Source organism: Pseudoclavibacter sp. Marseille-Q434 (genome assembly GCF_050315415.1).
Classification (GTDB): domain Bacteria; phylum Actinomycetota; class Actinomycetes; order Actinomycetales; family Microbacteriaceae; genus Pseudoclavibacter.
This window is the reverse complement of sequence record NZ_JBNPQH010000003.1, coordinates 340,839-454,999: the sequence shown is the minus strand read 5'-3', so window position 1 is coordinate 454,999 and position 114,161 is coordinate 340,839. Positions and strand designations below refer to the sequence as shown.

The following is a 114,161-nucleotide window of genomic DNA, read 5'->3' as shown; positions in this document are numbered from 1 at the left end:
TTCCGTCGTCTCGCGGCGGAGGTCGACGAGGAGCGGTATGCCTGACCGGGTGCCTTTCGACAGGCGACTCGTGCGTGGCGCTGTGGCGCTGGTCGATTCCGAGGACGGGCTCATCCCTCTTCGGCTGACCGAGGAGAGCATGCAGGTTCTCCCGGACGACTGGGTGCGCCGGTGCGCGAAGCAGACATCTGGGGTCCGCCTTGCTCTCCGAACGGACGCCACCCGGCTGGAGTTGGACGTGCGTGTGCTCAGGACGCTGTCGGTCGATGGGGCGGGAGCGCGCGTCGGCCCGCTGCCGCAACCCGGCGCCTTCGACCTGGTCGTCGACGGTGTCTTCGCAGGGCGAGCCGTGGCGCCCGAAGGTGCCCACCACAGGCTGGACTTCTCGACGAAGCGCGGGTCGGCAGACACGGCACCACTCAGTACCGTCGTGTTCGACGGGCTTCCGGGAGTCGACGCCGAGATCGAGGTCTGGCTGCCGTTCGAGGAGATCACGACCCTGGTCGCCCTGCGTGCGGACGGAGAGGTGGAACCCTCGCGGCGTCAGCAGACTCGTTGGGTGCATCACGGGAGCTCGATCAGCCAGGGCGTTGGCGCGCGTTCCGGCGCGAGCACGTGGCCGGCCATCGCGGCGCGGGAAGCCGGGCTCGACCTCCTCAATCTCGGTCTCGCTGGGAACGCCGTCGTCGACCCGTTCGTAGCGCGGACCCTCAGGGACGCTCCTGCGGACCTCATCAGCGTCAAACTCGGCATCAATGTCGTCAACCACGACGTCATGCGACGGCGCGCGTTCGAGCCGGCCGTCGAGGGCTTCCTCGCGACGATCAGAGACGGACACCCGAGCACGCCGCTGGTCGTGGTCTCGCCGGTGCTCTGCCCGTTGCTCGAGGATCTGCCGGGGCCGACCTACGCCGCAGTGACCTCCGACGAGTCTCGCTGGTACCTCACGAAGGGGACCGAGGCTGAGGTGGCCGAGGGCAAGCTCTCCCTCTCGGTGGTCCGCGAGGTGCTCGCCGAGGTCGTCGAGCGCCGTCGGCGACTCGGCGATGCCCAGATCTGGTACGTGGACGGTCGAACGTTGTACGGCGAGCAGGACTGGGCCGCGCATCAGCTGCCGGACAACCTCCACCCCGCTGCGGAGTCGCACGTGTCGATGGGACGGGCCTTCGCGGTGGAGCTCATGCGGCTCGGTCTGGCTGCGCACGTGCGGGATCGTGTTCCCGCCTCCATCAGCTGCGGCGGGTCGCCCAGCGTGCGAGACGGGAGATGAGCTCGACATGAGCGTGCGACTCGTACGAGCGCTCGTCGTGGCCGAGGAGGTCGACGGCGACGCGAGACCTGCCGGCCTCCCGCACCCAGGACGTCGGGGAGAGGTGGCCTTCGTGGGTGTGCTGGGCCACGACGTGACTGCGGCCGACCTGCTGGAGGCGCAGGTAGCGTTCGTCGAAGACGGTGAAGTCGTCGACCTCGTCGCCGTCGGGCAGCGAAAGGCCGCGTATCTCCGCGACGCCTGCCGGCGGGTGCCAGGAGAGCTTCGGCATCCAGATCGCACCGGTGGCTTCAGCCCACTCCGGGTAGTCGCGCAGCGAGGCGGTCGCCGAGTGCATGGCGAGGACGCCCAGACCGTCCCGGAGCGCCTCGGCAAGCCCCGTGACCGACGAATCCGGTGCGCTCTGCGTGGAATCACCGCGCCACGGGTCGCCAGCGTTGACGACAAGCAGATCGACGTCGACGAGGTCGCGCATGGCAGCGTCGACGTCGTCGCGGATCCGCACCGTGAAGCCGCACCGCTCGAGCAGCGCGCCGAGCAGGGGCGAGGTGCGCTCGTAGGGGTGCCACGGGTCGGCGTAGCGTCCCGTCCCGCTGGCGATCAGTGCTCGCATATCCGCCTCCCTGAAGCGTCGACGTGGTCATCTTCCAGCCTAGCGGCATCCAGTAAGCGCTTTCCAACCGTGATCGGCATCGGATGGAGCACACGCGCGACGACGAGGACGGGGCCGAGCCGACCATGTATGTGAGATACCAAGACGACGGGGTTGTCTTCCTCGACGGCGACCGCACACTTGCCCGCTACCATTCCGCGCCGTCCGAGCAGCAGTCCGACTCGCCGCGCCCATACCTCGACGTGTTCGACGTGCAGGGCCGCGCCCTGACGCCGAGTGGACCGCCTGCCGACCACCCCTGGCATCGGGGTCTCTCGCTCGCGCTCGCGTACGTCGGCCCTCACAATTTCTGGGGTGGCCCGACCTTCGAGCTCCGGGCCGGCTACCGGCAGCTCGCGAACAACGGCACGCAGCGCCACCGCGAGTTCGCCGACCTCCCCAGCGGCGGCGGGGACTCCCCGGGTGCTGTTCACGCTGCGCGTGCCGATGGTCCTGGTGCCGGTGCTGCCGCCCTGGACGGCGTCGCTGGCTTCGATGAGCGGCTCGACTGGCTCGCCCAGGACGGGCGCCTCCTCCTGGCGGAGCGGCGCCGTATCACCACGACGCGACTCGACGGCGAGGCGTGGGCGCTGAGCTGGCGCAGCGAGCTGGTCAACGTCGCGGGGGAGACCCTCGCCTTCGGATCGCCGCAGACCAAGGGGCGAGACAGTGCCGGGTACGGGGGCATCTTCTGGCGCGGGCCGGTCGAATTCGTCCACGCTCGGACCGAGCTCGTGGCCGTCGGTGCCACCCCGTCCGCGGACACCACCTCACGGGATGGCGGCGCCCTGAACCCCGCCCTTGCGTTCATCGAACCGAACGCGAACATCGGGGTAGCTGTCCTGAACCACGAACCGGTGGACTCCGACTGGTTCACCAGAACTGACGAGTACGCCGGGGCCGGGCCTGCGCCCTTCGCCGACTCAGAGACCGACGTCGAGCCCGGTGGCAGGCTCGAGCTCGCAGCGACGTTCGTCTTCGGGCCCGCTGACATAGAAGACCACCTGCGGTGCCTCGACTCGAGTCGACTCCGCGAGCTTCATCACCCGCATCCAGCCCGCACAACCCCCTCCGAGGAGGAGACACCATGAACGCATCGCTGCGCTGCGCCATCGTCGGCACCGGAGACGTCGCCCATCTGCACGCGCGAGCCGTAGAGCGCCATCAGCAGGCGACGCTCGTCGCGGTCACGAACCACACACGCAGCAAGGCGGACGCCTTCGCCGAGAAGTGGGGTGTCCCCGCGGTCTACGACACGCTCGAGCTGCTGCTCGAGGCTGAGCGGCCTGATGTCGTGCTCATCTGCACTCCACCGGCGGTGCACTGCGAACAGACGGTCGCCGCTTTCGCGTCTGGCGCCCACGTCGTCGTCGAGAAGCCACCGGCGCCCTCGCTCGAGGAGCTCGACATCATGAGAGTCGCTGCTGCGAACGCCGGACGAGAGCTCGCCGTCGTCTTCCAGCAGCGCACCGGTACGGCGGCGGCCGCGGCACGCGAGCTCCTGCGCTCAGGTGCGCTCGGGCGTCCGCTCATCGCGGTCTGTCAGACACTCTGGTTCCGGCCCGAGGCCTACTTCGACGTGCCCTGGCGAGGCCGGTGGGCGACCGAGGGTGGCGGGACCACGCTTGGGCACGGCATCCACCAGCTCGATCTCCTCGCCTATCTGCTCGGCGACTGGTCGAGTGTGCATGCCCGGCTGTGGCGCCTCGCACGCGACACGGAGACCGAGGATGCGTCGACCGCGACCATCGTCTTCGCAGGCGGCACCGTCGCGCAGGTCGTGACCAGCGCGGTCTCGCCGAGGCAGCTGAGCTCGATCCGCATCGACACGGAGAAGGCGACGCTGACACTCGACCACGTCTACGGGCACGGTCACGAGAACTGGAAGGTCACGCCGGCGCCTGGTTTCGAGGGCGAGGCATCGAGCTGGCAGTGGCCGGAGGTCGAGGAGCGCAGCGATCATGAGCCGCTCCTGCGGGATGTGTTCGACGCGCTCCTCGCCGGCGCGCCACTCCCCGACACAGCGCAGGAGCCCGCGCGTTCGTTCGAGATCGTGGCCGCCATGTACGCGTCGGCGGCCGACGACGGGAGGGTCGTGACTCCCGCGAGCCTCGCCGTGCATCCGACCCACCGCAGAGGATTCGAAAGCCCGGTGATCGAGCTGCGCCCCACCGCCGACTGAGACGCGAGCAGCGGGTGCGCACGTGCATCCGCGGCTCGTACCGATACCGCCACCCCGGACGCCGAACGCAGCTGATCGGGATGGCGAGGAAACCGCTCGCTGCGCCTGCTGCTTGTCAGGCGCGCCCTTTTCGGGTTATGTTGGAGCAATCGGGAAAGCGGTTACCGTAACGTCCTCCTCGTCGACGAGACCCTCATCGACGGGCCGCCGCTCTCACCGAGTTCCCTCTTACAACGATGTAAGGAGCTCCGCATGACGAGCGCAACCACCAACACCCCGGTCATCGGCTCGCCGAGCGATGCCACCCGACCCGTCCCCGCGAAGCGACGCTCCATCGCCAAGGGGCTCTCCGGCTACACCTACCCGGCCATCTTCCTGATCGTCGCCTTCGCGGCCTGGTGGGCCGTGACCGAGACCGGAACGGTCGCCTCCTACATCCTGCCCTCGCCGGCCGACACGCTCGCGGCGTTCACCGACAACCCGCAGTACCTCTGGGACAACACGTGGGTGACCACGGTCGAGACCGTCATCGGCTTCGCACTCTCAGTGGTCCTCGGCATCGCCGTAGCCGTCATCATGGTCTACTCGCGCACCCTAGAGCGCACCTTCTACCCGCTCATCCTCTTCGCGCAGGTCATCCCCAAGATCGCCATCGCCCCGCTCTTCATCGTGTGGATGGGGTTCGGACCGGAGCCCAAGATCCTCGTCGCCGTGCTCATGGCGTTCTTCCCGATCGTGATCGCCGGCATCAGCGGGCTCCGCACGATCGACCCGGAGATCCTGGAACTCACGAGCACCATGGGCGCCTCGCGGTGGAAGACCTTCGTGAAGGTGCGCTTCCCGGCCGCCCTCCCGGAACTGCTCTCCGGGATGAAGGTCGCCGCGACCCTCGCCGTCACCGGTGCCGTGGTCGGCGAGTTCGTCGGCGCCAACGCTGGCCTCGGCTACGTCATCCTGCAGGCAAACGGCAACGTCGACACGGCCATGCTCTTCGCAGCCCTCATCATCATGTCGCTGCTCGGCATCCTGCTCTTCGCCGTCATCCTCATCGCCGAGCGCTTCCTGGTGCCCTGGCACGCCTCGCGTCGCAACCTCGAGAGCTGACCCGCGCCCCGCGCTGCAGCGTCCATCCACCCAAGACCCCGTACCGAACTACGAAAGGCCCCTCATGTCAAAGAAGACAATCCGAACCGGGCTCGTCGCCGCCGTCGCCGCCAGCGCCTTGCTGCTGACCGCCTGCTCGGGCAACGCATCCACCGAGCCAGCAGCCGGGGGAGGTGACGCAGGAGGCGAACGTGGCCTCACCGACGTGACCCTCATGCTCAACTGGTACCCGTACGGCGAGCACGCGCCGTTCTACTACGGGGTCGAGCAGGGCATCTTCGAAGAGCACGGCATCAACCTCACGATCCAGGCAGGTCAAGGGTCGACGAAGACGGCACAGGCCGTCGGCCAGGGGCAGGTCGACTTCGGCTGGGCCGACACCCCCGCCGTGCTCGCGAACATCGACAAGGGCGTGAGCATCCGCAGCGTCGGCGTCTTCCTCCAGACCACCCCGTCCGCAGTGCAGGTGTTCACCGACTCCGGCATCACGACGCCCGCCGACCTCAAGGGGAAGACGATCGCGACCTCGGCCGGTGACGCGCCGACGACGACCTTCCCGCTCTTCCTCGAAGCCGCCGGCCTCGAAGAAGGCGACGTCACGCAGCAGAACCTCGACGCCGCCGGGAAGATGGCGGCCATGATCAACGAGCAGGTCGACGGCCTCATCGGCTTCGCGCACGACCAGGGCCCGACCATCGCCGCCCAGAGCGGCAAGGACGTCACCTACCTCAAGTACTCCGATGTCGGCCTGAACTTCTTCAGCAACGGCCTCATCGCCAACACCGACCTCATCGAGAGCGACCCCGATCTCGTCGAGAACATGGTCGCGGCCACGTCCGAGGCGTACGCGGCCGCCACTGAGGCCCCAGAAGACGCGGTCGCCGCGATGGATGGCAAGGACCCGCAGATGCCCGCCGCCGAGGTGCTCATCGAGCAGTGGAACAACACCATCCCGCTGCTCACCTCGCCAGAGAGCGACGGCAACGCCCCCGGCGTCAACACGACCGCCGACTGGGAGGCGACCATCGACGTCCTCTCCACCGCGGGACTCATCGACGAGGCCAAGCCCGTCGAGGAGTACTTCGACGCGAGCTTCGAGCCAAGCGGAGCGGCAGAATGAGCATGACGATCAACGAGCGCACCGCCCCCGCCTCGACCGGCGGCAGCCAGGACTACCTCCTCGGCATCGACGACGTCGGCATCCGCTTCGAGACGAAGCGCCGCAGCGTGCAGGCGCTCCGCGACGTCGATCTGCACGTCCGCAAGGGCGAGTTCGTCTCCATCGTCGGTCCATCCGGATGCGGCAAGTCGACGCTCCTCCGAGCCGTCGCCGGGCTCACGATCCCGACCGAGGGCACCATCGAGCTTCGCGGCTCCCGCGTCACCTCGCCGAGACAGGATGTCGGGTTCGTGTTCCAGCGCCCGGCGCTGCTGCCGTGGCGGGATGTGCGTGGCAACATCATGCTCCAGGCCGAGATGCGAAACCTCGACAAGGCCGCGGCGTCCAAGCGCTGCGACGAGCTCCTGGAGCTCACGAGCCTCTCCGACTTCGCCAAAGCGCTCCCGCACGAGCTGTCCGGCGGCATGCAGCAGCGTGTCTCGCTTTGCCGCGCTCTGCTGCATGACCCCGATGTGCTCCTCATGGATGAGCCCTTCGGAGCGTTGGATGCGCTCACGAGGGAGCACCTCAATGTCGAGCTCCAGCGCCTCTGGGCGCAGACCGACCTGACCGTGCTCCTCGTCACGCACTCCGTGCCGGAGGCGGTCTACCTCGCGAGCAGGGTCGTCCTCATGGGGCCGCGTCCCGGCACGATCATCCAGGAGTTCGACGTCGATCTTCCTCGCGAGCGCGAGTACGAGCCGACCCTCGAGGACCCGCGGTTCCACAAGGTCGCCGGCCGCATCCGCGAGCTGCTCGGCAGCCCCATGGGTGGTGACTGACAGCCCCCGAACCGGCGACAGCCACGCGCCAGGCCCGCTCACCCCACGGTGGGCGGGCCTCTTCGCGCGCGAGAGTCTCTCGCCAGACTCGATTGCGGCGGCACGAGCGGTCAGGACGCAGAAAAGCAGATCGGAACGGACACAGCAGAGCGCCTGCCCCGGTTGGGGCAGGCGCTCTGCGGTCTCGCGGTGTGGCGGTTCAGCCGTGGACGGGCACAGCGAGGTGGGTGCCGACGTGCGCGTCGAACGCTGCCACCGTGTCTGAGACGGCCTCGTCGTAGCCCTTCGCCCACAGCTCGGCGTTGAAGACCTCGACCTCCACGTCGCCGCTGTAGCCGGCAGCGTTCACCCACGCCGTGAGCTGCGCGAAGTCGATCACGCCCGCACCCGGGAGGTGCCGGCTCAGCAGCACGTCAGCGGGCAGAGGCGTCGCCCAGTCGCACACCTGGTAGGACGCGATGCGCCCGGCGCGACCGGCGCGCGCGATCTGCTCCTCGGCCTCCGGATCCCACCAGACGTGGAAGGAATCGATGACCACGCCGACAGCGGGACTGCCGACGCGGTCGGCGAGGTCGAGCGCCTGCTTGAGCGTCGAGAGCACGGCGCGGTCGGACGCGTACATCGGGTGCAGCGGCTCGAGCACGAGCGTCACACCGGCGGCGTGCGCCTCGGGGGCCAGCTCGGCGATGGCTTCCTCGAGGCGGCCTCGGGCGCCGGCGAGGTCGCGGCTGCCCTCGGGGATGCCGCCCGCGACGATGATGAGCGACGCCGCTGACCCTTCGGCGCCGGCGGCCGCGAGGGTCGCCGTCTCGTCGATGGCCCGGCGGTTGTCGTCGAGCGCTGCTCGTCGCTCGGGGCCCTCCGTCATCGTCGCGAACCCCCCGCGGCAGTGGCTCGAGAAGCGCAGCCCCGAGTCGGCGAGCATTCGCGCCGACTCGGCGAGGCCGGCCTCGGCGACCGGCTCACGCCAGAGCCCGATGCTCTGCACGCCCTGGCGGACGGTCGCGTCGATGGCGTCGCGGAGCGAGGCGTGCTTGATGGTGGCCTGGTTGATCGACAAGCGTGGATGCGGGCTCACGCGTCGACTCCGTTCAGGCGCAGCATCGAGTGCCAGCGGTCGGCGGCGAGCTCGGGGCGTTCGAGCGCCCCGGACGCGTTCGCGAGTTCCACGATGCGGGAGAGATGCGGGAGGCTGCGGGCCGCGTGCAGGCCGCCCACCATCTGGAACGCATCCTGATGCCCGTTGAGCCAGCTCAGGAACGCGACGCCCGTCTTGTAGTAGAACGTGGGTGCCGCGAACACCTGACGCGAGAGCTCCTGGGTGGGCTCGAGGATGCGCCGGAACTCCGCGGGGTCACCCGCGTCCAGTGCCTGCACGGCGGCGGAGGCGTTCGGCGCGAGCACGCTGAAGGCCCCGAGCAGCGCGTCCGAGTGGATGCCCTTCTCGTCGTCCTCGATGAGCTCGACGTAGTTGAAGTCGTCGCCGGTGAACATCGTGACGCCCTCAGGCAGCCGGGCGCGCACGGCCCGTTCGGCGTCAGCGTCCAGCAGGCTCATCTTGATGCCGCTGACCTTGTCGGCGTGCTCCTCGATGAGGGCGATGACGGTGTCGGACGCCCGCTGCCAGGCGTCGGCCCCGAAGTAGCCGCGCAGGGACGGGTCGAAGGCGGTGCCGAGCCAGTGCAGCACCGCCTTCGACGAGACTGCTCCGAGCACGCGGGTGTAGACGCGGAGGTAGTCGGCGGGGGATTGCGCCGCGCGTGCGAGGTGCCGGCTCGCCATGATGACGGGAAGCGCGCCCTGTGCCTCCGCGAACTCCAGCTGCTCCAGGTACGCGCGCTCGATCTCGTCGAGCGTCAGCACCTCCTCGGTGCGGGAATCCGTGTTGACACCGACGGCGATGCTGCCACCGGCCTCGTTCGCTGCCGCCGCGCTGCGGGCGATGAGCTCGCGCGTCGCGGCGGCGTCGAGACCCATGTTGCGCTGCGCCGTGTCCATGGCGTCCGCGACGCCGAGCCCCCACGACCACAGCTGCCTGCGGTAGTCGAGCGTCGCATCCCAGTCGATGTCGGCCGGCGCGCCCGGCACGTTGTCCGCCGTCACTCGCGGGATGACGTGTGCCGCCGCATAGAGCTCGCGCGAGCGGAGCGGACCCACAGGTCGCTGGAACTCCGGTGCCTCGAGCAACCCGACGCGTGACGCGGCGCCTTCGGGGGACAGTAGTGCGAGGCGGGTGCCGGTCGCTTGGCGCATACCGTCGATCAGCTGCGTCGTGGTCACTTTGCGCCATCCTGGTCAGCCAGCGACACCCGGCGGCCCGAGGCGCTCGACTCGAGAGCGGCCTCGGCGAGCAGCATGCCCTTGGCGCCTGAGCGGAAGTCGTAGTCGTGCGTGCCGTCGTCGAGCACGTAGCGGAGGAACTCGATCCACTGCAGCTTGAACCCGTTGTCGACGGCGTCGTTCTGCGGCACCTCGATCCAATCGGCTGAGTAGTCGTGCTCATCGCGCAGATCGGGGTTCCAGGTGGGCTTCGGCGTCACATTCCGCGGCTGCACCTTCGCGCCGAACAGGCCGACGACGGCGCTGCCGTGCGTGCCGTCGACGTGGATCTCGACGAGCTCGTCACGGTTGACGCGCACCGTCCAGCTCGAGTTGAACTGCACGATCGGGCCGTCGGCGAGGTCGAAGATCGCGTAGGCGGCGTCATCGGCGGTGGCCGTGTAGCGCTTTCCTGACTCGTCGACGCGCTCCGGGATGTGCGTGCGCGTCTCTGCGTAGACGGACGAGATCTCACCGAAGAGGTTCTCGATGACGTAGTTCCAATGCGGGAACATGTCGACGACGATCCCGCCGCCGTCTTCGGAGCGGTAGTTCCAGCTCGGGCGCTGCGCCGGCTGCCAGTCGCCCTCGAAGACCCAGTAGCCGAATTCGCCGCGCACCGAGAGGATCTCGCCGAAGAAGCCGCTCTCGATGAGGCGGCGCAGCTTCAGGAGGCCCGGCAGGTAGAGCTTGTCGTGCACGACGCCGTTCTTGACGCCAGCGGCTTCGGCCTCCTCGGCGAGCGCCAGCGCATCCGCGTAGCTCTCGGCGGTGGGCTTCTCGGTGTAGATGGCCTTGCCGGCCGCGATGGCCTTGCGGATCGCGGGCACCCGCAGGCGGGTGATGAGGGCGTCGAAGTAGACGGGGAAGTCGTCGTCGGCGAGCGCCACGTCGAGGTCGGTCGTGTACTTCTCGATGCCGTGCTTCGCTGCCAGCTCGCGAAGTCGTTCCTCGTTGCGGGCAACCAGGTAGAGCTCGATCGGGCGGCGTGTCCCGTCCGAGAGCGGGATGCCGCCTTCGTCGCGAAGCGCCAGCAGCGAGCGGACGAGGTGCTGGCGGTAGCCCATGCGCCCCGTCGCGCCATTGACGATGATCCCGAGCTTGTCCGTGGTCATATTCATCCTCTCGTCTGAGCCTCGGCGTTGAGGCTCAGATCAGCGTATTGGAAAGCGCTTACCGAGACAAGCAGAACGAACAAGATCGAACGTCGGAGCCTGCTGCCGTCAGCTGCGCCGCGGCGTGCTCTCCCGGATGACGACGGCCGTGTTGACGGGGAGCACGACCGGCCCGTCCTCACCGCGTTCAGCGAGAGCGAGCCGAACCGCGCGATAGCCCATGTCGCTCAACGGCGCGACGACGGTGGTCAGCGGGGGCGTGACGTCGCGGACGAGCGCGATGTCGTCGAAGCCCGCGACCGACACATCCCGACCCGGTTCCCGGCCGAGGTCCCGGAGCGCGGTGAGGACGCCGGTGGCCATGAGATCGCTGGTCGCGAAGATCGTGTCGGTGTCCGGAAACCGGGAGAGGAGCGTGCGAAGGGCCTCGTAGCCGCCATCGCGCGTGAAGGCCGCCGAGATGACGGCGTCGTCGTCGACGCTGAGGTCCGCCTCGTCGAGGCCCGCACGGAACCCATCCACGCGGTCGCGGTTCGTGAGCAGGTCGAGCGGGCCCGTGATGATCCCGAACTCGCGTCCGCCCTGCCCCACGAGCTGGCGGGCGAGTTCCTGCGCGCCTGCCCGGTTGCGAAGCTCGACGACGTCGAACGGCGACGGAGCCTGAGCGACCAGCACGACTCGTCCACCGGAAGCCGCGTAGGCGAGCAGCTGTTCTTCGAGCGCCGACTGCTGGGGGTCGTCGATGCGACGCGAGCCGGTCAGGATGATGGCGCGGGGGCGCTGCCCGCGCAGGGTTCGCACGATCTCGAGTTCATTCGTGACGCTGCGCTCGGCCGCGGCGATCGTCACGATGAGGTTCGCCTCCTCGGCTCCGCGCATGACGCCGGCGGCGATGGCGCTGAAGTAGGGGTCGGCGATGTCGCTGACGACGACGGCGATGGTCGAGGAAGCACCGCGTGCGACGGCCTGCGCGCTGAGGTTCGGCGAGTAGCCGAGTCGATCCGCGGTCTCCTGGACGCGCTTGCGGATCTCCTCGTTCACGCGCCTGCCAGCGCTGCCGTTGATGGCGCGCGAGGCCGTGGCGATGGAGACGCCCGCAGCCTGCGCGACCTCCCCGAGCGTGACGTGATTTCCGTGCCGACTCACGGGTCTCCTCCCCGGCGTGCAGCGTTGCGCGCCACTCTGACGAGAAGGAGCCTAGTGGGAAACGCTTTCCTCGCGCTGGGCTCCTCGGTAGATTGGCGGCATGCAGCGTCGAATCGTCATCGCACCGGACTCGTTCAAGGGCACCGCTTCGGCGGCGGAGGTCGCCGCGGCGATCAGGCGGGGTTGGCAGCGCGCGAGGCCGGATGACGAGTGCGTCGAGGTGCCGATGGCTGACGGGGGTGAGGGCACGACGGCTGCGATCGCAGGTTCGGTGCCTGGGGCGCGCGTTGTCGTCGTGTCGGTCGAGGGGCCGCTCGGCGACCCGGTGGATGCTGCGCTCGTGGAGCTGCCCGACGGCACGTGGGTGGTCGAGCTCGCCGAGACGAGCGGGATCGCCCTCCTCGAGCGCGTCGACCGGGACTCCTGCTTCCGCGCGTCGACCGTCGGGCTCGGGCAGGCCATCCGGTACGCGACCGAGCACGGCGCGAGGCGCGTGCTGGTCGGGCTGGGCAGCAGCGCGTCGACGGACGGCGGGGCCGGCTTGCTCACGGGGCTCGGGGTTCGACTGCTCGACGGCGGCGGGGCGAGCATCCCGCCAGGAAACGGCGGGCTGCACGCGCTCGAGACGCTGGACGTGTCCGGCCTCGCGCCGCTCCCCGTCGACGGCGTGGTCGCCCTGACGGACGTCGTGAATCCGCTGTTCGGCGAGCTCGGGGCCGCGTCCGTCTTCGGACCGCAGAAGGGCGCATCCGTCGATGACGTGCCGACGCTCGAGGCGGGGCTCGCTCGATTCGCCGAGGTGCTCGGCGGTGCGCCGGAGACGAGCGGGGACGTCGCCGCGCTCACCGCCCAGCCGGGGTCCGGAGCCGCAGGTGGCACGGGATTCGGGGTGCTCGCAATCGGCGGGGAGATATCGGCAGGCGCCATCGCCGTCGCTGACGCGATCGGCCTGCCGGCCCTCGTACGCGGGGCGGACCTCGTCATCACAGGGGAGGGCAGCTTCGACGCGCAGTCCGAGGCGGGCAAGGTGCCGTCGCTCGTCCGCGCGCTCGCGGAAGAGGAGGGCGCGCGCTTCGGGGTGATCGCAGGGCGGGTCGGGCTCGACGCGGACCAGCGCGAGACCCTGGCGCTCGCCGGGGTCAGCATCCTGTCGCTGTCGGAGCTCGCCGGCTCGGGGCAACGCGCCATGGAGGAGACCCTGCACTGGGTCGAGGTCGCAGGGGAGCGGATGGCGCAGGCGCTCGAGTTCTAGGTCGGCGGGCTGGCGGGACTCAGGCGCCGAGGCCTCGAGCGGTGAGCGCGCGCTCGACATCCGCGAAGATCTGCGGGTCGCGTGCCACGAGGCGTGCCTCATCGACGCGGGTTCCCGATTCCGCGATGGTGTCGACGGCCGCGGCGATCGCGTCGTCGAGCGGCCACGCGTAGATGCCAGCGCTGATGAGCGGGAACGCGATCGTCGTCGCGCCCAGCTCGTCGGCGACCTCGAGCGAGCGCCGATAGCACGAGGTGAGCAGCGACCGGTCGCGCTGGCCCGAACCGTGGTCAGGCCCAACCGTGTGGATGACCCACCGGGCCGGCAGGTCGCCGGCCGTCGTGTATCCGGCGTCCCCCGTGGCGAGGCCGTCGGGGAAGCGGGCGATGCAGTCGCGCAGCACGGCGGGCCCGCCCGCGCGGTGGATGGCTCCGTCGACGCCGCCACCTCCGCGCATGCCGTTGTTGGCGGCGTTCACCACCGCGTCGACCTCCTGCTGGGTGATGTCGCCGAGAACCGGCACGATGCGCGTCATGCGAGCAGTCTCCCGCAGCCGCGTCAACAGAACCGGTGAATGCGGCGCAGAGATCAACGACGGGCGCGTCGGATACCCGCAGCGAAGTCCTCCAGGGCTTCGAGGATCCCCGAGTGCTGCCACACCTTCCCTCGGCGCCTGCCGGTCTGCTCCGTGAGGACGCCGCGTTCCGTCAGCAGAGACAGCGCGCGATTCGCGGTCACGACATCGACGGCGAGGGCACGCTGCACGAAGGCCGAATCGACGATCGGCTGACCGATGAGCAACGGCAGCAGCCGCAGCCCGGTCGCCTGGGGGCGCACGCCCGCGAGGAGCTCGCGTGATTCGTCGAGTGCCGACCGCAGCGCATCCACGAGGTCCCCACCTGCTGCTGCCGCGAACCTCGCGGCCCCCGCGAAGGTACGCACGATCGGCTCGGCGTCCCCGGCCCTGAATGCACCGAGGGCATCGAAGTAGCGATCAAGGTCGGTCAGCAGCCCTGCGGAAAGCGGCACGGTGGTGTGCGAGGCGATGCCGCTGGCGCGCAGCATGATCTGCACGAGGGCGCGGCCCGTTCGACCGTTCCCATCGATGAACGGATGGATCGTCTCGAACTGCGCGTGCGCGACAGCGATCTGCAGCATGGTCGGCAGGTCCACGCGATCCGCGAACGTTAGCAGATCGGCGAGCGCCGAGGTGATGAGGTCGGGTTGGGGGGCGACGAAGTCGGCATCGCGTGGACCCGCATTTTCCTTCCCGATCCAGACGAGTTCCCCGCGGAGCTGGCCGGCATGCTCTTCCATGCCTGGCTGGTGCGCGAGCAGCTCACGGTGCATGGACAGGATGGCCGAGACGGACAGACGCTCCGTCAGCGCGACTGCGGCTTCCTGCCGATGTCATCATCCTCCGAGCTTAGTAACACTTCTCGCGGGAAGTGTTACTAAGCCAGTGTTGGAGGGAAACGCTCGCATGCCGGCACCCGCGCCCGCTACTGTGACGAGCAGAGCTGAGCGCGCTCTCCCCGATGCGCTCCGCCCCGCAGCGAACGGAGCCTCCCGTGGTCACTGAAGCACTGTGGATGCAGGACATCGACCCGTTCGGGAACCCGTGGCTGTCGGCGCTCGTCGCCGTGATCCCCATCGCCATCTTCCTCATCTGCCTCACGGCGCTCAAGATGAAGGGCATCCTCGCGGCCAGCATCGCCGTCGTCGCCGAGATCATCGTCGCCCTGATCGCGTTCGAGATGCCGGGCACCGCCGTCGCAGGGTCCGGACTCCTCGGCATCCTCACCGCCATCTGGCCCATCGCCTACATCATCGTCATGGCCGTGTGGCTCTACCGCCTCGCCGTCGCCAGCGGACGCTTCGACGTGATCCGCGCATCCATCTCCGGCATCTCACCCGACCAGCGCATCCAGGTGCTGCTCATCAGCTTCGCCTTCGGCGCGTTCCTCGAAGGCGCGGCAGGCTTCGGCGTGCCCATCGCGATCTGTGCCGCCCTGCTCGTGCAGCTCGGCTTCAAGCCCGTGAAAGCCGCCATGCTGTCGCTCGTCGCGAACGTCGCCGCCGGCGCCTACGGAGCCATCGGCATCCCGGTCATCGTGGGCGCGCAGGTCGCTGGCGTCGAAGTGCTCGAGATGTCCCGCACGATGATGCTGCTCCTGCAGCCCCTCACGTTCCTCGTCCCGTTCCTGCTCGTCATCATCCTCGACGGATGGCGCGGACTCCGCGAGACCTGGCCGGCGACCCTCCTGGTCAGCGTCGTCTTCAGCGGGGTGCAGGCCAGCGTCCTCTGGTTCCTCGGCCCCGAGCTGGCCGACCTCGGCTCCGGCCTCGCCGCCATGCTCGCCCTCTTCGCCTTCGGCCGGGTGTGGCAGCCGAAGCGCATCTTCCGCGAGAGCGGGGAAGCGGCACCCGCCGTCGAGCGACACAGCGTCCGTGAGATCGCCGTCGCCTGGAGCCCCTTCTACATCCTCACCGCCCTCATCCTGGTGTGGAGCATCCCCGCCTTCAAGCAGCTCTTCGCCGCCGACGGTCCCCTCGCAGCCGCGGTCATCAAGTTCCCCATCCCGGGACTCACCGGCCAGATCGCTCTCCCGAGCGGCGACCCCGTCGCCAGCACCTGGGACTTCGCGCCCATCAGCGCCACCGGCACCGCCATCCTGCTCGCCGTCATCGTGTCGTTCCTCACGACGCCGAGCCTCAGGGCAGCCGACCTCTGGCACGAGCTCGTCGCAACCTTCCGCGAGCTCTGGCAGGCGCTCGTCCTGATCGCGCTCATCCTCGTGCTCGCCAACATCGCCAACTACTCCGGCGGGTCGGCCAGCATCGGCAGCGCCCTCGCCGCCGTCGGGCCCGTCTTCCCGCTCCTCGCACCCATAATCGGGTGGCTCGGCGTGTTCCTCACGGGGTCCGTCGTCAACAACAACACCCTCTTCGGGCCCCTGCAGGTCGCGACCGCGGGCCGCATCGGCGTCTCGCCCGAGCTGCTCGTCGCCGCGAACACGGCGGGCGGCACAACCGCGAAGGTCATCTCACCGCAGTCCATCGCGATCGCGGCCGGTGCCGTCGGGCTCTCAGGGCGGGAGGGCGAGATACTGCGCACGTCCATCGGCTACAGCCTCGGGATGCTCGCCTTCATCTGCGTGTGGAGCTTCACGCTGTCGGTGCTGCTGCCGGTGTAGCCCGCGCAGCCGCTGGTCCCGGCTCGCTTCAGGGGCGCAGCGTTGTGGCGTGGTGCGGTTCCGAGCGTGGCGACCAGCGCTCTGCCACAACTCCGCGGGAGGACGCGGGCCTCACTTCGAGACGAAGAACTCCAGCGCGATCTGGTCGGGGTCCTTGAAGCTCAGCGCGTAGCCGTACGGAGCCTCGACGATGCCGCCGTGCTCGATGCCGCGCTCGGTCAGGTGCTGCGCCCAGGCCTCGAGCTCATCCTGGTTCTCTACCTCGAACCCGAGGTGATCGAGCCCCGGAGAGAAGGGGGAGAACCCGGCGTCGTCGCCGCGATCGTGCTGTGTCAGGCCGAGATTCGTGCCGCCGGGCAGCGCGAACAGCTTGCGGTGCAGGGTCGCATCGTCGATCTCGGTCGCTGGCTCGAAGCCGAACACCTGCTCGTAGAAGGCGACGCTCGCTTGGAGGTCGCGCACGGTGACCGCGACGTGGTGGAGGTTCGTGAAGGTGGGCATCATCGCTCATTCCTGCGCGCCTCGGGGGATGCGCGCTCCGCTCACCGTCTCACGCCGCCCCCGTGAGATCCCGGGGCGCGGCGTGAAAAAGCTGTGGCGAACCTGCACCCCAGGAGCGGGAGGTGCGGTTCGCCACAGCGTCGGACCGGGCGGGCAGCGCAGTCTGCGCCGCCCGGTCTCCCCAGATGTCAGCGCAGCGCTGACACCCCACGGAAGCGCAGCGTGACCAGCTGGAACGGGCGCACGGACAGCGCCAGCGCGCCCTCAGCATCCACGATCGCCGTCTGGTCGACGTCACGCTCGAGCAGGTCGGTCTCAGCGACCGACTCGAACGCGAACCCGGGCGTCACGACTGCCCGAGCCTTCGCACCGCGAGCCTCATAGAAGCGGACGACCACGTCGCCGCTCCTGTCCTCCGCCAGCTTCACGGCCTCGACGACAACCGCGGGGTTGTCGACCGTGAGCAGCGGCTCGATCGGCGCCGAACCCGTCACCGGGCGCGGGCCGACGTTCAGCCGGTAGCCCTCAGCGGCCGCATCCAGCACATCCGCGCCCACGCGCACCGAGGTGCGCAGCACATGCCGTCCCTGATCGGCGTGCGGGTCCGGGAACGTGGGCGCCCGCAGCAGCGATTCCCGCACGAGGGTTGTCGTGCCACCACCATCCCGGGTCGTGCGCGTCACGTCGTGCCCGTACGTCGAATCGTTCGCGACCGCGACGCCGTAGCCGGTCTCGCCGACGTGCACCCAACGGTGCGCGCTCGTCTCGAACCGCGCCACATCCCACGACGTGTTGCGGTGGATCGGCCGGTTCACGTGCCCGAACTGGATCTCCGACGACGACCGCTCCGCGTGCACGTCCAGCGGGAACGCCAGCTTCAGCAGCTTCTGCCGCTCGTGCCAGTCGACGTCCGTCGTCAGGTCGAGCGTCGGGCGCCCCGCGCTCAGCGACAGCTCCTGCACGAACGTGCTCGCTCCGTCCGAACGCGACACCTTGACGACGACCCGGTCGGTGCTCTCCGAGACGACCTCGATCGAGTCGACCGATCGGATCGGCCGGCCGTGGCGCTGGTAGTGCACGTCGATGTCCCACGCATCCCACTGTGCGGGCGTATCGCGGTAGACCCAGAGCTCGGCAGCGCGCTCGCCGGCCGGGACCAGCTCGCGGTCGGCGGCGACGTCGAAGAGCGACGAGACGAGCCCGTCGGCGTCGATCGTGACCCGCACGAGCGAGTTGTCGAGCACCAGGTCGTCGCCGGACCGCGTGAGCGTCACGGGAGAGGTGTCGGCAGTCGAGCCCGCACCGGATGCGCCACCACCGAGCGCGGGCACGCCGTCCACGGCGTACGGTCCGGCGTTCGCGAGCAGCGCCGTCTCGCCGGCACCGGTCAGCGAGCCGAGCGCCGAGGAGATGAGCGTCTCGAGTTCACCCGCGACCCGCTCGTAGTGCTCCTCCGCGACCTGGTGCACCCAGGCGATGGAGGAGCCGGGGAGGATGTCGTGGAACTGCTGCAGCAGCACCGTCTGCCAGGCAGACTCGAGCTCGGCGTAGGGGTAGGCCGTGCCCGTGCGGATGGTGGCGGCGGTCGCCCACAGCTCCGCCTCGCGCAGCAGGTGCTCGCTGCGGCGGTTGCCTCGCTTCGTGCGCGCCTGCGACGTGTACGTGCCTCGGTGGAACTCGAGGTAGATCTCGCCGGACCACACCGGCGGCTGCGCGAGCTCGGCCTCGGCCTGCTCGAAGAACGCCTGCGGGCTGGTCATCTCGACCGTCGGGGAGCCCTCGAGGTTGCGCGTGCGCTCGGCCGCCGCGACCATCTCGCGCGTCGGGCCGCCGCCGCCGTTGCCGTAGCCGAACGGCACGAGCGACGAGTTCGCTTCGCCCTTCTCCTTGTAGTCGCGCTGCGCCTTGTGCAGCTCCTCCTGCGAGAGGACGGAGTTGTAGGTGGCGACGGGCGGGAAGTGCGTGAACACCTGCGAGCCGTCGATACCCTCCCAGTTGAACGTGTGGTGCGGCATGACGTTCGTCTCGTTCCACGACGGCTTCTGCGTCAGGAAGTACTTCGACCCTGCTGCCTTGACGATCTGGGGGAGCGCCGCCGAGTAGCCGAAGGAGTCGGGCAGCCACACCTCTGGCGGTTCGATCCCGAACTCGCGGATGAAGAAGCCCTTGCCCGCGACGAACTGGCGGGCCATGGCCTCACCGCCGGGCAGGTTCGTGTCCGACTCCACCCACATGCCGCCCACGGGCACGAAGCGACCCTCGAGGACCCGCACCTTGATGCGCTCGAAGAGATCCGGGTAGTGCTCCTTCATCCACGCGAACTGCTGCGCGGACGAGCAGGCGAACAGGAAGTCGTCGTTCTCGTCCATGAGCGACAGCACGTTCGAGAAGGTGCGGGCGCACTTGCGGATCGTCTCCCGGACGGGCCACAGCCAGGCCGAGTCGATGTGCGCGTGCCCGACGGCAACCAGGTGGTGGGCGCTCGCGTAGGCGGGGGAGGCGAGCAGCGGGGCGAGCACCTCGCGCCCGGCCGTCGCCGTGCCGGAGATGTCGTCCGGGTCGAGCGTGTCGATGAGGCGCTCGAGTCCGCGCAGGATCTCCGCGCGCCGAGGCTGCTCCTCGCCGAGCTCGCGCCAGAGGCCGTCCAGCGTCCACACGTCCTGCGCGAGCTCCCACACGGAGACGTCGCGCAGGCCGATGTCGAGGACCCGCGTCCGGTAGATGGGGGCATCACCCGAGGTGGCGAGGTCGCCCATGGGGGTCGGCGCGTAGACCGACTCGCCCTGCACATCCGGGTTCGAAGCGGCCTCTATATAGAGGTCGATGCTGTCGCCTGGCCCGATCTTCAGCGGCACCGCGGTGTTGCGCGGCTCGATGGCCTTGAGGATGTGCCCCTCCGGGGTCCAGACGAGGCCCTCGGCCTGGAAGCCGGGGTGCCCGCTCACGAAGCCGAGGTCGACGAGCACCTCGACGCGCGCATCCGTCATCTCCCAGTCGGCGGGAACCGTGCCGGTGACGTGGAACCACGTGGTTCCCCACGGCCGGCTCCACTCGGAGCCGACCCGGAAGGGCGCGAACTGCTGGGTGATCGCCTCGGCGAACGGAACGGGCTCGCCCGGCACATCCCACGAGGTGACCGTGAGCTGTTCGCGCTCGCGGTAGATGGCGGGGGTGAGGCGTTCGGACACGAACCGCCGGATGCGGAGGTCGACGAACTGTGTGGGGTCAGGCATGGGGCGCCTTTCTGCGTTGAAGGAGACGTTGGAAGTCGGGTCAGCCCTTGACGGCACCGGCGAGCGCGAACGAGCCACCGCCGAGGCGGGACACGAGCACGTACAGCGCCAGGACCGGCACGGAGTAGAGGAGGGAGAACGCGGCGAGCTGCCCGTAGGCGACTGCGCCGTACTGGCCGAAGAAGGAGAAGATGCTCACCGCGGCGGGCAGCTTGTCGGGGCTCAGCAGCAGGATGAACGGGATGAAGAAGTTCCCCCACGTCTGGATGAAGACGAAGATGAACACGACCGCGATGCCTGGCCGCATGAGCGGCACGACGATGAGTCGCAGCGTCGCCATGGCGGAGGCGCCGTCCGTCCAGGCCGCCTCCTCGAGGGAGACGGGTACCGAGTCCATGAAGTTCTTCATCATCCAGATCGCCATGGGCAGCGAGGTGGCGGCGAGGAACAGGATGGTGCCGAACATGTTGTCGATGAGGTTGAACGCCACGAACAGTGCGTAGACGGGCACCATCATCGCGGTGATCGGCAGGCAGGTCCCGAACAGCACCCCGTAGAGGAACGGCTTGTTGATGCGCGACTTGTACCGGGAGAGCGGATACGCGGCAAGGATCGCCGCGAGCACCGTCACGATCGCGCATCCGCCGGAGAGCACGAGGCTGTTCCAGAGCGGGACGAGCGAGATCTCGGGGGTGAGGACGGCCGTGAAGTTGGCGAGCGACGGCGCTTCCGGCCACTTCACCGACAGGGTGGCGACCTCGTCGAAGGACGCGAGCACGAGCCAGACGAGGGGGAGGAGGAAGATGACGCCGATGACGCTGAGCACGATGTTGGCGAACCAGCGCATCGCGCGCCCCCGTGGGGCGGCCGCGCTCGTCTCGACGTGGTGGCTGCCGGTTGCGATGGATCTGGTGGTGGGCGCGGGGTCAGCCGCGGCCACGGATGTGTGGGTTGTCATGGTCAGTCCACCTCCGGTTTGAGCGCCCGAATGTAGGCGACCGAGAAGAGCGCGCCGACGAGCAGGAGCATGGTGGCGATGGCGGTGCCGAAGCCGAGCTGGCCGAAGCGGAACGCCTCCTGGTAGGCGAGGAGCGGCAGCGTCGTGCTGTCTGTTCCTGGCCCGCCGTTGGTCATCACGAAGATGAGCGCGAAGACGGAGAGCGTCTGCAGGGTCGTGAGCATGAGGTTCGTGGAGATGCTGCGGCGGATCATGGGCAGCGTGATGAGGGTGAACCGCTGCCATCCCTTGGCGCCGTCGACCTCGGCCGCCTCGGTGATCTCGGGCGGCACGTCGTTGAGGGCGGCCCGGTAGACCAGCATCGAGAACGCGGTGCCGCGCCACGTGTTGGCGAGGATCACGCTCAGCAGCGGCAGCGTGTACAGCCAGTTGGGGCCGGTGATGCCGATGGCCGCGAGCATCGTGTTGAGTGTGCCCGCGTCGCTGAAGAACGCGTACGCGGCGAAGGCCGCCACGATCTCCGGCAGCACCCACGCGGTCACGACGATCGTGCTGACCGTGCTGCGGACGACCTTGTTCGACGACTGCATGAGCACGGCGAGCCCCAGCCCGAGCACGTTCTGGCCGAGGATCGCGGAGGCGACGAGGAAGATGAGCGTGATGAGCACCGACTTCGGGAAGTCCGGGCTCGCGAAGAGGTCGGTGTAGTTCTGGAAGCCCACGAACTCCGCGCTCGAGGCGCCGACACCGCTCAGTGACGAGTTGGTGAAGGAGCCGTAGAACGACGAGATGACGGGGCCCAGGAGGAAGACGGCGAGGAGGCCGACGGCGGGCAGGAGCGGCACGCCGCGCGTGAGGCGTGTCACCGCCTTCCGTCGCTTCGGCGGCCTCCCGGCCTCGGGGGCGCGGGGCGCCCCCGAGGCCGGTGTGAGGGTGGCGGTCATCAGCTCGACGCCGACGTCGTGTTCTCTTCGCCGACGATGCCGATGACGGCCTTGTCGTAGGCGGCGGCAGCCTCTTCAGGCGTCTGCTGGCCGGTCATGACGGCCTCCATGGCCACGGTGATGGCTGCGGAGACCTGCGAGTAGTCGGAGTTGGCTGGGCGGAAGTTCGTGTCGGGCACGAGGTCCGCGAAGAACCCGAACGTCGGGTTCGCCTCCGTGTACTCGGGCGCCTCGGCGACGTCGGTGCGCACCGGCACCTGGCTGGCCGCGACGTCGTAGCTCAGCGCGTTCTCCTGGTTGAGGGCGAGGCTGATGAAGTCCCACGCCGCATCCGGGTTCTTCGTTCCCGCACCCATGGCGAGCGTCCATCCGCCCGACATGCTCGTGACGCCAGGGTCCTGCCCGTCCTGCGTCGGCATCGGGGTGACCTGCATGACGTCGGACCATTCCGGCCAGGGCTTGGAGCCCGACTCGAGCCAGGTGCCGCTCACCCACGAGCCGTCGAGGCTCATCGCGAGCTGGCCGCTGGGGATCCAGTCGGTGTTGATGTTCGTGCCGACGTTCTTGTCGAGCGCTTCCTGCGGGGTCGGCCCGAGGCCGCCCTGGTAGATGTCGCCGACGAACGTGAGGGAGTCGATGAAGCCCTGCGAGCCGGTCACCCACTTCTGCTCGTCGGTGTTGAACAGCTCGTCCTCGGTGCCAGTGAGCAGCATCTGGAAGCCCTGCATCGAGGCGCCCTCTGACATGGCCTTGCCCGAGTAGATGTTGAAGGGGCGGATGCTGGGGTCGTGGGCCTTCACGGCCTCGGCCGCGGCGATGATGTCGTCCCAGGTCTTCGGCTCCCACGGCACCTGCACGCCCGCGGCCTTCAGGATGTCCTGGTTGTACCAGAGGGCGCGGGTGTCGGTGCCCATGGGGATGCCGTAGACCTTGCCGTCGTCGCCGAGCCCAGCCTGGCGGGCGTTCTCGGGGAACTGCTCCCAGTCGGCCCAGTCGGCGACGTAGTCGTCGAGGGGCGCGAGGTAGCCGGCCTCGACGTCGGTCTTGACCATGAACGTGTCCTCGTACATGACGTCGGGTGCCGTCGCGGGGGAGCGGTTCATGAGGGCGAGCTTCGCGAAGTAGTCGGCTTCCTGCGCCTCGATCGGGATGAGCTCGACGGTCATCCCCTCGTTGGCCGCCTCGTACTCGGCCTTGACCTTCTGCATGTGGTCGTCCATCTGCGTGAACTGCCCGAACTTCTGGTAGGCGACCTTCAGGGTGTTCGAGTCGCCCCCGCCCGAGTCGCCTCCAGCGCAGGCAGACAGTGCAAGCACAGCGGCGGCGGCGACTGCCACGGCCCCGAGTGTGCGATTTTTCATGGTGCTCCTTTGCTCCACGACCGTTCTCCGTGTGGTCCGACATCGGTGTCGAGCCTTCGGCCTGCCATAAGTAAACCGATTGGATTAACTCGTGTCAAGACATTCCCGCAAGCCCCCGAAGCGCGTCCGGGAACGTGGGGCGCAGCCCGATCAGGGAGAGGTCAGCGGCAGATCAGCGCGACTTCAGCGCGAGATCAGCAGCGCGGAGGTATGCGGCGCGAGGCTCTGGTCGAGCACGAGGCAGCCGGCCCCGATGGCGGCGACATCCTCGCCGATCCCGGAGTTCTCGATGTGGATCGGGTGCTTCGGGATGAGCGCGGGGTCGGTGTTCACGAGGTGGCGGATGGCGCCGAGGAGGGCCGGCTCGATGCGGCGCCAGAACGGGCCGCCGAACACGATCGTGTCGACGTCGAGGAGGTTCACGATGGAGACGATGGCTCGCGAGATCTGCGTGGCTACCCCCGTGACGATCTCGCGCGAGACGGGGTCGTGCCGCATGGCGAGCGCCGTGAACTCCGTGAAGAGTCGATCGACGTCGTCGAAGTCGGCGCGGTCGACGGGGGAGTCCGACGCGATGAGGCCGGCGGCGAGTGCCCGCTGCACGATGCGGTGCGGGACGACCAGGTCGCCGACGCAGCCGCGCCTCCCGCACGAGCAGACGGGGCCATCCGCCTGCACCATGATGTGCCCCATGTCGCCCGCGTTGTCGCTCGCGCCGCGCAGCACCTCGTGGTTGATGACGAGCCCGATGCCGATGCCCGTGCCGTAGTAGAAGAACGCGAAGTTGTCCCGCCGCGGGCCCGAGTCGACCCACAGCTCCGCGATCGCGGCCGCCGTGACGTCCTTCTCGAGGACAACCGGGAAGCCGGTCGCCTGGCTGAGCGCATCCCGCAGCGGCACGACGTCCCAGCCGTCGAGCATCGGCGGGTCGAGGACGTTGCCGCGGGAGGCGTCGAGGGGGCCCGGGGCCGCGATGCCGACGCCGAGCACCTGCTCGCGGGGGATCGACTGGCGTTCGAGGATCGCCGAGATCTCGTGCGCCATGTCAGCGATGACGCCCGCGGGGTCCGGTGCCGTCGGCGTGCGTGCGCGGTGATCTGCGACGACCGAGCCCGCGAGATCGAGGAGGGCGTACGTGATGACGGTCGGGTCGAGGTGCACGCCCACGGTGTACCGGCTCGACGCGTTGAGGCGGAGCAGCGTGCGCGGCTTCCCTGGCCCCGTGATGAGGCGTTCGCCCTCGCGCACGAGGCCACCGTCGATGAGGCGGCGCGTGATGTTCGATGCCGTCTGCGCGGAGAGGCCGCTGGCCTGCGCGACCTCGACCCGGCTCAGGCCGTCCGGGGCGCGGCGGATGAGGTCGAGGATGACGGCCTGGTTGAACTCGCCGACCGCTCCCAGATTGTGTCCACGGCGCACGCGCCACCTCCCATCGGCCCTGATCTTGGGAACTGACGTTCTCACATATTCCGGAATATCGTTGACGCCTGGCGATTCAACAGGAGAATCTCGCGCCCCGAGGGTGAGTACGCTTGGACGGCGCCACGCCCCCGTACGTGGCATGAGCATCCGGCAACGGATGCACCCCGGCAGTCACAGGTTTCAGCACGAAGGAGCAACGATGACGGCAGCAAGAGTCACCCCCCAGCAGGCCTGGGATGACCTCGTCCAGGGCAACGAGCGCTTCATCAAGGGCGACCTCCTCCACCCCCAGCAGAGCGCGGCCCGCCGCACCGAGATCTCGGGGAGCCAGGCGCCGAACGCCGCGTTCCTCGGCTGCTCCGACTCGCGAGTCGCCGCGGAGATCCTCTTCGACTGCGGCCTCGGCGACCTCTTCGTCGCCCGCAACATGGGGCAGATCGCCAATGAGAACACGACGGCGACCATGGAGTTCGCCGTCGCGGAGCTCGGCGTCGCGGTCATCGTGGTGCTCGCCCACGGCTCCTGCGGCGCGGTCAAGGCCGCCATCAACCAGACGACGGCGCACCCGCGCGACGTGACGCCCGCCATCAAGGACGAGCTCGCTCGCATCCAGCCCTCGGTGCAGGAGGAGTGGTTCACGAGCGACCAGTCGACGCCGTACGTCGACGAGGCGCAGATCGACCCGGATGCTGTGGGGCGCCGCCACCTGTACTCGACGATCAACGCTCTTGTGCGCAGCTCGCGCGTCATCAGTGACGCCGTCGCGAGCGGCGCACTGAGCATCGTCGGCTGCCAGTACGAGCTCTCGGACGGCCGCGTCGCGCCCGTGACGGCGATCGGCCAGCTGACCATCACCCGCTAGGGCACGTCGCCATGGACGTCGCCTCCCGAGTCGCCTCCAGCGGTCGCGCCGGGGCGACCGAATGATGGCGCGGCGCACGTTCGAGGCGTACGGCCGCCGGGCGCGGGAGTACGCGGACCTGCTCGGCAGCATCTCGGCGACGGCGGCGCAAGATCGCGCGCTCATCGAGACCTGGGCGAGGGCGATCGACGGCCCGGTGCTCGATGTCGGCTGCGGGCCCGGGCACTGGACGGCCTGGCTGCACGAGCTCGGCGTCGACGTCGAGGGCATCGACCCCGTTCAGGAGTTCGTCGACATCGCGGCGCACCGGCACCCCGACTGCGTGTATCGCCAGGGAACGGCGGAGGCGCTCGGGGTCCCGTCCGCGAGCCTCGGCGGCGCGCTCGTCTGGTACTCGCTCATCCACACCGGGCCGTCCGGGCTGCCCGTCGCCCTCGCCGAGCTGGCGAGCTGCATCCGCCCGGGCGGCGGGCTGCTGCTCGGCTTCTTCGAGGGGTCGGCGGTGGAGCCGTTCGGGCACACGGTCGCGACGGCCTTCACCTGGCCCATCGCCGACCTCGCGCGGCTGCTCGACGACGCCGGGTTCATCGTCGAGCAGGCGCACGCGCGAACGGATGCGGGAGCCCGGCCGCACGGCGCGATCGTCGCGACGCGCGCAGCCGGTGCCTGACGGCGACCCAGGTCAGGCCGGGATGCTCGAGGGCTCGCGCAGCGAGTGGATGAACGCGAGCTTCTCGATGACCGTGTCCGGCAGGACGAACGGGTAGAGGTCGCGCTGCCCGAGCGAGCGGTTGACGACGTTCATGGCCGTCGCGAACGGCATCCAGCTGTCGAGGACCACGTCGCGGGCCGACGCGCCGGGTTCCGGCGCGGGCAGCAGCTCGAAGGCCACGGCCGTCTCGAGGGTGTCCTGGATGTGCAGGTAGTGGGCCCAGGTCTCGGCGAAGTCCTCGTACGGGTGCATGGTCGCGTAGCTGCTCAGGTAGTCGCGCTGCCACCCCTCGGGAGGGCCTTGGTCGTAGTGCCGGTCGATCTCGGCCTGGTAGTCGGCGCGCTCGTCGCCGAACAGCTCCCGTGCCTCGTCGATGCGGTCGGTCTGCTCGACCAGCTGCCACTCGTAGTAGTGCCCGCTCTCGTGGCGGAAGTGCCCGAGCATCGTGCGGTACGGCTCGGCGAGGCGCTGCCGCACCTGCTCGCGGTAGCTGTCGTCGCCCTCCGCGAGGTCGATCGTGATGACGCCGTTGGCGTGGCCGATCGTGACGCTCTCGGACACGCTCGAGAGCAGGTCGAAGACGGGCGTCTGGCCGACGGTCGCGGGCTCCCCGCTCGCCTTCGGGCGGGTCGCGAAGCCGAGGCGCGTGAGGTCGCGCACGAGGTGGCGCTTCGATTCCTCGGCGATGGGGAAGAGGCGCAGCCCCTTCGCGTCGGCGTCGCTCGGCCGGGTGCGGGTGAGCTGGCAGCTCTCGCACAGCCCGCCAGGCTGCGCCGTCAGCCACGTGCATCCGGCGAGCTCGGCGTTGCTGCATCGCCGCAGGCCCGCGTCCGCCGCCGCGTCGCCGGCCTCGACGAGCACGTCGTCGAGGCCGAGCACGTAGCCCAGCTTCGACGAGCAGCGCTCGCAGGACACGGAGTCGAAGAAGACCTCGTTCTCGCACACATCGCAGTGGAACCGTCGCACGGGAAGCCTCTCTTGGGCCGCGGCTCGGGGTGCCGCGACGACCGACGGATCACTGTACGCGGCGCCGGGTGGGAGGTCCCGGCGCTTGACAAGCCGCGCCTCGCGCCCCGTCCGGCGGCGAGTGCGATCAGACGGGCAGGCCCTTCTGGCGCAGGAGCGCGTTGAACCGTTCGGGGTCGGAGGTGCCCTCCTCGTTGTGCTTGCGGATGCGGGCTTCCCGGTCGAGGTGCCTGCGTGCGTCCTGCAGGAGCGACTCCGCTCGCGGTGCTGGAACGGCGAGGACGCCATCGAGGTCCCCGAGCACCAGGTCGCCTGGGTTCACGACGAGGCCCGCGATGGACACGGGCACGTTGATCTGGCCCGGGCCGTCCTTCGTGGGTCCGCGGTGCGTGTGTCCGCGCGCGTAGGCGGGCATGCCGCCTTCCCGCCATTCGGCGACGTCGCGCAGGGCCCCGTCGATGACGAAGCCGCCGAGTCGCTTGGTGATGGCGCTCGTGCGGATGAGCCCTCCGATGACCGCCTGGCTGAGGTCGCCGCCGCCTTCGATCACGATGACGTCGCCCGGGTGGGCATCCATCATGGCCTTGTGCACCATGAGGTTGTCGCCAGGCCGGATCTTCACGGTCACGGCCTGCCCCGAGAGCGGCGCGTCGCCGTGGTAGGCGTGGAGGCCGAGCGCGCCGACGGAGCGCCCGAGGCAGTCGCCGGCGACGGCGACGGGGATCTCACGGAACGCGTCGATCAGGGATGCGGGGAGGTCGGGTGCACGCTCGCCGATGAAGTAGCCGGTCGGCCAGGTGGGTGCCGCGGTGGGGTCCTGCTCGGTCATGCGTTGCTCCGTTCGATCGAGAGAGTGGTGGGGTTCACGCAGGACCGTGCGTCCGGGGGCGTGCCCTCGAGGAAGCCGAGGATGTTCCGGGCGGCGGTCAGTGCCATGGCCTCCAGGGCCGCTGGGGTGGAGCCCCCGACGTGGGGCGTGACGACGACGTTCGGGCAGTCCAGCAGCGGGTTGCCGGGCTCCATGGGCTCCGACCAGGTGGTGTCGAGGCCCGCACCGAAGAGCTGGCCGCTGCGAAGCGCCTCGACGAGGGCGGGTTCGTCGATGACCTCGCCGCGGGCCGTGTTCAGCACGATGGCATCCGCCGGCAGCAGGGCGAGCTGCTCGGCCCCGATGAGGCCGCGTGTCCGTTCGCTGAGCGGCACGTGGATGCTCAGCACCTCGGCCTGCGCGAGCAGCTCTTCGAGGCTGCCGACCATGGTCAGCTCCGGGATGGGGGAGTCCAGTCCGAATCCGGGGTCGAAGGCCAGCACGCGCATCCCCGTCGCCGCCGCAGTGCGCGCGACCCGCCGACCGATCTGGCCGGCACCGACGAGGGCGAGCGTGGCGCCAGCGAGCTGCCGCCCGTCCTGGGCCCTGCTCCAGCGTCCCTGCCGGATCTCCGCGTCCATCCAGGACACCCGACGTGCTGCGTTGAACATGAGCGCGATCGTGAGCTCGGCGACCGACTGGGCGTTGGCGCCCGGCGTGGTGAACACCGGGATGCCGTGGGCGGTCGCCGCGTCGACGTCGATGTTGCCGACGCCGACGCCGTGCTTCGAGATGACCCGGAGCGTCGGGCAGGCCTCGATGGCTGCGGCCGACAGCTCGACGGTGCGGGAGATGACCGCGTCGACGGCCTCGCTGGCCATGATCTCCTCGACCTCGGCGCGACCCCCGCCGTCAGGCAGGTAGATGATCCTGCTTCCGGCCTCCTCCAGGGTTCGAACCCCGGCGTGACCGAGTCGTGGGGCCGTCACGAACACCGTTGCGCTCATCGCACCGTCTCCTTCGTCGGTTCAGGGTCCTGCTTGGATTGCGGGCGCGGGCGGTCTCGAACCGCACCGCGAGGTCATTCGAGTGCGGGCGGCAGCCCGGTTCGCGGCAGGTCGCGGACGCAGGCGCGGAGCGCGTCGACGAACTCGGGGATGCGGGCGTCGACGAATCTGGCCGTCGGTCCGCCGAGCACGACGACGACGGGCTGCAGGTGGGGTCGGTCCGGGTTCTCGGGCACGAGCATCGCCAGGCCGCTGTTGCCGGACTCCCGCTCGCCGTGGCTGAGGCCCCAGCCCTGCTCGCGGATCTCATCCACACGTCGGCGCAGCGCGGCGGTGTCGATGTCGATGCTCTCGTCGGCGTCGAGCTGGGCGAGCACCGCGTCGAGGGCTTCGGGCCGCTCTCCGCTGAGGAGGGTCGTGGATGCGGCGCCGAGCCAGATGGGCAGCTCGTCGCCGACCTGGACGACGTGGCGGATGGTGTGCCGCCCGGGTGCCTGCGCGATGGCGACGCGCTTGAGGTCGCGGCGGACGTAGAGGCTCACGGTCTCACCGGTCTGCTCGGCAAGCTCCCGGAGTCGATCGAGCGTGGCTGCCGGAGCGGACCAGGCCGCCTTCGCGAAGGCTCCCCAGCGGATCATGCGGGGGCCGACGCTCACGCGGCCATCGGGCAGGAGCTGCAGCATCCGCTCGCCCACGAGGGTGTCGACGAGGCGGAGCACGGTCGTGCGAGGGAGCTCGCAGCGGCGGACGATGTCGGAGACGGCCAGCGACTGGCCTTCGTTCTCGAAGCAGTCGAGGACATCGAGGGCGCGGCTCACGGCGCGGATGCCACCTGGCTCTGACCGCTGGGCGGGGGCGTCGTCGGCGCTTGTCATGGGGTCTCCGGCTTCGGATCGTTTGCTTGCCCGGTCACACTAGCGTACCATCTGGTGGACAGAAGTGTCCGCTGTGTGGACAAGTCAATCACAAGGGAGTGATCGTGACAGCAAGACGGAAGCTCATGGGCGGACTCGGCATCGCCGCGACCGCCGTGCTCGTCGGGATCGCGGCGTTCGACGCCAGCGACTCGACGACCGGGACCGACCCGAGCACGAAGCTCACGTTCATGGCGCCAGCGGCGCCAGGCGGTGGATGGGACGGAGTGGCACGGGAGGCACAGCAGGCGCTGCGTGCAGACGGGATCGTCAACAACGTCCAGGTCGTCAACGTGCCCGGCGCCGGAGGCACCATCGGACTGTCGCAGTTCGTGGGCCTGGGCGCTGACCCGACCAACCTCATGATGACGGGGACGGTCATGATGGGCGCGATCAACGTCAACGACTCCGCCGTCGACCTCTCCGACACGACACCGATCGTGCGGCTCGCCGAGGACTACGAGGTCTTCATCGTGCCGGCGGACTCGCCGTACCAGACCCTGGATGACTTCATCGCCGACTGGAAGACGGACCCGCACGCGCTCGCCGTCGGCGGTGGCGGTGTCGGCGGCACCGACCATCTCCTCGCCGGCCTCGTCGCGGAGGATGTCGGCATCGACCCGGCCGAGCTCAACTACGTCTCGTACGCGGGCGGTGGCGAGGTGCTCACCGCGCTGCTCTCGAACACCGTCGCCGTCGGGGTCAGCGGCTACAACGAGTTCAGCGACCAGATCGAGGCGGGCAACCTCCGCGCGCTCGCCGTGTCAGCGGAAGAGCCCGTCGACGGCATCGACATCCCCTCCCTCATGGACCAGGGCGTCGACGTCCACCTCCCCAACTGGCGAGGCATCGTCGCCCCTCCCGGCATCACGGACGCAGAACGCGACCAGCTCGTCGCGATCTTCGAGGACATGGTCGCCACTCCCGAATGGCAGGACACGCTCGAACGCAACAACTGGGAGCCAGCAGTGCTCACCGGCGACGAATTCGCCGCCTTCATCGAAGAAGACCAGGCGAGAGTCGACCAGATCATCGAGGAGCTCGGACTATGACCGGCGTCATCCCCACCTCAGCGTGGACGCAGCACGACACCACCGCGAGCCCTGGCTGGTGGCGCCGCCGCACCGGACTCATCGTGCCGGGGATCCTCACCCTCGTGGGGATCGGCCTCGTCATCGGCACCGTCACGATGGCCGTGCCGAGCAACGTCTCCCAGCCGGGCCCGCAGGTGTTCCCGGCGATCATCTCGGTCGCGATCTTCATCGTGGCGGCCTTCCTCGCCGTCGACGTCATCCGCAACCCGGAACCGACGCGAGTGGCAGAGCCGGACCTGGCTGAGCTCCGAGGCGAGAAGAGGGTCGTCGACCAAGAGGTCGACGAGCTCTCCGACTTCGACCGCGACGAGCTCGCGGTCGTGCAGGACAAGGAGCTCGCGGCCGAGCACATCAGGCCGCGCACCAACATCCGCTCCCTGCTTGGCGCCCTCGGCACGACGATCGTCTTCATCGCCGCGCTCACCCCGCTCGGCTGGCTGCTCTCCGGCGCCTTCCTCTTCTGGGGTATCTCCAGGGCCCTCGGCAGCCGCCGACCCGTGTTCGACATCTTCCTCGCGCTCGCGATGTCGTCCATCGTGCAGATCGCGTTCTCGATCGGGCTCGGCCTCAACCTTCCTCCCGGCATCTTCGTAGGAGTCCTCTGATGGATACGCTCGCAAACCTCGGGGAAGGGTTCCTCACGGTCCTGACCCCCATCAACATGCTCTGGGTGCTCATCGGCGCCGTGCTCGGCACGGCCGTCGGGGTCCTCCCCGGCCTCGGCTCAGCGATGGCCGTCGCCCTGCTCCTCCCCGTCACGTTCTCGCTCGACCCCATCGGCGCCTTCATCATGTTCGCTGGCGTGCTCTTCGGTGGGCTCTTCGGCGATTCGATCGCCGGCATCCTCATGAACACGCCGGGCAACAGCACGGCGATCGCCGGATCGATCGAAGGCCATGCCATGGCCAAGAGCGGACGAGCGGCTCAGGCCCTCGCCACCTCGGCCATCGGCGCCTTCATCGGCGGCATCCTCGCATCGATCCTCGTCGTCTTCTTCGCGCCCCGTCTCGCTGAACTCGCGACCCTGTTCGGCCCCGCCGAGTACCTGGCGCTCGCCATCTTCGCGTTCATCGCGATCTCTGCGGTCGTGACGCAGTCCATCATCCGCGGTCTCGCCGCGCTCGTCCTCGGCCTGGCCATCTCCGTCGTCGGCATCGACTCGATCTCGGGCACATCGCGCTTCACGGCCGGCATCCCCGAGCTCTTCGACGGCATCGACATCGTCGTCATCACGGTCGGTCTGCTCGCGCTCGGCGAGGTCTTCGCTGTCGCAGGGCGCCGCGGCTACTCCGACGACACAGGCCTCATCCAGTCGAAGGGGCGCCTCTGGCTCTCGCTCAGCGAGCTCCGCCAGGCGATGCCGGCCTGGCTGCGGGGGACCGCGATCGGCGTTCCCTTCGGCATCATCCCCGTCGGCGGCGCCGAGGTGCCGACGTTCCTCTCCTACGGCGCCGAGCGTCGACTCGACAAGCGCCGCAAGAAGCCGATGTTCGGCTTCGGCGCCATCCAGGGTGTCGCCGGCCCGGAAGCTGCGGGAAACGCCACCGCGGGAACCGCCATGGGCGCTCTGCTCGCGCTCGGCCTGCCCACCTCCGCCACCGCTGCGATCCTCCTCGCCGCGTTCCGGCAGTACGGTCTGCAGCCAGGGCCGCTCCTGTTCGAGCGCTCCAGCGAACTCGTCTGGGCGCTGCTCGCGAGCTTCTTCATCGGCATGGTCGTGCTCCTCATCCTCAACCTCCCGTTCGCGCCGCTCTGGGCGAAGCTGCTGAAGATCCCACGCCACTACCTCTACGCGAGCATCACGCTCTTCGCGATGCTCGGCGTCTACGCCACGAGCGGCAAGATCCTCGACCTCGTGCTCGTCGTCGTCATCGGGCTCATCGGATTCACGATGCGGCGCTACGGGCTGCCCGTCGCCCCGATGCTCATCGCGATCATCCTCGGGCCGCTCGCCGAGACCGAGTTCCGCCGGGCGATGGCCGTCAGCGAGGGCGACCCGGGCGTGCTCATCGACAGCCCCATCACCATCACCCTCTACTCCGTCCTCGCACTCACCGTGGCGTTCGTCATCGTGCGGGTCATCCGCACGAAGCTCGCTGCGAGAAAGGAAGTCACGGTATGACCGAGACCCCATCAGGCCCACTCGCGGGAGTCCGCGTGCTCGACATGACCAACGTGCTGGCGGGGCCGTACGCCTGCTACCAGCTCGCCCTCATGGGGGCGGAGGTCATCAAGGTCGAAGTGCCGGACGGCGGAGACCTCGCCCGCAGGCTCGGCGCCGACTCCGAGCTCAACGGCAGCCTGATGGGGGTCTCCTTCCTGGCGCAGAACGCCCAGAAGCGCTCGATCACGCTCGACCTGAAGTCGGACGGCGGCCGAGAGGTCATGCGGCGCCTGGTCGCCGAGGCCGACGTGCTCTGCGAGAACTTCCGGCCAGGCGTGCTCGAGCGGCTCGGCTTCGGCTGGGAGGCGCTGCGCGCCATCAACAGCAAGCTCGTGTACTGCGCCATCTCAGGCTTCGGCCAGACGGGGCCGCTGCGCTCGAAGCCGGCCTACGACCAGATCATCCAAGGTGGGTCCGGGATGATGAGCGTCACCGGCACCCCGGAGACCTCCCCCCTCCGGGCCGGCTACCCGATCGCCGACACGCTCGGCGGGCTCGCGGCCGCGTTCGCGATCTCCTCCGCGCTCCACGGACGCGAGCGCACTGGTGCGGGCTCGTGCATCGACGTGTCGATGCTCGAGACCGCCGTCACCGCGATGGGCTGGGTCGTGTCGAATCACCTCATCGCCGACCAGGTGCCGCGCGCCCTCGGCAACGACAACGGCACGGCGGCGCCGTCCGGGACCTTCCAGACGGCGACCGGGGCGCTCAACATCGCGGCCAACAAGCAGGAGCAGTTCGTCGCGCTCACCGAGGCGATCGGCCGCCCGGAGCTGGCCGACGACTCGCGCTTCCACGACCGGGAGGACCGCAAGCGCTTCCGGGCGGAGCTCACGCGTGAGATCGAGCAGGCGCTGAGCGCGCACGACACGGCGCACTGGGAGGAACTGCTCTCGGCGCGGGGCGTGCCGGCGGCCGCCGTCCTCACGGTTCCGGAGATGCTCGCCAGCCCGCAGATCGTCGACCGGGAGCTCGTGCACGATCTGCCCTTCCCCGGGCGCGACGGCGAGACCCTGCGGGTGCTCGGCAACGGCATCCGCCTCGATGACCGACCGAGCGCCCCCACCGTTCCGCCGCCGGGGCTCGGCCAGCACACCGACGAGATCCTGCACGAGCTCGGCTACGACGAGGCGGAGATCCGAGCACTTCACGAGGAGCGAGCCGTATGAGCAGCACGACCGACCGCCAGCCCACCGTCGACGACGCGACCGCGTGGTGGAGCACCAGCGTCACCCGCATCGCCCCGGGGGAGATCGAGCTCCGCGGCTACCCGATCGAGGACGTCATCGGCAACGTCGGATTCGTGAGCACGATCTGGCTCCTCACAACGGGGGCGCTCCCGACGAGGGCCGTGTCCGAACTCCTCGAGGCGACGCTCGTCGCGAGCGTCGACCACGGTCCCCAGGCGCCGTCGATCGCCAGCGCGCGCATGGCGGCCACCTGCGGCGTCGGCCTCAACTCGGCCGTCGCCAACGGGGTGAACGTGCTCGGCGACACGCACGGCGGAGCCGGCCAGCAGTGCGTCCAGCTGCTCAACGACCTCGTCACCCGGCACGAGTCCGAGGGCGTCGCGTTGGAGCAGCTCGCCCGCGAGGCGATCGCCGACCACAAGAGCCGGGGAATGTTCGTCCCGGGCTTCGGGCACCGGTTCCACCCCCGCGACCCGCGCCGCGACCCGCTGCTGCGGCTCGTCGAAGAGGCCGTCGCCAGGGAGGACATCTCGGGCCGCTACCTCGCCGCCGGTCTGGCGCTCGAGCGCGCGCTCGAGCGGGGGGAGCGGCGCATCCCGATGAACATCGACGGCATCTCCGCGATCGTGTACGCCGAGCTCGGCGTGCAGCCGGAGCTCGCGAGGGGCCTCTTCGTGCTCTCGCGCTCCGTGGGGATCCTCGCCCACGCGTGGGAGGAGAAGCAGGCGGGGCAGCGCATCAAGGGCCCGCTGCCGCCGCCCCTGCTCGCCGACTACACGGGTGAGGCGACGCGCGACGTGCCCGGCGCGCGCCGGGCGGCTACTCCCTGACCGCCCCCTCGAGCATCCCCTGGATGAAGTGGCGCTGCAGGAAGATGTAGAGCACGACGACGGGCAGCGCCACCATGATGGCGCCGGCCGCGAGCAGCGCGGTGCCCTGCGTGTACTGGCCCTGGAAGAACGCGAGGCCGAGGGGCGCCGTGCGCACGCTGCCGTTCGGCGACATCACGAGGGGGATGAGGAACTCGTTCCAGGTCCACATGAACGTCAGCAGCACGAGCGTGAGGATGGCGGGCCGGCCGATCGGCACGAGCACCTGCCAGAGGATGCGCATGGAGCCGGCCCCGTCGAGCTTGGCCGCGTCGATGAGGGCCTGGCTGGAGGAGCGGAAGTAGGTGCGCATCCAGAACGTGCCGAAGGCGATCGACATGGCGATCTGCGGGAACGCGACCCCCCACACCGTGTTCGTCAGCCCGACGGTGCGCAGGTCGAAGTAGAGGGGCACGATGAACGCCTCCGTCGGCACCATGATGCCGAGGAGGAACAGGTAGAAGATCGGCGTCGCGCCCCGGAACTTCATGGTGCCGAGCGCGTAGCCGGCAAGGATGGAGGCGAGCACGGCGACGACGACCACGATCGCCGCGACGACCACCGACGTGAGCATGTACTGCCCGAAGCGGGCGACCTCCCAGGCCGTGGGGAAGTTCTCCCAGTGGAAGATGCGCCCCTCCTGGGCGACGGTCGCGTTCTCCGGCCCGAACGCGAGGGTCACGATGACGCTGATCGGTCCGAGGATGACGAGCCCGAAGACGCCGAGGATCAGGTAGTTGGCGACCTTCTCGAAGACGGAGACGTTCATGCGCGGTCCCCGATCCGGTTCACGACGAAGTTGATGGCGAAGACGATGAGGGTCAGCACAGCGCCGACTGCCGTGGCGGCCCCGACCTCGCCGAGCTCGAACGCCCGCCGGTACACCTCGAAGCTCGGCACGGTCGTCGACGTGCCGGGCCCACCGCTCGTGGTGACGTAGATGAGGTCGAAGGTCTTGAGCGCGGCGACGATCGTGAGGGTCAGGGCGACCGTGATCTCGCCACGCACCGACGGCAGGGTGATCGAGAAGAACTCGCGCACGGGTCCCGCGCCGTCGAGCCGCGCGGCCTCGTAGAGCTCCTTCGGCACGCGGCTCATGCCGGCCATGAGCAGCACGGTCACGAGGCCGAGCGACACCCACGAGCCGATGAGTCCCACGGCGGGCAGCGTGAAGGTGTAGTCGCCGAGCCACGCCCGCGTCCAGCTCTCCAGCCCGACGAGGCGCAGCAGCCCGTTGAGGGGACCGTCCGGCGCGTAGATCTGCCGCCACGTGACGGCGACGACGACCATCGCGATGACCTGCGGCAGGAAGATGAGCGTCCGGAAGAAGCCGAGGCCCCGCACCCTCGCCCGCGTGAGGATCGCCGCGAGCATGAGTCCGACGGCGAGGGGCAGCACCGCGTAGAAGAAGATGAGCACGAACGCGTGCCCGAACGCCTCCCGCAGCCGCTCGTCCTGCACGATCTGCACGTAGTTGTCGAAGCCGACGAAGGTGGATGCGCCGAGCCCGTCCCACTCGAAGAACGAGAACTGCACGGCCCGACCGAGCGGGAACAGCAGGAACGTGCCGTAGAGGAGGAACGCGGGCGCGAGGTACGCGAAGGGCACCCAGGCGGGGGTGCCACGGCTGGCACCCCTCGCTGGGCGGCGCTCTCGCGCCGTCGGGTCCTTGAGCGTCATCCGCGGAGACGCTCTGGCCGTGCCCGCACGGCCAGGCCCAGACCGATGCTCCTCATCAGCGACGACACCGGGGTCACTCGTTCGCTGCAGTGAAGGCCGCGTAGTCGGTCTCGAGGGCCTCGGTGAACTGCTCAGGCGTGAGCTGCCCGTCGATGAGCCCCTGCAGGGACTGGCCGATGGTGTCGCCGAAGGTCGGCGTCGCGTAGTCGAGGTAGGGGAGGACGCTGCCCGACTCGGTGACCTCGCCGAAGGCGCCGTAGATGTCGGCGAAGACACCGGACTCGGGCGCCAGCTCGGCGGACTTGTTGACGGGCAGGTTGCCGGTGTCGGCGAGGATCTGCATCGCGTCGTCGCTCGTCAGGAAGTCGATGTACGCGGCCGCGACGTCGGTGTTGTCGGCCGCCGAGGTCATCGCGAACGGGAGGCCGGTGCCGCCGGTCGTCGCCAGCGCACCGTCATCCGTCTTCGGCACGAAGAAGCCCAGGTCGTCACCCATGCTCGCCTCGAGGTCGGCCGCGAGCCACGAGCCGCCGATGAGGAAGACGCCGTTGCCGTCTGCAAGCGCCTGCCAGGCGGCGTCGTAGTCGGTGCCGTTCACGCCGCTGTTGAAGTAGCCGTCATCCACCCAGCCCTTGAGGGCGGATGCCGCCTCCACGTTCTCCGGCGTGGTCCAGCTCGCGCCGGGGTTGCCGAGCCCGAGGTTCGTGATGGTCTCCGCATCCACGTAGCCGCCCTGCAGCGGGCCGAACACGTGCCCGGCCGGCCACTGCTCGATGTTGCCGAGCTGCATGGGCGTCTCGCCCGCCGCCTTCGCCGTCGCGAGCGCGGAATCGAACTCCGACCAGGTGCCGGGCACCTCGATGCCGAGCTTGTCGAGCTTCGCCTTCGAGTAGAAGATGCCGACGACCTCACCGACCTGGGGGAGGCCGTACAGGTTGCCTTCGCCAAACACCTTCGCGTCGTCGCTGTACGTCGAGTACTGCAGGATCGACTCCTGGTAGCGGTCGAACCAGCCGTACGCCTCCGCGTAGTCGTCGAGCGGGCGCAGCTGCCCGGCCTCGACGAACGCCCCCATCGTGTTGCGGCCGTTGTTGGCCTGCACGACGTCGGGCGCGTTGTCGTCGGTGAGCGCCAGGCGCAGCGTCGTCGCCAGGTCGTCGAAGGCCTGCGAGTTCCGCTCGATCGTCACGTTCGGGTACAGCTCCTCGAACGCCGCGTTCAGCTGCTCGATCTGCTCGTTCTGCCCGCCGCGCACCTCCTGGTCCCAGACGGTGAGCGTCACGTCCCCGACCTGCGAGATGTCGGTGCTGATGTCGCCTGCTGGCTCGGCGGGGCCGTCTGTCTGGCCGGTGCCTGGCGCGCAGCCCGCCAGTGCGAGGACGAGCGCCAAGCCGCCTGCGGCCGCCGCGGTTCTCCGGTGCTTCTCGTACATGTTGGGCCTTCCTATCGCAGCGGGGGAGCAGAGGGTAAAGATATCGCTTGGGCGTCAGCCGACGGGATTCTCGTCGCGCGGGGCGGGACCCTGCCCGCCCGAGAGGCTGTGCCTTCCGGGAGGGAAATGGTCGACGAGGCGGAAGGTCGCCTCCGCACGGCGCACCGCGCCGGCGCGCTCGGGGGGAAGCACATCCTGCAGGAAGCCGTAGCGGCGGATGAGGTCGGCGTCGCCGGAAGCTCGCGTCGCCTCCCACCAGTCGGCGATGTCACCCCAGCCGGGCGCGGCGAGCGAGCCCCCGAACTGCTGCACGGCGAGCGCCGAGCACAGCGCGGAGAACGTGAGGCGCTGCTCGAGCGGCCAGTCGCGCAGGGTCCCGAGCACGAAGGATGCGCCGAACACGTCTCCGGCCCCGGTCGCGTCGTACGCGCGAACCGGCACGGCCGGCACTCGGACCTCCTCGCCGGTCGCGGAGTCGATGCCGATCGCGCCGTCCTTGCCGCAGGTCACGACGACGAGCGGCACGTGCGCGGCGAGCGCGCGGGCTGCGGCGAGCGGCGACTCGGTGCGCGTGTACTCGACCGCCTCGCGCTCGTTGGGCAGGAAGGCGTAGCAGGAGGCGAGCGGTTCGAGGACGGCCGGGTCCCACGCGCCCGTGTCGTCCCAGCCCACGTCGGCGAAGATGCGGGTGCCCTGGCCGGCGGCGCGCAGCCACCACGGCTCCTGCTCGAGGCTCGACATGACGCCCAGCTCGGTGAGCGCGGTGCGGCTCGAGATGCCGTCGCCCAGCAGCGCGTCGCTCGAGATCGGGCTTGGGTGCCCGTGGGTGATCATGCTGCGGTCGCCGTGCTGCGCCACCGAGACGGTGACGGCGGTGTGCCAGTTCTCGAAGCGGCGCGAGCGGCTCAGGTCGATGCCCTCGTGCTCCTCGAGGAGCTCCCAGCACCAGCGCCCGTAGACGTCGTCGCCGAAGACCGACGCGAGAGAGGTCGTGAGCCCGAGGCGGCTGGCGGCGACCGCCAGGTTCGCGATGCCGCCCGGCGTCGACCCCATGCCGTCTGCCCACACCTCGGTGCCGGCGCTCGGCACGCCGTGCAGGTCGGTGAACACGATGTCGAAGAAGACGGAGCCGGCGAGCACGACGTCGAAGCGTGCATCCGCCGTCGCTCCTGCTTGCGGCGCCTGGAACTGGGCGGGCGCCTGGATCGGGGGCGACATGGGGTCGCGTGCGGAGTCCATCGCGGCTCCTCTCGGGTGCAACAGCGGTGTTGCTCACACATCCTGCGCGGTGATCGTTCGTGCGTCAAGTCGTGCTCACTCGCGCTTGAATGCTGCGCGTCCGTGACTGCTACGATGCCTCGCATGCTCACCACGACCCGCCAGGCTCGCATCCTGCAGTCGCTGCGCGCCGACGGGCAGGTCACTGTCGAGCAGCTGGCCGTGCAGTTCGGGGTCTCGCCGTCGACGGTGCGCCGCGACCTCAACGCGCTCAGCGCGGAGGGCCTGCTCCGCCGGGTCAGAGGCGGCGGCAGCGTCGAGCCCGACCGGGTTCCGTTCTCCGAGGTCGCGACGCACCAGAGCTCCGAGAAGGGCGCCATCGCGGCCCGGGCCGCCGAGCTGGTGCGCGACGGCGACGTCGTCCTCATCGACATCGGCACGACCACGGCCCACCTCGCGAGAGAGCTGCGCGGCCGACGCATCACCGTCATCACCTCGAGCCTCGCCGTCGTCGATGCGCTGCGTGACGACGACACGGTCGAGCTCATCGTGCTCGGCGGGGTCGTCCGGAAGAACTACAGCTCCATGGTGGGCGTGCTCACCGAGCAGGCGCTCGCGCAGATCCGGGCCACCGTCTGCTTCCTCGGCACCAGCGGCATCCGTCCAGACGGCACGGTCTCCGACACGACCGGGACCGAGGTTCCCGTCAAGCTCGCGATGATCGCGTCGTCGCAGCGGACCGTCGTGCTCGCGGATGCGACCAAGTTCCCCGGGGTCGGGCTGCTGCGGGTCTGCGGGGCCAGCGATATCACGGGTGTCGTGACGGAGAGACAAGCGGACCCGGCGACGCTCGCCGTCCTCCGCGAGGCGGAAGTAGAGGTGATGTTCTCGTGAAGCTGACGATCATCGGAGGCGGAGGGTTCCGCGTTCCCCAGGTGTTCGAGGCGGTCGCCTCCGACGAGGCCCCCGTCCGCATCGACGAGCTGAGCCTCTACGACATCTCACCTGAGCGGCTCGCCATCATCCGTGTGATCGTCGAGCGCATCGCGAGCGAGCGTCGATTCGCACCAAGGATCACCGTCACGACCGACCTCGAAGAGGCGCTCCAGGGCGCCGACTTCGTCTTCAGCGCCGTCCGCGTGGGCGGCACGGCGGGGCGGGTGGCGGATGAGCGCATCGCCCTCGAGCTCGGCGTGCTCGGCCAGGAGACGGTCGGCCCGGGCGGGCTCGCCTACGCGCTGCGCACGATCCCGTTCATGATCTCGCTGGCGGAGACGATCCGTCGGGTCGCGCCGGAGGCGTGGGTCATCAACTTCACCAACCCGGCAGGCATCGTCACGGAAGCCATGCGCGGCGTGCTCGGGGATCGCGTCGTCGGCATCTGCGACACCCCGATCGGTCTGCTGCGGCGAGCCGCGGCCGTCGCGGGGGCACCAGCGGCGGCGCGTCCGGGCGCCAGCGCCTCCTCGGAGCTCGCCTTCGACTACGTCGGGCTCAACCACCTCGGCTGGCTGCGCTCGCTCGAGGTCGACGGGGTCGAGCGCCTGCCGGAGCTGCTCGCCTCGGACGCCTCGCTGCAGCGCATCGAGGAGGCTCGCCTCCTGGGCTTCGACTGGGTGCGGGCCCTCGGCGCGCTGCCCAACGAGTACCTCTACTACTACTCCTTCACGCGCGAAGCGAACGAGAGCATCCGCGCCGCCGCCTCGACGAGGGGCGAGTATCTCGACGCGCAGCAGGGGGCGTTCTTCGCGAACCCCGGCACGGACCCCTTCGAGTCCTGGATGCGCACACGTCACGAGCGCGAGGCGAGCTACATGGCCGAGAGCCGCGAAGAGGGCGAGGAGCGCGAGGTCGAGGATGTCGCTGGAGGCGGCTACGAGAGCGTCGCCCTCGACCTGATGGCCGCCCTCTCGTCGGGAACGCCGGCGACCATGATCCTCAATGTGCGCAACGGCGGACTCGTGCCTGCCCTGCCCGAGGATGCGGTGGTCGAGGTCGGCTGCGTCGTCGATGCCGACGGCGTGCATCCGTGGCCGATCGCCCCTGTCGAGGGCGAGATGCTCGGGCTCATGACTCAGGTCAAGGCGGCCGAGCGGCTCGTCATCGAAGCAGCCACCAGCGGCTCCCGCGAGCTCGCCTGGCGTGGCTTCGCCGCGCACCCGCTCGTCGATTCGGTTGCCGTGGCCCGAAAGCTCGTCGACGGCTACAGCCAGCACTTCACGAGCATCGGACGCCTCCTCCACTGACCCCACCCTTCACTTCGCGCGAGGAATGTCAGTTCACTTTCTGGGACGCACGCTGACCGTGCCGCTGGCGGGAATGGTCGCGGCGAGTCGTCCGATCTGTCGAGTTCGGCAGCCGGGTTCCGTCATCGTTCCGCGTCAGCGTGACACGAGACCCCGCTTCAGCGCCAGGCGTGCTGCCGGAGAACCCGCACTGCTCAGCCGAATCATGGGTTTACGACGACCTCCCGGTCGGCGAGTGCTGGCGACTCGCGACGCCGAGCGTCGGAGCCGGATCTCCTGACGGGTAGTTCCCCTATTCCCCGGGTCTCATGGGTCCCTTGGGTGAGGCAGATCGCCGGGCGGACCAGGAGAAATGCATCGTCGTTCACTTCACTGCTAGCTTGGACGGGTCCAAGACGAGGTGGGGGAGCCCCGACTCCGCTCGTCCGCCTCATCAGTCAGGAGAGCCTATTGATTCGGAAGCTCAACCGTGTCCTCACCGTGCCGGTCATTCTCACGGCCGTCGTCACCCTCGTCGCCTGGGAGGTGCTCGGCCTCCAGATCGCCGCCGCGTTCCTCTTCCTCGTTGTGCTCGAGACGACGATGGGGGTCAAGTCCGCAGTGCCCATGGCGGGCGTCGCAACTCGCATCGACGAGCGGTCCCGTCGAATCTTCCTCACCTTCGGGCTCGTCGTGGGCGAGCTCCTCGGGCGCCTGCTGCTGCCTGAATTCGCCGTGGCGGTCGAGCATGCCCGGGAAGGGGACACGCACCTCTGGAATGCGTTCATCGAGGTCGTCACCGATCCGAGCGCGTTCGCGTCCGATCTCCTGCACATTCGACCGGCGATCGCCGCCTACGGAGCGGTGTTCGTTTGGCTCGTCTTCGCGGAGTACCTCTTCAACACCGATCGAACCAGTCGAGGGTCGTGGCTCGGGCCCGCAGAAGCGCGCCTGGCTCGAGTCCGACGCCCGTGGCTCGCATCCATCTCGACCGCCGTGATCGGCGCGACCGTCGGGGCGTTCCTCGTGCCGCCACATGCGGCCCTCATCATCTTCGCGTGCGGTGCCGCCGGTGGGGCCACGTACGCGCTCTCGAAAGGCATCGCCGCCTGGGCTCGCCGCGGCACAGGCGGGCGTCGAGTGTCCGTGCACGCCGGAACCGTGATCTTCGAGCGCGCGCTCGTGATCTTCCTGATGTGCGAGATCCTCGACGGCGTTTCCGTGCTGCAGTCCGTCAAGGCTGTGCCCAGTCCGGTCCTGCAGATTCTCATCGCATCGGCGGCAGTGACGGTCGGCGCGGTCCTGCTCGCGCTGGTCACCGGACGCGTGGTCGCGAGCGACGGCCTCGCACGCCACCGGCATCTGAAGGCGGGGGCCGCCTATTGTCTGGGAGCGCTCAGCATCCTGCTCTGGGCGAGTCTCATCGCACCGATCCCGGGCATCGTCGCGAGCTGGGTCGCCACCGTCATCATCCTCGCCGCGCTCATCACGTCGCTGCCGATCTGGGAGCGCCTCGTCGACGGTCTTCGAGCCCGTCTCGCGGCCGCTCAGGCGCGTCTTCGCGCCTGACCCTGCCCCGCAGAACCTCCAGTGCAGGCGCATGCCTGTCAACCTCGAAAGGAAACAGAACGAATGACCTCATCACGCGTCACACCCCAGGAGGCCTGGGATGCCCTCGTCGACGGCAACGAGCGCTTCATCAAGGGCGACCTGCTGCACCCGCAGCAGAGCACCGAGCGCCGCACCGAGCTCTCGGGGAGCCAGGCGCCGAACGCCGCATTCCTAGGCTGCTCCGACTCGCGCGTCGCCGCCGAGATCCTCTTCGACTGCGGACTGGGCGACCTGTTCGTGGCCCGCAACATGGGCCAGATCGCCAATGAGAACACGACGGCGACCATGGAGTTCGCCGTCGCCGAACTGGGCGTCGCCGTCATCGTCGTCCTCGCCCACGGCTCCTGCGGCGCCGTCAAGGCCGCCATCAACCAGACCACGGCGCACCCGCACGACGTGACGCCCGCGATCAGGGACGAGCTGGCGCGCATCCAGCCCTCCGTCCAGGAGGAGTGGTTCACGAGCGACCAGTCGACGCCGTACGTCGACGAGGCGCAGATCGACCCGGACGCCGTCGGGCGCCGCCACCTCTATTCGACGATCAACGCGCTCGTGCGCAGCTCGCGCGTTCTCAGCGACGCCGTCGCGAGCGGCGCCCTCAGCATCGTCGGCTGCCAGTACAAGCTCGCCGACGGGCGCGTCACACCGGTCACGGCGCTCGGGCACCTCGCCATCAATCGCTGATCGCTGATCGCTGATCGCGCTCGGCCCGCGTCGCGCTGACGAACCCTTGCGGTTCGTCAGCGCGACGCGCGGTTCATCCCGCGCAGCAGCAGCCTGCGAGGCGCGAACTTCGACGCGAGCGTGAGCGTCGTGTTGACGGGACCGGGGACGACCGACGGCCCCGGGTCGCGCTTCCTGAGGGCCCGCAGGGTGATCGCCACGACGCGGCGGGCCGTCATGCGCGGCAGCCCGGAGCCGATGTCCTCGCCCGCGACGTCGAAGAACTCCGTCGAGGTCGGGCCAGGCGCGAGTGCGAGCACCCGCAGGCCGGTGCCCGCGGATTCGGCCCACAGGGCCTCGGTGAAGCTCCGCACGAAGGCCTTCGTCGCCCCGTAGACCGCGAAGCCAGGCGTCGGCTGGTACCCGGCGACGCTCGCGACGTTGACGAGGAAGCCGTCGCCCTGCCGGAGCTGCCCGATGAACGTCTGCGTCAGGTCGACGAGCGCCGCCACGTTGAGGGCGATCTCCGCGCGCACGCGTTCCGCGTCCTCGTCATGGAAGGCACCGCTCGTCGCGAATCCGGCGTTGTTGATGAGACTCGTCACGTGCACGTCTCGGCGTTCGAGCTCCGCGTTGAGCATGGATGCGGCGCCCGCCGCGCCGAGGTCGGCGGCGATCGTCGAGACGGTCACCCCGTACCGGCTTCGCAGCTCGTCGGCGAGGTTCTCGAGCTTCGCCTCTCGGCGGGCGACGAGCACGAGGTCGCTGCCGCGCGACGCGAGCTGGCGCGCGAACTCGGCACCGAGGCCAGAGCTCGCGCCCGTGACGAGCACGGTCTGCGATCCGAAACGGAGGGGAGGCTTCCGAGAAGTCATGCGGCCAATGTACGGGGGTGCTTCCGGTGAAGCCTCCGGGCGGCGTCCGGATGCGTCGCGAACCTCCGAGAATTGTTAGGCGGCCTACTGAAGTGGACTAAATTCGAGGCGGACGCTTGCCTCAGTTCTAGGCTTGAGCCACCCTCGGCGCCCACGCCTCGGCTCTCCTGAACTGTGCTCATGGGCACGGTCCGCCGCGTAGCTCTGCGGCACCTCTGTCATTGAGCGAAGGCTCACCCAGCGCTAAGGACCCTCACCCATGACTCGCACGTACGTCGTCACAGGCTCGGCAACCGGCATCGGCAAGGCGGCGGCGCTGAAGCTCAGAGAAGACGGGCACCGCGTCATCGGGGTCGATCTCGCCGGAGCCGACATCAACGTCGACCTCACGAGTGCGGAAGGTCGGGCCGAGCTCATCGCGCAGGCCACCGAGCTCAGCGGGGGCATCGTCGACGGTGCGCTCGCGATCGCAGACCGCATGCGGCCTGCCTCTGAGACGGTCTCGGTGAACCACTTCGGGGCCGTCGCCACGCTCGAGGGCCTGCGGCCGCTGCTCGCGCTGTCGGATGCTCCGCGCGCGGCGGTCGTCGCCACGCTCGTCGCGCTCGAGGAGGTCGACGCCCAGCTGCTCGACCTCATCGAGACGGGTGACGAGGAAGCGGCCCTCGCCTACGCGGACGAGCTCGCATCCGCGGTGACGCCCCTCGGCTGGTCCGTGCTCTTCACCACGTCGAAGCAGTCCGTCGCACGCTGGGCGAGGCGCGCGGCGACCCTGCCGGAGTGGGGCGGCGAGGGCATCGCCCTGAACGTCGTGGCTCCGGGGCGCGCGTTCATGTCCATGACCGCGGGCGCGCTCGAGACGTCGGAGAGCCGCGCAGCGCTCGGTCGTGAAGAAGCAGTCCCTGACGGGCAGCTGACGGGCGACCCGAGCCACGTCGCGAACCTCCTCGCGTGGCTCACCAGCGAGGACAACGGCTACGTGACCGGCCAGGTCATCTACGCCGACGGGGGAGCCGAGAGCACGCGCCGCCCCGCGCTCATCTGACTCACGCGCCCGCGCCATCCGCCGCTCCTCCGTCAACGACGATCGCCTGCTCCGGACCTCCGCCCGCGTTCGTCCAGGTGCATCCATACGAAGAATGCAGGCTCGTCTCGCGACGAGCCTGCATTCCCCGTATGGGTGCGAACCGTTGAGATCAGTGGATGCCGGCGACCTCGCGGTCCTCGCGCTTGGCGTCCCGCTCGTCGTCCTTGGCGCGCATGGCCTTCTCATCGTCGAGCCAGTTCACGCCCTTGTTGTTGAGGAAGAACACGTACACCACGAGGGACGCGGCGATGGCGATGGTGACGTAGATGATGAAGAGCGGCACCTGCTGGGCTTCGCCCGCCGCCGTGTAGAGCAGCGGCGCGGTGCCGCCGAACAGCGAGTTCGCCATGGCGTAGCCGAAGCCGACGCCGAGAGCGCGGATGTGCGTCGGGAACAGCTCGGCCTTCACGACGGCGTTGATGGACGTGTAGCCGGTGAGGATCACGAAGCCGCCGACGAGGATGCCGAACGCGGCGAGCTCGTTGGTCTGCTGCGGCAGGTACGTGAGCAGGAACCAGGTGTACAGCACACCGCCTGCGCCGAAGAACACGAGGAGCGTCTTGCGGCCGACGATGTCGGAGAGCCAGCCGCCGATGGGCTGCAGAAGCATGAGCACGGTGAGCGCGATGAGGTTCAGGATCGTACCGGAGACGACGTCGTCGCCCGCGAACGCCTTCTTCACGATGCCGGGGCCCGTGACCGAGTAGGTGTAGAACGCGACCGTGCCGCCCATCGTGATGAGGAAGCAGAGGAGGAGCGGGCGCCACTGGTGCAGGATGAGCTCCTTCATCGAGCCGGAGGAGCGCGACGTGCCGTCCTTGACGGACTCGATGGCCGACTCGCTGAGCGACTCGTCCATCGTGCGGCGCAGGTAGAAGACGACGATGGCTGCGACGCCGCCGATGCCGAACGCGATGCGCCAGCCCCACTCGGAGATCGCCTCGGTCGGCATGGACAGGACCATGACGAGCAGCGTGGCCTGCGCGAGCACGTGCCCACCGACGAGCGTCACGTAGTGGAACGACGACAGGAAGCCGCGGCGTCCGCGGATGGCGGCCTCCGACATGTACGTCGCGCTCGTGCCGTACTCGCCGCCCGTCGCGAAGCCCTGCACGAGGCGGCACATGATCAGGATGATCGCCGCACCCGCACCGATGACCTCGGCCGACGGGGTGAGCGCGATGATGAACGAGCAGCCGGCCATGATCGACACGGAGACGGTGAGGGCCAGGCGGCGCCCATGCCTGTCCGCGAAGCGCCCGAAGAACCAGGCGCCGATGGGACGCATCAGGAACGTGACGGCGAAGATCGCCCAGATGTAGATCTGCGAGTTCTTGTCCTCGGAATCGAAGAACTGGAACTCGAAGTAGGAGGCGAAGACCGAGTAGACGTAGACGTCGTACCACTCGACGAGGTTGCCGGCCGAGCCCTTCAGGGTGTTGGAAACCGAGCGGCGAAGGCTGCCCGGCTGCTGTGTCGTCGTCATTGACTTCTCCATCGTCGTTGATCTGCTGCTGACCGCGGGGTGGAGCCCCGGCCCCACCTCGGTGTGGGTGTACTGCACCACTCTCGACAGCGCGCAAGGGGTGGCGGGCGGATCCTTACATTCCCTTTACGTGCGTGCCGTTCGCTCGCCCGTGTCGGCGGCCACCGTCGGTGCGCGCCTACCATTGGGGCATGCGTGTGCTCGTCGCCGAGGATGACGCGTCCGTCTCCGCCGCCCTCGCGGCCGTGCTCGGGCGCGCCGATCACGCCTGCCAGCAGGTCGCCCGGGGCAGCGACGTGCTCCTCACGCACCGCGACGTCGACCTCGTGCTGCTCGACCTCGGCCTCGAGGACATGGACGGGCTCGAGGTGCTCAGGCGTCTGCGTCAGGTCAGCCAGGTGCCCGTCATCGTGGTCACGGCTCGCGGCGACGAGCGTTCCACGGTGCGCGCCCTCGGGCTCGGCGCCGACGACTACCTCGTGAAGCCCGTGCGCATGCACGAGCTGCTCGCCCGCATCGACGCCGTCGCCAGACGTCGAGCCCCGACGGCCGAGCCAGAGGTGGTGCACGTCGGCGAGGCCCGCATCGAGCTCCTCTCCCGCCGCGTCGCGGTCGGCGACGACGAGGTGTCGCTGACGCCGACCGAGTTCGAGCTGCTCGCTGTGCTCGCGAAGCGCGTCGGCCGCGCCGTCAGCAGGCAGGAACTGCTCGACCAGGTGTGGGGCGATGCCTACGCGGCGACCTCGCGGTCCTTCGACGTGCACCTCGCGCAGCTGCGCCAGAAGCTCCCGGCTGTCGCGATCACGACGATCCGCGGCTTCGGCTACCGGCTCGAGACGAAGCCGGCGCGATGAGGCTGCAGGTGCTGCTGCCCCTCATGCTCTTCGGCCTGCTCACGGTGATCGCCATCATCATCCCCGCAAGCGAGGGCATCGCCGTGAACCGAACCCAGCAGCTCACCCTGCAGCGGGCGACATCCATGGACCAGATCGTGCAGCGCGCCGAGACGGCGGTCGCGAGCGACGACGCCGCCGGCCTCATCCGCTACCTGGACCGTTTCGCCGACGTCTACGGCGAATCTGCGATGGTCGTCGACAGCGAGGGCGCGCTCGTCGCCTCGACCGGCGACGTCGACCTGGATGCGCGTGCCGCGTCGCTGGTGCTCGCCGCGTCGCGCACGGTGCCCCAGCGCTCCATCCCGACCATCTACCCGTGGAGCGATGACACGCACCTCGTCGCGGAGCCGTTCGCGAACGGCTCGAGCGCGGCATCGGGCGCAGTGCTGCTCGAGGTGAACCAGGCGGAGGCGAAAGCCGAGATCACGGGGTGGTGGGCGCTTGTCGCGCTCGCCGGCGTCCTGCTCCTGCTGCTGCTCTTCGCGGCGTCGCAGTTCTGGACGAGTTGGGTGCTGCGGCCCGTCCGCGCGCTCGACGCCGCCGCCAACGCGCTCGCGGAGCAGCGAGAGCCGGACCTGGCTGCGGCGACCGGACCGCTCGAGCTGCGGCGCCTGTCCTCGTCGTTCGCCCGCATGTCGAGGGGTGTCGAGGACGCACTCGAACAGCAGCGCGGGTTCGTCGCGGAGGCCTCCCACCAGCTGCGCAATCCGCTCGCGGCGATCCGCCTTCGCATCGACGCCCTGCCCCGAGACGACGCCGATGAGGCCGAGCTGGAGGCGGTCGGTGGCGACCTGGACCGTCTGGAGCACGTCGTCGACCGGATGCTCGTGCTCGCAAACGCTGAGCATCGCGCGACGGCGGAGGCCAGCGGGCGGAGGACGGGGTTCGCCGACGGGGCCGCCCGCGAGCACGTCACGTCCGCGGCCATGCTCGCGGCGCCCCACGAGGAGCGGTTCCGCGACGAAGGGATGCGGCTGCGCGTCGTCGACGAGCGCGAGGTGCGCGTGGTCTGTCGCAAGAGCGACCTCGAGGAGATCGTCGAGACGCTCCTCGACAACGCGAGAAAGTACGCGGGGGGCGGGGCGACGGTCACGATGGGGTTCGTCCTGGAGGGTCCCGAGCACGGGGGCGAGGCGGTGCAGACGTCGGGGTCGGTGCAGGCGAAGCTGCACGTGCACGGGCAGGGTCTGGCCGGCGGGCCGGGGTCGCGCCCGCCTGCGGAGCGTGGAGGCTTCAGCGGCGCCACGGGCGACGGGGCTTCCGACGCGCAGGACGGTCTCGAGGGTTTCGACGGACACGAGGGTTTCGACGGATTCGAGGGTTTCGACGAGTTCGAGGGCGCAGCCGGGCACGCGCTTCTCGAGATCAGCGACGACGGGCCCGGGGTTCGCGACGACGAGCTCGCGCAGCTCGGCACGAGGTTCTGGCGCTCGCCCGACCATCGGGCGAAGCCGGGCACGGGGCTCGGCCTCGCGATCGTCGGGGAGCTCGCAAGGGCCAACCGGGCCTCGGTCAGCTACGACCGGGCGCCCGAGGGCGGGCTCCGGGCACGAGTGCGTCTGGTGCGCACGTGGTGAGCGTCACGAGGCGTGGCTTCCTGCTGGGCGCAGGCGCGGCGGCGGCCGCGACCCTCTCGCTCGCCGGGTGCTCGCTCGGGCAGGCGCCCACGCGCATCCGCATGGCGTGCGGTGAGCAGGGCGGCACCTACGTGCAGTTCGGCGAGCTGCTCCGCGACGCACTCGGCAGGACCGGCACGACGGGGCTCGAGGTCGTGACGACGGGCGGCAGCGTCGCCAACCTTGCCCTGCTGCAGGCGCGAGACGCCGAGCTGGCCATCGTGCTCGCCGACGCGGCCGCGACCGACGCGCAGAACAAGGTCGCGATCGGACGCGTCTACCAGAACTACCTGCAGTGCTTCGTGCGCAAGGATGGGCCGGTCGGTGGCGTGGAAGACCTCGCGGGGCGGCGGGTCTCGGTCGGGGCGCCGCAGTCCGGGGCGGCGCTGACCGCCAGGCGTGTGCTCGACTCCCTCGGCCTCCTCGACGGGGACCAGGCCGCCGTGGTGTCCGAGCTGTACCTCGACGAGGCCATCGCCGCGATCGAGGCTGACACCGTCGACGCGATCTTCTGGTCAGGCGGGTTGCCGCTGCCGGCGGTGCAGGACCTCGACGCGGCGGTCGATCTGCTCGACCTCACGAGCGCGCTCGAGTCCCTCGAAGCGGAGCATCCCGGTGTCTACACGCTCACGGCGGTGCCGGCGAGCACCTACGGGAGCGATGAGGCGGTGCCGGCCATCGGCGTCTCCAACTACCTGCTCGCGCGCCCCGACCTGCCTGACGACGTCGCCCGCGCCCTGGTCGACGTGCTGATCGGGGACGCCGCGAAGCTCGTGCCGGATGGCTCGCTCGGCGTGCAGTACCTCACGGCGTCGAACCTCATCGACACGACCCCCATCGAGCTGCATCCCGCGGCTCAGCGCCGGTACCGGCAGCTGTACGGATAGTCGGCGGGGCCACGCTGAGGCCGCTTCGCTGGGCGGGGCGGCGGGGGGGGCGCGGTCGGGTGGTGCTGGTGCTCGTGCTCGTGCTCAGCCCAGGAAGGCGTGCGCGACCGTGAAGATCGTGACGCCGGCGAGCGCCCCGACGATCGTGCCGTTGAGGCGGATGTACTGCAGGTCGCGGCCCACCATGAGCTCGATCTTCTCGCTCGTCTCCTCGGCATCCCAGCTCGCGACGGTGTCCGAGATGATCGACGAGATCTCGTGCCGATACCGGTCGACGAGGAACACGGCCGCGTCGATGACCCACGTGTTCACGCGCTGCTGCAGCTGCGCATCCGTCGTCAACCGCTGGCCGATGTCGACGAGCGCCGCCGTGACGCGCGTGCGCAGGGTGCTCTCGGGGTCGGCGAGTGAGCGCAGGAGTCCGCTCTTCGCGGCGTTCCACGCCTCGGCGGCCAGCTCGCGCATGCGCGGGCTGTCGAAGATGTTCCCCTTGGCGCCCTCGAAGCGGGCGATGAGCTCGGGGTCGTGCTGCAGCTGGTCCGAGAGGCGCGCGAGGTAGCCGTCGATGGCGGCGCGGGCCGGATGCGCGTCGTCGGCCCGCACGGCCGCCACGAGCTTCACGGCCTCGTTGTAGGCGGTGGTGTCGACGAGCCTCGTCGCAACCGACGGCACCCATGAGGGGAGACGCTTCGAGACGAGGCCGTCGAACGCGGACTGGTTCGCGGCCAGCCACGCGGCGGCGCTGTCGGCGGCGAGGTCGACGGCACCCCGGTGCGCGCCCGTCGCGACGACACGCGACATCCACTCGCCGAGGGGCGGCGCCCACTGCGGCTCCACGAGGTGCTCGCGGGCGAGATCCTCGATGAGACCCTGCACATCGTCGTCGCTGAGCGCCTCGAGCACGCCGGTCGCCATGATCGACGCCTCCGAGGCGATGCGCTCGGCATGCTCCGGCTGCTCGATCCACTCGCCGAGGCGAGACGCGATCGACGTGGCCTGCAGCTTCGCGCGCACCACGTCGCCGCGCAGGAACTCGGTCTCGACGAACTCGCCGAGGGTCCTGCCGATCTCGTCCTTCCGCTTCGGGATGATCGCCGTGTGCGGGATCGGGATGCCGAGCGGATGCCGGAACAGGGCCGTCACCGCGAACCAGTCGGCGAGGGCGCCGACCATGCCGCCCTCGGCCGCCGCGCGCACATAGGCGAACGCGGGCACGTCGCGCTGGAGCGCGAACGCGACCACGAACACGACCGCCATGAACAGCAGGGCACCCAGGGCGACCGCCTTCATGACCCGAAGGCTGCGACGGCGCTCCTGATCGGCAGGACTGAGGAGCTCGGTCGGGGTGCGCGACATGCGGTCATCCTCGCACGCGGCGGCGCGCCACGACTGCGCGACGACCCAGGTCTCGCGTGGGTCTCCGGGGATTCATCGGCTGCACCAGATCGGCAGACTGGACGCATGACCCCGCACCACCAGCGCACCTTCAGATCAGCCGCAGACGGGTCGGCGGCGACGTCGTTCATGTGGTGGACCGTGTTCCTCCTCATCGGGGTGCTCAGCGGGGTCGTCTCGACGCTCGCCTCCACGCAGCTCGCCGTCGGCACGGATCACCAGGAGACGCTCGGCGTCGTGCTGTGGGCGTCCATCGCCGTCAGCGGCGTGTGCGGGGTCGGGGCGTTCGTCGCGTTCATCCGCACGGTCTACGTGCTCCTCGACCGCAGCGACCGGCGGTGGGGCGGCGAGTAGGGGAGGCGCGGCACTGGGTGGTGTTTCTGGGATGGCCTGGCGGTGTCTGCGGTGGCCTGGCGGGGTTCGCGGTGACCAGGCGGTGTCTGCGAATGACCTGGCGGGGTTCGCGGTGACCGGAGTCCTCTGTGCAGGGTGACCGGGCGGTGCGGGCTGGGAGCGGTGAGCGTGCGGCGGCCGTGCGGTGCTCAGTTGAGCCGGTGACGTCGGTGACGTCGGTGATCGAGCGATCACCGCGTGGCCGTCGGACCGCGCGGGTCCATCAGCAGGACAGGGTGACGTCCGTCGTGCAGCCGATGCGGTGGCTGAGGCGCAGTTCGTAGGGTGGATGACATGGATATCTCGTCGATGATCATGGGCGCAGCCATCGCATCCGTCATGTGGATCGGGTTCGTGCCCTGGGCCCGGCTCAAGCGCCTCCGCGAACTCGAGGCGCAGGCGGCGGGGGATGCCGGCGAAGGGCCGAGGTCGTCGTCCTAGCTAGCCGACAGCCGACAGTCGACAGCCGGCGGTCGCGGGGCGGCGGCGGACGCAGCCGAGCACGGTGCCGTCACGGCCCGCCAGGCTGAGGGGGCCCGAGCGTGCTTCTATCACGGCTCCCTGGCTGGGGGAGTCCGAACGTTCTGACGCGGAGGACGCTCAGCTCTCGAGTTCGCGCGCACTCACCAGGGTCGGCCCCGCAGATCGACCGGGCCAGGCGGCCAGGCGTAGACGTCGCCCCGGAGCGGGTAGATGAGCACGGGTGCGCCGTGCTCGAGGATCGTCTCGGGAGTGCCGCTCGTCGAAGGCGTGCCACTCATCGCGGGAGTGCCGTCCGGCGTGGACATGCCGCTCGTCTCGGGAGTCGCGCTCGTCTCGGGAATGCCGCGTGGCGCAGCAGTTCCGCTCGGCGTTGGCGTGCCGTCCGGCGTGGGCGTGCGTCTCGTCGCGGGCGCGCGCGAGACGCTCTGCTCTGTCACGCGGATGCGGTGCCAGCCGGTGCGCTCGTAGAACGGGACGACCTCCTCTCGGCAACCGAGGTAGCCGTACTCAAGGTCCAGGTTGGCTCGCATGGCTGCTTGAGCGGCCGACATGGCCAGGTCGCCCAGCCCTCGGCCGCGAAATCGGGCGTCGACGAGGACTCCTCCCGTGCCCGCGACGACGGTGCTGGAATCGCCGACCGTGATCTCTCGGGGCTGAAATCCGACGTGCGCCACGACAGTCCCGGCCGCGTCGTGGACGATGGCGTGCATGGAAGCCGGCGCGTAGCCGTATGGGTGGTCGGGATCCCACGGCCCGTGCTCGTCGAGGTACTCGCGATCGAAGAGCGTCCGCAGGGCCGCGAGGTCGGCACGCGTGAGCGCCTCGTGGGCGACAACTCGTGGCGTGAAGGTCATCCCGTCAGCGTAAGTCGCGCGCGATTGCTGGGGCGCAGGAGCACCGAGATCGCCTGTCTTCCGAAGGAATCACTCTTGCCATCAGGGGATATCCGTGAGCGCGAATGATGTCGAAACTAGTTTCGATGTTCTTCCACAATCCCTGGTCAACCACTAGTTTCTGGTGCGGTCCAGTGCTAGGCTGGTGGTGATCTTGGGGGAGGTTATCGTGGCATCGCAGTTCGAGCAGGAGGCGCATCGCGAGTCGTCGACGGAGACGGCTGTGGTCGATGCGCTCCTGGAGGCGCGGTGTCAGTTGGCGGGGCTTCCGGATGCGGAGATCGTGGTCGCGTTGCGGGAGTTGGCGGCTCGTCGGCGTGTGTTGGATGCGGCGTTGGTGGAGGTCGCGGGCGAGTTGCTGCGGCGGGAGGATGAGTCGCCGCGGGCGGGGTCGGTGGCGCGGAAGTCGGGGTTTCGGAACCTGACGGCGATGGTGGAGCAGGTGCTCGCGGTGCGGCCGTTCGAGGCGAGCACGCTGGTGCGGGTGGCGGCGGCGACGCGGGAGCGGATGAGCGTGACGGGCGAGCCGATCCCGGCGAGGTATCCGGCCGTATCTCAGGCGGTCGGGTCGGCGGTCATGTCGATCGCGCAGGCGTCGGCGATCACGAAGGGCCTGGATCGCACCGGGAACCGCGTGGATGTCGACGAGCTCGAGCGGGCCGAGATGGAGCTGGTCGCGTCGGCGTGCGGGGTGAACCCGGAAGACGAGCAGCCGGCCGTGCCGAAGGTGCTGGAGGTGCAGGCCGCGACGTGGGTGTCCTACCTGGATCCCGACGGCGACGAGCCGCGGGCCGACAAGATCGCGGAAGAGCGCGGCCTGTGGATCTCCCGGCGCAGCGACGGCGCGGTCACCGGGAAGTTCGTGGCAACACCCGAGCAGGGCGAGCAGCTCTTATCGGTGTTCGACGCGCTGCTCTCGCCGCGGCGCAGGGTGGAGTTCCCGGCCGCGTCCGAGTGCGGCGAACCCCTCGCCCCAGCGCTCGGCGCCAACGAGCTCCCGCTGGACGACGACAACGCGCACACCGACAGCGACAACGACAACGTCAACGTCAACGTCAACGTCGAGGTTCCGCTGGTGGACCCGCGCTCGATCGAGCAGCAGCGCATCGACGCGCTCACGATGCTCGTCCGCGCCTACGCCGAATCCCCAGACGCGCCCCGAACCGGCGGCGAAGCGCCCACCGTCATCATCGTGACCACCAAAGCCGGCATCGCCGGAACCGCGACCCGTCCCGAGGACGTCCCGCACCTCGAGCGCACCGGGGAACCAGTCCCGCCGAGCGTCGCCGCGCAGCTGCTGTGCGACGGGTTCATCCGCGTCGCGACCCGCAGCAGCACCGGGGAGATCCTCGACCTCGGCCGCAAACAACGACTCTTCACCACCGCCCAACGACGAGCCATCGCGATCCGCGACCGGCAATGCCGGGCGCCCGGCTGCAGCGCACCCGTGCGCTGGTGCGAAGTGCACCACGCACAGCCCTGGAGCGAAGGCGGACCCACCGACGCGAAACACGGCATCCTGCTCTGCTCCTTCCACCACCACGAAGTGCACCGAGGACGACTCGTCCTCACCAACGGCAACAACGGGAGCAACGGACGCAACGGCAACAACAGCAGCAACAGTGGCAGCGGACGCTGGCGCGTCGTCCCCGCCCTCGGGCATCACGCCCCACGCAGAACCGCCCGCCGCGGCAGCTACACCACCAGCAGCGTCCCAACCGCACGCCCAGCAATCAACCGGAGACCCTGATCAACCGAAGACCCTGACGAACCGAAGACCCTGACCAGCCGATGACCTTGACCAACCGATGACTCTGATCAACCGATGACTCTGATCAACCGAGGACCTCAACCAGTCGAGGACCCTGACCAGCCGATGACCGCGTTCAACCGAAGACCTTGATCAACCGAGGACCCTGACCAGCCGATGACCGTGATCAAGCGAAGGCCGTGATCAACCGAGGACCCTGAAGCCTCCCGTGTGGCAGGCTCAGTCCTCCGCGGGCCTGGCGCGGAACATCGAAAGGTCGGCGCCGAAACGCGAAAGTGCCGCCGAGATCACGAAGACCAGGGCGGCACCGGTTGCTGTCCAACTCCGCTCAGAGGGAGCGGCGTGCAGCAGCGCGACTAGAGCTGCGGCTGACGAGTGTTGTAGCCGAAACGCGTAGGGCGCTGCGCATAACCGTCCTTGCGGACAGCGCGGACAGTCTCAGCGGCGAAGGCGACAACCGCCACAACCCCGATACCAATAACAAGAAGTTCCATGGGTCCACCTCCGTGATCTGCCGGCGGATGCCGGATATTGCAATCCAATCGCATCCGCCCGGGCGTGTCGCGGTCCACTCGGGGGTCAGTGGACTGGTCGCGCCGCATCAATCTGCGCCTCGAGCCACGCCTCGAGCCACTCCTCGAGGAAGACCGCAACCCCATCGTCAACGTTGCTCGGAATCACCGACTCGACCACCGCGAGCGCCTCGGCCCGCGCGTTCGCCACCGCGATCGGATGGCCGACCACCTCGAACGCCGGCAGATCGTTGTAGTTGTCGCCGAAGTAATACAGGTCCTCGGAACCAACCCCCAGCTGCTGCGCAACAGCAAGCAGGCCAGTGCCCTTCGAACAGTCCGCGTTCGCGATCTCCAAGTAGGTGTCCTTCGACCGGTAGCTCACAACACCGGAACGCGCACCAAGCGCCACCTCAAGCGCATCCACCAGCGCCGGAGCACCCATGCACATGATCTTGTGCGGAGGAGTCGCATCCACCTCCCCAGACGCGACGAACTCCAACGCCGAAGTCGCCTCCGGGTGCACCCACGTGTGCGTGCGCTCCCGCTCGGTCCACTCGTCCTCGTTCCAGGCGTACCAGTGCTCACCGGCGAAGAAACTCGCATGCAACCCGGACGCCTCGCAGTGATCGGCGACGAACCGCGCATCCGCGGGCGCGATCGGCACATCATGCTGCACCTCACCGCTCCCCGAGAGCACCAGCCCGCCGTTGTACGCCACCAAAGGCGACCCGATACCGCCGTACAGGCGCTCGAGCACCCTCATCGACTCGGGGGGCCTCGACGAACAGAGCACGAAGTGGTGGCCGGCGGCCCGAACCGCCGAGATCGCCTCGATCGTCCTGGACGAAAGAGTCCGCTGCGCGCTCAGCAAGGTGCCGTCGATGTCGCTGATGAAGAGAACCATGGACTACACCATCTCAGGAAGACGCGTATCCGCCATCGACCGGACGTCACGAACCGACAGCTGCGCCCACGCATCAGCAAGCATCCGAGTGCCCGCCTCCAGGTCAGCGATCGGCGCCGTGAACGGCACCCGCAGGAACCGCTCAAGGCTCCCATCGATCGAGAACTTCGGCCCAGCGACCAGCGCCAACCCGCGCGCCTCCGACAGCGACGTCATGGCGGAGCTCGCCGACTGAGCGAGATGCACCCACATCGACAAGCCACCATCAGGCAGCGGCACATGCCACTCCGGCAGATGCAAGCTCAGCGCCTCATGCAGTGCGTCCCGGTGGCGACGCATCTGCTCGCGGCGCCGCGGCAGCAGCTCGGGCAGGGCCCGCACGATCCGCTCCGCAAGAAGCTGCTCGATCTGCGGCGTCCCAAGATCACCCGCAGGGCGCGCCTGCACGAACCGGCGAATCAGCGCCGCATCGGCCCGGATCCAGCCGATGCGCAGGCCAGCCCAAGCGGCCTTGCTCAGCGACCCGACCGTCACGACCCCCGAACCGGAGAACGGAGACGCCCCCCGCGCGTGGCGCGCAAAGGGGCCGTCGTCCCACGGCCGGTCGATGGACAGGTCAGCGGTCGTCTCGTCCACGATCAGAATCGTGCCAGCCGCACGCGCCGCCTCCGTCACGCGCACGCGATCCTCGGGCCGCATCGACGCCCCCGTCGGATTATGGAAGTCCGGGATCAGGTACGCGAGCGCCGGACGCATGCGCTCGATCGTCTCGACCAGATGATCGATCTCCCACCCGCCCGTCGTGACCGGCGTCGCGATGAGCCGCGCGCCCGCCCGCCGCATCGCCTCGTAGGCGTGCGGATACGTGGGCGACTCCACGAGCACCACATCCGACCGCGTGAGCAGCGTGTGCGCCGTCAACGAGATCGCGTGCTGCGCACCCATCGTCACGATGATCTGGTCTGCCGTCGTCGGAAGACCCCGCGCCGTGTACCGGTCCGCGATCGCCGACCGCAGCGACAGCGTTCCCAGGAGGTCGAAACCCGGGGCAGCGAGCGCGAGCGGCATCGAGCTCGACGCGTCCGCGATGATCTCCGCGAGCCCCTCGACCGGTGGCGGCACCGCCCGCGCGAAGTCCACGCCGAAGTTCTCACCCTCCCCAGTCGGACGGTAGTCCTGCCGACCGAGCCGGGGGAGCGTCACGCGACTCCCGGACCCCTGGCGACTCAGCACGTGCCCGCTGTCACGCAGCGACTGATACGCGGCCACGATCGTCGTGCGGCTCCGGCCAGACTGCACGGCGAGCTCCCGCTCAGACGGCAGGCGAGTGCCGACGGGAATGCGCCCGTCGACGATCAGCAGGCGGATGCGCTCGGCCAGGGCCTCGTATGCCGCCGAATCGTCGCGCAGCTCACCCGCCAACGACAGCAGGGTGCGGGCAGAGATGCGAGAACCAGACGTTGACTCCATGGATCCAGTATGCGCGAAGTGGACCGCGACGGCCAGGCCAATACAGCGATTGGATGTGCCCAACAGCACGACTCGCGCACCATCACGGAGGTGGCCCATGGAACTCAGCCCGCTCATCGTCATCGCTCTCATCGTCGCCCTCATCGCTGCAGCCGGGGTGGCAGCCACCCTCGTCGTCATGATGCGGGACGGCTACCGGGCGCGCCCACTGCAGTCCAATTACGACTCGCGCCAGCCGCTCTAGTCAGCCCGCGCTCACGACCCGGCCGGCGCCCGGCCACGACCCACGCGCTCGAACCAGTTCACGACCGACGCCAACGACTCGGCCCTCGTGCCCCCGCCCGTGATGCGACGTCGCGACCAATACACTGGCCGCAAGCTGGGGGAGGCGGCATGGCAGGCGCAGAGCACGGACGGCGGCGAGTTGCGACCCTCGGCCGAGGGGTCGCAACCGCTCGAGCCCTGGTGGCTGCCGCCGTCATGGCGACCGGCCTCGTGGTCTCCACCGAGGTCTCGTCGTTCCTCTTCGGGGTCGACGCGACCGCCGCGAGCGGGTTCGGATCCCGAGTGCTCGTGGCGTGCTGCGTCACGCTCATCGTCGTCGGCGTCATCCTGCTCCTTCGGCGTCGGTGGGATCGCCGATCGCTCGCCGGCATCGGGCTCACGGGCCTCCGGGCCGACGCCTCCGGGTTCGCCCTCGGCCTCGGCACCCTCGTCGCCGCCGGCCTCGCCATGCTCCTGGCGCTCGAGGTCACCGGCGTCGTGAGCCTCATCGCCCTCGACCCCGTGCGACTCCTCGGGTTCCTCGCCACCAACACCGTCGTCGCGCTCCTCCTCGAAGCCGTCCCGGAGGAACTCGCGATCCGCGGCTACGCGCTCACGAACCTCCGCGATGCCTTCCCGCCCGCCCCGGCAGCCCTCCTCAACATCGCGACGTTCCTCGTCGTCCCGATTCTGGCCATCACGTTCCAAGGTGCCCTCGCGGCTGCTCGCGGGACGGGCGACGAGGTCCTGCTGGCGCCGGCGGGCGAGGACCCCATCGTCTACTACACGATGCTCGCCGCCTTCGGATACCTCCTGATCTGCGCGCGCGACGCCACCGCATCCGCCACCGTCTGGACGAGCGTCGGCGCCCACCTCGGGTGGCTCACCATGAACCGCCTCGTGCTCGGCGGCGAGAGCGTCCAGTACGAGATGGACGACCTCGGGATGCTGCTCTTCTTCGCCGGCTACGCGACCATCTCGGTCATCGCCTTCAGCTGGCTGCGACGACGCCACAGCGCTGCCAGGTGAGACGGCCGCCAGCAACGACGGCGCCACGCATGATGGCCGCCAGGTAGGGCAGCTGCCGGGTACGACGTCCGCGAGTCGCGCTGCTGGAAGCCCACAGGGCCGCGGTGAAGCAAGAGCCGCGGTGAGGCAGGGGCCGAGGTGCATCAGGGGTGGAGGTGAAGCAGGCCGTCGAGATGGCTCAGGGGCGCGAGCGCGAGCGCCGGCCGTGCGGGTGATCGTCTAGAAGAGGTTCACGAGCACGACGAAGGTTGCCGTCCCGAGCCCGACGCTGAGCAGCGTCCGGCGCCCGAACCCCAGGTGCACGCCGATCGTCACGGCAAGCGCAATCGCCGCCCACAAGGATGTGCGCGGCTCGACGGCGAAATCGCTGAAGGTGACCACCGCGAGGATCGCGAGGATCCCCGCGGGCATCCACACGGCAAGCCGCTGCACCGTCTTCGAATCGCGCAACGGCTTGAGCGCCGCGAACGGCACCGCGCGCAGCGCGAACGTGATACCACCGCAGACGGCGAGCGCCCCGACGAACCACCACACGTCAGACATCGCTCACCTGCGCCTCCCCGCGGTCGCGCCTCGCGGCCAACAGCGCGCGCACCGCGAGCGCCACGGCGAAGAGGATGAGCGCCGCGAAGAGCGGAGCGTCCGGCACGAAGAGCAGCCCCAGCGAGACGCTCAAACCGGCGATGAGCAGCGACGGCACATCCTCGCGGGAGCGGATCGCGTCAAGAGCCAGCACCGTGAAGAGCGCACACAGCGAGAACTCGAGGCCCTTGATCTCGCCGGGGAGGATGCTTGCCAGCGCCACGCCGGCCAGGCCCCCGCCGACCCAGTAGGCCTGGAGGGCGAGCTGCAGGGTGAGGAGGCGAGTCGCGGAGCGCTGCGCGGGAGGGATGGGTGTCACGATCGCGTAGGCCTCATCGGTCATCGCCCAGATCGAGTAGAGGCGGGCGAGGCGCCCGCGCACGAGGTGCAGCGGGAACGAGAACGCGTAGAACACGTGCCGGAAGTTGACGAAGAAGGTCGTGAGCGCCATCGTCGCGATCGGTGTTCCCGCCGCGATGAGGCCCACGAGCAGGAGCTCGATCGACCCCGCGTAGACGAACACCGACAGCGACGGCGCGACCCACCAGGGCAGCCCAGCCTGCATGACCAGCACCCCGAAGGCCACCCCGAGCGGCACCACGCCGAGGCCCGCCGCGAGCGAGTCGCGGAGTCCAGCTCGGATGCGCGCGCCGCGGGTCGATGGGGCCGCCAGGGTTGGGGCCAGTGTCGCGGTCAGGCTCGGATCCGGGCCCGCGGCGGTGTTCGCGCGCTCATTCCCTCCTGCTCCCGCGTTCGCGGCCCTGCCCGTGCCTGCGCGCATGCCCAGCGCACGCGCATCCCGAGGCCTCGTCGCGGCGGGCCTAGGAGGCGCGGCGTCGCGGGCTTCGGCGTCTGGGGTGGTCATGCGGAGATCTTGGCACGTCGGGCGCGCATGCCGAGAGCGAATTGGAGCCTTGCGGCGTCAGATTCGGCAATAATCAAGTGTGGACACCATCGATCGCGCAATCCTGCGCGAACTGCAAGAGAACGCCCGACTCACGAACGCCGAACTCGCGCAGCGCGTCGGGCTGACGCCGGCGCCCTGCCTGCGCCGCGTGCGGCGCCTGGAGGAGGACGGCGTACTGCTCGGCTATCACGCCGAGGTCAACCCGGACAAGGTGGGGCGGGCCTTCAAGGTGCTCATCGACGTCGACCTCACGAGTCAGGCGCACTCCACGGTGGAGGCGTTCGAGTCGCAGGCCGTCGAGCTCACCGAGGTGACCGAGGTGCGCCGCATGTTCGGCTCGCCTGACTACGCGTTCCGCGTCGAGGTGGCCGACCTCGAGAGCTTCGAGAAGCTGCTGCGCGAGAAGATCTGGCGGCTCCCCGGCGTCCACCGCGTCACCTCTCACTTCACGATGAAGGTGCTCAAGGGGTGAGCGCGGCGTCCCCGTCGCCCGCGCCACGACGCGAGCGGGCCTGGATCGCCGCGGCCCCCGCTGTCCTCATGATGGCCTGGGGCGGCAACCAGTTCACGCCGCTCCTGCTCCTCTACCGCAAGGTCGAGGGCTACTCGGCGCTGCAGGTCGACCTCTTCTTCGGCGCCTACATCCTGGGCCTCATTCCCGGCTTCCTCATCGCAGGCTCCCTCTCCGACCGCTTCGGCCGCAGGCCGGTCATGATCGCCTCGGTGACGCTGAGTGTCGTCGCCGCGGTTGTGCTCGCCCTCGGCAGCGCGAGCCCGACCGCGATGATGGTCGGGCGCCTCCTGTCCGGCGTCTCGGTGGCCTTCGCGATGGTCGTCGGCACGACCTGGATCCGCGAGCTCTCGAGCGGAACCGTGGCACCCGCCATCGCGGCGAGGCGCGCCTCGCTCACCATCACCGGCGGATTCCTCCTCGGCGCCGTCGTCGCCGGCCTCCTCGCGCAGTGGGCGCCCTGGCCCACCGTGACCCCGTACGTCGTGCAGCTCGCGCTCACGGCCGTCGCCGCCATCGCGCTCGCACGGGGAACCGAGACCGCCGGCCCGCAGTCCCTTCGATCGGGTGAGGAACGGCCGCCTCGACCGATCGTCGACGTGGCCATCGCGCCCGAGCACCGTCGTCGCTTCCTCACGGTCATCCTGCCGATGGCACCGTGGGTCTTCGCGGCTCCCGCGCTGGCGTTCGCCGTCTCGCCGGCCATCGTCGTCGAGCGGCTCGGGGGACTCGAGATAGCGTTCGCAGCCCTCCTCACGCTCGTCACGCTCACGGTCGGGTTCCTCATCCAGCCCAGCGTGCCGCGCATCGCCGCGCGCGTCGGCGGCGCCTCCGGCTCGGTCGGCCTCGGGCTCCTCGCCGTTGGGGCCCTCATCGTCGCCGCCAACGTCGCCGTCCAGTCTCCGCTGCTCGCGTGCGCGGCCGGCGTCCTCCTCGGTGGGGCGTACGGCATCTGCATGCTCACCGGCCTCGTGGAGGTGCAGGCGATGGCGGGGAGCCGCAACCTGGCGGGCCTCACCGGCCTGTACTACGCGCTCACCTACATCGGCTTCGCTCTCCCCGCCATCCTCTCCGCGCTGGCACCGACGTTCGGCATGACCTCCCTGCTCGTGACCGTCGCCGTCGTGGCGAGCGGATGCGCCGCCCTGGTCGCGTTCAGCGCGCGACGCACCCGGTGACGCGCGCCGCACTGAGCGCGCACGCACCTGCTGATCAGGGAACGTCAACGTTCGATCCCTAGCGTCGTCGGTACATTGCGCCGCGAACCGCCGCGTCGATGCCAGACCACGATCACCACGAACCACCGATCAGACGGAGGCGAACGATGACCGCACTCACCGACCCCAGAAACCGCTTCAGCGACTCCGGCTTCCCCGGCCAGGAGCAGCAGCAGCCCGGCCTCACCACCGAGACCACACCCGCCCCCGACCACGGGGAGAGCAGCTACACGGGCCACGGGCGGCTCAAAGGCCGCCGCGCCCTCATCACCGGTGGCGACTCCGGCATCGGCCGCGCCGTTGCCCTCGCCTACGCGCGAGAGGGTGCGAAAGTCGCCATCTCGTACCTGCCGGAAGAGGAGGCGGACGCGCAGGAGACCGCGCGCCTGATCAACGAGGCCGGCGAGACCGGGCTCCTGCTCCCTGGTGACCTCCGGAACGAGCAGTACTGCTCCGAGATCGTGCACGCGACGGTCGCCGCCTTCGGAGGCATCGACCTGCTTGTCCTCAACGCCGCCTACCAGCGCGACCGGACGAGCATCGGCGAGACGCCGACGGAGGAGATCCGTCGCGTCATCGAGACGAACCTCGAGGCGCCCATCTACACGCTTCGTGCCGCGGAAGAGCACCTGCCGCCGGGAGCATCCGTCATCTTCTCGTCGTCCGTGCAGGGCTACGAGCCGAGCGACGGCCTGTTCGACTACGCCATGACGAAGGCAGCCCTCGTGTCGCTCACCGAGTCGATGGCGAAGGAGTTCGGTCCGAAGGGCGTCCGCGTCAACGCCGTCGCCCCTGGCCCAATCTGGACGCCCCTCATCCCGGCCACGGGCTGGGACGAGGAGAAGCTCGCGAGCTTCGGCCAGGACACGCCCCTGGGGCGGGCCGGTCAGCCGGCTGAGCTGGCGGGCGCCTACGTCTACCTGGCCTCCGACGACGCCACCTACACGACCGGAGCGATCATCGCCGTCACGGGCGGCAAGAACCTCTGACGTCGACGGACGCCGAACAGGCGACCCGACCCGGATCGAAGCGAGAGGAGCGGATCATGCCCAAGAACTCGAACGCCGACGACCAGCCGAGCCTGAAGGACCAGGAGCTCTACGAGAAGCTGCGCGACGAGGGCAACTCGAAGGAGAAGGCCGCACGCATCTCGAACGCCGCCGCCAAGAAGGGGCGGAGTGAGGTCGGGAAGAAGGGCGGCGAATCCGGATCGTACGAGGACTGGACCGTCGCGGACCTCAAGCAGCGCGCGAAGGAGCTCGACCTCGCGGGCTATTCGGACAAGCGCAAGGACGAGCTCATCGAGATGCTCCGCGAGCACTGAGCGGACTTGCCTGCCCCGCTGGGGATGAGCTCACGAGAGCCCGTCCCGAGCGGGGCGGCGGCCGTCAGTCGAGTTCGAGCGTCTCGAAGGGCTGCAGGTCCACGAGCAGTGCACCTGCGCGCTCCGCCGACTCGCGGAGCCGAGTCGTCGCCAGCGACTTCCCGACCTTGGCGAGCAGCATCTCGTGCACGGGCAGCACCCGCTTGGGGCGCACCCGCTCGATGTAGTCCATCGACTCCGCGATGCGCATCCACGGTGCGTTCGCGCACACGGCCAGCACGTCGATGTCGATGCCCTCCGGCGCACTGTAGGCGTCGCCCCCGTAGTAGAGCGCGCCGTGCTCGACGAGCACGCCGACGTTCTCGATGCGGGGGATCGAACTGTGGATGATGGCATGCTCGCCGCCGAAGAACGCGAGATCGAAGCCTCCGACCAGCACCGATTCGCCAGCGGAGACGTCGATGACCTCTCCGATGTCCGGGAGATCGGCGGCGAGGATCTTCTCGGCGGCCGAGGGCGTCGTGAAGATCGGGGTCTTCGGGTTCCTGGCCAGGATGCGCGTCAGCTGCTCCGGAGTCCAGTGGTCGTCGTGCTCGTGCGTGATGACGATGGCGACCGTCCCCGCCGCCTCGGTGATCGGGGTCGTGAACTTGCCCGGATCTATGAAGAGCCGCGACCCGCTCTTCTCGATCGAAAGCGCGGCGTGCTCGAGCTTGGTGAGGCGCATGTTCCCCCTTGATGAGATGCGGCCTCCGTGGGACGCGCGACAATGCGACAACGCTAGCAACCCGCGTCTGGTCGGCCGCACAGGACCCGCGGAACGACGCGCGACGCGCCGTACCCGAAACCCGACTTGCATTGTCTTCGCGCCGTGTGCCAGAATATCCGAGTTGCCAAAACGGTCCCATCGTTTAGCGGCCTAGGACACCGCCCTCTCACGGCGGCAGCGCGGGTTCGAATCCCGCTGGGATCACCAACGAAAGCCCGGTTCGAGACATCTCGAACCGGGCTTTCTGCATGCGTGGCGAAGGTTCCAGCACCCGGGCCCGGTTGACGGACACCCTGCTCGGGGATACGTTGGAATGGTTCCTGTTCCCGACAGATTGGCAGGCCGGTGAGGATTCTCGACGCCCCCGCAACGCACACTGTGCGCTGACGACCGTCGAACCCACCTTCTGAGGCTTCCGGTGTCAGTGCGCGCACTGAACCACCAGGGAGCATCGTGTCTACGTCGACACCTCACACCATCACCCCACTCGCCTTCGAGCGCCTCAGCCTGAGCTGGCCCGACGGAACGCGGGCACTCGACTCGCTCACGGGCGCCTTCCCACCGGGGAGGACCGGCCTCGTAGGCCGCAACGGCAGCGGCAAATCGACCCTGCTTCGCCTCCTCGCAGGCACGCTCACGCCGAGCCGCGGGACGATCCGGGCGGATGCGGACGTCGCCTACCTGCCGCAGCAGCTGACCCTCCATACTGGCCTCCCCGTCACCGCCCTCTTGGGCGTCGAGAAGAAGATCGCGGCCCTGCGCGCCATCGAGGGCGGCTCCATCGACACGGCCGTGTACGACGTGCTCGGGGATGACTGGGACATCGAGCTGCGCGCCGAGGCAGAGCTGCGAAGCCTCGGTCTCGACGAGGCGATGCTGACCCGCACCGTCGGCAGCCTGTCCGGCGGCGAGGCCATGCTCGTGGCCGTCGCCGGTCTGCGCCTCGGCGGTGCGCCGATCGTGCTGCTCGACGAGCCCAGCAACAACCTCGATCGGAGGGCGCGCGACAGGCTCACCGAGCTCGTCGCATCGTGGCGTGGAACGCTCGTCATCGCCAGCCACGACGAGGAGCTGCTCGAGCACGTCGACCAGATCGCCGAGCTCCGGCGAGGGGAGCTCAGCCTGACCGGCGGCGGGTACAGCGCGTACCTCGAGCAGCTCGAACGCGAGCGAATGGCGGCCGCCCAGGCCCTCCGCTCAGCCGAGGGCACGCTCAGATCCGAGCAGCGCGACCGTCGAGAAGCGGAGGCGAAGATCGCAAGCAGCCTCCGAGCGGGGAAGAAGGCGCAGGCCAACAAGCGGGCGCCGAAGATCCTCATGAACGGGCAGAAGGCGCGCGCCCAGGTGTCCGCGGGCAAGCTCCGAGGGGAGCACGACGCGCGCCTCGCCGACGCTCGTGCCGCCGTGGACCGGGCGGAGGAGCGCGTGAGGGACGACGCGAGCATCCGCATCCAGCTGCCCGACCCCGACGTCGCGTCGTCGCGTCGGCTCGCGACCCTCGAGCTGCCGGATACCGCGGGCGAGCTGCGGCCGATCGTGATCATGGGGCCGGAGCGCATCGCCCTCACCGGTCCGAACGGCTCGGGCAAGACGACGATCCTCGAGGCGATCGCCACCTCGGCCGACGCGGGCGGCGCCGAGGGGGCTGCGCGCATCGGCACGCGCGGGGGAGCGTGGGTCACCGCGTCCACCAACCGTGTCGGATACCTGCGCCAGCGCCTCGACGGTCTGGACGACGGGGCGAGTGTGCTGGACAACGTGCAGCGGGCGGCGCCGGAGACCTCCGTGCAGGAGCTCAGAGCGCAGCTCGCTCGGTTCCTGCTGCGCGGGGCCGTCGTCGAACGGCCCGTGTCCTCGCTCTCCGGAGGCGAGCGCTTCCGGGTCTCGCTCGTTCGGCTCCTCCTCGCGACCCCCGCCTCCCAGCTCCTGCTGCTGGACGAGCCGACCAACAACCTCGACCGGGAATCGACCGCGCAGCTCGTCAGCGCGCTCGGCGACTACCGGGGAGCGCTCCTCGTCGTGAGCCACGACGAGCGGTTCCTCGGGAGGCTGGGGGTGACCAGACGACTCGGTCTCGACCCGGCAGGGAGCGTCATCGCAGAGGCGTGAGGCCGGGACGGGGTCGCGGCGGGTCTCGCAGCAGGGCCGCCGCAATGCCACAATGGATGCACGCGCGATCTACGCGTACAAGGTGTGCCTTCGGGGCAGGCCACCCGGGCAGAGTTCCAGAGGTGCTATTTGTGAATACTGAACTGGCTTCGTCGTACGCGCGCGCGGAGGAAGCCGTCGCGTTGCGCGTGAGTGCCGCCAGCGACGTCGGAAGTGTGCGCCAGGTCAACGAGGACTCCGTGCTCGCACGAATGCCCGTCTTCTTCGTCGCCGATGGCATGGGCGGTCACGCCTACGGCGACCGCGCGAGCCAGACCGTGGTCGCGACCTTCGACGAGGAGTTCCAGGTCGAGGAGCCCGCGACGCCGGATCGCGTGCTGCGCACCATTGACCGCGCGAACCGTGCGGTGCAGGACCTCGTGACCGAGGCCGACGGCCCCGGCGCCGTCGCGGGCACGACGCTCTCCGGCATCGCGCTCGTCGACCTCGCCGACCTCGGCGCAGAGCTGCTGCACTGGATGATCTTCAACGTCGGGGACTCGCGCGTGTACGGCTGGAACGGCCGCGCGCTCGTGCAGGTCACCGTCGACCACTCGGCCGTGCAGGAGATGGTCGCCATGGGGCTCATCTCGGCCGCCGACGCGCTCATCCACCCCGACCGCAACGTCATCACCCGCGCCGTCGGCTCCGAGAGCGACGTGGAGGCCGACATCTGGCTCATGCCGGTGCACGGCCACCAGGTGTTCCTCGTCTGCTCGGATGGGCTCACGAAGGAGCTCAGCGACGAGCAGATCTCGCAGGTCATGCTCGAGTACCACTCCGACCCGGAGCCCGAGCTGACGCTCGCCGAGACGCTCGTGCAGACGGCGGTCGAGGTCGGCGGACGCGACAACGTGAGCGTCGTCGTCATCGACTCCGAATACGCGAACGCCGACCAGGCGTCCGCGGTGCCCACCGTGACGACGGGGCCGATCGCGGCTCCGCCGGCCGACGACAGCTTCGAAGACACGACGCCGAGGTAACGATGACCGAGGCACCCCACGAGGCCACGGCACACGCTCCCGTGATCTTTCGTCAGCGCCGTCACGCGCTGCTGATCCCGCGTCCGCTCGCATCGTCGCAGCGCGCGGACCCGGCGCTCGACGCTGGCGACGCCCCTGACGCCCCGGGAGCCGTCGACGCGGCCCGCCTGGCGTTCACGGACGGCGCCCTCTCGTGCGACCGCGTCCTCGCGGCCCTGCTCGGCGGCGGCCCGCTCAGCGAGGTCGCCCCGTTCGTGTACCTGATCCGCGACGGGAACGGCCTGCGGGTCCTCGCGCGAGGGCCGCTGCGCGTCGTCGAGCTACCGAACTCGCCACGGGTCGGGATGCGCCCCGCCGTCATCAATGCGCGGGAGGCGCTCACCTGGGTCGAAGCCCTGCTCCCGGCCGCGCGCGGCGTCGAGGTCACCGTCGAAGACGACAGGCTCGGACGCGACGAGGTGCCGATCCAGCTGCTGTTCGCGGACCGCGACCACGAGGTCGCCGAGACATCAGTCCCGAACCTCGAGGCCGTGGAGACGACCGCCGACCCCGACCTCGACGGCACCGTGGGCCCGGGGGAGGCCGTGCAGGAGCATTCGCAGTCGCTCGAGGCGCAGCTCGAAGGGGCCCCACGCTCGCACACAGCGAAGGCGGAATCCGGCGAGGCGTTCCCAGAGGCGACGATTCTCGAGCTGCCCGTCGACCTCGAGCTTCCCTCAGATGACGAAGGACGTTCCCGCGACGAATCGGCCGCGCTCGACAAGCCTGCCTCCGAAAGCGAATCCGAGCCTGCAGTCGAAGGTGACGCGGCCGCCGACGGTGATGCAGCAGCCGAAGGCGCATCGGAGCCCGAGACGAGCGAGGACGCGGACCCCTCGAATCGCGACGCCCAGACGTTCCCCGTGCCGATCCTCGACGCGGAAGCGCAGGCCGACCTGATCGGCGAGCATGACGGCCGCACGATCCTGAGCGACGAAGCGAGCCGCATCCGCCAAGCCGCATCTGCGCGCCGCGCCGCGCGCCGAGAATCCCAGGACCACCCCGACCCGGCGGCGACCCAGCTCGGGTCGCTCCCGCCCCACCAAGTCGCCTCGGCAGACCGAAGCGGTCACCGCGAGCTCACCGACCGCCCCGAGCAGGGGGAGCACGACGGTCTCACGGTCGCCGGAGGATCGATCCAGGACCTCAGGCGCGACCGTGCCAGCCAGGTCGGGCTCGGCGACCTCGGTGAGACGGTGCTCGCGCAGGCGCTGTCGTTCGAGACGCACCCCGAAGGCGGCGGCGCGGCGTTCGCTGCGCCGTTCGCTGCGCCGGCCGCACCGCCGGCAGGGCCAGTCGCGGCCCCGGCCCCAGAGCCCGCAGCGCCGCGCGCGACAGCACCATCCGCCCCGCCGGCTGCGCCCACGCCTGCGACCGCGCATCCCACTGCGCCGAACGCGCCCGCCTACGTCGTCGAGCTGTCCACGGGCGGCACGGTCGGGCTCGCAGGTCCGCTTGTGCTCGGCAGGGCGCCGAGCATGGGGGCAGAGCAGACCGGGGGTGTCGAGCCCCAGCACGTCAGGCTCACCGGAGCGACCGACATCTCCCGCAACCACGTGCTGATGAGCGTCGAAGGTGGCGTCATCGTCGTCACCGACCTGCATTCGCGCAACGGCACCGACGTCGTCATGCCCGGCCGCGGCCCACAGCGGCTGCGAGCCGGCGAGCCGACAGCGGTCATGCCGAACACCGTCATCGACCTCGGCAGCGGCATCTTCCTGACCGTGCGCAACCTGTCCATGACGGCGAGCCACTGACGGTGGCCGGGCAGCGACGAACGCCAGCGGAGCCGCCCGAGATTCCTGGCTACCTCTACCGAAAGCACTTAGGTTCTGGCGGCTTCTCCGACGTCTTCCTCTACGAGCAGCAGTTCCCGCGAAGGCTCGTCGCGGTCAAGGTGCTGCTGGGCGGTGACGACCTCGGCGAGACGAGCAGGCAGGCGTTCATCGGCGAGGCCAACCTCATGGCGCAGATGTCGTCGCACCCCTACATCGTCACGATCTTCCAGGCCGACGTCGCGGGCGACGGCCGCCCCTACTTCGTGATGGAGTTCGCGTCGGGCCTCAGCCTCTCCGAACGCTACAAGCGAGAGCGGATCCCCGTCGAGGAAGTGCTGCGCACGGGGGTCCGCATCTCGAGCGCCGTCGCGACCGCACACGCCGTCGGCATCCTGCACCGCGACGTGAAGCCAGCGAACATCCTCACGAACGACTTCGGCTGGCCCGCGCTCACCGACTTCGGCATCTCCTCCGCGGTCGACGATGAACTCGCGGACGCCGGCGATCTCGTCGAGTCCGCCCCGGCAGGGGGAGGCGGGCTGTCGGTGCCCTGGTCCCCGCCGGAGATGTTCGAGGACGAACCGAAGCCCGACGTGCGCAGCGAGGTCTTCTCGCTCGGCGCGACCGTCTACTCGCTGGTCGCAGGGCACACCCCGTTCGAACGCCCGGGGCAGAAGAACTCGACGCTCGACCTCATCTCCCGCATCGAGCGCGGATCCATCTCACCCATCGACCGCGGGGACGTCCCCAGGTCGCTCGTGAGCGTGCTCCACAAGGCGATGGCCCGCAACCCCGCCCACCGCTACCAGAGCGCGGTCGAGTTCGCGTACGCGCTGCAGCGGGTCGAGCTCGAGCTGAACTACGCGCCGACCGCGATCGACGTGCCCAACATGACGATCTCCGCTCCCATCGCGACCGGGGGTGGGGATGCGGATGCGACGAGCCTGCGGCCCGTCTCGCTGGTCAACGCGCAGGTCCACGAAGGGGCCCGCGCGAGCAAGGCCGAGCTGACGTCCGCCCGCGCGGTCGTCCGAGTCGCCGCGCAGCAGTCGCCAGGTGGGTTCGCCGCGCGGTACGAGACGGCCAGCGGCCCACGGACCGGCAGGAGGCCCCGGGGCGCCGAGCACCCGGCCGCGCAGCCGAGCGATGACTCCGGCCCGACGACAGCCCGCCGCATCACGACACCGGGCCACGCATCCGTCGGTCCAGCGCCGATCGCGCCCTCATTCGGGGGCGCACCCGGAAGCCAGCAGATCGGTGACGCGCGCGTCGAGGCGACGATGGCCGACGACCTGGCCGGTGTCAGCGAGGCCAACGCGGCGGCCGCCAGGCGCAGGCCCTCGCGGAACGCGCTCGTCGGTCTCATCGCGGGCGGCCTCGTCGTCGTCATCGGCGTTGCCGCCGCCGCCGCGTGGATGCTCACCCCCGGGGACGAGGAGATCGGCCGCGCCACCGCCACCCCAGTGTCGATCGACGCTGGTGGCTTCCCTCCCGTGCTCGTCGCCCCCGTCGCCGTCCGCAGCCCAGACGGAGCCGTCACCTTCTCGTGGTCGAACCCCGACCCGCAGCCCGGCGACGTCTACTACTGGACCGTCGGAGAGAACGGCAAGGACGGTGCGACGACAAGTGAGACATGGGTCGTGATCCCGGGAGTACCGGAGGGCGCCCAGGCCTGCATCGAGGTGGAAGTGCGGCGCGGCGGGAAGGTCAGTCCGGAACCGCTCGATGTCTGCTACCCGCAATGAGCGCGCCGATCCGCCATGATGGACCCATGAGTGAAAGCAAGTACACCTCTGCGGTCGACGCGAGCGAGATCCCGGAAGAGGCCGTCGAGATCTCCGACAGCGACGAGCGAGTCGTCAGCGAGGTGCCGCCACTCGGACCGCTGCGCGTCGAGTTCGTGGGGGAATGGTACGAACTGGACCCGGCGGCGCCGTTCACGATCGGCCGCGACGCGGACCTCGTCATCGACGAGAACCCGTACCTGCACCGACAGTTCCTCGTGCTCCAGGCCGAGTTCGGCATGTGGTGGCTCTCCAACGTGGGCTCCGTGCTCTCGGCCACGGTCACCGACGACTCGGGCCAGGTGCAGTCCTGGCTGTCGCCCGGCGCGAAGCTGCCGGTCGTCTTCCAGCACATGCAGGTCATGTTCACGGCCGGCTCCACGACGTACGACTTCGCCATCCACTCGGCGTCGGACTTCTACAACACGTCCCACGTCAACATGTCCCCATCCGGCAACACGACGCAGGCCGTCATCCACCTCACCGAGACGCAGCGCGAGCTGATCCTCGCGCTGGCGGAGGACGTCCTGCGCAACTCCGTTCCGGGGCGCGGCGTCATCCCGAGCTCGGCGGATGCGGCCGCTCGCCTCGGCTGGACGCTCCCGACCTTCAACCGGAAGCTCGACAACGTGTGCGACAAGCTCGACAAGTTCGGCGTCTCTGGACTGCGGGGCGGGCGCAGCAAGCTCGCGTCCAACCGCCGCGCCCGCCTCGTCGAGTACGCCATCTCGACGCGTCTCGTGACTCCGGAGGACCTCGACATCCTCGACCGCCGCTGACACCGCCTGGCAGCCGCCAGAGTCGTCCGGGAGAGTCCCGCCGAGCGCCCGGCAGCCTCGCCGAGTTCCGAGGAGCATCGCCGACTCCCGAGGAGGAGGGGAGCCCGCGCGGTCGCGCCCGCGTCCGCTCCTCGTGCACAATGATGTCCGGTGCGCCTTGCGTGAGGCGCTGAGGATCTCTGCTGGGGGTGGGGAAGCATGCGCCGAACAGCGCCGAGGCCGAGGGGCCGCCGCCAGCTGGCGATGACGCTCGTCCTCGCCCTCCTCGTGGGAACCCCCCTGCTGTTCGCGCTCCTCCACGAGGGGTTCGCGGCCGCCGAGATCGAGGTGGAGAGCAGCGACGTCTGGGTCTCGAACAGCCAGGACCTCCGGGCGGGGCGCCTGAACGCGCAGATCCAGGAGCTCGACGCGAGCGTGAGCCTCGTCACCGCAGACGTGGGCATCCTGCAGGACGGTGACACCGTGTTCCTGCATGACCAGACGAGCGGCTCCCTCGGACGGGTCGACCCGGCGCTCACCGACCTGCGGGAGAGCATCCTGACGCCTGCCGGCAGTCGCAGCTCGTATGGGGGCGGTGTGATCGCGCTCCTCGACCCGGCAACCGGCAGGCTGTGGCTCATCGATGCCGCCCAGCCGCTCGCCTTCGACGCGGCGACCGCGGAGCCGGTCGCGGAGCTCGGTGCCCACGCGCAGGTCGTCGTCACGCCGCTCGGCACGGTGCTCGCGGTCTCGCCCGAGAAGCAGCAGATCCTGCGCATGGAGGGCCTCGGCGCCGAGCAGAGCTGGGAACCCCTCGCGGGTTCCCCCGGCGAGTATGAGCTGACCGCTGTCGGGGAGCAGCCGGTGGTCTTCGACCGCGAGGCTGGCTCGCTGCTGGTCGACGGCGAGGCCAGGCCGGTTCCTGAGACGGCGCTCCGCGTGCAGCTGCCAGGCGCGGCGGCCCCCGAGATCGTGTTCGCGACCGTCGACGGAGCCCTTCGGGTGCCCCTGGACGGCGGCGACCCGGTCAGCGTGCCCGCCGGCATCGACGGTTCCCTGGCCACGCCGGAGGGCACCGCGCGTCCCGCGGTGGTCGGCGGATGCACGCACGCGGCGTGGGCGCAGACCGCCACGACGATGGTCGCGTGCGGTGGCGGCGAGCCGCGCATCCAGTCGATGTCGACGCCGCCGCTCGGCGAGATCCTCTTCCGGGTCAACCGCAACGTCGTCGCCCTCAACGACGTCGCGACGGGCCAGGTGTGGCTGCCGCAGGAGAACATGCGGCTCGTCGAGAACTGGAACGAGCTCGTGCCGCCCGAGGACGCCGACGGCGTCGAGGGGGAGAACGAGGCGACCGAGGAGTCGTTCGAGGCGACACTCGCCGAGCGGGGCGAGGTGAACACGCCACCAGACCTGGTGGACGACGTCTTCGGCGTGCGCGCCGGATCCACGGGGTATCTGACGGTGCTCGACAACGACTCGGATGTCGACGGCGACATCCTCACGATCACCGGACTCGCGGGGGACGTGCCGGAGTCCTTCGGCGAGCTGCGCCTCATCGACGATGGGCGCGCCCTCCAGTTCCGTGCCGCAGACGGGGCCTCCGGCGAGCAGACGCTCACCTACACGGCGACCGACGGCAGGCAGGGCGGCGTCGCCGAGGCGCGGCTCACGATCCGGATCCAGCCCGCGGATGCCGAGAACCAGGCGCCCACGACGAACAGGACCAGCACGGTCGCCGTCGAGGCCGGCCAGAAGATCTCCTACAACGTCATCCCCGACTGGATCGACCCGGACGGCGACCCCATCTTCTTGCAGGGGGCGACGGCACCGGTCGGCGACGCCGTCGGCTTCACACCAGACGGCCGCATCACCTTCACGGCGGCCAGTGCGGAGCTGGGGGAGCGCGTCGTGCCCTATCTCGTCTCGGACGGCTCCTCGCAGGCCGCCGGCGAGCTGCGCATCCGCGTCGAGGCGCCAGGCACACTCGGCCCGATCGGGACGCCCGACTACGCGAGGGGCGTGCTCGGCGAGACCGTGACCGCGCAGCCGCTCGTCAACGACCTCTCGCCGAACGGGCAGGCCCTCGGCCTCGTCGAGATCGCGGAGCTCGGCACGGCGACCGGAGGGGCCAGCTTCAACCCCGACCTCGGCACGGTGACCTTCACCTCCGAGACCGCGATGACCGCCTACGTGCAGTACACCGTCACGGCCGGGGCCGCCACCTCGGTCGGGATCATCCGCTTCGACGTCGAGGACCCCGCGGCGGAGCCCACGCAGGTGACCGCCGTCCGCGACCTCGCCTACCTGCGCCCTGGCCAGTCGAACGCCGTCGACGTGCTGGGCAACGACGTGTCCACGGGCACGGGTGTGCTCTCCGTGCAGAGCGTCGAGACGACGGATGAGGCGCGGATCGCGGGACTCGCCGTCGAACTCATCGACAACACGATCGTCCGCCTCTCCTCGCAGGCGGCGATCCAGCAGGCCATCGAGCTGCCGTACACGATCACCGACGGGGCGGCGACGTCCGTCGGCTACATCGTCGTCGTCCCGGTCGAGCCAGCCGTCACACACGAGCCCCCCGTCGCCGTCGACGACACCAGGCGGGTGCGGGCCGGCGACTACACGAGCGTCTCCGTGCTCGAGAACGACTCGCACCCGGACGAGGCGCAGATGTCGCTCGCGCCGGAGCTCAACAACGTGCAGGTCGGCGACGGCTACACGTTCGTCTCCGGCGACGACGTCCGCCTCCAGGCGCCGAGCGAGCCGGGCACCTACTCGCTCGGGTACACCGTCGTCGACGAGCACGGCGAGCAGGCCGGCGCGAACCTCACCTTCCAGGTGACGGCCCCAGACGAGTCGAGCAACCGGCCGCCGGAGCCAGGCATCGACACCGCCAGGGTCTTCGAGGGCGCCAGCGTGCGCATCGAGGTGCCCCTGAACGGCATCGACCCGGACGGCGACTCCGTCGAGCTCACGCAGCTCGTCGACGTCCCCAAGCTCGGCTCGGTGCGGGAAGTCACACAGACCTCCTTCATCTACGAGGCCTTCGCGGGCGCCTCCGGAACGGACGTGCTGCGCTACGAGGTCGTCGACGGCTACGGCCAGCGAGCCGAGGGCACCATCAAGGTGGGCGTCGTCGCCCGCCCCACCGCCACGGCGCCACCAGTCGCCGTCGATGACACCGTGCGCGCCAAGCCCGGCTCGCGCATCGCGGTCCCCGCGCTGCAGAACGACTCCGACCCGAACGGCTACCCGCTCGAGCTCGTTCCGGAGCTCGTCGGGGTCGACGCGAGCCTCGACGCCGAGGTCGACGGCGACTCCGTCATCGTCACGGTCCCGAGCGACGGCGAGTTCGTCTCCGTGCCCTACACGATCACCAACGGCCAGGGAGGTCAGGACGCCGCGTTCATCCACATCACGATCAGCGCGGACGCCCCGACCCTCCCGCCGACCGCGACCGACCACGTCGTCCGCCTCGACGACTTCGGCGGCGCGGAGACGCTGAGCGTCAACGTGCGCGACGGCGAGCTCGCTCACCCGCCCGCCTGGGTTCGTCGCGCCGTCGACCTCGTGGGGGCCGGGGCCGGGGCGGCGCAGGTCGAAGAGGACGGACGCGTGACGGTGACGATCAGCGACGTCAGGCAGATCATCGTCTACCGGCTGACAGCAGCGGACACAGGGCTCACGGCGGCCGGATTCCTCATGGTCCCCGCCCTCATCACCGAGGAGTCGAAGCGGCAGTCGCCGTTCCTCATCCCCGACCTCCCCGCGCAGAAGGTCAAGGTCGGCGAGTCGATCTCGTGGAACGTCAACGACCTCGTCCGGGCGCCCTCCGGCAACCGCGTCGTGATCATCAACCCGGAGGAGGCGTGGGCCGAGCAGGCAGACGGCAGCCCCATCGTGCAGAGCGACACCGAGCTCAGGTTCACGCCGAAGCCAGGGTTCCGCGGGCCCGCATCCATCACCTTCCAGGTGTCGGATGCGGACGGCGACAACGACCCGAACGCCGGCATCGCGACCATCCGGGTGCCGATCGCCGTCGGCGACCCCGACTTCTTTGACGTGGCCCCGACATTCGTCGCCCCGCAGCTCACCATCGAGCAGGGCACGGAGCAGAGCTTCGACCTGAGCACCGCCACCGGGCACCCCAACAAGGACGTCGTGCCCCAGGTGCAGTTCTCGAAGCTCACGGGCGGAGCAGGAGACCTCACGGCGTCCCTCGACGGCAGCACCGTCAAGGTCGGGGCCGGCGTCACCACGAAGGTCGGCACGGTCGCGAAGTACACGGTCACGTACACGTTCCGCGAGTTCGTGCAGACGGGCACCGTCACCGTCACGGTCGTCTCGACCTCGAAGCCGCTGCCGCGCGCCGTGCCGGACGAGCAGCTCGCCCGACGCAACGAGCCCGTCACCATGAACGTCACCGCCAACGACTTCAACCCGTTCCCCGAGTCGCCCCTCAAGCTCCTCGCCGCGAGCGACGTGTCTGGCGGTGCCGAGAAGGCTGCCGTGTCAATCGTGGACGGGCAGCTGCGGATCGTCCCGGCCACGAACTTCATCGGCACGATCACGGTCAGCTACCGCATCGGCGACCAGACCGGCGACCCCCTCCGCGAGACGACCGGCCTGGCCACCGTCGAGGTGCAGGACGTGCCAGGCATCCCCACGTCGGTGACGCTCGAGAAGGGCAGCGCGCTCGGCACGCTCGTCGTGGGCTGGTCGAGCGCCATCTCCAACGGCTCCGAGATCACCGGATACGAGGTGACGCTCACCGGGGGAAACAGCCCCATCGTGCGCAACGTCGATGGGTCGGTGTTCAGCGTCACGTTCACGGGCGAGGACGGGCTCAAGGTCGGCGTCCAGTACTCGGCCACGGTGCGCGCGACGAACGCGCTCGGAATCGGAAACCCCTCGGAGCCCTCTGGAACCGACAAGCCGATCAACCTGCCGACGGCGCCCCAGTCGGTGAGCGTCCCTGACCGCCTGACCGCTCCGGGCGAGACGACCGGCACGCTCACCGCCGAGTGGTCCGCGCCCAGCAGCGACGGGGGCGGGCTCACCGGCTACGACGTGAGCGTGCAGATCGGCACGGCCACCCCAGCGGTCACCAGCGTCCCCCCGACCCAACTCAGTCTCGACATCACCGGCATCACCGTGCCGAAGTACGGATCGACCCCTGTCCGCGTCGTCGTCACCGCGAAGAACACTGCCGGAACGGCCACCTCCGCGAACCCCGCCATCGGCAACCTGCGCTACACGCCGCTCTACAAGGTCGCGGTCACGGGCGGCAAGGCCGTGCCCGGACAACCGGATGAGGTGAAGAGCTTCATCATCAAGGGCGAGGACTTCTCGGATGTCGACTCCTACACGGTCAAGTGCTACAGCAACGGCAAGCAGGGCGCCGACAAGTCGGTCGGAGAGCAGTCGAACGTGAGCGGCACCGCACTCAAGGCGGAGGGCGGCGTCGTCGTCCCGGACTGCAAGGGCAGCCTCGGCGGGTACTGGGTGGAGATCTTCCAGGACGGCGTCTTCGTCGTCAAGAGCGACGTGCTCGAGAAGTGGTAGCCCGAATGTCGGTGGCCGAGCAGACAATGACCAGAACCGGCGCGCAGCGGCGTCGTCAGCAGGAGGAGCCCGTATGACCGTGACCGAAGAGCAGGCCGCCTGGTTCCAGGACGCCTTCGAGCGACTGACCGCCAACATCGAGCAGGCGGTCGTCGGCAAGCGGCACGTCGTCGAGCTCACCCTCACGACCCTCTTCAGCCAGGGGCACCTCCTCCTCGAGGACGTGCCAGGCACCGGCAAGACGGTGCTCGCGAAGGCCCTCGCCAAGACGATCGATGGCACCAACAGCCGCGTGCAGTTCACGCCAGACCTGCTGCCCTCCGACGTCACCGGCGTCACGATCTTCGATCAGGTGAAGCGCGACTTCGAGTTCCACCCCGGCCCCATCTTCGCCTCCATCGTGCTCGCCGACGAGATCAACCGCGCCTCGCCGAAGACGCAGTCCGCGCTGCTCGAGGTCATGGAGGAGGGGCGGGTCACCGTCGACGGAACGCCGCATCCCGTGCCGTCGCCGTTCCTCGTCATCGCGACCCAGAACCCCGTCGAGCAGGCCGGCACCTACAAGCTGCCGGAAGCGCAGCTCGACCGCTTCCTCATGAAGACCTCCCTCGGCTATCCCGACCACGAGAGCACCGTGCGCCTGCTCATGGATGCGGGAAACCGGCAGCGAGCCGACAGCGTGCCCGCCATCCTCCACGCCGAGAACGTCGTCGTCATGCAGCAGCTCGCCGCCGACGTGCACGTCGACGAGTCGATCATGGCCTACGTCTCGGAGATCGTCACCGCCACGCGCGCCGACCGAGACGTGCTCGTCGGCGTCTCCGTCCGCGGCGCGCTTGCGCTCGCCCGCGCCGTGAAGGCCTGGGCCCTCGCGCACGGCCGCCGCTACGTCATTCCCGACGATGTGCGCACCCTCGCGCACCCCGTGCTCGCACACCGGCTCATCCTCGACCCGGAAGCCGAGTTCTCGGGCACCACGCCAGACCAGGTCATCGACCGGTGCCTCCTCGAGGTCGACCCACCCCAGCACCGAGCCGCGTAGTGACCGACGCGCACGAATCCACCGACGCCGACATCGCGGACCGCGACCGGCTCACGATCGGCGACGCCATCAGGTGCGTCACGCCGCTCGGCTGGGTCGTGCTCGTCTCCGGCGTCCTGCTGCTCGTCGTCGGGACGGTGTTCGGGTGGCTCGAGCTCATCGGAATCGGGGGAGTGCTCGTCGGCGTGTTCGCCGCCGCGGTGCCCTTCACCATCGGACGCGAGAGCTTCGGCGTGCAGGTCGACCTCGAGCCGCGGCGCGTTCGCGTCGGCGACCGCGCGCTCGGCCGGCTGCAGGTCACCAACCTCGGCGAGCGCCGCGTCCTCCCGACCCGCCTCGCCCTCCCGGTCGGTCACGCGACCGCCGAGTTCAGCGTGCCCCAGCTGGGGCCGGACGAGACGCACGAGGACCTCTTCGCCGTGCCCACCACGCGCCGCGCCGTCATCGAAGCAGGTCCTGCCCGTTCGCTGCGGGGCGACCCCATCGGCCTGCTCGAGCGGGCCACGAGATGGACGGGCGTGCTCGAGCTGTTCGTGCACCCCAGGACCGTGCGCATCACCGCCCAGGTGGCGGGCCTCCTTCGCGACCTCGAAGGTGTCACCGGCGAGCGCATCACCGACGACGACCTCGCCTTCCACGCCCTCCGCCCCTACGAGCCCGGTGACGACCGCAGGAACATCCACTGGCGCACCAGCGCGCGGACCGGCCTGCTCATGGTCCGTCAGTTCCAGGAGACCCGTCGCTCGCAGGCCAACGTGCTGCAGACACTCGAGGCGTCCGCCTACGCGTCCGAGGAGGAGTTCGAGCTCGGTGTCGAGGTGCTCGCCTCCCTCGCGCAAGAACTCATCCGCTCAGGGGTCGCCCTCAGCGCCATGACCCAGAGCGGGCGGCTGCCGACGCGCGCCGTCTCATCGATGCTCGACGGCACCAGCAGGCTGCAGCCCCACGCGACGGCAGCCTCATCGCTGCGCGACTTCGTCGCCCTCAGCGTCCGACGGCTTCCGCAGGCCAGCATCGTCTTCCTCGTCTGCGGCAGCGCCACGACCGACGCGCAGCTCGGGCAGCTGCAGTCCGTCTTCACCGCCGACGTGACCCTCGTCGTCTTCCGCTGCGCCATCGGACACCCCGCCAGCCGCACGCGCCTCCGCGAGACCGTCGTGTGCACGGTGCCTGATCTCGACGACCTGCCGCGCCTGGTGCGCGAGACGCGGGTGCGCACATGACCGCGGCGACCAAGGGGCAGACAGGCGGCGGACCCCGGGAGACGTCCTCACCCCGGCGCGACCGAGCCACCCGGGCACCGCAGGAGACAGCGACCTCGTCCCTCATAGGGGCCCGTTCCCTCGTCGACGCGGGTGTCATCGCGGTGCTCACGATGGTCGCATCCCTCGGGTTCGCGCCCGCCTACGGCAGCGGCTGGTTCCTGCTGGCCGTCGTCGGCGGACTGATCGTCGGCATCGGCTCCTCCCTCATCGGGGCCCGCCTGGGCCTCACCCGCGTCAACACGCTCCTCGTGGCGATCGCCAGCTACTTCCTCTTCGGAACCGCGTTCGCGCTGCCCCAGTCCGACCTCGGCGGGGTGCTGCCCACCCTCGCGACGCTCGCCGACCTCGCCCGCGCCCCCGTGTTCGCGTGGCGCGACGCCGTGACTCTCTCGACCCCGCTGCTCGAGCCCGGCCATCTGGCGGCGCTGCCCTACTTCGCCGCCGCCGCCTGCTCCCTCGTGTCGATGATGCTGCTCCTCTGGGTCGCACCCGCACGGCCCCGCGCGGTCTGGCCGCCGAGCGTCGCGCTGCTCGGCCCCCTCGCCGTTCTCGCCAGCGCGATCTTCATCGGAACAGACGACAGCGTCGCCGGCGTGCTGCGCGGCGGAGTCTTCGCCGCCGTCGCTCTCGTCTGGCTCAGCTGGCGCCGAGGCTTCGGCAACGTCGCCTCGAAGGACGCCAGGCGGGCGCTCTTCCGTTCCCGCGCGCTCGGCACCGGTGTGCTCGTCCTCGTCGCCGCCCTGCTCACGACCGCCGGTGGCTTCGTCGCCGCGGCGACCGTCGCCGACCAGCGGGTCGTCGCACGCGAGCAGATCACGCCGCCGTTCGACCCCCTCTCGCACACGAGCCCGCTCGCCGGCTTCCGCGAGTACTCCAAACTGAAACCAGACGCCGTGCTCTTCGACGCGACCGGACTCCAGGGTGGAGACCGCATCCGCCTCGCGACGCTCGAGAGCTACTCGGGCAAGTCCTGGCAGATCGCCGACCCCCAGCAGTCCCTCGAAGCAGCCGGCAGCTACACCCTCTCGGGGCGAGTCGTGCCGAGCAACCCCTTCGTGACCGCGTCGTCCCAACGGCATCTCGACGTCACCATCCGCGACTACTCCGACATCTGGCTGCCAAGCGTCGGCGTCCCGACGGACGTGAACCTCACCGGCGGCAGCCTGCCAGAGCGCAGCGGGGACTTCCGCTTCAACGCTCGTGCCAGCGGGGGCCTCGTCACCTCGGGGCTCCGAGAAGGCGACACCTACGAGATCGCCGCACTCGTGCAGGACCTCCCGATCGAAGGGCAGCTCGACAACGCGGACGTCGTCGACCTCGCCTACCCGGAGATGCCTGCCGCGCCAACCGCGCTCGTCGAGCGCCTGCAGAGCTACGTCGCGGGCGAGACGTCGCCCTACCTGCAGCTGAAGGCCATCGAGAACGCGCTCATGGCCGAGGGGTACTTCAGCCACGGCACCGCCAGCGACACCGTGCCTTCCCGCGCCGGGCACGGGCTCGACCGCATGCAGGAGCTCTTCGAACTCCGCTACCTCGTCGGCGACGAGGAGCAGTACGCGTCAGCCATGGCGATCATGGCCCGCCAGCTCGGCTTCCCGGCACGTGTCGTCATGGGCTACGCGCCAGAGCAGGTCACGAGCGACGGCACCACGGAAGTCCGCGGTTCCGACGTCACCGCCTGGGTCGAGGTCCCATTCGAGCGCTTCGGATGGGTCGCGTTCGACCCAACACCGGAGCGCACCGACGTGCCCGTCAACACGACGACCGACCCCCAGTCGAAGCCCAAGGCGCAGGTGCGTCAGCCGCCGCAGACCCAGGAGAAGCCGGACGAGCTGCTGACGAGTGCCGACGAGCGTCGACAGGAGGAAGAGCCTGACGACGAGGAGACCCTCCCCGGCTGGATCCTCACCCTCGGCGTATCGCTCGCCGTTCCGCTCGCGCTGTTCTTCGTGCCGCTGCTCGTGATCGGGATCCTCAAACGGCGACGACGCAGGAAACGACAGCACGAGGGGCCCCCGCACCTCCGGGCGGCCGGGGCGTGGAGCGACAGCATCGACCGATTCGCCGAGCTCGGCTACGGAGTGCCGCCACGAAGCACCCGGGTGCAGACGGCCGCGGCAGTGCATCCATCGCTCGCCTCCATCGCCGACCGGAGCGACCGGGCCGTGTTCGGCAACGAGCTGCCGACGGATGAGCAGCTCGCGCTCCTCTGGGCGGATGCGGATGCCTCCGTCGCCGAGGCGCGCAAGACTGTCGGCTTCTGGCGCCGCCTCCGAGGACGATTTGCGTTCCGGCGCCGCCCGCGAGCCGTATCATGGCGACGTGGAACGTTCGGGGTTCATCGAGGTACCGCCGGGAATGATCGGCCAGGGGGCGAGCATGTCTGAAACGGCAGACGAGCCCGACCGGGTAGCTCGGTCGGAGCAATCAGCACGCGGCGGAAGCTCGACGGAAGGCTCGGCCGACGACTGGCTCCGCGCCGAGCTCGACGACGACTACCCGCTGCCGCCCCTCCCTGCCCCACGGCCCAGGCTCACGCCGCAGCCAGCCGCGCAGGGCCTCCCTCCGGCTGCGCAGGGCCTGCCTCCGGCTGTGCAGAGCCTCCCTCCGGCGGCGCCGCAGTTCGGCGCGGCAGCGCAGGTCACCAGCGCGCCGCTCGAGTCGCCGCTCGCATCGCCGTTCGCCCCGGTCGATCGTGCGCAGCCCGCGGCGCCGTTCCAGGGCCCGTCGACCACCCCGGAGATCGACGCCCGACAGCCGAGCCCGCAAGAGCCAGGCGTGCAGGCCGAGCAGCCGCTCCCAGAATGGGTGATCGTGCTCTCCGACGGCGTCAGCCTCCCCATCTACGGTCCGGTGGTGATCGGGCGCAACCCCTCGCAGGAACGCTTCCCAGACGCCTCGGTCTCCGCGGTCGCCGACATCACACAGACCATGTCGAAGACCCACGCCAGGTTCTGGGCCGACGGGGATCGCCTGTACGTCGACGACCTGAACTCGACCAACGGCGTCGCTCTCTTCCCTGGCGGGAATGCGCACGGCGCCCTCGCGGTTGAGCCTGGAGTCCCAGCGGAACTCCGCTCCGGCGACGTCGTGCAGCTCGGCGAATACCGACTGTCGATCCGCCGCAGCTGAGCGACGCGTTCAGCCTCGTCCCGTCAGGAGCCGCATGGTCTCGCCGCCGCGACTCACCCTCCGAACGCCGACGCCCGAAGCCCGAAAACCGGAAAACGGCGCAGTGTTAGCATGGTCCGCATGTCTGCCGGTCTGCTCCTCCTTTGCTGCCGCGACGGGGCCTGACTTCGCAGGTGCATCCCGTCGCGGTGTTCAAGGCGCCTGACCAGATGCGAGGAGACACAAGCAGCATGAAGACGGAACGCAGCAACGCACACGGCGCACCTCCAACGGCGCAGCCGAAGACCCTGGCGCAGAAGGTGTGGGAAGACCACCTCGTCGCCAAGGGCGAGGACGGCTCACCGGACCTCATCTACATCGACCTGCACATCATGCACGAGGTCACCAGCCCACAGGCATTCGACGGCCTGCGCGTCGCCGGCCGCCCCGTGCGCCGCCCCGACCTCACGATCGCGACGGAAGACCACAACACGCCGACGGTCGACATCCTGAACCGCATCGCGGACACCACGAGCCGCACGCAGATCGAGACGCTGCGCCGCAACGCCGAGGAGTTCGGCATCCGCCTCCACCCGCTCGGCGACGCCGAGCAGGGCATCGTGCACGTCGTCGGACCGCAGCTCGGCCTCACGCAGCCCGGCATCACCGTGGTCTGCGGCGACTCGCACACCTCGACCCACGGTGCCTTCGGCGCCATCGCGTTCGGCATCGGCACCAGCGAGGTCGAGCACGTGCTCGCCACGCAGACGCTCGCCATCAAGCCATTCAAGACGATGGCCATCAACGTCGACGGAACCCTCAGGGAAGGTGTCACGGCGAAGGACGTCATCCTCGCCGTCATCGCCAAGATCGGCACGGGCGGCGGCGCAGGCTACGTGCTCGAGTACCGTGGCTCCGCCATCGAGGCCCTCTCCATGGAGGGGCGCATGACGATCTGCAACATGTCGATCGAGGCCGGAGCGCGCGCGGGCATGGTCGCACCGGACGAGAAGACCTTCGCGTATCTCGAAGGCCGCGATCACACCCCCGTGGGCGAAGACTGGGACGCGGCACTCGACTACTGGAGAACGCTGCGAACCGACGACGGCGCCGTCTTCGACGCCGAGGTCTCCATCGACGCCGACACCCTCGAGCCGTTCGTCACCTGGGGCACCAACCCCGGCCAGGGCGTCTCCCTCAGCGGCGTCGTCCCAGAGCCGTCCGAGTTCGCCGACCCCAACGACCGGCAGGCGGCCGAGCGTGCCCTCGAGTACATGGCGCTCGAAGCGGGCCGCCCGCTGAAGAGCATCCCCGTCGACGTCGTCTTCATGGGCTCGTGCACGAACAGCCGCATCGAAGACCTCCGCGCCTTCACCTCGGTGATCGCGGGACGCCAGAAGGCAGAGGGCGTGCGCGTCATGGTCGTCCCCGGTTCCGCGCGAGTGCGCCTCGAGGCGGAAGCCGAGGGCCTCGACAGGATCATCACCGACTTCGGCGCGGAGTGGCGCTTCGCGGGCTGCTCGATGTGCCTCGGCATGAACCCCGACCAGCTCGAACCTGGCCAGCGCTGCGCCTCCACCTCCAACCGCAACTTCGAAGGTCGTCAGGGCAAGGGCGGGCGGACCCATCTCGTGTCGCCCCTCGTGGCCGCCGCGACGGCGGTTCGCGGTACGCTCTCCAGTCCGTCCGATCTCGACCCGCCCGCCGCATCCGCGACCCCGGGCAACGCGCAGCAGCCACAGGAGGTGACCGTCTGATGGAGAAGATCACCCGCATCGAAGGCGCCGCCGTCCCGCTTCGCCGCTCCAACGTCGACACCGACCAGATCCTCCCGGCGGTCTACCTCAAGCGCGTCACCAAGACGGGCTACGAAGACGCGCTCTTCAACGGGTGGCGGCAAGACCCCGACTTCGTCCTCAACCGACCCGAATACCAGGAGACCCCCCGCATCCTGCTCGTTGGACCCGACTTCGGCACCGGGTCATCCCGAGAGCACGCCGTCTGGGCGCTCAAGGATTACGGCTTCCGAGCCGTCATCGGCTCCCGCTTCGGAGACATCTTCCTCGGCAACGCCGGCAAGCAAGGGCTGCTTGTCGCCACGCTGGAGGAGCACCTCGTAGAACAGCTCTGGGATGCCGCGGAAGCGGACCCGGGTGCGGCTGCGGTCGTTGACCTCACCACGAACACCGTTACTGTCGGAGACATGACGGCGACGTTCGAGATCGACGACTACACGAGATGGCGTCTGCTCGAGGGCCTCGACGACATCTCGTTGACGTTGCGTGACGAACACGCGATCTCCACCTTTGAGTCACGCCGAGAGGCGTGGCGTCCGCGGACTCTTCCGATCCGCAGGTCCACCACCGCAGGGAGTGCAACTCAGTGAACACGATCACCAACGACTCGGCTCGCGCCGGCGCATCAGTCGGCCTGACCGGCGACACCATCGTCTTCAACGGCGGACGCCCGCTCGCCGGTCGCATCGAGGTCCGTGGCGCGAAGAACCTCGTGACCAAGGCCATGGTCGCGGCCCTCCTCGGCGAGGACGTCAGCGTGCTCCGCGACGTGCCGGACATCTCCGACGTCCGCGTCGTCGCCGGCCTCCTCACCCTCCACGGCGTGAAGATCGACCGCAACGAGGTCTCTGGCGACCTGCGCCTCGACCCGACGAACGTCGAGACGGCCCACATGGCCGAGATCAACGCGCACGCCGGCTCCAGCCGCATCCCGATCCTCTTCTGCGGCCCGCTCCTGCACCGCCTCGGCGAGGCGTTCATCCCCGACCTCGGCGGCTGCCGCATCGGCGACCGCCCGATCGACTTCCACCTCGAGGTGCTCCGCAACTTCGGCGCCGTCATCGAGAAGCTGCCGAGCGGCATCCGGATGAGCGCGCCAGAAGGCCTGCACGGCGCGAAGGTCACGCTCCCGTACCCGTCCGTCGGCGCCACCGAGCAGGTCCTCCTCACGGCCGTGCGCGCCAACGGGCGCACGGAGCTGCGCAACGCGGCCATCGAGCCCGAGATCATGGACCTCATCAACATCCTGCAGAAGATGGGCGCCATCATCTCGGTCGACGCAGACCGCGTCATCCGCATCGAGGGCGTCGAACGCCTCGGCGGCTACAGCCACAAGGCGCTCTTCGACCGCAACGAGGCAGCCAGCTGGGCCTCCGCGGCGCTCGTCACGAAGGGCGACATCTACGTCGGCGGCGCCAAGCAGCCCGAGATGCTCACGTTCCTCAACGTCTTCCGCAAGGCCGGTGGAGCGTTCGAGATCCACGACGACGGCATCCGCTTCTACCACCCCGGCGGTGAGCTGCGCCCCGTCGTCATCGAGACGGACGTGCACCCCGGCTTCATGACCGACTGGCAGCAGCCGCTCGTCGTCGCGCTGACACAGGCGCACGGCGTCTCGATCGTCCACGAGACCGTGTACGAGCAGCGCTTCGGCTTCGTTGACGCGCTCGTCGAGATGGGCAGCGACATCCAGCTGCACCGCGAGTGCCTCGGCAGCCAGGAGTGCCGCTTCGGACAGCGCAACTTCCAGCACTCCGCCGTCATCTCCGGCCCGACGAAGCTCAAGGCAGCCGACATCGAGGTCCCCGACCTGCGCGGCGGCTTCAGCCACCTCATCGCGGCGCTCGCAGCGGAGGGCACCTCGCGTGTCTCCAACGTCGGCATCATCGCGCGCGGCTACGAGAACTTCATCGCGAAGCTCGAGACCCTCGGAGCTGACTTCACGGTAGAGGCGTAGGAGTGACCGCTGCGAAGCGGGGATCTGCGGGGAAGCGCGTCTCGCCGGAGAAGAGCAGGCCGTCGATCTTCTGGTTCCTGGCGGCGATCGCCTTCCCGTTGAGCTGGCCGATCATGCGGTGGGAGATCAAGGGCGAGCTGCCGGTCGACGGCGCGTTCATCGTCGCCCCGAACCACACCAGCGAGATCGACCCGCTCATCATGGGGATGGCCGTCTGGAAGCTCGGCCGCGCGCCGCGCTTCATGGCGGCCGACCGGCTCTTCCGGGTGAAGGGGCTCGGCTGGATCCTCCGCAAGAGCGGGCAGATCCCCGTCTCGCGTGACGTCCGCGGCGCCAACCAGGCTGCCATCGCATCCGCGCAGCAGCTCGCACGCCTCGGCCAGGGCGTCATCATCTACCCGGAGGGCACGCTCACCCGCGAGCCCGAGCTGTGGCCCATGCGCGGCAAGAACGGAGCCGCCCGAGTTGCGCTGAGTGCCGACATCCCGGTCTACCCGACGGCGATCTGGGGCGCGCAGCACATCCTGCCCCGCTACTCCAAGAAGCTCACGCTGGGATGGCGCAAGACCATCACGGTGCACGTCGGCGAGCCCGTTAGCCTCGCCGAGTTCAGTGGGCGCATGCACAGCGCGAGCGCCATGAAGGGCGCGACCGAGCTCATCATGCACGACATCACGGGACTGCTCGAGGGCATCCGCGGTGAGAAGGCTCCGACCGAGCTCTACGACCCGGCCAAGCACGGGCAGACGGAGCACGGCCGGTTCCCGCAGGACCGGGGCACCACCCCTCGGGAATCGGGGAGCGGGGCGTGAGCTCCGTGCAGCGCGCCGTCGTGCTCGGCAGCGGCAGCTGGGGCACCACGTTCGCGAAGGTGCTCGCGGACGCGGGGCACGAGGTGACCATCTGGGCTCGCCGTCCTGAGGTCGCGAACGAGATCAACGAGTCGCACCGCAACACGGGCTACCTGCCCGGCATCGACCTGCCGAGGAACCTGCGCGCGACGCCGGACCTCGTCGAGGCGGTCCGAGGGCAGCACTTCGTCTTCGTGTCGGTGCCCGCGCAGACAGCGCGCGAACTCGCCGGGCAGCTCGCCACCCTCATCGACGACGACGCGGTCGTCGTGAGCCTCATGAAGGGCGTCGAGCGCTCGAGCGGCCTCCGCATGAGCCAGGTGCTCACAGGCGTCCTGGACCTCCCGGCCGAGCGCATCGCGGTCGCCAGCGGGCCCAACATCGCGCTCGAGATCGCGAAGGAGCAGCCGACCGCCATCGTCGTCGCGTCGGACAGCGAGGCGACGGCCGTGAGCGTCGCGAAACTCGCCCGCAACGACTACCTGAAGTCGTTCGTGAACGTCGACGTGGTCGGCACCGAGTTCGGCGGGGTCCTCAAGAACCTCATCGCGATCGCCGTCGGCATCGTCGACGGCGTCGGCTACGGCGAGAACACCAAGGCCTCGGTCATGACGCGCGGCCTCGCCGAGATCTCCGACTTCGCCGTCGCCATGGGCGCCCAGGCGTCGACCATGATCGGACTGGCCGGGCTCGGCGACCTCATCGCGACCTGCGAATCCCCGCTCTCGCGGAACTTCACGGCCGGCAGGCTCCTGGGGCAGGGCTACGTCTACGACGACGTCGTCGCGCAGATGCAGCAGACGGCCGAAGGGCTTCGATCGGTCGGCGCGATCCTCGAGCTCGCCGAGCGCCACGGTGTCGACATGCCCATCGCGACGCAGATCGACGACGTCCTCCACGGCCGCATGAGCCCCGCCGACCTGGCACCGCACCTCGCGACCGACGACGGACCGAGCGGCGAGTAGCGCCCGGTCCCAGCCTGGCGACCCCGTACCCTTGATGCGGTGAGCGAAGAGTCGCTCGTGGAAGGAACCCTCATGTCGACCGCTCAGCCGAACGCCACCGCAGCCGCAGACTCGCGGCCCCTCATCGCCATCGTCTTCGGCGGCCGATCGAGCGAGCACGCGATCTCGTGCGCCACGGCGAGCGGTGTCCTCGGCGCGATCGACCGCGACAAGTACCGTGTCCTGCCGATCGGCATCACGCGGGATGGCGCCTGGGTGCTGGAGGACGACGACGCGGACAAGTTCGCGCTCGACCCCGAGAAGCTGCCCGAGGTCGTCGACAACGGCACGCGCATCCACCTGCCGGACTCCGCGAAGCACCGCGAGGTGACCGTCTCCCGAGTCGAGGGTGACGCCCTGGGTGCCGAAGCCGGTGCCGAGCTCACGGAGCGCACGTCGCTCGGCGAGGTCGACCTCGTCTTCCCGATCCTGCACGGCCCGTTCGGAGAGGACGGAACCGTGCAGGGCATGCTCGAACTCGTCGGTCTGCCCTTCGTGGGGTCGTCGGTGCTCGCCGCGAGCGTCGGCATGGACAAGCACTACACGAAGATCGTGCTGCGGGATGCCGGCCTGCAGGTCGCGGCCGGCGTCACGATCACGCAGCATCAGTGGGACACCCAGGGTGAGTCGCTGGCGGCCGAGGTCATCGACCAGCTCGGGCTTCCGGTGTTCATCAAGCCGGCCCGCGCCGGCTCGAGCGTCGGAGTGAGCAAGGTCGCTGCGCTCGAGGAGTTCGCCGACGCCATGGCCACAGCCCTCGCTGAGGACGACCACGTGCTCGTCGAGGCGGCAGTCGCCGGCCGAGAGGTCGAGATCGCCGTGCTCGAGTCGCGTCCAGGGGAGCGTGCGCGCGCGTCCGTCGCCGGCGAGATCGTCATGACGAAGGCGGAGTTCTACGACTTCGAGGCGAAGTACCTCGACGACTCAGGCGTCGAGTTGCGCTGCCCCGCCGATCTGAGCGACGAGCTGCTCGAGGAGATGGCGGAGCTCGGCATCCGCGCCTTCGAGGCGCTCGGCGCGTCCGGTCTCGCGCGCGTCGACTTCTTCCTCACCGACGAGGGCTTCGTCGTCAACGAGATCAACACGATGCCCGGCTTCACGCCCATCTCCATGTTCCCGAAGTGCTGGCAGGCGAGCGGCATGAGCTACCCGGAGCTCATCACCGAGCTCATCGAGGTGGCGAGCGCGCACGCCGCGGCCCGCGAGGCACGCCTCACGCGCTAGCGGAGGGGCCCGGGCGTCCGCGGGGCGAGCACCCGGAAGCGACCTGGTGGGCCGCTACTGGGAGCCGAGCACGTCGTCGGCGCCCACACAGGCGCCCGTCTTCGGCAGCTTCTCGACCGCATCCTCGAGGTCGATGAGCACGTTGACGCCCGATGCGACGTCAGAGTCTACGATCACCTCGACGGCGGGCGTGCGACCGTAGCTCGTGAACCGGTAGGTCGGAGCCTGGCTGTCGTCGACGATCCAATCGATCCCGTTGAGGTTTCGGCACTCGGCGGAGGTCGGCCCCGGCGTCGGCACGCCGCAGCGCAGCAGCACGCTGGCCGGGGTGCCCCACGCGCCGGTGGCCTGCGCGTTCGTGAGCCGCAGCTCGAGCCCGTCGACGGTGGAGGGGAGACGGACCGAGACTTCCGCGCACTCGGGCGCTGCCGCGTCCGGCGCGGGCTCCATGGGCACGCTGGCGCTGTTGCAGGCGGTCAGCAGCACGATGGATGCGGCGGTCGCGACCACGGCGGAGCCGATTCGAGAGGCGGAGCGAGAGGTTCGAAGCATTTGCTCCCAGGCTATCGTGAACGGGTGCCCGCCCTTTCCGATGAAGCGTCCCGCCGTCCCGCTGCTGCCGTGTTCACGGTCGGCGACTGCGGCGAAGCCGAGCTGCTGCGGCGCATTCTCGCCAGGGTTCCCGCTGCCAGAGCCGGGGTGCTCGGAGCCGGTGACGACGCTGCCGTCCTGGCGGCCGGCGACGGGAGGGTCGTCATCACGACCGACCTCATGATCGAGGGGCCGGACTTCCGTCTCGCCTGGTCGTCGGCTCGCGATCTCGCCCGCAAGGCGTGTGCCTCGAACCTCGCCGACGTCGCGGCCATGGGCGCCGCGCCGACCGCGATCACCGTGGCGCTCGCGCTCCCCGGCGAGACGGCGGTCTCCTGGGTCGAGGAGCTGGCCGAGGGCTTCGCCGAGGCTCTCCGCGAGATGGCCCCAGACTGCGGCGTCATCGGCGGCGACCTCTCGACGAGCGAACAGCTCGTGATCGCGATCACGGCGTTCGGCGACCTGGGCGGAGGAGAGCCGGTGCCGCGGTCCGGGGCGGAGGCCGGCGATGTCCTGGCCCTCAGCGGCCCGGCCGGGCGCAGCGGTGCGGGGCTCTCGCTGCTCTATGCCCTGGCCCGGGATGCGCGGGGCGAGGCGCTCGCCGAGGGCATCGCGGCCCTGCGCTCGCGCGGCGACGCCGTCGCCGCCGTGGTCGACTGGCATCTCGCGCCCACGATCGACGCCTCGCTGGGGCTCGCGGCCAGGGAGGCCGGCGCGACGGCGATGATGGATGTCTCCGATGGCCTTCTCCTCGATGCGACCAGGCTGGCCCGGGCCAGCGGTGTGCGGTTCGAGATCGGCACCTCAGTGCTCGGCTCCGACATCGAAGTGGTCGACGCAGCGCTGCGCGCCGCGATGCCGGAGCTCGACGAGACCCAGCGGCGGGCGCGCGCCGTGGAGCTCGTCGTGGTCGGCGGCGAGGACCACGGGCTGCTGGCGACCTTTCCGGCCTGGGCGACGCTGCCGGACGGGTTCCGCGCGATCGGGCGGGTGCATTCGGCGGCAGACGGGGCCGCTTCGGCGGTGCGCGTCGACGGCGAGCCGAGGGATGCGTGGGGCTGGGACCCCTACGCCTGGGACTTCTCGGCGTCTGATTCCTCGACGGGCAGTGCCTCGTAGCTGTACACGATCGTCTCGCCGTAGGCTTTGCGGCGCAGCGGATCGAAGCTGTGCGGAACGGTCGGGGCGGGGGAGCGCGAGCCGCGTTCGATCACGACGACCGCCTCGGGCGCCAGGTGCGGCATCAGCGCCTCGAGCGCCTCCGCGAGCTCCGCCTCGCCGAGTTCGTATGGCGGGTCGATGAACACGAGCTCGAAACGCTGGGCAGGGGGAGTGCGGAGGTAGCTCGACACGGAGCTCTGCGCGACACGCGTCGTCACCGTGCGGCGGCCCTGCTCACGCGTCACGCGAGCGAGCAGCTCGGCGTTGGCGCGCAGCACGGTCGTGGCCGCCTTGGACTGCTCGACGAGCACGGCGCTGGACGCGCCTCGGCTGAGCGCCTCGAACGCAAGCGCCCCGGAACCCGCGTACAGGTCGAGCACGGCGACACCGCCGAGATCGAGCAGCGACTCGAGTGACGAGAACATCGCCTCCCGGACGCGGTCGCTGGTCGGACGAGTGCCGCTCTTGGGAACGGAGAGCGAGTGGCCCCTGGCGGCTCCTGCGATGATGCGTGTCACGGAGCGATCGTAGCCGTGAGGCCGCGACTGCATGCACAGTGGCGAGCTTCTGGCCGAACTTGTCGGGGGTGCGTGGAATGATGGGCACTTGAATTCGGAGGTGGCCATGGAACACGGCAACAGCGGGGAGACCGCAGCGGCGACGGCCCTGTCAGCCGCGCCTACTGGGCGCGAGCGCGCATCGAGCACAGCCGTTGCGCTGCAGGATGGCGCGCGTCAGATCCGCGAGAGTGTGTCGTCGGTCATCTCGGGGAAAGACGAGCAGGTGCATCTCGCCGTCGTCGTGCTCCTCGCCGGGGGTCACCTGCTGGTGGAGGACGTGCCCGGCGTCGGCAAGACGGTGCTCGCGAAGACGCTCGCGGCGGCGATGGACTCGAGCGTGAGCCGCATCCAGTTCACCCCTGACCTCCTGCCGTCGGACGTCACGGGTGTCGCGATCTACGACCAGGTCGAGCGCCGCTTCGAGTTCCAGCAGGGCCCGGTGTTCGCGAACGTCGTCATCGGCGATGAGATCAACCGCGCCTCCCCGAAGACCCAGTCGGCGCTCCTGGAGTGCATGGAGGAGGGCCAGGTCACGGTCGACGGCGTCACGCACAAGCTCCCCGCGCCGTTCACGGTGTTCGCCACGCAGAACCCTTCGGAGATGGAAGGCACGTACGCGCTCCCCGAGGCGCAGCGGGACCGCTTCATGGCGCGGATGTCGATGGGCTACCCCGAGCGCGACGACGAGCTTGCGATGGTCGACCGCCGAGACTCGAGCGACCCCCTCGCCAGCGTGCGCGCCTCGCTGAGCGCGACCGACGTGTCGACCATGATCGAGCAGGCGTCGCGAATCTACGTGGCCCCCGCCATCAAGCAGTACATCGTCGACCTCGCGAGGGCCACGCGCGAGCATCCAGATGTGCGCGTCGGCGTGAGCCCCCGCGCCACCCTGCACCTCGTCCGCGCCTCGCGCGCGGCTGCGGCGGTCGCCGGACGCGACTTCGTCGTGCCGGACGACGTCGCAAAGCTCGTCGGTCCCGTCTTCGCGCACCGTCTCGTGCTGAGCGCCCGCGGGTCGAGGGGCACCGCCGCGTCTGCATCCGCCGCCCGCATCATCGACCAGATCTCGCAGCAGATCGCCGTCCCAACGAGCGCGGCGACCGCGTAGCGCGTGGCGACGAAGCGCATCGAGAGGCGGCTGAGACCCACCAGCCGAGCCATCGGCCTGGTGGTGGTCGGCGTGCTGCTCGGAGCCGCCGCCGTGGTCTTCGGTCGGGGCGAGCTGCTCGCCCTCGGTGGGTTCCTCGTCGCGTTGCCGCTCGTCGCCTACGTGCTTCGCCTCATCTGGCGCCCGCGCCTCGAGGCCGAGCGCACGATCTACCCGACGACGCTCGCCGTGGGTGATCGGATGCGAGTGGTCACGGAGGTCCGAAACCGGTCCTGGATCGCGCTCGAGCCGAGTTCCTACCTGGATCTGCTGCCCGGTGCGGAGCCGTCCAGCGTCGGCGGCGTGCTGCCGGCGATCGGCTCACGCATCAACCGCAACGAGGACAAGCGGCGTCGCCGGGTCGCCTACGGTGTGGATTCGATGCGGCGCGGAGTCCATGAGGTCGGGCCCCTGTTCTTCGACAACATGGACGGCCTCGGTCTGACCCGGCGAGTCCTGAAGATCGGTGAGGCGACCGAGGTCGAGGTGTGGCCACGCGTCGTCGACCTGCCGGCGATGTCGGTGCCGAGCGGCAAGAGCGGCGGCGAGGTCGAGGCCGGTGTCGCGCAGTCGGGTGACTCCGACGACGTGCTCACCCGCGACTACCGACGAGGGGACCCGCTGCGACGCATCCACTGGCGTGCGACGGCGCACGCGGGAGAGCTGCGCGTCCGCCAGGAGGAGCACCACGCCGAGGACACCTCCGTGGTGATCCTCGACACGAGCGGGGCACCCGCGGTCGAGGAGCCGAAGGCGCCGATGACGATCATCGACCTCATGAACGAGCAGGCCAGTCCGTCGACTGCCGTGGATGCGGAGTTCGAGCTCGCGGTCTCTCTCGCCGCTTCGGTCCTCGCACGCTTCCACCGCTTCGGGTACGAGACCGAGCTCTTCGAGACGCACGCCGCTCTCGACGGCGACGCCGAGAGCACGCGCACGCCGTCGGAGGAGGCCCTCGAAGGGGTCATGCGCCGACTCATGCTCACGCAGCCCGACGCCGAGCGACGGGAGGCCTGCGCCGAGGTCGTCGACGACATCTCCCGCGTGGCGCGCACTCCCGTCGTCTACGTGCACCGTCACCTGGGCGGGGAAGGCCTGGCCGCCATCCGATCGCTCTCGTCCGTCGCCTCGCCAGCCCTCGCGCTGCTCGTCTCCGACGGGCCCGTGCCCCCGGCCACCCTGACGTCGTTCACGGAAGCCGGTTGGAACGTCGCCGTCTACTCACCCGCCCGCGCGCGGCCGTTCACGCCCGTGCTCGAGCTGGAGGCCACCGTATGAGCGCGCAGGCCACGACCACGGCGCAGATGCGTCGCCGCCAAGGCTGGAAGGGGACCCCGGGCGCCAACGGCTCATGGGTGGTCACCGTCTCGCTCGCCGTGCTGATCTACAGCGCGACGAACCTTCTCTGGCCGATCTTCGACACCAACACGTGGTCGGCGAAGGCCATCGTCCTGGTCACGATCATGCTCGGGGCCGCCGCGCTCGTCCGCACCTTCACCGGGTCGCAGCTCTGGGCGCTCATCGCCTCGATCGTGGGCGGCGCCATCGTTCTCGTGAGCTTCACAGGGCGCGGTTCGCCGCGGGCGACGGTCGAGGGCTGGGGTGTGCTCACCGAGCAGCTCGTCGAGCAGCTTCGCTCCGACGCGGCGCCACTGCGCGAGACCGACGCCATGACGATGCTCGTGCTCATCGGCGTCGCGATCATCGTGGTGCTCTGCGACTTCTTCGTGTTCGGCATCAGGGGTCGCTCGCTCGCGATGCTGCCGCTGCTCGCGTTCCCGCTCATCCCGATGGCCCTCGGCATCGACGCGTTCGACGGCTGGGCGTACGTCTTCGCCGCGCTGGCGCTCGCGGTGTTCCTCTACGCGGTGTCGAGCTGGCACCAGCGTGTGCACGACGAGGAGCTCTCGTACCAGGGCTTCCTCGTCGACAGCAGAGGCCTGGCCGGCCTCGGCGGGGCGCTGGGCGTCACCGCGGTGTCGCTGGTTGCCGTCCTCGTCGCCTCGACCGTCGTCCCCGCGCCGACCGGCATCGACGCGATCCGGCAGACGTCCACGACCGGGCTGTCCACGAACCGGGCGAACCCCATCATCGACCTCGGCGAGGACCTTCGGCGCAATAACGCGGTCGAGGTGCTCCGCTATGCGACGACCACGGACCAGGGGTCGCTGCCGTACCTGACGCTGCAGACGCTCAGCGACCTGAACGGCAGCGACGACTGGACTCCCGGCGCGTTCGACGGGAACGTGGCGATCGACGGGGGCGAGCTGCCACTCCCGACCGGCGTCTCGGCGGGGGCGCAGTCGAGCGAGTTCACGACGCGCATCGTGCTCAACGACGGCGTGAGCTCGTTCCTCCCGCGACCCGGTTTCGCGGCCAGCATCGTCGACCTGCAGGGGGAGTTCCTCCTCGAAGAGCGGACCGGTGACGTGCGCAGCGCGAACGATGAAGCGCTGGCGCAGAACTACGAGATCCAGACGGTGGTGCCGACTCCGAGCTTCGAGACCATCTCGCAGCTCGAGGTCGACGTGCCGCCCGAGCTCGAACCGCTCACACAGGTGCCGGAGGGGCCGAGTGCCGACCGCATTCGCGACGTGCTGGGCGAAATCGTCGACGAGGATGCCCCCGCCGGGACGCAGGCGCTGCAGCTCCAGGCGTTCTTCGCCGACGGCTTCGCGTACTCGGAGACCGCGCCCGTCCAGCAGGGGTACGACGGAACGAGCCTCGACGTCATCGCCGCCTTCCTGGACGCACGAGCGGGATACTGCGTGCATTACGCGTCGTCGATGGCGGTCATGGCGCGCATGCTCGGCATCCCCTCCCGCATCGGCGTCGGCTTCACGCCGGGCTCCGCGGGGGAGCTGAACGCCGAGGGGCAGCCTGTCTACACCGTCACGAGCGACCAGCTCCACGCGTGGGCAGAGCTCTACCTGCCCGGCCACGGCTGGGTCATGTTCGAGACGACGCCCGCAGGTGCCCTCGGAAACCTCGTCGCGCCCGGCCCGGGTGAGACGACCGCGCCGACGATCGACCCGTTCGAGACCACGACGCCGACGCCGACCCCTGTCGAGACCCAGAGCACGGAGGCGCCGACCGTGCCGCCGGAGACGCCGACACCGACTCCGACCGGTGCGGCGGACAGCCCCGGCGCGCAGGAGGATGAAGAGGCGGGCATCGATCTCACCGCGGTGTTCATCACGCTGGCGGTCATCGCCGGAGCGCTGGCGATCATCGCGCTCCTCCTCATCCCGGCGTTCCTGCGCGGCGCCAGACGTCGAGCGCGCCGAACCGCGGTCCTGACCGGGACGCCGCCGCAGCATCCGAGCGCGGGGACCGCGGCTTGGCAGGAGGTCTGCGAGAGCGCCGTCGACTACGGCGTCCGGCTCGCCGCCGGACTCACCCCTGAGGCGGTCGTCGCCGCCATCGCTGGCGCCGTCGAGGCTCGCGGCGGCGCGGCAGACACGTCTGCTCCTGCTCCTGCCTCTGCGTCTGCCACCGACCCCGCAGTCGGGGAGGTGGATGACGCACGCTCCGCGCTCGATCGCATCCGGGTCGAGCATGAGCACGCCTCCTTCTCGGACCCGGGAGCCGGGCAGCAGCTGAGCGCAGGTGAGCGGTCGGCGCTCTGGAACGATGTCCTCGTGGTCAGGGCAGCGCTCCGAGTCTCGGCACCGCCCGCCGTCCGTCGCCGGGCGGTGCTCGCCCCGGCCTCCCTGTCAGGAAGGCGCTGATGGACGGATTCGGCCTCGACACGCCGCTCGAGGACGTGCTCGGGAAGCGCGACGCTCAGCAGCTCAAGAAGCAGCTCGACGTCACGACGGTCGCCGGCATGCTCGAGCACTACCCGCGCCGATATGCGCGTCGGGGTGAGATGACCGCCATCGAGTCGCTGCCGCTCGGTGAGCACGTCACCCTGGTCGCACGCGTGCTCCGGGTCAGCGACCGCCAGATGCGGGCGCGCCGCGGGTCGATCCTGGAAGTCGAGATCACTGACGAGAAGGGCATCGTCTCGCTGACCTTCTTCAACCAGAGCTGGCGGGCGAAGCAGCTGCAGCCGGGCGTGACGGGCATCTTCTCCGGCAAGGCGTCCGCCTACCGGGGAGCGATCCAGCTCGCCCATCCCGAGTACGAGCTGTTCGAGAACGCGCCGCTCGAGGCCCTGTCGGAGCGTCGAGACCAGTGGCTGAAGGAGCCGATCCCGATCTATCCGGCCACGGCCAGCCTGCCCACCTGGAAGGTCGCGGCCGCCGTCCAGGCGGTGCTCGAGGCGGTCCCGTTCCTGCGCGACCCGGTGCCCGTCGAGACGCGCGCCATGTTCGGCATGTACAGCTACGACGAGGCGATGCGCGCCATCCACCAACCCGAGACCTTCAAGCTGCTCGAACGAGCGCGGGAGTCACTGCGCTTCACCGAGGCCTACGTGCTGCAGGCCGCGTTGCTGCAGCGTCGCGCCATCTCCGAGCTCGTCGCCGCCCGGGCCAGGACCGACGACATCGGCCCGATGCTCGCGGCCTTCGACGAACTGGTGCCCTTCGAGCTGACACCCGACCAGAAGACCGTCGGTCGGCAGATCGCGAAGGATCTCGCGCGCGGCGTGCCGATGCACCGCCTCGTGCAGGGCGAGGTCGGCTCCGGGAAGACACTCGTCGCCCTGCGCGCGATGCTGCAGGTCGCCGACGCAGGCGGACAATCGGCCATGCTCGCTCCCACCGAGGTGCTCGCGTCCCAGCACTACCGCTCGATCATCGACTCGCTGGGGCCGGAGCTCGCCGAGCGGCTGAAGCCAACGCTCATCACTGGAAGCATGCCGAAAGCCGAGCGCAAGCGGGCCGCGCTCCGCGTCGTCGCCGGCGAGGCGAAGATCATCGTGGGCACCCATGCGCTGCTCAGCGACGACGTCATGTTCGACGACCTGGGCCTCGTCATCGTCGACGAGCAGCACCGGTTCGGGGTCGAGCAGCGCGAGTCGCTGCGCGCCAAGGGCGCCCAGCCGCCGCACCTGCTGGTGCTCACCGCGACACCGATCCCGCGCACGGTCGCGATGACGGTGTTCGGCGACCTCGACATCTCGAGCATCGTGACGATGCCGAAGGGGCGCCAGAGGATCGAGACGTTCGTCGTCGCGACTCGCGAGCATCCGCACTGGCTCGAACGCGCCTGGCAGCGCGTCGCGGAAGAGGTCGACCGCGGGCGGCAGGCGTTTGTCGTGTGCCCGGCCATCGAGCCCTCCGAGCCGGCGGAGCCCGCCGAGGGCGAGGAGGCACCGCAGCCGGTCGCCGCCGTCATGGAGCTCGCGCCGACGCTCGCCGTGCATCCGCTGTTCGCGGGCAAGCGCGTCGCCGCCGTGCACGGGGCGATGCCGAGCGACGAGAAGGACGGCGCCATGCGGGCCTTCGCGGAGGGCAAGATCGACGTGCTCGTCGCCACGACCGTCATCGAGGTCGGTGTCAACGTGCCGAACGCGTCGGTCATGATCGTCATGGATGCGGACCGCTTCGGCGTCTCGCAGCTGCACCAGCTGCGCGGTCGCGTGGGGCGAGGGGAGCACCCGGGGCTGTGCCTGCTCGTCTCGAACTCCGAGGAGGAATCCACTGCTCGGGAGCGCATCAACGCAGTGGCGGAGACGCTCGACGGCTTCGAGCTCGCCGAGCGCGACCTCGAGCTGCGCCGCGAGGGCGACGTGCTCGGCACTGCACAATCCGGCGGGCGGACATCCCTGAAGCTGCTCCGGGTCATCGAGGACACAGACCTCATCCGTTCCGCGCGAGACGAAGCCGCTCTGCTGATCAACGACGACTGGAGCCTGAAGCGCTGGCCGGACCTCAAGGCGGCGATAGGCCGCCACAGCTTCGAGGAGCGGGAGTTCCTCGGCAAATCCTGACGGCCGCGGTCGGTGCCGTCAGGCGAGCGGGGCTCGCCCAGACGGGGCCGGACGAGAAGAGGCCGGTGCCAGGGGCCAGGTCGGGCCCCTGGCCTACGATGGTCCGGTGACCTCTTCCTCCTCCGTGCGCTCGCTCCGTATCGCCTCCCGCCTGATGATCGCCGCGATGCTGGCCTTCCTGGCGCTCGCGCTCGGGATCGGGTCGCAGTACGCCTCCGCGCACGACTCGCTGGTCGAGTCGAGCCCCTCCGCCGACGAAGCCGTGGAGGTGGCCCCGGCGAGCGCGACCCTGACGTTCTCCGCGGAAGTGCAGTCGGAGGGCACGCTCGGACCGCAGATCGAGCTGTTCGCGGTGAGTGCCGTGGAGGAGACCGCCGTCGACCTCGAGTCGCCTGCGACGGTGGACGGCACGGTGGTCGACCAGGCGCTCCCCGAGCTCGCTGCCGGAGACTACGCGCTCAACTGGCAGGTCGTCTCCTCCGACGGCCATCCGATCTCCGGCACCATCCCGTTCACCGTCTCCGAGGGCGTCGCCTCCGTCGAGGACGCGCAGCCCTCAGCATCCGCGCCCGCCGGCTTCGGAGCCGCGGAGAACACGAAGGGGTCCACGCTCACCAACAGCGACGCGGGAGCGACAGGCGCGGCGGAGCAATCCAGCACCCCGGTTCCCCAGGACTCGGGCATCCCAGCGTGGGCCTGGGTGCTCATGGGGCTCGCCGGAGTCTCCGTCGTCCTCGTCTCCTTCCTCGTGTTCCGTCGTAAGGCCGCTGACCTCGAGGCGAGCCGCAAGCCGCAGGCCGACGAGCCGACGGCAGACCAGGACGACGACACGCCCAACGCGCGCTGACGCTGAGCTGGCCCGCCGGGCGGCGTTCCGGCCCCGCGTTCCGCCCGCGAGCGGCAACGTGGTTCTCGTGCGCGCTTCGCGCAGGAAGTGCCCCGTAGTCTTGTCCGCATGAGCAGAATCGCTGTTGTGCCCGGTTCGTTCGATCCGGTGACCCTTGGCCACCTCGATGTCATCCAGCGCGCCACCTCGGTCTTCGAGGAAGTGCACGTCGTCGTCGTGCACAACCCGGACAAGCACGCGCTCCTGCCCATCGCACGCCGGGTGGAGCTCATCGAGCAAGCCGTCTCGGCGAGCGGGATCCGCGGCAACGTCCGCGTCGCCTCCTGGAGCGTCGGCCTGCTGGTCGACTACTGCACCGATGTCGGCGCGAAGGTCATCGTGAAGGGCATCCGCTCGCAGGCCGACGTCACCTACGAGACGCCGATGGCGATCGTGAACCGCAACCTCGCCCGTGTCGAGACGATGTTCATGCTCCCCGACCCGAGTCACGCGCACGTGTCCAGCTCGCTGGTCCGTCAGGTGGCTGGCCTCGGGGGCGACGTCTCGCCGTACGTGCCGCGCGTCGTGTACGAGTACCTGCAGGGCGACACCGACACCTCCATCGAGTAAGGGAGTTCGGGATGCACTCCGAGCCGAGGGCGTACAATCTCCCGGTGACTTCCTCTCCGTACCTCGTGAACATCGCGACCATCGTGGGCAAGGCCGGCACGATGCGCACCCTCGAGCTCGACTTCGATGCGCCTGAGCGCATCGGCGAAGGGCTCGGCTACATCGAGAAGGGCACGCCGATCGAGCTCGACGTGCGTCTCGAGGTGCTGCACGACGGCATTCTGGCGACCGCAAGCCTCGAGTCCCGGATGAGCGGGGAGTGCAGCCGATGCCTGACGCCGCTGGACGAGCCGCTCCGGGTCGATTTCGCAGAGCTTTTCGCGTATGCTCGCGACGAAGCCCTCGAGTACGAGGTTCACGACGACACTGTCGACCTTGAACCGCCCGTTCGCGATGCGGTAGTGCTCGCACTGCCATTCCAGCCGGTTTGTCGGCCGGACTGCCTCGGCCTAGATCCCGAAACCGGCGAGAAGCTGGTGGAGCCGCTCGAAGAGCAGGCGCCCGCGGTTGACCCGCGTTGGGCGGCACTGGCAGGGTTTGGCGCTTCAACAGAAGCAGCCGAGGAACCAGCAACGGGTTCTGAGGAAGTCGCGGGTCCTCGTGAGACAGATGTTCGTGAGGGCACGCGCAACCATGATTACAAGGGGGAGTCGGGCCAGAGATGAGCTCGCCTCCCTGCACGATGAAAGATGAAAGGTAGACGCCGATGGCTCTCCCCAAGCGCAAGATGAGCCGCTCGAACACGCGTTCGCGTCGTTCGCAGTGGAAGGCCTCCGTGCCGACCCTCGTCAAGACCGTTGAGAACGGCAAGGTCACCTACAGCCTCCCGCACCGCGCGAAGGTTGTCGAGGACGCAGCTGGCACTCCGCTGTTCTTCGAGTACAAGGGCCGCAAGGTCGCAGACGTCTGATCCTCGCGTCATGCACGACGTGAAGATCATCGACCCCGACGCCGCACCGTCAGCTGAGCTGGCAGGCGGCCTCGGGGTCGACTTCGTTCCCGCGCTCCTCGAGCTCGCGTTGACCCACAGGTCGTACGCGGTCGAGAACGGCGGCATCCCCGACAATCAGCGCCTCGAGTTCCTCGGCGATTCGATTCTCGGGCAGGCCGTGACGGTCATGCTCTACCGCACGTACCCCGACTACACGGAGGGGCAGCTGTCGCGCCTGCGCGCTTCCCTCGTCTCGACGGTGGCGCTGGCGGAGATCGCTCGGGGCATCGACCTCGGGAAGTATCTGCACCTGGGGCGCGGCGAGCACCTGACGGGTGGCAACAACAAGGACTCGGTGCTCGCCGACACGATGGAGGCGGTCATCGGGGCCGCCTATCTGTCCGCCGGTGTCGACGTCGCGACCGAGTTGATCCTGCGACTGGTGGAGCCGAAGCTCGCGGTCGTGTGGCGCCTCGGCGCCGAGCAGGACCCGAAGACCGCTCTGCAGGAGCTCGCCGATACTCGCGGTGCCGAGCCGCCGAGGTACGAGGTCGAGGGATCCGGGCTCGAGCACGACCGAAGCTTCACTGCCACGGTGACGGTGCTGAAGAAGAAGCGCATCCTCGCTCAGGCGAAGGGTGTCGGCACGAGCAAGAAGCAGGCCGAAGTGGCTGGGGCGCTTGCCGCGTGGCATCAGCTGAGCGAGGGCGACGACGTCGCCCCTTCGGTCTCCTAGCCGTGCCGGAGCTGCCTGAAGTCGAGGTCGTCCGCCTCGGCCTCGCCCCCGCCGTGACGGGGGCATCCGTGTCCGCCGTCGAGGTGCTCGACGAGCGGTCCCTCCGTCGTCACCTCGGTGACTCGACGCACTTCGTGGGTGCGCTCGAGGGTGCGCGGTTCTCGAGCGTCTCCCGCCGGGGCAAGTACCTGTGGCTCCCGCTTGAGGGCCGCGAGGAGGCCCTGACCGCGCATCTCGGCATGAGCGGGCAGATGCTGCTGCGCTCCTCCGACGCTCCTGACGACCGTCACCTGCGCGCGCGCATCCGCGTCGACGGCCCTGCCGGCGACCTCGTGGTGGCGTTCGCCGACCAGCGCGTGTTCGGCTCGCTCGCGATCGACCGGCTCGTGCCGACCATGGACGTCGCGGGCGAGCATGTCCCATCGCAGGTCGCGCACATCGCCCGGGACCCGCTCGACCCGCACTTCGACGACGACGCCTGGTCGGCCGCGCTGCTGCGACGCAAGACGGGCGTGAAGTCAGCGCTGCTGGACCAGACGCTCATCTCGGGGATCGGCAACATCTACGCCGACGAGGCGCTGTGGCGAGCGCGGCTGCACTACGCGCGCAACACGGCAGGGCTGTCGCCGTCGAAGGCGAGGGAGCTGCTGCAGCACGTGCGCGAGGTCTTCGCGAAGGCGCTCGCCGAGGGTGGCACATCCTTCGATGCCCAGTACGTCAACGTGAACGGGCAGGCCGGGTACTTCGCGCATTCGCTCAACGTGTACGGGCGGCAGGGGAAGCCCTGCCCGAGGTGCGGGCGGCCGATCGTGCGCGAGAAGTTCCAGAACCGCGGCTCGCACTTCTGCGAGAAGTGCCAGCGGGAGCGCTAGCCGCCGCCACCAGCGACGTCCTGGGTCGCGTGGACGAGCATCGCGGTCAGCGGGGCCCAGTGGCCGCCGACTCGACCGCCGCCACCGCCGCCTCCACTCCCTCGCTCCACGGGGCCCCGTGGCCGGGCAGCACCCACTTCGCTGTGGTGTCGACGATGGCCCGCAGGGATGCGATCGCCTGGGCGGGCTTGTCAGTGAACGGGGCTGGCTGCGGGCCTTCCGCTCCGGTCAGGACGTGGCGGGTGGTGAGTCCGTCGCCCACGAAGACCGCATCCGCGACCGGCACATAGACGGCGATGCTGCCCGCGGAGTGGCCGGGCATGCCGATGATCTGAGGCGAGCCAGGGAGGTCGAGGGTCTCGCCGCCCTGGACCTCGACGACCTCTGTCAGCCACTCGGTTCGTGCGCCACCCTTGCGGAGCGAGTAGGCGGCGAACCCGAGGAGCGCGCCGAGCCTCATCTGCTGCTTCGCGGTCGCTGGCTTCGGACCGCCCTTTGCCCGCTCCGCGTCTGCAGCGTGGATGAAGACCGGCACACCGTGGTCGCGTCGGAGGCGTTCCGCGAAGCCCACGTGGTCGGAGTCGCCGTGCGTGAGGATCACGCCCCTGATGTCGGCGACCGTGAGCCCCAGCGTCGCGAGCTCTGTCACGAGCTCGCGCCAGTGGCCGGACAGACCCGCGTCGATGACGGTCACGCCCTGCGGCGTCACGACGAGGTAGGCGGCCACGATGTCGTTGCCGATGCGGTGGAGCGAAGTGTCGAGTCTCATGATGGCTAATCTATGTAGCCATCATGGCTACTGTCAATAGCTATAGTGGATGTATGCCTACCCCGGACAGGACCTCCCTCGACGCCATCGTGCTCGCTGCCCGCGACCTCCTCGAGAGCGAGGGGCTCGCAGGCCTCAGCATGCAGGCGGTTGCCGCCCGTGTCGGCGTGCGAGCTCCGTCCCTCTACAAGCGCGTGGCGAACCGCGAGGAGCTCATCCAGTTCGTGGCGGAAGCGACCCTCCGCGAACTCGGGGAGCGGCTGGATGAGGCGGGCAGCCTCGAGCAGCTCGCGGGCGAGTTCCGGGCCTTCGGCCACGAGCGGCCAGCCGCCTTCCAACTGATCCTGACGCCGGGCGCGGGGACGCCGACGGCACGGCCCGAGTTCGGAGCGTCCGCCAGCCAGAGCATCCTGCGGCTCGCGGGCGAACTGGCCGGTGAAGAACGTGCGCTCGAGGCGGCCCGGACGCTCACGGCATGGGCTGCCGGCTTCGTGAGCATGGAGCTCAACAGCGGCTTCAACCTCGGCGGGGACGTCGACGAGGCGTGGCGCTTCGGGCTCGCGAGCATCACCCGAGCCATCAGCACGCAGTAGCTCGCGTCGAGTCGCGAGCTACTGCTGCCGGCCGGCGTCGATCTGCCGTGCGTGGTACGTCACGAGCTCCTCGATGAGCGCATCCGGAAGCGGCTTCGCGACCGTGAACTGGATGGCGTGCTTCGTCGTCGTGTAGTCGGTGAGGCGGTCTGCGAACTCCTCGATCGCCCACTCGGACGGGTAGAAGCTCAGGTGCTTCTTCGACGCCGTGAAGTAGACCAGCGCCCTGCCCTTGTAGGCGAGCGTCGGCATCCGGTAGCTGATCTTCTCCTCGGCCTCCGGCACGATGCGCTTCACGATCGAACGGATGCGCTCGAGCTCGCCCCGATACTCCGGGCTCAGTGCCTCGAGGTACTCGTCGATGCTGCTCGCCGTCTCAGCCATGCTTCGAGTCTACGGAAGCGGCCTAGCCGCCGCGTCGTGCCTGGTCGACGCCCTTGTTCGCGAGCATGTCGGCGCGCTCGTTGCCGACATCGCCTGAGTGGCCCTTCACCCAGCGCCACTCGATGGTGTGGCCGCTGTCCTCGACGAGCGAGTCGAGCTCCTTCCAGAGCTCCGCGTTCTTGACGGGCTGCTTCGAAGCGGTCTTCCACCCCTTCGCCTTCCACCCCTTGATCCACTCGGTGATGCCCTTGCGGACGTACTGGCTGTCCAGGTAGAGCGCGACGTTGCAGGGCTTCTTGAGTGCGCTGAGGCCCTCGATGACGGCCTTGAGCTCCATGCGGTTGTTGGTCGTGTTGAGCTCGCCGCCGAACAGCTCCCGCTCGTGGTCGCCCGACTTCAGCCAGACCCCCCAACCGCCAGGCCCTGGGTTGCCCTTGCAGGCGCCGTCCGTGTACATCACAACATCGCTCACGTGCGTCCTCCGGATTCACGGCCAAAACCGATAGCGTACGCGCCGCCGTCCGGCTTCACTGCACTTCCTCCGGCGCGGCCGCGGGGCTCACGTACACGTTCTCGCTCAGCCGGGTGAGGGAGATGTCCTGGGGGAGGCGCTCCGGCCCCGCATCGTCCGGCACGACGAAGTAGGTGGAGCGATCATCCCCGAAGCTCCCGCCGACGATGCTGCAGGTGAGCCCCCAGTCCTCGTCGCCAGGTCCGGTCAGCACGAGGCAGACGGAGTCCTCACCACCCTGCGTGCCGCGCGCGAGGAAGACGAGTGTCCCGTCGTTCTCCGCGGCGAGCCTGACCGTCTCGACATCTACTTCGACGCCGTCCTGGGTGGTCTCGACGGCGGCAGGCAGCACGTCCCTCTCGTCGGCCGCGCGCGCCAGGTCTGCGTAGTGCGCCTCATCCTCGGGAGGTGACGAGGCGCATCCGGTCAACACGGCGATGGCCAGCAGTCCCGCCCCGGCGACGAGGAAGGGTCGAGCACCGTTCACTGTTCACTCCTTTGTCGTCGAGGTCTCAGTCAAGCAGACCTGGAGGGTGGCAGTGGTGGGTCAGGCGCGGCGGCGCAGCAGCACCACGCTGTCCTCGAGGGTGCCGGGTTCCCCATCCGGTGAGGTGACCTCGCGGGTGCGGAGCTCGGCGACCACCGCCTCCCACTCGTCTGCGGGCAACGCCAGGTCGGCGACCTCGCGCTCTGGATGCACGAACAGGTGCGCGGGATGCTCGGAGGTCTCTACCCAGGACGGAGGGCCGGCGTGCGCGACCGTGAGGAGGTGGCCGCCGGGCGCGAGCATGAGGGCGGCCTCGCGAAGGATCTGCGTGCGTGGCAGGTGCACGGGCGACTGGAAGAAACTCGCCGTCGCGAGATCCAGCGGTTCGTCCGGGCGCCACGTCTCGAGGTCGCCTGCCACGAAGTCGATCAGCGATTCATCGATGCCCGCTGTCAGGGCTGCCGCGCGTGCCCGATCGATGGCGACCGTCGAGATGTCGATGCCAGTGACCCGCCAGCCCTGCTGGGCGAGCCAGATCGCGTCGCCGCCCTCACCGCATCCGAGGTCCAGAGCGCGGCCGGGCGTGAGCGCACCGGCCACGCTGGCGAGGTTCGCGTTGACGCGGCCAGACCAGACCGCGGGCTTCGCCGAGTAGAGCTGTTCCCAGAACTCGGTGGGTGCCTGCGGCTGATCGGCGGCCGCGGCAGCGTTCGTGCCCGAAGCTGCGGATGGATCGGAGGCATCGGATGCGTGGTGGTGGTGCGAGGTCATGCGCTCAGCATGCGCAGGCACGCTGGCGATGGCAATACCGCTTGCGGGAACCGCAAACGCGGACGCGCGTCCAACCTGCGGGACGAGGTGGCCCGCCGAGGCGCATCTGGCTCGTCGTGGCCTGTTTCATCACGCACATCGGCCGGCGTGCTCGCTACAGCCGCTTCTGCCAGCCGCCCTCCGGCGCGAGCGCGGTGAAGCCGAGCGCCTCGTTGACGCGCAGCATGTGTGCGTTCTCCTCGGCGTTCCAGGTGAAGACGCCCGTGCACTCCGGGTAGCGCTCGGCGAGCTGCTCGAGGTTCGCGGCTTTCACGAGCATCCCGAGCCGCCTGCCGCGGTGCGTCGACGTGACGAGCGTGTTGTCCTGCTGCGCCGGGCGCGTGGTGTCGTCGAGGTCGAGCTGCAGCATCGACTGGGCCACGAGGCGGCCGCTCGGGAGGTGCAGCACGGCCGCGTTCAGGAACGTCGCCCCGGATGCGAGCGCGCGGCGCTCCAGCTGGGCGACTCGCTCGGCGTCCCAGTGCTCTTCGTCCACTTCGAGCTCACCGGCCGGGGCGTCGACCGACATGTCGCCGTTGAGCCTCGCGAGGTCGTCGAGGTGCGCGGGGCTGCTCTCGCCCTCCCAGGTGAGCACGCGGTAGTCGTCACCGGCCCGAGCGGCCGCGGCCTCCATGTGCGCGAGCAGGCTCTCGGCCGACACCGGGAGGCGCAGCTCGCTGATGCGCTCGATCTGGCCGAGCTCCCAGCCGGTCTTCCACAGGAAGCGAGCGGCGGGGTCCGCCGCCGAGACGCTGCCGTGCCCGGTCGGCGCGGCCACCCGCTCGCCTCCCGGGGTCGGATGCTCGACCCAGGCCTGCAGGGACGTGCGGCCGTCCGCCCGTGCGAGCTCCTCGAGGCGGGCCGCGACGAAGGTGCCGATGCCTCGCCGCCTGGCAGGCGCATCCACGACTACGTGCGGGTACGCGTGCGTGGGGGAGTCGCGGGGCGAGACCATGAGCTTCGCCGCGGCGACCGGATGCTCGCCCGCGTCCCGCCCGTCGCCGCTCGGGAAGGCGAGGAACAGGCGGCTCGTGACGGGGCCCGGCATGGTCCAGTCGGCGAGGATGCGCTGGCTCGTCTCGAGCAGACGACCCTCGCCGTAGGTGGCGGCGTATCCGGAGTTTACGATGTCGCGGAAGCGCTCCAGCAGGCGCCAGACCTCCCCGTCTCGGGCCGACGCCGGCTCTGGAGGCGTGAGCTCCCGAATGAAGTAGTCCACTCCGGTACCGTAGCTGTCAGGCCAGGGACCCGTCAGCCCCGCCAGCGCGCCGATCGGGGCGCCGCCAACCCAGTCAGAGCAACCAGCCCGGTCCGACCCACGAACGAAGTCCGACCACCAGCGAGAGGCCAGCGAGCGCGCATGCATCTGAAGAGCCTCACGATGAAGGGCTTCAAGTCATTTGCGCAACCGACGACCCTCGCGCTCGAACCTGGCGTGACCTGCGTCGTCGGCCCGAACGGCTCCGGCAAGTCGAACGTCGTGGACGCGCTCGCCTGGGTCATGGGCGAGCAGGGAGCGAAGAGCCTCCGCGGCGGCAAGATGGAGGACGTCATCTTCGCCGGCACCGCGACGCGCGGGCCGCTCGGCCGCGCCGAGGTGACGCTCACGATCGACAACGCCGACGGGATGCTCCCGATCGAGTACAGCGAGGTGACGATCCGCCGCACGCTGTTCCGCAACGGCGGGTCCGAGTACGCGATCAACGGCGACGGCGTGCGCCTCCTCGACGTGCAGGAGCTGCTCAGCGACACCGGGCTCGGCAAGGAGATGCACGTCATCGTCGGCCAGGGACGCCTGGACGCCGTGCTGCGCGCGACCCCGGAGGAGCGCAGAGGCTTCATCGAGGAGGCCGCCGGGATCCTCAAGCACCGCCGCCGCAAGGAGAAGACGGTGCGCAAGCTCGAGGCGATGGAGGCCAACCTCACGCGCCTCCGCGACCTCACCAACGAGGTGCGCCGTCAGCTCAAGCCGCTCTCCCGCCAGGCCGACATCGCCAGGCGCGCGCAGGGCATCCAGGCCATCGCACGCGACGCGAAGGCGCGCCTGCTCGCCGACGACGCCGTGCAGCTGCGCGCTGCCCTTCGCCTCGCGACCGGCATCGAGCAGGAGCGCTCCGAGGAGCGGGTCGTCCTGCAGGAGAAGCTGACCGCAGCCCTGAACCGGGCCGAGCTGCTCGCCGCCGAGAACCGGGGAGACGCGGCCGACGGCGCGCGCCGGGTCGTCTTCGACCTGGAGAGCGTGCGCGAGCGCATCCAGAACCTCAACGCGCTCGCCTCGCAGCGCAAGGGGCTGCTCGTGTCGCGCCTCGAGTCGCCCGCGTTCGTGCCGACCGTGACCCTCGAAGCTGTCGACGTCGCCCGCCGCGAGGCGGAGGTGCTCGTCGAGCGGGCCGCCGAGGCCGGGACGCTCTGGGAGGCGACGAAAGTCGCGACCCAGGATGCGCGTGCCGCGCTCGACCGCATCGATGTCGAGATCCAAGCCCAGGCGACGCGAATCTCCGCCTACGACCTCACCCGCAGCGAGCTGCGCGGCGCCGCCGACACCGCCGCCTCGAAGCTCGCGTCGGTGCGCGGCGAGGTGCTCAGGCAGCGCAACGCGCGCGACGCGGCGAACGACCGCCTCGCGCAGGCCAGGAAAGCGAAGGAGCAGCTCGACGCGAGCGCCGCGCAGAGCGCCTCCGACTCGAGCGAGCTCGACGCCGCCTACAAGCGAGCCGAGGCCGCGCAGCGCGAGGCGGAACAGCAGCTCGACGCTGGACGCACCAGAGCCCACGAGCTCGAGCGCGAACGCGACGCCCTCCAGGCCCGCGTGCAGGCGCTCACTCTCGCGACGGCCGCCAAGGACGGCACCGCGGCCCTCCTCGCCGCCCGCCTCGACGGCGTCGAAGGCCCCGTCGCCGAGCACCTCCGCATCGACGAGGGCTACGAGGCCGCCATCGCCGCAGCCCTCGGCTCGACGGCGGATGCGGTGCTCGCGAGCGACGCCGACGCCGCCTTCCGGGTGCTCGAGCACGCCACGGGGGAGAAGCTCGGCCTCGTCGAGGTGGTCGCCGAGTTGGGCGCCGCCGCCGCGGCGTCGACCGGTGCCAACGGCAGCACGCCTCCGGAAGGCCTGCGCCCCGCGGTCGAGCTCGTGCAGGCGCCGCCCGCGATCGCCGCGCTGCTCGCCCGCGTCCTCGTCAGCGAGACGCTCGACGAGGCACGGGCCGCGGTGGCAGCGCAGGCATCCTCCGGAGACGCACCAGTGGACGCCACGCTGACCATCGTCACCCGCGCCGGAGAGGTCGTCACGAGCACCTCCTTGCGCGGCGGCTTCGCGGAAGAGGGCACCAGTCGACTCGAGCTGCTTGCGGCCCGCGACCGCGCATCCGCCCGCCTAGCCGTAGTCGCCGACGAGCTCGACCAGGCAGCGCTTGCGCTCGCTGAACATCGCGCCGCATCGCAGGCCGCGAAGACCGAGGCGAAGCGCACGCTCGACGCGCTCCGTGCCTTCGACGGCGCGCTCGCGGCCGAACGCGAGCAGCTCAACCGGGCCAGCGCGCGAGTGGATGCGGGCACCGCCGAGCTCGCGCGCGCCGCGAAGGCCTTCGACCTCGCCTCCGGCGGCGTCGAGGCGGCCGAGCACGCGGCAAGCGCGGCCAAGGCGGCGCTCGCGGAACACGAGGCCCTGCCACGGCCCGAACTCGACTCCTCGGCGCGCGTCGACGCCAACGCAGGGGTGGAGCGCGCCCGCGAGGCCGAGGTCGAGGCGCGCCTGCAGCTCGAGACGCTGCGCGAGCGCTCGCGCAGCGAACGACTCCGCGCAGAGTCCCTCGAACGCCAGCTCGAAGCCGACCGTCAGGCCGCGGACAAGGCCGCCCGCGAGACCGTCGTGCGCCGCGCGGAGCTCGCCCAGACCGAGCGCGTGCTCGTCGCCATCCCGCGCCTCGCCGCCGCCGTGCAGGAGTCGCTCGCCGAAGCCCAGCAGCAGCTCGCCGAGGCCGAGCGTGAACGCGCCGCCCAGCACGAGGAGCTCGGTCAGCTGCGGCAGACCGAGCAGCAGCTGCGCGCCCGCCTCAGCGAGATCACCGAGGACGTGCACTCCATCGAGCTGCAGATCTACGAGAAGAAGAGCGCGCTGCGTTCCACGCTCGAGCGCGCCGCGAGCGAGCTGCGCCTCGCCGAGGCCGTGCTCGTCGCCGAGTACGGGCCAGACCAGCTCGTGCCAGCCGACGACGACGCGCTGCGCGCGAAGGCCGAGCGCATCGCCTCCGCGCTCGCCGAGCAGCGGGCCAGGCACGAGGTCGCCGCCGAGGGCGAGGCGGCGGGCTCGGCTGCTGCGAACGGCGCGGGGGAGCCCGCTGATCGGGGCGACGCGACGGATGCATCCGTCGCCGCCGGCGCAGTGGGCACAGCGGGCGCGGCGAGCGTCGCCCCAGGTGCCAACGATGCTGCGCTCGCGGGCGCGGGCGCAGGCGCCGACGCAGGCGCAGACAGCGCGACGGACGCCGACACCGCCAGCGACACTGACACCGCCAGTGACGCCGGAGCTGGAGCCGGTCCCGGTCCCGCGCTCCCGGAGCACCTCGACGACGACCTCGCCGCGACTCTCGAGGAGGATGCGGAGGAGGAGTTCGTGGGCGTGCCCTTCGTGCGCGCCGAGCAGCAGGCGCGCCTCGCCGCCGCCGAGCGCAAGATGTCGACGCTCGGCCGCATCAACCCGCTGGCCCTCGAGGAGTTCGCGGCCCTCGAGCAGCGGCACGCGTTCCTCGCCGACCAGCTCGACGACCTCGCGGCGACGAAGGCCGACCTGCTGCGCATCGTCGGCGACATCGACGAGCGCATGCGCACCGTCTTCGAGGCGGCGTTCGAGGACACGCGGGAGGCCTTCCACACGGTCTTCCCGATCCTCTTCCCCGGCGGTTCCGGCGACATCACGCTCACGGCGCCAGACGACATGCTCACGACGGGCATCGAGGTCTCGGTGCGACCGGCCGGCAAGAAGATCGAGCGCCTCTCGCTGCTCTCCGGCGGGGAGCGCTCGCTCGCGGCCGTCGCCATCCTCGTGTCGATCTTCAAGGCCAGGCCGAGCCCGTTCTACATCATGGACGAGGTCGAGGCCGCCCTTGACGACGCCAACCTCGGCCGACTCCTCGCCGTCTTCGAGGAGCTGCGCGCTTCCAGTCAGCTCATCGTCATCACGCATCAGAAGCGCACGATGGAGATCGCGGATGCGCTCTACGGCGTCTCGATGCGCCAGGACGGCGTCTCCGCGGTCGTCGGCCAGCGCATCCAGCGCGACGAGGGCCAGCCCGCCGCCTAAACCGCGTCGCCCCTGCCTGCCTGCCCGCGTCGCGCCCGCGCATCCGGGATCGCTGCCAGTCAATGGGCCCGAATGGAGCCGCGTAAAGGGCCATTCGCCTGGCAGCGTTCGAGGGTGAGGTGCCGACAAGGGCCAGTTGGCTGGCAGCGATTGCCGGAAGCCCCGCGCCGCCGGCGGACCCGGGCGTGGGACGATGGACCCAATGACTTCCGTCGACGGCACCTCCGCCCCAGCCCCCGCCACGCCCGAGCCCAAGCTTGGGCTCGTGACCCTCCTCCCGGACCCGTACGACGCCGACTCCATGTTCGAGGCGTTCGAGCTGTGGACCACGAGCCGCGGCATCACCATGTACCCGGCGCAGGAGGAAGCCGTCATGGAGCTCGTCTCCGAGGCGCACGTCATCCTGTCCACGCCGACGGGCACCGGCAAGTCGCTCGTCGCGATCGCCGCCCACGCGGCCTGCCTCGCGCAGGGCGGCCGCAGCTACTACACGGCCCCCATCAAGGCGCTCGTGAGCGAGAAGTTCTTCGCCCTCGTCGAGATCTTCGGGGCTGCGAACGTCGGCATGGTCACGGGCGACAGCTCCGTGAACCCGGACGCGCCCATCATCTGCTGCACCGCCGAGATCCTCGCGAACCTCGCCCTGCGCCAAGGGTCTGACGCCGACGTCGACCAGGTGGTCATGGATGAGTTCCATTACTACGGCGACCCAGACCGCGGGTGGGCGTGGCAGCTGCCGCTGCTCATGCTGCCCGACGTGCAGTTCCTGCTCATGTCGGCGACCCTCGGCGACGTCACCGAGATCGTCGAGGACCTCGAACGCCGCACGCAGCGCGATGTCTCCCTCGTGACCGGCGTCGAGCGTCCCGTCCCGCTCGACTTCTCGTACGTCGTGGCGCCCACGCACGAGACCGTCGAGAAGCTCGTCGAAGAGCGCAAGACGCCCGTCTACATCGTGCACTTCTCGCAGGCCGCCGCCATCGAGCGGGCGCAGGCGCTGTCGAGTCTCAAGGTCGTCGACCGTGCAGGCCGGGATGCGATCGCCGACGCCATCGGCGGGTTCCGCTTCACGACGGCGTTCGGCAAGGTGCTGTCCCGGTACGTGCGGGCCGGCATCGGCGTGCACCACGCTGGCATGCTGCCCCGCTACCGCCGCCTCGTCGAGACGCTCGCGCAGAAGGGCCTCCTGCGGGTCATCTGCGGCACCGACACCCTTGGTGTCGGCATCAACGTGCCCATCCGCACGGTGCTCATCACGGCGCTCGCCAAGTTCGACGGACAGCGGATGCGACACCTGTCGGCGCGCGAGTTCCACCAGATCGCGGGGCGCGCGGGCCGGGCCGGCTACGACACGGCCGGGACGGTTGTCGTCGAGG

101 protein-coding genes and 1 tRNA gene (2 of these 102 cut by a window edge) are annotated in these 114,161 nt (G+C 69.8%); 64 read left to right on the top strand and 38 right to left on the bottom strand.

The genetic code is table 11. From position 1 onward, the window contains the following. Together ACQFZP_RS14315 and ACQFZP_RS14310 are read left to right on the top strand one after the other, a co-directional pair. Nucleotides 1-45, top strand: the end of a protein-coding gene (locus tag ACQFZP_RS14315; RefSeq protein WP_211891755.1) for a hypothetical protein. It extends 600 nt beyond the left edge of the window; only the last 45 of its 645 coding nucleotides appear in the window; the start codon falls outside the window, past its left edge; it ends in the stop codon at nt 43-45. After that, complete coding sequence (locus tag ACQFZP_RS14310; RefSeq protein ID WP_374100770.1) at nt 38-1,270, top strand: GDSL-type esterase/lipase family protein; 1,233 nt, start codon at nt 38-40, stop codon at nt 1,268-1,270. The genes ACQFZP_RS14315 and ACQFZP_RS14310 overlap by 8 nt, the downstream gene beginning before the upstream one ends. Here the strand turns inward: ACQFZP_RS14310 and ACQFZP_RS14305 are convergent. Next, nucleotides 1,230-1,883: a ThuA domain-containing protein gene (locus ACQFZP_RS14305; protein WP_211891753.1), complete on the bottom strand. Its 654-nt coding sequence runs from the start codon at nt 1,881-1,883 to the stop codon at nt 1,230-1,232. The genes ACQFZP_RS14310 and ACQFZP_RS14305 overlap by 41 nt on opposite strands. An 83-nt stretch (nt 1,884-1,966) precedes the next feature. Between ACQFZP_RS14305 and ACQFZP_RS14300 the strand changes: the two genes are divergently transcribed. The 5 genes from ACQFZP_RS14300 to ACQFZP_RS14280 all read left to right on the top strand — a co-directional run bounded on the left by ACQFZP_RS14300 (nt 1,967) and on the right by ACQFZP_RS14280 (nt 7,149). Then, the gene (locus ACQFZP_RS14300; protein WP_211891752.1) at nt 1,967-3,013 is read left to right on the top strand and encodes a DUF6807 family protein; all 1,047 of its coding nucleotides are present in this window, start codon (nt 1,967-1,969) and stop codon (nt 3,011-3,013) included. Beyond that, on the top strand, nt 3,010-4,104 hold the full coding sequence (locus tag ACQFZP_RS14295; RefSeq protein WP_211891751.1) for a Gfo/Idh/MocA family protein: 1,095 nt from the start codon (nt 3,010-3,012) through the stop codon (nt 4,102-4,104). The genes ACQFZP_RS14300 and ACQFZP_RS14295 overlap by 4 nt, the downstream gene beginning before the upstream one ends. Nucleotides 4,105-4,356: 252 nt before the next feature. After that, nucleotides 4,357-5,208, top strand: coding sequence for an ABC transporter permease (locus ACQFZP_RS14290; RefSeq protein ID WP_211891750.1), 852 nt, complete (start codon nt 4,357-4,359; stop codon nt 5,206-5,208). A gap of 64 nt (nt 5,209-5,272) precedes the next feature. Beyond that, the gene (locus ACQFZP_RS14285) at nt 5,273-6,328 is read left to right on the top strand and encodes an ABC transporter substrate-binding protein (protein ID WP_211891749.1); all 1,056 of its coding nucleotides are present in this window, start codon (nt 5,273-5,275) and stop codon (nt 6,326-6,328) included. Further along, the gene (locus ACQFZP_RS14280) at nt 6,325-7,149 is read left to right on the top strand and encodes an ABC transporter ATP-binding protein (RefSeq protein ID WP_249312508.1); all 825 of its coding nucleotides are present in this window, start codon (nt 6,325-6,327) and stop codon (nt 7,147-7,149) included. The genes ACQFZP_RS14285 and ACQFZP_RS14280 overlap by 4 nt, the downstream gene beginning before the upstream one ends. Nucleotides 7,150-7,348: 199 nt before the next feature. Here ACQFZP_RS14280 and ACQFZP_RS14275 read toward each other — a convergent pair whose 3' ends face one another. The 4 genes from ACQFZP_RS14275 to ACQFZP_RS14260 form a co-directional block, all read right to left on the bottom strand. After that, entirely contained in the window at nt 7,349-8,227 is an 879-nt protein-coding gene (locus tag ACQFZP_RS14275; RefSeq protein ID WP_211891748.1) for a sugar phosphate isomerase/epimerase family protein, read from the bottom strand. Further along, a complete protein-coding gene (locus ACQFZP_RS14270; protein ID WP_211891818.1) occupies nt 8,224-9,402 on the bottom strand; it encodes a dihydrodipicolinate synthase family protein in 1,179 nt (392 codons plus the stop codon). The genes ACQFZP_RS14275 and ACQFZP_RS14270 overlap by 4 nt, the downstream gene beginning before the upstream one ends. Nucleotides 9,403-9,425: 23 nt before the next feature. Continuing rightward, entirely contained in the window at nt 9,426-10,583 is a 1,158-nt protein-coding gene (locus ACQFZP_RS14265; protein WP_211891747.1) for a Gfo/Idh/MocA family protein, read from the bottom strand. A 108-nt stretch (nt 10,584-10,691) separates the two neighbouring features. Then, complete coding sequence (locus ACQFZP_RS14260) at nt 10,692-11,729, bottom strand: LacI family DNA-binding transcriptional regulator (protein WP_104311198.1); 1,038 nt, start codon at nt 11,727-11,729, stop codon at nt 10,692-10,694. A 100-nt stretch (nt 11,730-11,829) separates the two neighbouring features. Here ACQFZP_RS14260 and ACQFZP_RS14255 point away from each other — a divergent pair, with 100 nt between their 5' ends. Continuing rightward, nucleotides 11,830-12,981: a glycerate kinase gene (locus ACQFZP_RS14255; protein WP_211891746.1), complete on the top strand. Its 1,152-nt coding sequence runs from the start codon at nt 11,830-11,832 to the stop codon at nt 12,979-12,981. 19 nt (nt 12,982-13,000) lie between these two features. Here the strand turns inward: ACQFZP_RS14255 and ACQFZP_RS14250 are convergent, their stop codons facing one another. Next, entirely contained in the window at nt 13,001-13,516 is a 516-nt protein-coding gene (locus tag ACQFZP_RS14250) for an O-acetyl-ADP-ribose deacetylase (protein ID WP_211891745.1), read from the bottom strand. A gap of 53 nt (nt 13,517-13,569) precedes the next feature. Continuing rightward, on the bottom strand, nt 13,570-14,355 hold the full coding sequence (locus ACQFZP_RS14245) for a Fic family protein (protein WP_283245202.1): 786 nt from the start codon (nt 14,353-14,355) through the stop codon (nt 13,570-13,572). A gap of 212 nt (nt 14,356-14,567) precedes the next feature. Between ACQFZP_RS14245 and ACQFZP_RS14240 the strand changes: the two genes are divergently transcribed. Then, entirely contained in the window at nt 14,568-16,178 is a 1,611-nt protein-coding gene (locus ACQFZP_RS14240; RefSeq protein WP_211891817.1) for an L-lactate permease, read from the top strand. 111 nt (nt 16,179-16,289) lie between these two features. Here ACQFZP_RS14240 and ACQFZP_RS14235 read toward each other — a convergent pair whose 3' ends face one another. The 6 genes from ACQFZP_RS14235 to ACQFZP_RS14210 form a co-directional block, all read right to left on the bottom strand. Beyond that, nucleotides 16,290-16,682: a VOC family protein gene (locus ACQFZP_RS14235; protein ID WP_211891743.1), complete on the bottom strand. Its 393-nt coding sequence runs from the start codon at nt 16,680-16,682 to the stop codon at nt 16,290-16,292. A gap of 185 nt (nt 16,683-16,867) precedes the next feature. After that, the gene (locus tag ACQFZP_RS14230; protein ID WP_211891742.1) at nt 16,868-19,912 is read right to left on the bottom strand and encodes an alpha-mannosidase; all 3,045 of its coding nucleotides are present in this window, start codon (nt 19,910-19,912) and stop codon (nt 16,868-16,870) included. A 40-nt stretch (nt 19,913-19,952) separates the two neighbouring features. Continuing rightward, complete coding sequence (locus ACQFZP_RS14225) at nt 19,953-20,759, bottom strand: carbohydrate ABC transporter permease (RefSeq protein ID WP_249312579.1); 807 nt, start codon at nt 20,757-20,759, stop codon at nt 19,953-19,955. A gap of 113 nt (nt 20,760-20,872) precedes the next feature. After that, entirely contained in the window at nt 20,873-21,814 is a 942-nt protein-coding gene (locus ACQFZP_RS14220; protein WP_179557339.1) for a carbohydrate ABC transporter permease, read from the bottom strand. Further along, a complete protein-coding gene (locus ACQFZP_RS14215) occupies nt 21,814-23,175 on the bottom strand; it encodes an extracellular solute-binding protein (protein ID WP_104311204.1) in 1,362 nt (453 codons plus the stop codon). Before ACQFZP_RS14215 ends, ACQFZP_RS14220 begins: the two co-directional genes overlap by 1 nt. Before the next feature lie 183 nt (nt 23,176-23,358). Further along, entirely contained in the window at nt 23,359-24,594 is a 1,236-nt protein-coding gene (locus ACQFZP_RS14210; protein ID WP_104311205.1) for an ROK family transcriptional regulator, read from the bottom strand. A 202-nt stretch (nt 24,595-24,796) separates the two neighbouring features. Between ACQFZP_RS14210 and ACQFZP_RS14205 the strand changes: the two genes are divergently transcribed. Beyond that, nucleotides 24,797-25,459, top strand: coding sequence for a carbonic anhydrase (locus tag ACQFZP_RS14205; RefSeq protein ID WP_104311206.1), 663 nt, complete (start codon nt 24,797-24,799; stop codon nt 25,457-25,459). Nucleotides 25,460-25,520: 61 nt separating this feature from the next. After that, the gene (locus ACQFZP_RS14200) at nt 25,521-26,129 is read left to right on the top strand and encodes a class I SAM-dependent methyltransferase (protein ID WP_211891741.1); all 609 of its coding nucleotides are present in this window, start codon (nt 25,521-25,523) and stop codon (nt 26,127-26,129) included. A 12-nt stretch (nt 26,130-26,141) separates the two neighbouring features. Here ACQFZP_RS14200 and ACQFZP_RS14195 read toward each other — a convergent pair whose 3' ends face one another. The 4 genes from ACQFZP_RS14195 to ACQFZP_RS14180 all read right to left on the bottom strand — a co-directional run bounded on the left by ACQFZP_RS14195 (nt 26,142) and on the right by ACQFZP_RS14180 (nt 29,827). Then, complete coding sequence (locus ACQFZP_RS14195; RefSeq protein WP_307852871.1) at nt 26,142-27,116, bottom strand: zinc-binding metallopeptidase family protein; 975 nt, start codon at nt 27,114-27,116, stop codon at nt 26,142-26,144. 148 nt (nt 27,117-27,264) lie between these two features. Then, nucleotides 27,265-27,966 carry an RraA family protein gene (locus ACQFZP_RS14190; RefSeq protein ID WP_211891739.1) on the bottom strand — a complete coding sequence of 234 codons (702 nt, stop codon included), beginning with the start codon at nt 27,964-27,966 and terminating at the stop codon, nt 27,265-27,267. Further along, nucleotides 27,963-28,952, bottom strand: a complete 990-nt coding sequence (locus ACQFZP_RS14185; RefSeq protein WP_211891738.1) for a hydroxyacid dehydrogenase — start codon at nt 28,950-28,952, stop codon at nt 27,963-27,965. Before ACQFZP_RS14185 ends, ACQFZP_RS14190 begins: the two co-directional genes overlap by 4 nt. 74 nt (nt 28,953-29,026) lie before the next feature. Beyond that, nucleotides 29,027-29,827: an IclR family transcriptional regulator gene (locus ACQFZP_RS14180; protein WP_211891737.1), complete on the bottom strand. Its 801-nt coding sequence runs from the start codon at nt 29,825-29,827 to the stop codon at nt 29,027-29,029. 104 nt (nt 29,828-29,931) lie between these two features. Here ACQFZP_RS14180 and ACQFZP_RS14175 point away from each other — a divergent pair, with 104 nt between their 5' ends. From ACQFZP_RS14175 to ACQFZP_RS14155, 5 genes are read left to right on the top strand one after another with little or no spacing between them, the layout of a single operon-like run. After that, nucleotides 29,932-30,918: a Bug family tripartite tricarboxylate transporter substrate binding protein gene (locus ACQFZP_RS14175; protein ID WP_307852869.1), complete on the top strand. Its 987-nt coding sequence runs from the start codon at nt 29,932-29,934 to the stop codon at nt 30,916-30,918. Further along, complete coding sequence (locus tag ACQFZP_RS14170; RefSeq protein WP_179557346.1) at nt 30,915-31,565, top strand: tripartite tricarboxylate transporter TctB family protein; 651 nt, start codon at nt 30,915-30,917, stop codon at nt 31,563-31,565. Before ACQFZP_RS14175 ends, ACQFZP_RS14170 begins: the two co-directional genes overlap by 4 nt. Continuing rightward, nucleotides 31,565-33,082 carry a tripartite tricarboxylate transporter permease gene (locus tag ACQFZP_RS14165; RefSeq protein ID WP_104311223.1) on the top strand — a complete coding sequence of 506 codons (1,518 nt, stop codon included), beginning with the start codon at nt 31,565-31,567 and terminating at the stop codon, nt 33,080-33,082. The genes ACQFZP_RS14170 and ACQFZP_RS14165 overlap by 1 nt, the downstream gene beginning before the upstream one ends. Next, a complete protein-coding gene (locus tag ACQFZP_RS14160) occupies nt 33,079-34,293 on the top strand; it encodes a CaiB/BaiF CoA transferase family protein (protein ID WP_211891736.1) in 1,215 nt (404 codons plus the stop codon). Before ACQFZP_RS14165 ends, ACQFZP_RS14160 begins: the two co-directional genes overlap by 4 nt. Beyond that, nucleotides 34,290-35,144, top strand: coding sequence for a citryl-CoA lyase (locus ACQFZP_RS14155; RefSeq protein WP_211891735.1), 855 nt, complete (start codon nt 34,290-34,292; stop codon nt 35,142-35,144). The genes ACQFZP_RS14160 and ACQFZP_RS14155 overlap by 4 nt, the downstream gene beginning before the upstream one ends. On the opposite strand, the gene ACQFZP_RS14150 is transcribed toward ACQFZP_RS14155, so the two are convergent. From ACQFZP_RS14150 to ACQFZP_RS14135, 4 genes are all read right to left on the bottom strand, one after another. Further along, nucleotides 35,134-35,952 carry a carbohydrate ABC transporter permease gene (locus tag ACQFZP_RS14150; protein WP_104311226.1) on the bottom strand — a complete coding sequence of 273 codons (819 nt, stop codon included), beginning with the start codon at nt 35,950-35,952 and terminating at the stop codon, nt 35,134-35,136. The genes ACQFZP_RS14155 and ACQFZP_RS14150 overlap by 11 nt on opposite strands. Beyond that, nucleotides 35,949-36,863 (bottom strand): carbohydrate ABC transporter permease, encoded by a 915-nt coding sequence (locus ACQFZP_RS14145; RefSeq protein ID WP_211891734.1) that lies wholly within the window; start codon nt 36,861-36,863, stop codon nt 35,949-35,951. Before ACQFZP_RS14145 ends, ACQFZP_RS14150 begins: the two co-directional genes overlap by 4 nt. Before the next feature lie 73 nt (nt 36,864-36,936). Continuing rightward, on the bottom strand, nt 36,937-38,295 hold the full coding sequence (locus tag ACQFZP_RS14140) for an ABC transporter substrate-binding protein (protein WP_211891733.1): 1,359 nt from the start codon (nt 38,293-38,295) through the stop codon (nt 36,937-36,939). Nucleotides 38,296-38,349: 54 nt separating this feature from the next. After that, on the bottom strand, nt 38,350-39,534 hold the full coding sequence (locus tag ACQFZP_RS14135; RefSeq protein ID WP_249312507.1) for a PfkB family carbohydrate kinase: 1,185 nt from the start codon (nt 39,532-39,534) through the stop codon (nt 38,350-38,352). 123 nt (nt 39,535-39,657) lie between these two features. Here ACQFZP_RS14135 and ACQFZP_RS14130 point away from each other — a divergent pair, with 123 nt between their 5' ends. The 4 genes from ACQFZP_RS14130 to ACQFZP_RS14115 all read left to right on the top strand — a co-directional run bounded on the left by ACQFZP_RS14130 (nt 39,658) and on the right by ACQFZP_RS14115 (nt 44,033). After that, a complete protein-coding gene (locus tag ACQFZP_RS14130) occupies nt 39,658-40,407 on the top strand; it encodes a DeoR/GlpR family DNA-binding transcription regulator (RefSeq protein WP_104311229.1) in 750 nt (249 codons plus the stop codon). After that, nucleotides 40,404-41,759, top strand: a complete 1,356-nt coding sequence (locus tag ACQFZP_RS14125) for a 6-phospho-beta-glucosidase (protein WP_211891732.1) — start codon at nt 40,404-40,406, stop codon at nt 41,757-41,759. The genes ACQFZP_RS14130 and ACQFZP_RS14125 overlap by 4 nt, the downstream gene beginning before the upstream one ends. Before the next feature lie 450 nt (nt 41,760-42,209). Then, nucleotides 42,210-43,307: a DUF475 domain-containing protein gene (locus ACQFZP_RS14120; RefSeq protein WP_179557351.1), complete on the top strand. Its 1,098-nt coding sequence runs from the start codon at nt 42,210-42,212 to the stop codon at nt 43,305-43,307. Nucleotides 43,308-43,370: 63 nt separating this feature from the next. After that, nucleotides 43,371-44,033, top strand: coding sequence for a carbonic anhydrase (locus tag ACQFZP_RS14115; protein ID WP_104311232.1), 663 nt, complete (start codon nt 43,371-43,373; stop codon nt 44,031-44,033). 56 nt (nt 44,034-44,089) lie between these two features. On the opposite strand, the gene ACQFZP_RS14110 is transcribed toward ACQFZP_RS14115, so the two are convergent. Next, nucleotides 44,090-44,887: an SDR family NAD(P)-dependent oxidoreductase gene (locus tag ACQFZP_RS14110; protein WP_211891731.1), complete on the bottom strand. Its 798-nt coding sequence runs from the start codon at nt 44,885-44,887 to the stop codon at nt 44,090-44,092. A gap of 259 nt (nt 44,888-45,146) precedes the next feature. Between ACQFZP_RS14110 and ACQFZP_RS14105 the strand changes: the two genes are divergently transcribed. Further along, nucleotides 45,147-45,932 (top strand): SDR family oxidoreductase, encoded by a 786-nt coding sequence (locus ACQFZP_RS14105; protein WP_104311234.1) that lies wholly within the window; start codon nt 45,147-45,149, stop codon nt 45,930-45,932. Nucleotides 45,933-46,083: 151 nt separating this feature from the next. Here ACQFZP_RS14105 and ACQFZP_RS14100 read toward each other — a convergent pair whose 3' ends face one another. After that, entirely contained in the window at nt 46,084-47,460 is a 1,377-nt protein-coding gene (locus ACQFZP_RS14100) for an MFS transporter (protein ID WP_249312506.1), read from the bottom strand. A 191-nt stretch (nt 47,461-47,651) separates the two neighbouring features. Here ACQFZP_RS14100 and ACQFZP_RS14095 point away from each other — a divergent pair, with 191 nt between their 5' ends. Genes ACQFZP_RS14095 through ACQFZP_RS14085 form a run of 3 tightly spaced genes read left to right on the top strand, consistent with a single transcriptional unit; the run spans nt 47,652 to nt 50,859 of the window. After that, nucleotides 47,652-48,314 carry a response regulator transcription factor gene (locus ACQFZP_RS14095; RefSeq protein WP_104311235.1) on the top strand — a complete coding sequence of 221 codons (663 nt, stop codon included), beginning with the start codon at nt 47,652-47,654 and terminating at the stop codon, nt 48,312-48,314. Continuing rightward, nucleotides 48,311-49,933 carry a sensor histidine kinase gene (locus tag ACQFZP_RS14090; RefSeq protein ID WP_211891729.1) on the top strand — a complete coding sequence of 541 codons (1,623 nt, stop codon included), beginning with the start codon at nt 48,311-48,313 and terminating at the stop codon, nt 49,931-49,933. The genes ACQFZP_RS14095 and ACQFZP_RS14090 overlap by 4 nt, the downstream gene beginning before the upstream one ends. Then, a complete protein-coding gene (locus ACQFZP_RS14085; RefSeq protein ID WP_211891728.1) occupies nt 49,927-50,859 on the top strand; it encodes a TAXI family TRAP transporter solute-binding subunit in 933 nt (310 codons plus the stop codon). Before ACQFZP_RS14090 ends, ACQFZP_RS14085 begins: the two co-directional genes overlap by 7 nt. An 84-nt stretch (nt 50,860-50,943) precedes the next feature. On the opposite strand, the gene ACQFZP_RS14080 is transcribed toward ACQFZP_RS14085, so the two are convergent. After that, on the bottom strand, nt 50,944-52,215 hold the full coding sequence (locus ACQFZP_RS14080; protein WP_211891727.1) for a DUF445 domain-containing protein: 1,272 nt from the start codon (nt 52,213-52,215) through the stop codon (nt 50,944-50,946). Nucleotides 52,216-52,320: 105 nt separating this feature from the next. On the opposite strand from ACQFZP_RS14080, the gene ACQFZP_RS14075 reads away from it, so the two are divergent. Then, complete coding sequence (locus ACQFZP_RS14075) at nt 52,321-52,608, top strand: hypothetical protein (RefSeq protein WP_104311239.1); 288 nt, start codon at nt 52,321-52,323, stop codon at nt 52,606-52,608. A gap of 333 nt (nt 52,609-52,941) precedes the next feature. Continuing rightward, complete coding sequence (locus ACQFZP_RS14070; protein WP_181026920.1) at nt 52,942-53,088, top strand: hypothetical protein; 147 nt, start codon at nt 52,942-52,944, stop codon at nt 53,086-53,088. 182 nt (nt 53,089-53,270) lie between these two features. Here ACQFZP_RS14070 and ACQFZP_RS14065 read toward each other — a convergent pair whose 3' ends face one another. Next, nucleotides 53,271-53,984: a GNAT family N-acetyltransferase gene (locus tag ACQFZP_RS14065; protein ID WP_211891726.1), complete on the bottom strand. Its 714-nt coding sequence runs from the start codon at nt 53,982-53,984 to the stop codon at nt 53,271-53,273. A 208-nt stretch (nt 53,985-54,192) separates the two neighbouring features. On the opposite strand from ACQFZP_RS14065, the gene ACQFZP_RS14060 reads away from it, so the two are divergent. Beyond that, on the top strand, nt 54,193-55,773 hold the full coding sequence (locus ACQFZP_RS14060) for an HNH endonuclease signature motif containing protein (protein WP_211891725.1): 1,581 nt from the start codon (nt 54,193-54,195) through the stop codon (nt 55,771-55,773). A 600-nt stretch (nt 55,774-56,373) separates the two neighbouring features. On the opposite strand, the gene ACQFZP_RS14055 is transcribed toward ACQFZP_RS14060, so the two are convergent. Both ACQFZP_RS14055 and ACQFZP_RS14050 read right to left on the bottom strand, forming a co-directional pair. Beyond that, nucleotides 56,374-57,213 carry a Cof-type HAD-IIB family hydrolase gene (locus ACQFZP_RS14055; protein WP_211891724.1) on the bottom strand — a complete coding sequence of 280 codons (840 nt, stop codon included), beginning with the start codon at nt 57,211-57,213 and terminating at the stop codon, nt 56,374-56,376. 3 nt (nt 57,214-57,216) lie between these two features. Further along, a complete protein-coding gene (locus tag ACQFZP_RS14050) occupies nt 57,217-58,683 on the bottom strand; it encodes a PLP-dependent aminotransferase family protein (protein ID WP_249312504.1) in 1,467 nt (488 codons plus the stop codon). Between the two features lie 97 nt (nt 58,684-58,780). Here ACQFZP_RS14050 and ACQFZP_RS14045 point away from each other — a divergent pair, with 97 nt between their 5' ends. Together ACQFZP_RS14045 and ACQFZP_RS14040 are read left to right on the top strand one after the other, a co-directional pair. Further along, a complete protein-coding gene (locus ACQFZP_RS14045) occupies nt 58,781-58,927 on the top strand; it encodes a hypothetical protein (protein ID WP_179557363.1) in 147 nt (48 codons plus the stop codon). 149 nt (nt 58,928-59,076) lie between these two features. Next, nucleotides 59,077-59,976: a CPBP family glutamic-type intramembrane protease gene (locus ACQFZP_RS14040; protein WP_211891723.1), complete on the top strand. Its 900-nt coding sequence runs from the start codon at nt 59,077-59,079 to the stop codon at nt 59,974-59,976. A gap of 219 nt (nt 59,977-60,195) precedes the next feature. On the opposite strand, the gene ACQFZP_RS14035 is transcribed toward ACQFZP_RS14040, so the two are convergent. Together ACQFZP_RS14035 and ACQFZP_RS14030 are read right to left on the bottom strand one after the other, a co-directional pair. Next, nucleotides 60,196-60,519 carry a branched-chain amino acid transporter permease gene (locus tag ACQFZP_RS14035; RefSeq protein WP_104311245.1) on the bottom strand — a complete coding sequence of 108 codons (324 nt, stop codon included), beginning with the start codon at nt 60,517-60,519 and terminating at the stop codon, nt 60,196-60,198. Further along, nucleotides 60,512-61,423, bottom strand: coding sequence for an AzlC family ABC transporter permease (locus tag ACQFZP_RS14030; RefSeq protein WP_249312503.1), 912 nt, complete (start codon nt 61,421-61,423; stop codon nt 60,512-60,514). The genes ACQFZP_RS14035 and ACQFZP_RS14030 overlap by 8 nt, the downstream gene beginning before the upstream one ends. Before the next feature lie 79 nt (nt 61,424-61,502). Here ACQFZP_RS14030 and ACQFZP_RS14025 point away from each other — a divergent pair, with 79 nt between their 5' ends. The 4 genes from ACQFZP_RS14025 (at nt 61,503) to ACQFZP_RS14010 (ending at nt 64,517) form a co-directional block, all read left to right on the top strand. Next, nucleotides 61,503-61,937 (top strand): Lrp/AsnC family transcriptional regulator, encoded by a 435-nt coding sequence (locus tag ACQFZP_RS14025; protein ID WP_211891722.1) that lies wholly within the window; start codon nt 61,503-61,505, stop codon nt 61,935-61,937. Then, the gene (locus ACQFZP_RS14020) at nt 61,934-63,154 is read left to right on the top strand and encodes an MFS transporter (RefSeq protein WP_211891721.1); all 1,221 of its coding nucleotides are present in this window, start codon (nt 61,934-61,936) and stop codon (nt 63,152-63,154) included. The genes ACQFZP_RS14025 and ACQFZP_RS14020 overlap by 4 nt, the downstream gene beginning before the upstream one ends. 146 nt (nt 63,155-63,300) lie before the next feature. Next, the gene (locus ACQFZP_RS14015; protein ID WP_104311249.1) at nt 63,301-64,182 is read left to right on the top strand and encodes an SDR family oxidoreductase; all 882 of its coding nucleotides are present in this window, start codon (nt 63,301-63,303) and stop codon (nt 64,180-64,182) included. Nucleotides 64,183-64,238: 56 nt separating this feature from the next. Continuing rightward, nucleotides 64,239-64,517 (top strand): DUF7218 family protein, encoded by a 279-nt coding sequence (locus ACQFZP_RS14010; RefSeq protein ID WP_211891720.1) that lies wholly within the window; start codon nt 64,239-64,241, stop codon nt 64,515-64,517. Between the two features lie 64 nt (nt 64,518-64,581). Here ACQFZP_RS14010 and ACQFZP_RS14005 read toward each other — a convergent pair whose 3' ends face one another. Then, entirely contained in the window at nt 64,582-65,244 is a 663-nt protein-coding gene (locus ACQFZP_RS14005) for an MBL fold metallo-hydrolase (protein WP_104311251.1), read from the bottom strand. 173 nt (nt 65,245-65,417) lie between these two features. Here ACQFZP_RS14005 and ACQFZP_RS14000 point away from each other — a divergent pair. The 17 genes from ACQFZP_RS14000 to ACQFZP_RS13920 all read left to right on the top strand — a co-directional run bounded on the left by ACQFZP_RS14000 (nt 65,418) and on the right by ACQFZP_RS13920 (nt 90,594). Then, nucleotides 65,418-65,493 (top strand) — tRNA-Glu (locus ACQFZP_RS14000). A gap of 246 nt (nt 65,494-65,739) precedes the next feature. Beyond that, nucleotides 65,740-67,395, top strand: coding sequence for an ABC-F family ATP-binding cassette domain-containing protein (locus ACQFZP_RS13995; protein WP_211891719.1), 1,656 nt, complete (start codon nt 65,740-65,742; stop codon nt 67,393-67,395). Nucleotides 67,396-67,526: 131 nt separating this feature from the next. After that, nucleotides 67,527-68,417, top strand: coding sequence for a PP2C family protein-serine/threonine phosphatase (locus ACQFZP_RS13990; protein ID WP_307852864.1), 891 nt, complete (start codon nt 67,527-67,529; stop codon nt 68,415-68,417). Nucleotides 68,418-68,419: 2 nt separating this feature from the next. Beyond that, a complete protein-coding gene (locus ACQFZP_RS13985; RefSeq protein WP_211891718.1) occupies nt 68,420-70,213 on the top strand; it encodes an FHA domain-containing protein in 1,794 nt (597 codons plus the stop codon). Between the two features lie 2 nt (nt 70,214-70,215). Then, nucleotides 70,216-71,979: a serine/threonine-protein kinase gene (locus tag ACQFZP_RS13980; protein ID WP_211891717.1), complete on the top strand. Its 1,764-nt coding sequence runs from the start codon at nt 70,216-70,218 to the stop codon at nt 71,977-71,979. 26 nt (nt 71,980-72,005) lie between these two features. Next, nucleotides 72,006-72,797 carry a hypothetical protein gene (locus ACQFZP_RS13975; protein ID WP_249312502.1) on the top strand — a complete coding sequence of 264 codons (792 nt, stop codon included), beginning with the start codon at nt 72,006-72,008 and terminating at the stop codon, nt 72,795-72,797. A gap of 198 nt (nt 72,798-72,995) precedes the next feature. Further along, entirely contained in the window at nt 72,996-78,344 is a 5,349-nt protein-coding gene (locus ACQFZP_RS13970; RefSeq protein ID WP_211891716.1) for an Ig-like domain-containing protein, read from the top strand. 73 nt (nt 78,345-78,417) lie between these two features. After that, complete coding sequence (locus ACQFZP_RS13965; RefSeq protein ID WP_181026925.1) at nt 78,418-79,386, top strand: AAA family ATPase; 969 nt, start codon at nt 78,418-78,420, stop codon at nt 79,384-79,386. After that, the gene (locus ACQFZP_RS13960; protein WP_181026926.1) at nt 79,386-80,609 is read left to right on the top strand and encodes a DUF58 domain-containing protein; all 1,224 of its coding nucleotides are present in this window, start codon (nt 79,386-79,388) and stop codon (nt 80,607-80,609) included. The genes ACQFZP_RS13965 and ACQFZP_RS13960 overlap by 1 nt, the downstream gene beginning before the upstream one ends. Continuing rightward, nucleotides 80,606-83,038 carry a transglutaminase domain-containing protein gene (locus ACQFZP_RS13955; protein WP_211891715.1) on the top strand — a complete coding sequence of 811 codons (2,433 nt, stop codon included), beginning with the start codon at nt 80,606-80,608 and terminating at the stop codon, nt 83,036-83,038. The genes ACQFZP_RS13960 and ACQFZP_RS13955 overlap by 4 nt, the downstream gene beginning before the upstream one ends. Beyond that, nucleotides 83,031-83,783, top strand: a complete 753-nt coding sequence (locus ACQFZP_RS13950; RefSeq protein ID WP_211891714.1) for an FHA domain-containing protein — start codon at nt 83,031-83,033, stop codon at nt 83,781-83,783. The genes ACQFZP_RS13955 and ACQFZP_RS13950 overlap by 8 nt, the downstream gene beginning before the upstream one ends. Before the next feature lie 230 nt (nt 83,784-84,013). Continuing rightward, nucleotides 84,014-85,519 carry a 3-isopropylmalate dehydratase large subunit gene (gene leuC, locus ACQFZP_RS13945; RefSeq protein WP_211891713.1) on the top strand — a complete coding sequence of 502 codons (1,506 nt, stop codon included), beginning with the start codon at nt 84,014-84,016 and terminating at the stop codon, nt 85,517-85,519. Continuing rightward, nucleotides 85,519-86,148, top strand: a complete 630-nt coding sequence (gene leuD / locus ACQFZP_RS13940; protein ID WP_179557378.1) for a 3-isopropylmalate dehydratase small subunit — start codon at nt 85,519-85,521, stop codon at nt 86,146-86,148. The genes leuC and leuD overlap by 1 nt, the downstream gene beginning before the upstream one ends. Next, nucleotides 86,145-87,515, top strand: coding sequence for a UDP-N-acetylglucosamine 1-carboxyvinyltransferase (murA, locus tag ACQFZP_RS13935; RefSeq protein WP_104252457.1), 1,371 nt, complete (start codon nt 86,145-86,147; stop codon nt 87,513-87,515). Before leuD ends, murA begins: the two co-directional genes overlap by 4 nt. A gap of 2 nt (nt 87,516-87,517) precedes the next feature. Further along, nucleotides 87,518-88,327, top strand: a complete 810-nt coding sequence (locus tag ACQFZP_RS13930) for a lysophospholipid acyltransferase family protein (RefSeq protein ID WP_307852862.1) — start codon at nt 87,518-87,520, stop codon at nt 88,325-88,327. Continuing rightward, a complete protein-coding gene (locus ACQFZP_RS13925) occupies nt 88,324-89,331 on the top strand; it encodes an NAD(P)H-dependent glycerol-3-phosphate dehydrogenase (protein ID WP_307852860.1) in 1,008 nt (335 codons plus the stop codon). Before ACQFZP_RS13930 ends, ACQFZP_RS13925 begins: the two co-directional genes overlap by 4 nt. A gap of 72 nt (nt 89,332-89,403) precedes the next feature. Then, complete coding sequence (locus ACQFZP_RS13920; protein ID WP_211891812.1) at nt 89,404-90,594, top strand: D-alanine--D-alanine ligase family protein; 1,191 nt, start codon at nt 89,404-89,406, stop codon at nt 90,592-90,594. A gap of 54 nt (nt 90,595-90,648) precedes the next feature. On the opposite strand, the gene ACQFZP_RS13915 is transcribed toward ACQFZP_RS13920, so the two are convergent. Next, nucleotides 90,649-91,146: a DUF3515 family protein gene (locus ACQFZP_RS13915; protein WP_211891712.1), complete on the bottom strand. Its 498-nt coding sequence runs from the start codon at nt 91,144-91,146 to the stop codon at nt 90,649-90,651. A 24-nt stretch (nt 91,147-91,170) separates the two neighbouring features. On the opposite strand from ACQFZP_RS13915, the gene thiL reads away from it, so the two are divergent. After that, nucleotides 91,171-92,304: a thiamine-phosphate kinase gene (gene thiL / locus ACQFZP_RS13910; protein WP_307852859.1), complete on the top strand. Its 1,134-nt coding sequence runs from the start codon at nt 91,171-91,173 to the stop codon at nt 92,302-92,304. Here thiL and rsmD read toward each other — a convergent pair. Further along, on the bottom strand, nt 92,253-92,864 hold the full coding sequence (gene rsmD / locus ACQFZP_RS13905; RefSeq protein WP_211891711.1) for a 16S rRNA (guanine(966)-N(2))-methyltransferase RsmD: 612 nt from the start codon (nt 92,862-92,864) through the stop codon (nt 92,253-92,255). The genes thiL and rsmD overlap by 52 nt on opposite strands. Before the next feature lie 106 nt (nt 92,865-92,970). Here rsmD and ACQFZP_RS13900 point away from each other — a divergent pair, with 106 nt between their 5' ends. The 10 genes from ACQFZP_RS13900 to mutM all read left to right on the top strand — a co-directional run bounded on the left by ACQFZP_RS13900 (nt 92,971) and on the right by mutM (nt 103,929). Further along, entirely contained in the window at nt 92,971-94,014 is a 1,044-nt protein-coding gene (locus ACQFZP_RS13900) for an AAA family ATPase (protein ID WP_211891710.1), read from the top strand. Between the two features lie 3 nt (nt 94,015-94,017). Next, a complete protein-coding gene (locus tag ACQFZP_RS13895; protein ID WP_104311264.1) occupies nt 94,018-95,331 on the top strand; it encodes a DUF58 domain-containing protein in 1,314 nt (437 codons plus the stop codon). After that, a complete protein-coding gene (locus tag ACQFZP_RS13890) occupies nt 95,328-97,784 on the top strand; it encodes a transglutaminaseTgpA domain-containing protein (RefSeq protein ID WP_211891709.1) in 2,457 nt (818 codons plus the stop codon). Before ACQFZP_RS13895 ends, ACQFZP_RS13890 begins: the two co-directional genes overlap by 4 nt. Further along, a complete protein-coding gene (locus ACQFZP_RS13885; protein ID WP_211891708.1) occupies nt 97,784-99,934 on the top strand; it encodes an ATP-dependent DNA helicase RecG in 2,151 nt (716 codons plus the stop codon). The genes ACQFZP_RS13890 and ACQFZP_RS13885 overlap by 1 nt, the downstream gene beginning before the upstream one ends. 106 nt (nt 99,935-100,040) lie before the next feature. Next, nucleotides 100,041-100,781: a copper resistance CopC family protein gene (locus ACQFZP_RS13880; RefSeq protein WP_211891707.1), complete on the top strand. Its 741-nt coding sequence runs from the start codon at nt 100,041-100,043 to the stop codon at nt 100,779-100,781. Between the two features lie 108 nt (nt 100,782-100,889). Then, entirely contained in the window at nt 100,890-101,390 is a 501-nt protein-coding gene (gene coaD, locus ACQFZP_RS13875) for a pantetheine-phosphate adenylyltransferase (protein WP_104252466.1), read from the top strand. A gap of 44 nt (nt 101,391-101,434) precedes the next feature. Beyond that, nucleotides 101,435-102,055, top strand: a complete 621-nt coding sequence (locus ACQFZP_RS13870; protein WP_258068027.1) for a YceD family protein — start codon at nt 101,435-101,437, stop codon at nt 102,053-102,055. A gap of 41 nt (nt 102,056-102,096) precedes the next feature. Continuing rightward, the gene (gene rpmF / locus ACQFZP_RS13865) at nt 102,097-102,300 is read left to right on the top strand and encodes a 50S ribosomal protein L32 (RefSeq protein WP_068484295.1); all 204 of its coding nucleotides are present in this window, start codon (nt 102,097-102,099) and stop codon (nt 102,298-102,300) included. A gap of 10 nt (nt 102,301-102,310) precedes the next feature. Further along, on the top strand, nt 102,311-103,057 hold the full coding sequence (gene rnc, locus ACQFZP_RS13860) for a ribonuclease III (RefSeq protein WP_179557385.1): 747 nt from the start codon (nt 102,311-102,313) through the stop codon (nt 103,055-103,057). Between the two features lie 2 nt (nt 103,058-103,059). Beyond that, the gene (gene mutM, locus ACQFZP_RS13855; protein ID WP_211891706.1) at nt 103,060-103,929 is read left to right on the top strand and encodes a bifunctional DNA-formamidopyrimidine glycosylase/DNA-(apurinic or apyrimidinic site) lyase; all 870 of its coding nucleotides are present in this window, start codon (nt 103,060-103,062) and stop codon (nt 103,927-103,929) included. A gap of 46 nt (nt 103,930-103,975) precedes the next feature. Here mutM and ACQFZP_RS13850 read toward each other — a convergent pair whose 3' ends face one another. Beyond that, the gene (locus ACQFZP_RS13850) at nt 103,976-104,698 is read right to left on the bottom strand and encodes an MBL fold metallo-hydrolase (RefSeq protein WP_211891705.1); all 723 of its coding nucleotides are present in this window, start codon (nt 104,696-104,698) and stop codon (nt 103,976-103,978) included. Between the two features lie 53 nt (nt 104,699-104,751). On the opposite strand from ACQFZP_RS13850, the gene ACQFZP_RS13845 reads away from it, so the two are divergent. Then, nucleotides 104,752-105,291, top strand: a complete 540-nt coding sequence (locus tag ACQFZP_RS13845) for a TetR/AcrR family transcriptional regulator (RefSeq protein WP_211891704.1) — start codon at nt 104,752-104,754, stop codon at nt 105,289-105,291. A gap of 18 nt (nt 105,292-105,309) precedes the next feature. On the opposite strand, the gene ACQFZP_RS13840 is transcribed toward ACQFZP_RS13845, so the two are convergent. The 5 genes from ACQFZP_RS13840 to ACQFZP_RS13820 form a co-directional block, all read right to left on the bottom strand. Next, nucleotides 105,310-105,675 (bottom strand): iron chaperone, encoded by a 366-nt coding sequence (locus tag ACQFZP_RS13840; protein ID WP_104311273.1) that lies wholly within the window; start codon nt 105,673-105,675, stop codon nt 105,310-105,312. Between the two features lie 22 nt (nt 105,676-105,697). Further along, nucleotides 105,698-106,147 (bottom strand): ribonuclease HI, encoded by a 450-nt coding sequence (rnhA, locus tag ACQFZP_RS13835; RefSeq protein WP_374100769.1) that lies wholly within the window; start codon nt 106,145-106,147, stop codon nt 105,698-105,700. 55 nt (nt 106,148-106,202) lie between these two features. Continuing rightward, on the bottom strand, nt 106,203-106,673 hold the full coding sequence (locus ACQFZP_RS13830; protein WP_211891703.1) for a hypothetical protein: 471 nt from the start codon (nt 106,671-106,673) through the stop codon (nt 106,203-106,205). 60 nt (nt 106,674-106,733) lie between these two features. Then, complete coding sequence (locus tag ACQFZP_RS13825) at nt 106,734-107,444, bottom strand: class I SAM-dependent methyltransferase (protein ID WP_211891702.1); 711 nt, start codon at nt 107,442-107,444, stop codon at nt 106,734-106,736. 154 nt (nt 107,445-107,598) lie between these two features. Further along, nucleotides 107,599-108,702 (bottom strand): GNAT family N-acetyltransferase, encoded by a 1,104-nt coding sequence (locus ACQFZP_RS13820; protein WP_211891701.1) that lies wholly within the window; start codon nt 108,700-108,702, stop codon nt 107,599-107,601. A gap of 141 nt (nt 108,703-108,843) precedes the next feature. Between ACQFZP_RS13820 and ACQFZP_RS13815 the strand changes: the two genes are divergently transcribed. Further along, the gene (locus tag ACQFZP_RS13815; RefSeq protein WP_211891700.1) at nt 108,844-112,785 is read left to right on the top strand and encodes an AAA family ATPase; all 3,942 of its coding nucleotides are present in this window, start codon (nt 108,844-108,846) and stop codon (nt 112,783-112,785) included. Nucleotides 112,786-112,987: 202 nt separating this feature from the next. After that, nucleotides 112,988-114,161 carry the start of a DEAD/DEAH box helicase gene (locus tag ACQFZP_RS13810; RefSeq protein WP_211891699.1) on the top strand. Its footprint extends 1,448 nt past the window's final position, so the window shows 1,174 of its 2,622 coding nt (coding positions 1-1,174); its start codon is at nt 112,988-112,990; its stop codon lies beyond the right edge, outside the window.

Coding starts and splice junctions, on each gene's coding strand:
- ACQFZP_RS14310 (WP_374100770.1), top strand. CDS start 38: ATGCCTGACCGGGTGCCTTTCGACAGGCGACTCGTGCGTGGCGCTGTG.
- ACQFZP_RS14305 (WP_211891753.1), bottom strand. CDS start 1,883: ATGCGAGCACTGATCGCCAGCGGGACGGGACGCTACGCCGACCCGTGG.
- ACQFZP_RS14300 (WP_211891752.1), top strand. CDS start 1,967: ATGGAGCACACGCGCGACGACGAGGACGGGGCCGAGCCGACCATGTAT.
- ACQFZP_RS14295 (WP_211891751.1), top strand. CDS start 3,010: ATGAACGCATCGCTGCGCTGCGCCATCGTCGGCACCGGAGACGTCGCC.
- ACQFZP_RS14290 (WP_211891750.1), top strand. CDS start 4,357: ATGACGAGCGCAACCACCAACACCCCGGTCATCGGCTCGCCGAGCGAT.
- ACQFZP_RS14285 (WP_211891749.1), top strand. CDS start 5,273: ATGTCAAAGAAGACAATCCGAACCGGGCTCGTCGCCGCCGTCGCCGCC.
- ACQFZP_RS14280 (WP_249312508.1), top strand. CDS start 6,325: ATGAGCATGACGATCAACGAGCGCACCGCCCCCGCCTCGACCGGCGGC.
- ACQFZP_RS14270 (WP_211891818.1), bottom strand. CDS start 9,402: ATGCGCCAAGCGACCGGCACCCGCCTCGCACTACTGTCCCCCGAAGGC.
- ACQFZP_RS14265 (WP_211891747.1), bottom strand. CDS start 10,583: ATGACCACGGACAAGCTCGGGATCATCGTCAATGGCGCGACGGGGCGC.
- ACQFZP_RS14255 (WP_211891746.1), top strand. CDS start 11,830: ATGCAGCGTCGAATCGTCATCGCACCGGACTCGTTCAAGGGCACCGCT.
- ACQFZP_RS14250 (WP_211891745.1), bottom strand. CDS start 13,516: ATGACGCGCATCGTGCCGGTTCTCGGCGACATCACCCAGCAGGAGGTC.
- ACQFZP_RS14235 (WP_211891743.1), bottom strand. CDS start 16,682: ATGATGCCCACCTTCACGAACCTCCACCACGTCGCGGTCACCGTGCGC.
- ACQFZP_RS14230 (WP_211891742.1), bottom strand. CDS start 19,912: ATGCCTGACCCCACACAGTTCGTCGACCTCCGCATCCGGCGGTTCGTG.
- ACQFZP_RS14225 (WP_249312579.1), bottom strand. CDS start 20,759: ATGCGCTGGTTCGCCAACATCGTGCTCAGCGTCATCGGCGTCATCTTC.
- ACQFZP_RS14220 (WP_179557339.1), bottom strand. CDS start 21,814: ATGACCGCCACCCTCACACCGGCCTCGGGGGCGCCCCGCGCCCCCGAG.
- ACQFZP_RS14215 (WP_104311204.1), bottom strand. CDS start 23,175: ATGAAAAATCGCACACTCGGGGCCGTGGCAGTCGCCGCCGCCGCTGTG.
- ACQFZP_RS14205 (WP_104311206.1), top strand. CDS start 24,797: ATGACGGCAGCAAGAGTCACCCCCCAGCAGGCCTGGGATGACCTCGTC.
- ACQFZP_RS14200 (WP_211891741.1), top strand. CDS start 25,521: ATGATGGCGCGGCGCACGTTCGAGGCGTACGGCCGCCGGGCGCGGGAG.
- ACQFZP_RS14190 (WP_211891739.1), bottom strand. CDS start 27,966: ATGACCGAGCAGGACCCCACCGCGGCACCCACCTGGCCGACCGGCTAC.
- ACQFZP_RS14185 (WP_211891738.1), bottom strand. CDS start 28,952: ATGAGCGCAACGGTGTTCGTGACGGCCCCACGACTCGGTCACGCCGGG.
- ACQFZP_RS14180 (WP_211891737.1), bottom strand. CDS start 29,827: ATGACAAGCGCCGACGACGCCCCCGCCCAGCGGTCAGAGCCAGGTGGC.
- ACQFZP_RS14170 (WP_179557346.1), top strand. CDS start 30,915: ATGACCGGCGTCATCCCCACCTCAGCGTGGACGCAGCACGACACCACC.
- ACQFZP_RS14165 (WP_104311223.1), top strand. CDS start 31,565: ATGGATACGCTCGCAAACCTCGGGGAAGGGTTCCTCACGGTCCTGACC.
- ACQFZP_RS14160 (WP_211891736.1), top strand. CDS start 33,079: ATGACCGAGACCCCATCAGGCCCACTCGCGGGAGTCCGCGTGCTCGAC.
- ACQFZP_RS14155 (WP_211891735.1), top strand. CDS start 34,290: ATGAGCAGCACGACCGACCGCCAGCCCACCGTCGACGACGCGACCGCG.
- ACQFZP_RS14150 (WP_104311226.1), bottom strand. CDS start 35,952: ATGAACGTCTCCGTCTTCGAGAAGGTCGCCAACTACCTGATCCTCGGC.
- ACQFZP_RS14145 (WP_211891734.1), bottom strand. CDS start 36,863: ATGACGCTCAAGGACCCGACGGCGCGAGAGCGCCGCCCAGCGAGGGGT.
- ACQFZP_RS14140 (WP_211891733.1), bottom strand. CDS start 38,295: ATGTACGAGAAGCACCGGAGAACCGCGGCGGCCGCAGGCGGCTTGGCG.
- ACQFZP_RS14135 (WP_249312507.1), bottom strand. CDS start 39,534: ATGGACTCCGCACGCGACCCCATGTCGCCCCCGATCCAGGCGCCCGCC.
- ACQFZP_RS14130 (WP_104311229.1), top strand. CDS start 39,658: ATGCTCACCACGACCCGCCAGGCTCGCATCCTGCAGTCGCTGCGCGCC.
- ACQFZP_RS14115 (WP_104311232.1), top strand. CDS start 43,371: ATGACCTCATCACGCGTCACACCCCAGGAGGCCTGGGATGCCCTCGTC.
- ACQFZP_RS14110 (WP_211891731.1), bottom strand. CDS start 44,887: ATGACTTCTCGGAAGCCTCCCCTCCGTTTCGGATCGCAGACCGTGCTC.
- ACQFZP_RS14105 (WP_104311234.1), top strand. CDS start 45,147: ATGACTCGCACGTACGTCGTCACAGGCTCGGCAACCGGCATCGGCAAG.
- ACQFZP_RS14100 (WP_249312506.1), bottom strand. CDS start 47,460: ATGACGACGACACAGCAGCCGGGCAGCCTTCGCCGCTCGGTTTCCAAC.
- ACQFZP_RS14095 (WP_104311235.1), top strand. CDS start 47,652: ATGCGTGTGCTCGTCGCCGAGGATGACGCGTCCGTCTCCGCCGCCCTC.
- ACQFZP_RS14090 (WP_211891729.1), top strand. CDS start 48,311: ATGAGGCTGCAGGTGCTGCTGCCCCTCATGCTCTTCGGCCTGCTCACG.
- ACQFZP_RS14080 (WP_211891727.1), bottom strand. CDS start 52,215: ATGTCGCGCACCCCGACCGAGCTCCTCAGTCCTGCCGATCAGGAGCGC.
- ACQFZP_RS14075 (WP_104311239.1), top strand. CDS start 52,321: ATGACCCCGCACCACCAGCGCACCTTCAGATCAGCCGCAGACGGGTCG.
- ACQFZP_RS14070 (WP_181026920.1), top strand. CDS start 52,942: ATGGATATCTCGTCGATGATCATGGGCGCAGCCATCGCATCCGTCATG.
- ACQFZP_RS14065 (WP_211891726.1), bottom strand. CDS start 53,984: ATGACCTTCACGCCACGAGTTGTCGCCCACGAGGCGCTCACGCGTGCC.
- ACQFZP_RS14055 (WP_211891724.1), bottom strand. CDS start 57,213: ATGGTTCTCTTCATCAGCGACATCGACGGCACCTTGCTGAGCGCGCAG.
- ACQFZP_RS14050 (WP_249312504.1), bottom strand. CDS start 58,683: ATGGAGTCAACGTCTGGTTCTCGCATCTCTGCCCGCACCCTGCTGTCG.
- ACQFZP_RS14045 (WP_179557363.1), top strand. CDS start 58,781: ATGGAACTCAGCCCGCTCATCGTCATCGCTCTCATCGTCGCCCTCATC.
- ACQFZP_RS14040 (WP_211891723.1), top strand. CDS start 59,077: ATGGCAGGCGCAGAGCACGGACGGCGGCGAGTTGCGACCCTCGGCCGA.
- ACQFZP_RS14035 (WP_104311245.1), bottom strand. CDS start 60,519: ATGTCTGACGTGTGGTGGTTCGTCGGGGCGCTCGCCGTCTGCGGTGGT.
- ACQFZP_RS14030 (WP_249312503.1), bottom strand. CDS start 61,423: ATGACCACCCCAGACGCCGAAGCCCGCGACGCCGCGCCTCCTAGGCCC.
- ACQFZP_RS14015 (WP_104311249.1), top strand. CDS start 63,301: ATGACCGCACTCACCGACCCCAGAAACCGCTTCAGCGACTCCGGCTTC.
- ACQFZP_RS14010 (WP_211891720.1), top strand. CDS start 64,239: ATGCCCAAGAACTCGAACGCCGACGACCAGCCGAGCCTGAAGGACCAG.
- ACQFZP_RS14005 (WP_104311251.1), bottom strand. CDS start 65,244: ATGCGCCTCACCAAGCTCGAGCACGCCGCGCTTTCGATCGAGAAGAGC.
- ACQFZP_RS13985 (WP_211891718.1), top strand. CDS start 68,420: ATGACCGAGGCACCCCACGAGGCCACGGCACACGCTCCCGTGATCTTT.
- ACQFZP_RS13975 (WP_249312502.1), top strand. CDS start 72,006: ATGAGTGAAAGCAAGTACACCTCTGCGGTCGACGCGAGCGAGATCCCG.
- ACQFZP_RS13970 (WP_211891716.1), top strand. CDS start 72,996: ATGCGCCGAACAGCGCCGAGGCCGAGGGGCCGCCGCCAGCTGGCGATG.
- ACQFZP_RS13965 (WP_181026925.1), top strand. CDS start 78,418: ATGACCGTGACCGAAGAGCAGGCCGCCTGGTTCCAGGACGCCTTCGAG.
- ACQFZP_RS13955 (WP_211891715.1), top strand. CDS start 80,606: ATGACCGCGGCGACCAAGGGGCAGACAGGCGGCGGACCCCGGGAGACG.
- ACQFZP_RS13950 (WP_211891714.1), top strand. CDS start 83,031: ATGTCTGAAACGGCAGACGAGCCCGACCGGGTAGCTCGGTCGGAGCAA.
- leuC (WP_211891713.1), top strand. CDS start 84,014: ATGAAGACGGAACGCAGCAACGCACACGGCGCACCTCCAACGGCGCAG.
- leuD (WP_179557378.1), top strand. CDS start 85,519: ATGGAGAAGATCACCCGCATCGAAGGCGCCGCCGTCCCGCTTCGCCGC.
- ACQFZP_RS13920 (WP_211891812.1), top strand. CDS start 89,404: ATGTCGACCGCTCAGCCGAACGCCACCGCAGCCGCAGACTCGCGGCCC.
- ACQFZP_RS13915 (WP_211891712.1), bottom strand. CDS start 91,146: ATGCTTCGAACCTCTCGCTCCGCCTCTCGAATCGGCTCCGCCGTGGTC.
- ACQFZP_RS13900 (WP_211891710.1), top strand. CDS start 92,971: ATGGAACACGGCAACAGCGGGGAGACCGCAGCGGCGACGGCCCTGTCA.
- ACQFZP_RS13890 (WP_211891709.1), top strand. CDS start 95,328: ATGAGCGCGCAGGCCACGACCACGGCGCAGATGCGTCGCCGCCAAGGC.
- ACQFZP_RS13885 (WP_211891708.1), top strand. CDS start 97,784: ATGGACGGATTCGGCCTCGACACGCCGCTCGAGGACGTGCTCGGGAAG.
- coaD (WP_104252466.1), top strand. CDS start 100,890: ATGAGCAGAATCGCTGTTGTGCCCGGTTCGTTCGATCCGGTGACCCTT.
- rpmF (WP_068484295.1), top strand. CDS start 102,097: ATGGCTCTCCCCAAGCGCAAGATGAGCCGCTCGAACACGCGTTCGCGT.
- rnc (WP_179557385.1), top strand. CDS start 102,311: ATGCACGACGTGAAGATCATCGACCCCGACGCCGCACCGTCAGCTGAG.
- ACQFZP_RS13850 (WP_211891705.1), bottom strand. CDS start 104,698: ATGAGACTCGACACTTCGCTCCACCGCATCGGCAACGACATCGTGGCC.
- ACQFZP_RS13845 (WP_211891704.1), top strand. CDS start 104,752: ATGCCTACCCCGGACAGGACCTCCCTCGACGCCATCGTGCTCGCTGCC.
- ACQFZP_RS13840 (WP_104311273.1), bottom strand. CDS start 105,675: ATGGCTGAGACGGCGAGCAGCATCGACGAGTACCTCGAGGCACTGAGC.
- ACQFZP_RS13825 (WP_211891702.1), bottom strand. CDS start 107,444: ATGACCTCGCACCACCACCACGCATCCGATGCCTCCGATCCATCCGCA.
- ACQFZP_RS13815 (WP_211891700.1), top strand. CDS start 108,844: ATGCATCTGAAGAGCCTCACGATGAAGGGCTTCAAGTCATTTGCGCAA.